The organism is Candidatus Desulfosporosinus nitrosoreducens (genome assembly GCF_030954495.1).
In the GTDB taxonomy this organism is placed as follows: domain Bacteria; phylum Bacillota; class Desulfitobacteriia; order Desulfitobacteriales; family Desulfitobacteriaceae; genus Desulfosporosinus; species Desulfosporosinus nitrosoreducens.
The window spans coordinates 1-115,343 of record NZ_JAVHUW010000067.1; the positions used below are offsets into that span (position 1 = coordinate 1).

Consider the following 115,343-nt stretch of genomic DNA (forward strand, 5'->3'; position numbering starts at 1 on the left):
GTTACACTAACGGCATAAGTTCCAGCGGCAAGTTTTGCAGCATCTTGCCTGCTAAATTGAGCTGTCATACCATCTGTCGACCATGTAACAGCACTGATATTGAAGGCAGTATTGTTATATGTTGCAGCAAATTGAGCCTTAGATTGCTCATCTGAAGTCAGAGCTCTGTTAAATGCAACTCCTAAAGTAGTGCTGTTGATGGCAGAGACATTCTCAACTGTTAAAGCTTCAACAGCATTAACAGTTACTGTAGCAGAAACATCAGCAACTTTACTATCTGGATCAGTTACATTGTCTGGTAATGTGACTTTGCCAGTAAAAGTATAATCACCAGCTGTAGCTGCATCATAGTTGTCGCAACTCCAAACGATAGCAGCATCTTTAGTAGAACCATCGCTTAATGTTAAGGTAACACTTTGATCAAGCTTTGCCATAGCATCAGCCATTGTTGTTCCATTGTCAACAGTAACAACAGTACTGTTAATAGCACTTACCGATGCAACAGTTAAAGTTTGTGTAACAGGTGTTAATTGAGCTTCAATCATAGCTTGAACATCAGCTGCGCTAGCTGTTGGATTAGCTTTGAACAGAGCATCTGATTGTGCAACGTCATAACCTTTTCCGTTAACTTCATAGGAATAGCTGCTCATATGAGCTAACAAATCAAGAAATGTGTTAGGGTGTAATATTAATTGTGTAACACTTCCAATATCACTTGAACCCTTCCAAAGATCGCCGGTTGATGCCAATACTGGAGTTGCAGCCATAGCAGTTGAAAGCACAGTAGCAATGGCGACTTTCGACATTCCCACAATAAATTTATTTTTCATGTTAGTGCTCCTTCAAATAAAGATTTTGAGTACTGAGGGGTAAGAGTCACCCCCTCAGTACTTATCTTTGACTTTAGTTTATTAAAAAACTAACTAATTGAGTTTTTATTGCGGAACAACAGTATAAGTTGTTCCATCAACCGTAATGGTTATAGAATTAGTAGATGTTACATTGACGATAGTTAATACACCTGAGTCGATGGTATAATCCGCTCCTTCAGTTTTAGCAGCGCCATCAACCGTTACAGCTGTTACTGCTTGATAACCAGTCGGCAATGTTACTTTAGCATAAGGTTGGCCAAGTAATGTGTCGAAGTTTCCTGACAAAGTATCAGCCGCGGCAATGTTAACAGTGAAGTTAACAGTTGTCGTATTTCCGGAAGCATCTTTGACAGTCAGTACATAAGCACCATTGTCAGAGATAGCTGTACCTAACGCATAGTCAGCAACTGCAGTGCCATCTTTGGTAAGGGATACGCTGGCAATGTCAGTGTCTGCACTAGCTGGTGTAACAGCCGCTGTATAGGTTTGGCCATCAGTTACGCCTGTTACGGTAGGAGCTGTGGTGTCAGCTGCGGCAGTGTTAACAGTGAAGTTAACAATTGTCGTATTTCCGGAAGTATCTTTGACTGTCAGTACATAAGCACCATTGTCAGAGATAGCTGTACCTAGTGCATAGTTAGCAACTGCAGTGCCATCTTTGGTAAGGGATACGCTGGCAATGTCAGTGTCTGTGCTAGCTGGTGTAACGGCTGCGGTATAAGTTTGACCATCAGTTACGCCTGTTACGGTAGGAGCAGTGGTATCACCAGCTACGCTATCAGTAACGTCGATTTCGAGGGTTTTAACAAATCCTGAAGCAACACCAGATAAGATAATTTTATCTCTAGGCTGGAGATTAGTACCTGCCGGAATTCTTCCGTCAGTCAGTGTCAGCGACGAAGTCGAGCCATCTGCTCTGGTCACTGCGGCACTGAGATATGACAGCGGAATTGCTTTTGTACCATATTGATCCTTGGCATAGATGTATACTGGGCTACGTCCGGAATTTGATCCGCTGGAATCAAATCTTTCGAGAAGAGTGCCGTCATGCATGTAGTCAACGCTAACAGTAGCATCGTCGCCCAAATCGTTAATGGTAACGCCAGGTTTAAATGTGGCTGAGGATACATAGATACCCGTCGGTGTAGGTGTTGCAGTTGAAGATTGGATAGGAGTTGTTACGGAGTGTATTAAACCATCAGCACCTTTAACAGTTACGTTTAAGGTGGTGTTAGAAGAAGTAACGTTGTCCCCTAATTTCTTCGCATACACGTAGACATTTTGCCAATCATAAGGCTCTGAATAGGGATCTGCAGGATATGGAGTATATGCAGCAAAGAAGTCTTTGCTGTCAACACTAGCTCCAAGAACACTGCCGTTTGTTAAGATGACCTTAGATCCGCTTGCAGATTTACCATAGATAAATGGTTCAGCCGCATATGCATTTTGTCTGGGTGTAGCCGTAGCCTCATCTGTAGCCTCAGCGACATAGATCGGATCTGTAACCGTATCTACATAGTAATCTTTGATGTCGTTGTTTTTCAGAACGGAGATGGTTACTGATTTGGAATCAATAACAGCGGTCGGGTCACTAGCAGCAAGGTTAACCAAATCGAAACGAACCGTTCCTGAGCCGCCGTTGCTTTCCAGACCAGACTTAGCCACAACGCGAACACCATTTCCGCCATAGATTACCGGGGAACCGCCAGTCAGATTCTCGCCGGAATCCGAACCGACAACAGAAAGATCACCGGTAGCAGTTGCTACAACTTGATAGTTAAAGTTCGGATCTGCGGTTGTATTTTTTCCGCCTTTGAATTTACCTTGCATGTCAATGACTCGGCCGTATTGGTCTTTTACAGTAAGTCCGCCGTAGTTCCAGCCAAAGTCAATGCCTTGCGCTGAACCACTTTGCATATTGGTGGCTAATACGGTTTGGTCTAATTGTAAGGTGTCAGCTTTGGCAGCCTTTTGAATATTGATCGTAATGGAGCTGTATTTACCGGTTGCAGTATTTGCAGTGATAACTTGCTGTCCGTCAATACCAAATCCTGCTTGAGTGCTCGGACCACACCACAGACTGGCAGTTCCATCGGAATTTTGCTTGAGGAATGCGTTCGTGATGGTGAGGTCAGTAGTGCTGAGATCAGACCACTTGGTAAGTACTTGTCCGTTTTGGTCTAAGGCACGGAAAGGAATTTGCTTGCACTCATCAACCGCAATGCTGTCTGCGGGAGCCATAATTGTGAAGCTGTCGATCTTCGAGGATTTATATAAGGTTGTGTTCAGCGTTGAAGTGGTTCCGGACCATGTCATAGCCGTAATAACCGTCGGCATGTCCACCGTCATGGAAGTACCTGAAGTGTTGTTAACAATGACCTTGATAACCGCTTTGTTGGAATCGCTGGGATCTTCTTCGACGCTGGCTTGGACATAAGAGTTTGAAGTGGTAAGGAGATTGTCGTTGCCATTGCCGTCGGAATGTAAAATCAAACCGCCCTTAATTAAATCATAGCTGGTTGTTGGGTTGCCGCTGATATCTGTAGCCGTGTAGCTCGCATAGAATACGCTGGAATCTCCGTCAGTCAATTTCTTGCCGTCAGCATTGGTCAACTCGCCAAGTTTGAAATCACTTAAGGTACCGACTTGGGTTGAAGTTGTCAAAGTAGCGCTTGTCGACACCCCGGAGGTCGAGTCATAACCGGTAATGACTACGGTAGAGAATTGCATAAGGTTTTGAACATTTGAGTCTAACGTAAGCAGGCCGTCCTTAGCATCAACGCTGCCCACACCGCTTTGGAAGCTTAAGCTGTTGGCCAGTCCGCCGGTTGTGATATCGTTTCCGTATTGGTCTAATACTTGATAAGTTGCATAACCTGTTTGCGTATTGTCTTTGTTCGTAACGACTCCTAATTTGGTAGCCGTAATGTTAATAGCGGCGATCTTTTGTTGATCGACAGTGACTGAGGTTGTTCCCAGATCTGTTGTGTCATCTTTCACATCAACGGTATAGGTTCCTTGAGGGAAGTTCGCCGAATTTTGCAGGGTAGCTTCAGTATTGCCGGAGTTCCAGGTAGTTGTTACAGTCATAGGTGTGGAAAAGTTCTCCACATCGAAGGTAACCTTGGAGGTATCGGCAGGTGCATGGTTAAAGACAACCTTAAAGGTGTCGGCTCCAGTTGCGGTTACGGAAGTTACGGACAAGGGGCCGCTTTGATCAACTTGACCGTTTTGCACTGCGGAGAGTACGCTGTCAGGAACAACTGCCATGCCGCCGAGAGCTGTTACTACAGCACCGCTGGCGAGTTTGCCGTGTACAAAACTTGCTGCTGCAGGAGCGGTTCCGTTTGTGAGAACGATCGGCGATTTGGTTTGAGCTGCCAGAGGTGCTCCGGCAAGAGCGTCAATTCTGGTTTCGCCGTTGGCCACAAATACGTTGCTGAACTGCAGTTGGGAAGCGAAGTCTTGGATAACTTGATTGTTGGTGTCATAAGCGGTCATTCCGGCGTGACGTGTTGCACTTGGGAATTGGCCTTTAACCGCATCACTGATGATGCCTGTTCCGCCGATGACATCGGAAGATGTAATGCCCGAGTTAGCCGCTAAGTAAGCGGAAACACTGGCAGGAATGGAATCTTTGTCGGTTAAGAGAATAGGCTCGTTAGCAGCGGAAGCGATGGATGCAATGGAGAGAGCATCGGGAATTCCGTTGGCTACGGCAACTTTCGTTACACCGCTCATCTTTTTGGCGATGTTAACGGAGGTTTCAGCGCGGTCCATACCGCCGAGGGGAACAACTGTGATACCCATGCCTGTCAGTTCATCAAGAACTCCTTGGCTGATAACGGCAGTTCCGCTGGTAACATAAACAGTTTTAACACTTAATTTGGTGAGTTCAGCCTTGGTGTCGGCATCAAGGGTGCTTCCTGCTCCGGTTAAAAGGATAGGAGCCTTTAAGTAGGTGGCGAGCGGTCCAGCTGTCAAGGCGTCAACCATACCATAGGAGGTGGACGATGCGAGGATTGCTGTTCCGGTCCAACCTGTTTGATCTGCGATCGCATTTGCAGTCTGAGCCGCAGTGGTGCCTGCCAAACGAGTTGGTACTGCACCGTCAGCAAAAGCATTGAACGGTACTGTTGTCAAGGCCATACCAGCGATAGCTAACGATGCTAAAGCTTTTTTAGTTTTTTTCATGTAGTGAATATCTCCTCTCGTCTTTGGATCTCTTCTGTCTGGTGAATGAACTATCTCTCCCTTTACATAGGACGTCTTTTAGGTCGTCCCTCACCCCCTTAACATGAGTAGCACAATCTTTAGACATTGCGCAATATCTAAAAGCAGTCTGCAGGCTTTAAGTGGGAGCGTCCCCCCTGAGGATGAAGAGTCTCATCCCGCCCGCGACATACCCTTTAGAACCGCATCGGTGAATTGAAGAAACCACAAAAAAAGGTCTGCATTAGCTATATGTATTCTCCATAATAACTAATATTCCTGCTTACTGTCCGATTTTTTTTTATAGTCTTTTAATGGACGCTAAAATTCTCGGACAACTTCTAAGTTAGCACCTGTTTAGTTTACACTAAAACTTACTAGTTTTCCACCATAAGTCAAAAAATATACTGACTTAGACGGATTGAATCGAGTATACCATAGTTCCCGGTTTGAGATGTGAGCATCTTGTTAACATCCGTTAAAAAAGTTGTTTAGAAATATTGTTTTAGTACACATCACAAACTTAACACGAATTTCACAAGGAATCAATGCCTATTTCAGCCTACTTGCAAGGTTTCCCTGTAATTTCTAATAATTAGTAATCAATAGCCCTTAAATTTTAAAACTCCCTGATAAATTCCCAAGGCTGTTTTCCTTTGAAAATCCGCTGAACCTAAAAGCTTCTCTTCATTGGGATTGGATATGAAGCCAATTTCCACTAAAACCGCCGGCATCTTGGTATTTTTAATCACGTAGAAGGGTTCGTCCTTAACTCCGCGGCTGGGCAAGCCGATCTGCTTGACTAATTCGCTCTGGATGCTGGCGGCGAGAGCCTTCGATTGGCTGGCTACGGAGCTTGCCGAACTGTAATAGGTCGTCGTTCCGGAGGAACTGGGATTGCTGAAGGAATCATTGTGCAGGCTGATATAAAGATCGGCTTTCTGATCATTGGCTAACTTCGTCCGGGCCTGCAAATCTGAAAGCTCGGAATAAGTTCCCGTAGCCGGCGAGACGTCAGTGCTGCGGGTCAGGATGACCCGGGCTCCGGCGGAGCGCAGATCGTTTGCCAGATTAAGGCCAACGGCTAAGGTGTTGTTCTTCTCATATGTTCCGGATGGGCCGATAGCCCCCGTGTCCGGTCCCCCATGCCCCGGATCGACGACGATAGTTACACCCGCCAGCAGGGAAGACGGCTGTACCGTTCCTTCCAGCATACCTATAACCTGATCCGTGACAGCCCCGGTTCCGCCGATAATCACCACGCTCAGCGGACTTTCAGTGGGCCTGGATAAGACGGAGTAGGTTGGCCCGGGCAGCGTGGTTTTCTGGGTCATGACGATCCCGGCATGCTGTTTGGCGGCTAAGGCCCCGGCGGCAAGGGCATCGGGGAAATTCTCTCCTGTAACCATATACATGGTTGTCGCGGTGAGATCGTCCCGGGCAAAATCATAGACGTCCGCCGCAGTCTCGTAGCGATCATTGCCGGCAATCCTTTGGACATTGCTCAGGCCGTTTAGCGTCGCAGCGGACACCACCGCTTCACCGCCGATGACAATTGTGTTGAGATCTCCGCTTTGCTGAAGAGTGTTGAGCTCTTGTTGCGTGGCCTCGGGCATGGCTTTGGCTCTTGTCAGCAGAATCGGAGTCTCTGTTACCCCCGCGTAAGCGGAAATAGCCAGAGCATCCGGAAATTGTTCGCCGTTAGCCAGAATAACCTGCCCTTTAACCCCTATGCGCTCAGCGACTTTTTGCGCGGTTTCATATTGATCTTGTCCCCAGATGCGCTCCGGTTGGGGAAGGCCCGACTTTTGAATATCCGTTTCCACCTGAGGACTTAAAGCGGCCACCCCACCCAGGAGAATAACCTTTTGGGCGCCCAGGCGATGAATTTCATCCATAACTCTCGGATCGACCCCGCCAACCGGGGTCAGCAGAACAGGAGCATCTAACTGATGCGAAAGTGGCGCCGCAACCAAAGCATCCGGAAAATGATCGCAATTGGCCAACAGAACTGTATCCGCGTGCTGCCACCCTGTCTGGGAAACGGCAATGGCGGTGTCGATCTGTCTCTCCCCGTAAATCCTTGATGTCTCAAAGTTTAAAGAAGATGCCATCGCCGGACTCTGAAGTCCTATCAGGAAACCTAGAACTACGAGGAGCATCCCGATAATTCTCCATTTTAAGCGTGCCACACCAAAATCCCTCCTTATTATTTACAACTCTAGATAATTCGACATAGTTAGACGATGTCCTGCCGGAAAATGTGGTACTTTATCCCAGGCCTTAATTAAGCAGCGCTTTCACATTCTGCACAACCTCATCGGGCAGCACGGCTTCCCCTCCCAGCGCCTCAATCTGCTTGCCCTTCCACGACCCTAGCAGGGCCGTTAAATTTGAAGGCATTTCGCTGCGCGTAGGAACCAAAACAACCATGGAGCCTTGCAGCGCCGCCCGGACAGCTCCTGTCAAAGCGTCGGGGAAATTCTCTCCCGTAGCCAGTTCCAACTTCGAAGAGCTGGGCGGATAGGTTTGTAAAACAGCAGCCGCAGTGTCATAGGCTGTGTAGCCATTAATCCGCCTGGGTAAAGGAAGCTGGTCTTCGATCGCGGAACTCACCACGGCCGTGCCTCCTATGACCAGAGTATCGGAAACATTCAGCTCTTTAAGTGTGGTCTGAGCATCCCCGGATAAAGCATCTGCTTCCGTCAGCAGAATGGGAACTCCCTGGCGCGCAGCCCAGGCTGAAATCGCTAAGGTGTCCTGGAAGCGGTTAACATTAGCGATAACGGCTTTTCCTTTAGTCCCCAGCTCCTCGGCGATGGCCCGGGCGGTGCTTTCCGCCGTATAACCGTAAAGGCGTTTTACGGTATATGTCTGCTGAAGTTCAAGCTCAATGGCTGCGGAAAGAGCGGCGGGACCGCCTAAAAGACAGATTGTTTTCGGAGCCAGACGCTGGATTTCTTCTTGTACGTCCGGGCTGAGCGAGGAACCGGAGGTAAGTAAAATCGGGGCTTGAAGCTTGTAAGCAAGAGGAGCGCCGGCCAAAGCGTCCTGGAAGTGGTTTACCTGAGCAAGAATGACCGTATCCGCTCCGGTGGGAAATGTGGCCTTAGAGATCTGGACAGCTGTCTCCTCAGCCGTTGCTCCCGCAAAGCGCTGAGTTCCCCCTTGCTCATCATTCTGAGCCGTCCCCAGGGCATAAATTCCCGGGCTATAGAGGCCAAACTGGGCTTTGCCGTCAAAGAAATCTCCTCCTAAGGCAATCCAGCGCTCTCCATCCCAGTGATAAATACTCTGAGGTGAATCTCCATTTAATGAAGGATTGCTCCACTGCAAGGAAAGTATTTCCTGAGGTGTCTCACCTCCCCAAGTCACATCAAAGACCGGGGTGAGGAATTCCGCGCCGCCGGGCAGAGCCGCGGGAGGATCAACCTGCTGCAAAACAACGTTGGCAGATGTGTCAAAGGCTTGGAAAGGAGCAGTTAAGCTGAAAACAGTGGAACCGGCTGAAGTCTGCACGTTTCCTCCCAGTGGTCCGACCTTGGCCGGGGATGGGAGTGTTTCCTGAACCTGGTTGGCCAGACTCACGGCAAGTTTAACGTCAACTAATCCGTAACCATAGCTGTCGTCCCGTCCCAAAGTTCCTAAATCCTTGACGCCAACTTCCATGGCTTTAACGACCTGATCCCGCGGCCAAGCGGGATGCTGCCCCCAGATAAGGGCCGCCTCTCCGGCCACAAAGGGTGCGGCCATGGATGACCCGCTTGCTTTGGCATACCCCGGCCCATCCGTCTTACTCCACCAATCGCTGGTAATTTCATCCCCGGGAGCAGCTAAACTGACTTCCGGACCTGTAATGGAATAAGGCGCAACAGTATTATTGCGGTCTGTGGCACTGACCGCTATGACCTGAGGATCTGAAGCGGGATAGCCGATCCCGGGGTTTTCTTCGGTCGAAGGATCGTAGTTCCCCGCCGCGGAAACCAGCAAGCAACCCTTGTTAAAGGCATAGGTGACAGATTTTTGAAGAATGTCGGAAGAAGTTACGTTTTCTGAACCAAGGCTAAGGTTAATAATCTTAGCCCCATGGTCCGCGGCCCAGACGATGCCGGAGGCAATGGCATCGTTATACCCATTCCCTTCGGAATCCATGGCTTTGATTGGCATGATCTTCGCCCGATAGGCCACGCCGACAATCCCCACGTCGTTGCGTTCCGCCGCAGCGATGCCGGCAACATGAGTGCCGTGCCCATTGTCATCCTGGCAGGCTCCCGGCACTTCACTCCGTGTGATGGCGTTGTAGCCCGGAACGAGATTGTCTTGCAAATCGGGATGGTCAAGGTCTACGCCGGTATCGACCACGGCAATCGTCACGCCCTGCCCCGTGGCCCCCATCCCCCAGGCCCCCTGCACATCTCCATTGGTAATGGACCATTGGTCTTCATAATAAGGATCTTGAGGAATTGAAGAGTCTGTCGCAACTGCCAGGGTGTGACGGCAATTTTCTTCCGCCCCCAGGATACCGGGGGTATTTTTTAAAGCTGTGATCACTTTGGAAACATTAATCTTGTTCTCGAAGCCCAGAGTCACATAGTTGAGGGGACCGCGGCGCATAATTACAGCTTTAAACCGGTCGGCTACTTCAAAAGCGTCCGTCTTGGGGGCCAGAGAGACAACGATTTGAGCTTGAGCCGTCTGTGAAACGGAGCTTCGAACGGAACCGTTCCGGCCGGTTGAAAGCAAAGGGGCAGCTTGAAAATTGGCGGCAATTAACCCTATAACCATAAAAGGTACAAAATAATATTTAGTTTTACAGGCTAATTTATGGATCAAATCTTTCTTTGTAAAAACGTTCTACACCTCTTTCTTCTAAACTAGACAATAGTCACTGACAACAATAAATGGTACTTCGACAGGAATCATTGCTTTCCTTTGTTATGAGGAAATCTTAACATATAAGTTTTTAGGCATATTGCTCAATTGTTTGATATTGGCAATTGATATTGTCGAATTTTCGGCAGGTTTTCTCCTTTAGGCAACGAATAGTTAAAAGGCAGCGTTTGGCAAGATTCTTGGCTGGAGATTTCAACATAGCCTAAAGGAGGAAAGGATGATTAAATTTTTCACAAAGAGATCATTACCAACATTAATTAGAAATAAAAAGAGCAGGTTCGGAATTGCGTCCTGCCTTATTGCGCTCATTTGCTGCTCGGCCCTCCTGGTCAGTCTTTTCCCTTTTCAGCCTCTCGAAGTGCAAGCTGCTTCCAGCGAAGCGCTCACAGACCGAATTTACGGGAATACACTATATGATACGGCTGTAGAGATTTCCAAGAAAGGATGGGACCAGGCTCCCGTTGCCGTCCTGGCCACCGGAGGAAACTTTCCGGATGCGCTTACTGGATCTGTCCTGGCCCACAAAGTAAATGGCCCGCTGCTTTTAACGGAATCGGACCATTTGAACGCCGCTGTTTCCGCGGAATTAAAGCGCTTGGGTACACAAAGGGTCTATCTTCTGGGGGGGACCGTCGCTTTAAGCAGCTCCGTCGAAAAGGCTCTCCAGGATCAAGGGATTGTAACAACACGCCTGGCCGGTCAGGATCAGTACGGAACAGCCGCGGCTATTGCCAGTGTGGCAACTCCGACTTCCAACCAGGCCTTTATCGTTAACGGCGAGCACTTTCCCGATGCTTTAAGCATCTCTTCCTACGCCGCGGCTCAAGGAATACCGATTTTACTCACCCGTTCCGATTCCCTACCCGCGGATACGGCTGCGGCTCTGGCTCAAATGGGAGTTCAGCAGGTAACTTTGATTGGCGGCAATGCCGTCATCAGCGCAGCCGTTGAAGATCAACTTGGCAAACTTCCTCAGCCGGTTAAAGTCACCGCCCGTTTCGCCGGTTATGACCAGTATGAGACGAACACGATCGTCTTGAATCAGCTTCCCTTCGACAGCTCCCAAGTTTATGTCGCCACAGGGATAAACTTTCCGGACGCTTTAGCGGGAGCCGCGCTGGCCGCTAAAACCAACTCTCCGATTCTTTTATTTCCTTCAACCCAGTTAGCTGCCTATACTGCCACATATCTCGATCAGAAAAGGGCCTCGGGCACGGCCTTTACGATTCTGGGGGGGTGGGGCGTTATCAATTACAAAATGGAGAGCATCCTGCGCACAGGAGCCGCACAGCCGCGGATTTCCCTGCAGTACACGCAAGGGGGATTAAGCGGGGCGAAAGGAATGCTTAGCCAGCTGCAATCTATTCCTTCTCCGGCTACCGATTACGCGGACATAATCGCCCCCAGCTGGTATTACCTTGACGACACCGCCAACGGCAATGTGACGGGGGGCTGGGATGCCACCTCGGGCGACTATACTCAGTTCACCAGCGCCGTACATGCCCGGAATCTCAAGGTCCTTCCGGTGATTCAATCCAGCTGGGACAGCCCTAAAACCGCGGATTCCGTGCTGGCTTCGGCAGCAGCCCGGGCCAATTTGGAAAATCAAATTATCTCCCGCATCCAAAGCACCAACTCGGATGGGATTGTCATCGACTTTGAGCTCATGAGCGGCAGTACGGGACCTAATCTCACTCAGTTTATGAAAGAACTTTATGCCAAACTTCACCCTGCCAACAAATTGCTGATCGAAGCCGTTATGGCCCGCACAGGCTCGGAATCCTGGCTCACTGAGTTTAACTACGCCTCTCTCGCTCAATATCTCGACTACCTGGACATCATGACTTACGACTATAGCCACTCAACTCCCGGCCCTATTGCACCTTTGGATTGGATGAACAAAGTGCTGCAATATACCGCCGGCCAAGGAGTTGACATGCGCAAAGTGCTTCTGGGCATACCTTATTATGGGGTTGATTGGTGGACAACATCTTCATCCTCGGGGAGCAGCGCTTCCTATCAGCGGAAATCCGGAGGAATGGCCGAACTTTCAGCCCTCGCTCAAGGTCCGGTGCAGCGGGACTCTTCGCAAATTCCCTATTTCCATTACACGGATTCTTCAGGCACCCATACTGTCTATTATGACGATGCACAAAGCTGGAACGCCAAGCTTTCCCTGCTTAATCAATACGGGCTTGGCGGCATCGGGGCCTGGTCCCTCAGCTGGTCCCTGAATCCAGCCAGCTCCAACGCTATTTTCCCGCTTCTCAAGCAGTATTTGCGATAAGCAAAGCAGAGCTTTCCTTCGCTAAAACATCCACCGCAACAAAAACGTCCTCACTCCACGTCATAGTGGAAGAGGACGTTTTTTTAACCATTTTTTATAAATAACTACTAAGAAAGTCATCGGGAGCAACTGCTTTGACAGGCGAATCGCTAAAATCTTTCAGATTGCGAGTAATAATTAAATCGAGCTTTTTTCGTTTGGCACAGGCTGCCAGCAAAGCGTCTTCGTAATCCTCTACCGGCATTTTGAGGGCTTTCTCACAGTCGCTTCCCGTAACCTCAAGGACAGGGAACAAAGCGAAAAGTTTCCCAAGCACCTGCTTTGCCTGGTCCACGTTCCGAAAATGCCTTTGAATCAAATAGTAAATATCAGTTACGGAGCTTGCCGTTATAAAAGCGTTTAGTTTGTTCTCAGCAGCAAGCAGAAAAAGCTTTTCAGCGGAAACTTGGTAAGGGATGCGGCCAATCACTGCGTCAAGAATAACATTTGTATCAATCAATACGTTCATGTTTGCTTAACCTCTCCTCTCGCGCCTGTTCTAAAGAAACATCGTCCGGAAGAATGCCAAACAATGATTTTGCCAGCTCAACCTTATCGTCGTTTGTATGGGTAAGCTTCGCTATGCTTTTTCCGTTCTTAGTAATAATTATTTCCTCCTTGGCAGCCAGTGCCAGATACTTCCCGATATTTGTCTTAAATTCCGTTGCGGTGATAAGCACTCTAACACCTCCTTTATGACAATAACCCTGATATAAATTATTATATCAAATCAGAGCGAAATAGTTAAGTTAAATTCGTACGAATTAACTCGAGTAAAACAGAACGATTCAAAAGTTAATTAGTGACATAATAACTTTGCAGATTCTCCAAAAGGCTTATTTCCGATATCATACTCCATTATGGACTTCATCGTTTTAAGTTCTTCTAATTTGCTTTACAAGCCTCACATTGTATAATGATTATCAGCAATTAAAGAAGAAAACCCGGTTGTCGCCCGAAGACACTGTCTTCGCACGAGTTGCATAGCAAAAAAGCCTCTGGCGAAAGCGACCGCCTAGTTACTTCTATGCTGGGAAAACAATATAAACACAGTTATAGTTTCTGAATAGTACAAAGAAGAACATGAGGTGGCCTTATTGTTAATATTACTGACTATTTTCAATTCCGTACTGATGGTGACCGGACAAACCCTTTGGAAATTGGGAGCCTCAGGCAAAGAGGTGCACAGCCTCGGTCAGCTTCTTCGCCTTTTTCTGAATCCTTACATTCTTGGCGGCCTTATGGTCTATGCCTTTGCTTCGGTGCTCTGGATTTATGTCCTAAATAAAGGGGAATTAAGCTATGTTTATCCTATCCAGAGCACGGCCTTTATTTTTGCTATGATTATCGGAGCGACAATTTTCAAAGAAGAGCTGACGCCCACAAAGATTCTTGGGGTTTTGGTAATTTGCCTGGGCGTGATCATTATTACACGCAAATAAGCGGCAAAAAGGAGAACTTAGGTTTATCGCCGGAGTTCTCCTTTTTGCCGCTTAACTTCTATATCTTTTAGTTTTTATTTTTCACTTCTTTATACAACGGTATCTATACAACCGCGTCTAAGGGAACCTTATGCTCCAAAAACCCGACTCAAGTCCAGCGTCAGGTCCTCGAATAGTATTCGGGAACCTGGAACTTCGTGGCCGGTTCCTTACTCCGGCCAGATCCTGCTCATCATAGAATTCAGAATGATTGCCAGGCTTACTTTAAACATATAATACCCGCTCTTAAAGGGCGTAATCGACGAGCTTCCCGAGAGGCGGGCATCCATTTCCACCGAAACTTCTATGACCCGCATCCGGTTTTTTACCAACGTTACTATGGAATCGGGCTCCGGATAATCCGTAGAATAATGAGCCGACACCACGCGCAAGGCTTTCTGATTGTAAGCTCGGAATCCGGAGGTAGGGTCCGTATATTTCTTGCGGACTACGGATTGGATGGTTTTGCTTAATAAATAAATTCCCAGCCGCCTGGAACGGGCCGATTTGTAGGAAGTTTTCTCTAAGAAACGGGAACCGATGGTGACATCGGCTTTCTCCAGCAGAATCGGTTCAATCAATTTGCGAATTTCCTCCGCCCTGTGCTGTCCGTCCCCATCAACTTGGAGGGCAACGTCGTAGTGGTTTTTGACGGCGTAAAGAAACCCTGTCTGCACCGCTCCTCCGATTCCCAGATTCACGGGCAGGGAAATTACCTTCGCCCCGTAAGCGCGCGCAACTTCGGAGGTTTGATCGGTTGACCCGTCGTCGATCACCAGGACATCCAGCCGGAGGGACACTTGTTTAAGATTCTCTACTACGGCGCCAATGTTCTCAGCCTCATTCAAGGCGGGGACAATGGCTAAGATTCTTTTTTGCATAACGTTCTTTCTACACGTCCTTAAGCGGCTTATTTTCTCTTCCCGGACCTTGCCCCATTCCCGGATCGCGCTTCTCTGTCTCCGGGGATTTGGCCTCTACCCGTCTCAAGTCATCTTCCAGCAGGGCAATCTTCTGCACCAGGACACGATTTGTGGAACTCAATTTGGAAATTGCCAGGGAGAAATGAACACACAAAACAAAAACCAGCACTCCAAAGACCACAAAGATCGCCGAAGGTGCGTAATAAATCCCCATAAGGCTTGCCAAATATTCTATGCCATTCCTCCACAAGGAAAAAAAGATCATACCCAGACCGGCAACAATCCAGATCAGAGAATATTCGACAGCCAGACGGCGCTGCCGGACTTGCTCAATAATGAAACCTGTAACGAGAAAGCTTGTTATGAGTACGACGATTTGGACGCGTGACATATGAATTAGGCCCTCCTACCTGCTCGCTGTTCAACCCCTAGAATTTTTCCGATTCCTTTAAGCAAGACCACAAAGAATAAAGAACCCAGCAAAATCATGGCGGGCATGACAGGCAAGCGATAACGCCCTCCCGAAACCACTGTGATCATGCTGACAACAAAACTATAGTAGAGTATATACAGCAAAAGAAAACTGTATTTTTTGAGGCGGGCCAGACTGAGCACTATCCCGGCTGCTCCCAGAAGAAGATACCACTTGTCCAGGAAATCCCCCTTCATTTTGTATTCCTGGCCTTCGGGAGGGCTGACAGGTTTCCAGAACAGATTTTTCTCTTTAGCTATAGTGCGCTCTACAAACAACACAGGATGGCTGAGAATGTAGGAAACCCCAAGGCTCTTATATTCCTTTTCCTGTTCTTCAACAGGCAGCTTATCGATACGTTCTTTAACTGCCGGGTCATAGCTCGGCTGGTCAAAAACAAAGTACACATTGGTTATTGTCCGGGGATTGTTCCCTAAATAAAATTCATAAGAACCATAATTTGTCGCCGCAATAAACTGATGATATTTCAACTCATTGCGTATCCACCACGGGCTCATGACTATGACAGTCATCAGCACAATCAGACAGAAATCCCGCAAGGCCGCTTTCAGGCGCCAGCCTTTCATCCAGAAAATCCAAAACCCCAAAACGGGAAAATAAAGCAGAAGCAGGGGGCGCACAAGGTTGGCAAGCCCTATGACCGCTCCCAGGATCAAAAGAGTCCTGAGTTTCGGGCGCGCGACGTCCCGGGCATAGCGCGCCAAACAATACAAGAAGAGCCAGATCGCAAAGACATAGGTCACTTCAGTCAGGATGTACATCCCCCAAAAGGCAAACAGCGGATATCCTAAGGTCAGGAGATAGGGAATCCAGGCATACCTTCTGCCGAAAATCAGTTCCCCCGTCTTGTAAGCCAGCACCGCGCTGCCGGCCCCCAGGACGGCGTGAAGAACGGCTACCACCATGGTGTAGTTTTTTAAGCCAAATATTCCGTAAATCAAGGCCAGCAGCAGGGGATAGACCGGCCCGATAATATAGTCGCGATTCTTAGGAATCGCCTGCATGACCTGGTTGGCACCTTCGGCGAAATTGACCGTATTGACAAGCCCTTTACCTTGAAGAAAACTCTCGGCAATGTTCGTGTAAAGATACCCGTCCTTGGAGATAAAATAATGTACCTGATAAGATCTAATGTAGAGAAATTCAAGGCCTAAGGCTATGAAGAACAGGAGACCTGTTATCCATAGCCCTTGGGCTGCGCGATGTGGAAATTGCCGTGCTTTTTTATCCTGTTTATTCAATGACGCCCATCCTCTTGCAGGTTTTGGAGTATTACTGAGTTAAAACACTTTTAATCGTCTTTTCATTGGAACTGGGGATGACTCCCGTTCCGCCAAGAATATAGACCTTTTCAGTCTTTCCGGCCTGGCTTTGCAAATAAGCCTTGGTAGCGGAATTTATAGTTCCTTGCGGAATTAAGAGCATCGGACTTCCGGTTAAAGCGGCAAAGGCTCCTCCCGCTAAGCCGTCCGGGAAGTTTTCGCCGGTTGCTATCACCAGAGTCGTGGGATCTTGTTGGAAATAGTTCACAATCTCTAACATCGTATCATATTTCGTCTCCCCCGCCAAACGCAGGGGACCGAAACTTGCTAAGGGGCCGCCCTTACTGTCAAAGACCGGGGAAATGGCAAATTTTCCGCCTACGATAATCGTCTTCGTCACATTGAAGTCCTTTAGAAGCTGCAAGGTCGAGCCGGGCAGCGTGCCCTGTTCCGTCAGCAGGATGGGAATCCCCAAGGCTGCCGCCGGAGCGGAGGCAGATAGAGCATCCGGGAAACTCGTACTGGAAGCAAGGATAACCTGGCTGCTCGGCCCTATTTTACGGGCAATTTCAACGGCCGTATCGGCAGCCGTAGTGCCAAAAATCCGCTCATTGGGAAAGTTCGCCTGGGTAAGGGCATCTGTCACTGCCACATTAACCGCCCCCTCTCCCCCGATCACATAGACTTTAGTTTTAGCTCCGAGCCGTTTTAATTCCTGCAATACACTGTCATCAAGTTGGTCGGGAGTTGTCAGGAGCAAAGGAGCTTTTAGTTTCCTGGCCAGCGGAGCGGAGGCTAAGGCATCCTGAAAGCGGTCCACCCGGGCTAAGAGCACAACCGGCGCACTGTTGTCAGCCCACCCCTCCTGAGAAATCTTGATGGCAGTGTCTTCAGCCAGCGTTCCGCAGAGACGGCTTACCGTCGGAACTACGGGCTGCGGAGTTGGCGTCGGTGTAGGATCTGGTGCCGGTGTGGGACTTGGCGTAGGCGTCGGATCTGACGGCGGATTGGTGGTAGAACCGGAATCCGAACTGTTTGTTGCCTGGTAGCCTGCTTGGGCCCGGCTGGTGATGCCTGCATCCAGGCTCGGTCCCTGCAAAACAGTTAAATAATAGCCCGCCGCAGTGGTTTGGGAAGTGGCTGACCCGTCAAGGGCCAGTTTATCCGCCTCGGCCAAAAGCTTGGTATAAGCCCCTAAAAGACCGGATTTCGCCCGTTGAGCAAGGGTATCATCCAAACTGGACCCTTGCAATACAATACAGTAATCTTGAATGGCGCTTACGTAGGAGGAAGCGGTTCCCGCCAGCACCAGCTTATCCGCTTCATCCAGCAGTTTGCTGAGGGCGTTCTGCAGACCTGATTGGGCCTTTGCCGCCAGACCTCCGTCCAAACTCAGCCCTTGCAGAACCGTCCAGTAATACTTGGCGGCACTGGCATCCGAAGAATCTTTTCCCTCCTGAACCAGGGAGTCTGCTTCAGCCAGAAGGTTATTCTGAGCACTTAGGATTTTCTGGGAGATAAGGCTTTTATCCGTGATTGCCGCGCTATCATAGGCGGTATTATAAAAGCCCAGGGCGTAGTAAGAGGCCCAACGGGCGTAGTTGTACCAATAATCTCCGTTGGCGGCATCGGCGCCTGGCCCGCCTCCCGTTGACAGCAGCAGCGTTTGGTCGGCTGTAAGATCTCCGGTATGCGTCACGGCGGGCGTACTCCAGCGGCTGGAGTAACTCGGCGGATTTACCGGGGGCAGCAGCGCTGCCGGAAATTTGTCCGCTCCGGGAGCGAAGGTAACGGCGCTGTTATATTTTTGACCCATGAGGCTGAAAATTGAATCCTGATAGGCCGGTGTCCCTGTACTGACATTGGGGTTGTTTCGTGAGCCCCAACTGTTATAAGCCCATACGGCAAAGTACCAGTTCTCCAGAACGTTGCGGTCCCCATTGCCGATTTTCGGCGCGGCCCGCCATTTTTGATTCAGCATTTGACAGCCTGTTTCGATGTTAAAGTCGATATCGTTCTTCAGCTTATCCATCGTTGCCGTGTCGGCGGAATTGTAACTGGAGATTTGCATAATCCCGATGCCGATGCCGTCTTTGCCAATTAGAGGGTGATCCAACATAGGCTGACCCGTGGCGTCGAGCTGATATTGTTTCCAGCCGCTCTCCATCCAAGCGATGGCTTTAAGCAGGACCGGAGGAATGTTATATTTGTTTGCCCAATATTCAAGTTTATTCCCAATCTCAGCGTAGTAAGCTGTTTGATCCACTGCTGCCGAAGCTGTCTTAACCGGAATCAGCTGCAAAAAAAAGAGTCCAACCAGCAATATGGCCATAACCTTCCTGATTTGGCGAAAACCCATTCCTTTTCTCTACCCCTTCCCTACCAAGTCTTGTCCTATCTTTATCTTATTCGACAAGAAATAAAGCAGTTCCTCCTCAAAGGTAGAGAAAACTCCCTTTGACTGCCAGTATATTTCCCACCTATTTATCCAGTAAGATAAAAACGCTCCCTTTCCCAAACAGACCGGCAGGTTATCCGTTGGAAAAGAGAGCATATCACTAGAGGGAAATTTGCCAGCGGGAGATTTGCCCAACCGGCTCAGACAATAGTTCTTATAAAACTAAGAGATACAGGCGTGCTTTCTTCAATAATCCAGCCGTCTTTTTTATAAAAGTGAATGGCCCGCTGGTTCGTAGGAAGTGTGGATAAGCCCACTTTTTTATATCCCACCTGTTTCATTTTGGCACAGAAGTGCTTTGTGAGCAGGTTGGCCACCCCCCTTCCCCTATAGTCGGATCTGACGCCAATCGCCAAAATCCTTGCCGGAGCGAACCTGTCCCGTTCCCCTTTGCTCTCGCCTTCTCCCTGCCTTCTGAGAAAGAACGCTTGGAGAGCGGCCGCAATACAGCCTAGTCTTTGGCTGATATGTTTGCGGACGTAAGCATCCCGAAAGTATCTCAAAGTTACCAGGATAACAAGCAGCCAAAAGTTTTGACGATAAAATCGGGCAAAGGGTTCGCGCTCAATGGAGCCCAAGACGAAGCCAACCGGTCTGCCGTTGCTTTTCGCCACATAGCCCTGATTTGCAGAGGAATTTATAAATTGTGCGCAGAAAAGCCGCAGAAATTTCCCGCCCATGTGTCCCAGGAAATGATCGTAAAAAACTTCCTGGTATAAACGGACGATTTCAGGCAAATCTGCAAAGCACATGGCAGTCAGCTCAATACCGGATTCATATTGAGGCTTCTCATCTAACACAGGAAAAAACACTCCTTATCATGACTTCCTCCGTAATTTGGAAATTACTAGACCTAGAACTAGTGTAACCGGATCAAGCAATAATATCCGAATTTCAGCTCAAAAATTAGGGCAGCGGTAAAGCTTTGCTCTGCCGCTGCCCTAATGTCATCGTCTCGCTCTTAATATGCTCCTTTGCCGGTAAACACTACAAAAACCGTTTTCCAGAGAATTTTCAGGTCTAACCAGAAACTCCAAGTCTCGACATATTCTAAGTCAAAGTTCATAGTCTCACCCAAGGTCAACTCACTTCGCCCATTGACTTGCGCCAGACCGGTCACCCCCGGCAGGACATTAAGCCTGCGCCGCTGCTGTGGTGTGTAAAGCTTGGCGATCTCCGGAACCTCCGGGCGCGGGCCGACTAAACTCATATTGCCAAACAATATATTGAGCAGTTGAGGAAGTTCATCTAAACTTGTTTTCCTGAGAAAATGACCGCTTCGGGTAATGCGCGGATCGTCTTTTTCCTGAAAAACAAAGGTTTCCAGGTCGTTCACTTGCTCCAGCTTATCCTTAATGAGGGCTTCGGCGTTCTGTACCATCGTGCGGAACTTATAGATCGTATAAGGCTTACCTTCCAACCCCACCCGAGTCTGGGTAAAGATGGCCGGCCCTTCAGAGTCGGAGCGAATCCAAAGGACAATCAGCAGCCAAAAGGGGGACACCACAATGAGGAGCAATAAAGCGGCCACAAAATCCAACAACCGTTTCAAAGCCAGCTGCCACTGGGGATAGGTTAAACTTCCGCTTTCTACGGATGCCGAAGATCTCTGATCCATTGTTTTGTCTCCCTTCGAACGTTGCGAACTGCCTGTCTGTACCAGCATTGTGTTATCTCCTTTGAACCCTTAAATCCCCAGTTCTTTTAGCCAGCGCAAAATAATCCCGCTCCAGGCATAGTGCTTTTGCACAAACTGCCGCCCTCTTTTCCCCATTTCCCGGCGGTCAGGGTTAGCCTTCAAGTTCAAAATGGCCTGGGCCAGTTCTGCGCTGTTTTCCGGCTCAACGACAACTCCGCCGCCGGAAGATGCGACAAGTTCCGCCGCCTCTCCTTCCCCGGAATAGATGACGGGAACTCCCGAGCCGAGAGCGGGGAACATTTTCGAGGGACGCGCCCCTGCAAATAGTTTATTCTTTTTTAACGGAACAATACTCGCGGCGGCCAGAGAAAAATATCCGGGCATTTCCTGCACCGGCCGGAAATCAACAAAACTCACATTGGTCAGGCTTTTTTCCTTAGCAAGGGCTTCAAGCATGGGTTTTTCCGTACCGTCGCCGACAAACAAAAAGCGCAGGCCCGGTTCCTCCCGGAGCAGCTCAGCCGTTTTAAGCACAGATTCCAGACCCTGGGCATAGCCCATAGTTCCGGCGTAGATCAAAACGAAATCCTCTTCTTGAATGCCCAGGGATGAGGCCAAGGCCTGATCCCGCTCACGAGGCGCAAACAGCTCTAAGTTTACCCCGTTCGGTAAAAAAGTCACTTTATCTTCAGGAACACCCCGCTCCAGCAGTGAAGAGCATATGCCTTCGGTCTGACAGGATATCTTCCAGGCCCGCCGGTAAAGCAATTTTTCCAGCCACTCCGCCGCACGGATCATCCAGCGGCTGTTGACAAGTCCTAAAGCCACGGCCGACTCCGGCCAAAGATCCGAGATATTCATAATAATCCTTGTCCTGGTCAGCCGGCCATAAAGCAAAGCGGTGATCCCCAGAAAGAGGGGCGGGGATTCAAAGAACAGGATGTCTTGTTTTCCGGCTTTACTCAGACCCCAGCAAGAAGAAAAGACAAAGGAAAAATAGTTGAGAAGCCGCTTCCAGAACCGCCCTCTCTGCACCGGATAAATCCAGGTGCGCCAGACGGGGATGCCGTCCACCTCATCCCGCATGCGCCAATGGCCCCGATATTCCGGCGGAATAATTCCGCTGGGATGATTGGGGAAAGCCGTAACCACAGTTACCTCGTGACCGTTGCGCTGCAGCCCCTTGGCCACTTCTTTAAGCCGGACCTGGGCCGCTCCGGACTCCGGGGGAAAGTATTGTGTCAACATTAATATGCGCAAATAGACCGCCGCTCCTTCTTCTCCTCTGCCGAATGCTTCTGATTTATTTTAACACGCCACACTTGCCGCGCCAAATTGTGCTTTACTCAGGAGCGTTTAAGAAATTTCTTAATGGTGCCGGCATGCTTGGCATAGACCGTGCGCCCCACCCGGGCCGCTAGAGTCCGGTTGCGGTAAGCATAAAGGTATTTCCGTTCAACGCTGCCAAAACTTTTCTTAAATTTGGCGATGCTGGGGATGTTGGCGCCGACCATGTCGTAGAGTTCAATCCCCAGGGCTTGGGCACGTTTCAAGTATTCCCACTGCACGAGATTGTTAGGGACCACTTTGTTATAGTCCCGGTCGGATACGCCATCGAGATAGTAACCCACATTCTTGTCCCGGGGAAAAATCCCCCCGGCTATAATTTTGCCCTCATAGCGGGCAAGTAAAACCACCAAATCCCCCACTGAGTATAGTTTTTGCCAAAGTGCGGCGAAGTATTCCCTGGTGAAGGGGGGTTCTTTATCCTGACGGCGATATACTCCACAGGAAAGAGCATAATAAGGCTCCAACCACTCTTCAAGGGCTTGAGGCTCAATAATCTCTACTCCCGATTTTTCCGCTTTGCGCACGGCATTGCGGCAGCGAACTTCCAGTCCGGCCCATAAGGACTCTTGATCCTGCGGCAAAACCAGATCCAAGGTCAGCAGTTCCTCAACCGTGTACCCCTGTTGGGCGACAATTTCTTTGCCTGTCAAATCCGGCAGGGTAAGTTCCAGGTAATCGAAATGCTTCTGAGCGGCATAATCCTCCAGAGCGGACAGTACCTCCGGCAAGGCTGCCTCCCCCAGGGGGCCGGAGTGCGGGGTTGCCGTACCGCTCAGGGAGCTTCCTCCCAACTTGAGCAGACTCATCTTGCGTTCAGCTAAGGGGAGTACTCCTCTTAAAATCCCTTCTTCATCAAAAAGACCGAGGCGGTTAACCTTTAATCCAAACCCCGCTTCGATAATATCCTGCCATTCCCAGCGGTGGAAGAGCGAGCCCCGGGAGATCCCCTGCAGAAACTCCTGCCACTGCTCCCGCTCAACCGGCCGTATCGTTAAACTCACGTCTAGTTTCACCCCCAACTTTACCTGCCAGCATGTAAACCATTGTTCCCATGCTGATCCAAATCATAGGATCTTCAAAAAAGCGTGCCTCGGACTGCGAACTGATAAAAACTGCCGTAATCCATAAGAAATATCCAACTCCGACCACATAGCCCGGATTAAGCTCCACCATGCTCAGATCTTTGGCAAAGCTATTAAACTTACCTTTCCCCACTCTTTTTAGGGTTCGCAGAACGGATACCCAGACCCAGGCCAGAGCCAAAAGGCCCACGATCCCCAACTCCGCTGCAATGGTCAAAATGGTCGTGTGCGAAAGGGTCACCCCTTGAACATAAGGAATCGCAGTTTTGTAGCTTAAGTAATTGGTTGTAAACGATTTCTGAAATCCGCCCAGTCCGACTCCGAGCAAAGGATGGTCCCGGAACATGGCCCAGGAAGCTCTGAACAGATAGGCCCTTTGCTCATCCAAGGCTCCCAAACCGTTGCGGATCGTCAGAAGGCGCTGCCAGACGGTGGGCCGCAAAGCTAAGATCACGATGCCGATCACTGCCAAAACCCCAATCGGCTGGAGCATCCGTTTCCGGCGGATGAGCAGGCACATCAAGATTAAAACGGCAGCCAGCGTCACTACTCCGCTGCGTGAGAGAGTTATGGCCAAGGCGGCCAGTAATCCCGCCAGTGAAGCAAAGTACACCAGACGTTCTCCCGGCTTCCGGCATAAATATTGAAGGATCAAGCTGGCCACAATCCCCAAAACGAGATAACGGGCAAAAATATTGGGGTCCACAAAGGTAGCGTTGACACGGGCGATTTCTCCCTCGGCCAAGTAGCCCCGCCAAATAAAATGACGGGTCAACCCCTCGTACACTGTGAGGGGGATTAAGGCCACGCCAAGCCAGTGTACGACCTTGAGCGGGAGGAGGAGGCTTTCCGGCTCTGCCAGCAGACAGATGCCTAAATAAAGGGCAAACAAGGTAAGCAAGCGGAAAACTTCTCCTAAGGTAATCAACCTGTCTATAGTATAGACAAGGCTAAGAGCGCCAAGCCCAATATAGATCAGCAGCGCTATGCTCAAAGGATGGCGTAAAACCGTCTTCAGTTGCCGGCGTTTCTCAGGTTGCCGCCCAAGAACCCAGAGAGCCGCCGCGATAATTCCCACCGTACAAAGACGGGCCAGGCTGTTGATTTGCGAGCCGACGGCCCCCAGAGGAGGGAACCAGGTAATCGAAATGTCCAAAGCGACAGACCCGGCTAAAAAGGAGATTAGAACGCTGGGTTTTTTCCAGCCAAAATAAACAACTACACCCAGACTGAAGAGAAAAAAACACCATTTAATGAGAAACATCACCCTAGCTCTTCTCCTTCCACCTGTAGAGTTACCAGGGGCTGGGCAGCGAAATCGACATAGCTCTCTCCCGTCTCATAGGGTGCGGAACAGGCTCGAATCCGGCGGGGATTCAGATAAAGCCGGACCCGCACCGGTGGTAGGGGAGAGGCGGACGGCCCCCGGGAGGTGCCTTGCTCAGGTTGTGTACAAGTAATCTTCCAGGTTGTTCCTTCCCTCGTCAAGCCTATCCGGCATTCCCGCCTGCAGGTAAACCAGCTTAAAATATCACGCGGAACAGCGATCCAAGCCCCATCCTCCTGGCCTCGTTTTATCAGGCGTTCATAGACTTCCCCCCAAAAGCGGGGCGCCGTAAAACTCTGATTATGCCAGAGCAGGCTTACCGCTCCGCCGAAACGCTTAGCCCAGGCCAACACCGGCAAGGCCTGCGCAAAAGCTTCTTCCCGGCTTAAATTGAGATGCTCTTCCCCCAGCAAGGCTCCATCCTGAATATGTAAGGGCAGCTCCCACAAAGTCCGGCAATTCAGGGGATGATAGGGCTGCAGGGTACCTGCGCGAAAACCTACAACTTCATTATAGCCAAAAGTAGCGTCATACAGAAATCCGCCCTGTTCCAGCGAACGGAAGGAGGCCGGCGTGTCAAAGTACAGCCAGTGCATGCGTACTCCCAGTTCCTGCTGTCCTGTCAAGCGGGCGATTCTCTGGTGTTCTGCCCGGGCTTCCCGCTCCGCATACCAGGCATCAATGCCATGGACCCCTGCTTCCCATCCTTCTTGCTCCAAGCGGCTTAAGAGAGTCCGCTGCTTCGCAACATCATAAAAGGAGGCGCGATTTGCCGGAGCCTCCTCTTGGGCCGAATGGTCCGGATGGGCCGGAAGCATGCCAGGCTTTCCGGGAAAAGGCATAAAATACAGGCTTGATCGAACTCCCAGGGCCTTTTCCAGTTCGAGCAGCCGCGGCAAAGCACGCTGCCAAACATCCTGTCCCAGTCCGATTTTAGCCGCCCATGTCCTCGCCATCTCCCAGAGAGTCTGAGTAAATTCTGAAGTTCTGACCTTGCCGCTCCGCCAGCGCTTCCAGTTCACAAGAGAACTGCGGTAAAAATAGCCTAAAAACGTACGGGCGACCGGCATTTCTTTGAGACTTAAAATATCCAGATCGTGTGTCAGGGTCAGGGCATAAGCATGCCCCCAAGGGATAGGCGGCAGTTCCAGGTAGTGTCCGACATCCTGCCGAAACACCTGGCGCAGTTCCTCCAGCATCTGGTCGAGAACAGGTTCGCCGACTCCCGCTTCCCTATAGTCGCGTCCCTCCATCAGCAAGCGGGTTCCTTCACAGCCCAGATTAAAGGGCATCGTCTTCAGCCGCAAACCGGGATTTTCTCCTTGTACCGGCCCGCAAATCAAAATCAGGGGACCGCTTCCCAGATCTTTTAGGGACGGCAGAGAAATTCCATCCGCTAAGATCACAGCGCACTCGGAAAAAACCCCGGTAAGGGCAGTTCCCTGCTCCTGCCGGCTGCTCCAAACAGGCGCCGGTATTCCCATCAGGCCGGCTATTTCCTGATAAACCCGCACCAGCTCATCCGCTACGTAAATTCCGATACGTTCGCATCCGTTAGAATTGCTCAAGAAATTCACCTTCTTTTCTGCTCAAGAGCCGCCACGATTTCGGCGCTGGCCCGGCCGCTTCCATAAAGGTTTTCCGGATAAGGCGGCAGGGGATTCCGGCGATATTGCTCAACAGCCTTAACAATCCGTTCCGTTTCCGCGCCCGCGAGAGTGTTCCAGCCTGTTTGAACTGTCTCAACCCATTCTGTTTCGTCCCTCATGGTGACACAAGGCACCCGCCAAAGATAGGCCTCCTTCTGTACTCCGCCGGAATCCGTGAGAATGAGTTCCGCCCCTTTTTCGAGCAGAATCATTTCTAAATACCCCACAGGGTCAATCACTTGAACATTTTCCGGGATGGAAATTTTGTGGTCGCCAAGCAGTTTCTTTGTGCGGGGATGGAGGGGAAGTACGATCCGGCTGTCAATCCGGGCAAAGGCCTTAATTATTCCCGCCAGGCGGCTTGGATCATCCGTGTTTTCCGCCCGATGCACCGTGGCCAGGAGGTACGATTTTTCCTGATAGGGCGCCAGGTCATCCAGCCGGCGTTCCGCGGCCCGCCGGGCATGATAATACAGAGCGTCAGCCATAACGTCCCCGGTGCGGACAACTCCCTGTCTTAATCCTTCCCGGGCAAGATTTTGCACAGCCTGATCCGTGGGGCAAAACAGCAAGGCGGCAAGATGATCCGTCAGGACCCGGTTCACTTCTTCAGGCATTTGCCGGTTGTAGCTGCGCAGCCCCGCCTCAACATGGGCAATGGGAATATGCAGCTTGGCGGCGGCCAAAGCCCCCGCCAGGGTGGAGTTCGTGTCACCAAACACCAGCACCCAGTCGGGCTTTTCCTGGAGAAGTACTTCTTCTACTCCTGTCAGCATTTCCCCGGTCTGTGCTCCATGGTGTTTGGAACCCACCCCCAGAAAATAGTCGGGCTTGGGAATCCCCAGCTCTTCAAAAAACACATCCGACATTTGGTAATCATAATGCTGGCCGGTGTGAATGATTTTCTCTTCATGATCCTGGCGCAGGGCCTCCGAAAGAGGAGCCGCCTTGATAAATTGGGGCCTGGCGCCCAGTACGGTGATCACTTTCATCTAAACTTCCAACCTCAATTCGTTGTTTTCTCTGAGTTTCCGGACTCGGCAAGTTTTTATCCGCTCATATCCCCCGGGATCAAAAGAGCCGCGGCTATAACTCACGCTTTCCTGAGCGCCGCATGGCGCAGAACATAGCGGCCAATGCGCCGGAAGTCGTGATCCAGGGCGATCAAAACCAGGAGGTAAACAATCCCGGCAATTCCACCCGAAGCCAAAGGATGCAGCTGGCGCAGCAAATAGGCCACCAAAGCCATGACTAACGAGGCCAGGACGATAACCGGAAGCTGGCGCCATATTCGCACTTTGTAAACCTGGCGCCGCACCACTCCGTAATACATAACAAAGACATACAACTCCGTAATCAACGTCGCCACACTGGCGCCATAAATTCCATGACGGGGAATTGCGTAAAGGTTAATCCCGATATTTAACACCGCCGCTCCTCCTTGAATCCAGGCCCGGGTCCATTGCCGGTTGGTGGTGGTCAAGATGTCTCCCAAGGAGAAGCTCAGACATTCGAGGGCAAAAAACCAGCACAAAATCATCATAATGGGAATCGAGGCCTGAAAACGATGACTGTAAAGCCAGGTCAGCAAAGGATTGGCCAAAACAAAGAGCAGGACACTGCCCGGAATCCCTACCGCGCTTAAGACCTTAAAGATCTTCTCAATCGTCTCCCGGTGTTTGTCATGACTTTCCACTCCGAGCTGAAAGAGAACAGGATACATAACACTGGTTAAAATTCCGGGAATGAACAGAAGCACGGAAATCAGCCGATAAGCCGCCGAGTAGATCCCGATTTCCCGCGAGGTACGCATTAAGGAGAGCATAAACATGTCGATTTGAAAGTAGACATACAGGAAAATGACGGCGGCTCCATAAGGCAGCCCTTTTTTGAGCATTTCCAGCAAACGCTGCCAATTGAACTCCAGCCGGATACTTCGCCTCAGGTGAACATACAACATTAGCGAAATAACCAGAGCGGCGACTGTTTGGGCGTAGGTAATCATGACTACATTCCCTTTGGTCACCACCACAATGATCGTCAGCACGCCAATCAGGAATGTCGATAAAAACTGGTACATTGCCGCATAGTACATTTGCTGTTTGGCTTGAAAATAGTTGTAGACAGAGCTGTCTAAAGCATTTAGTGCACTGGCTATGCCGAAAACAACAACCATGCTCCGGATCGTCAAACTATAGCGGGCAGGCATCAAAACAAGCATCATCCCGTAGATAGCCAGCGAGGTCAAGGTCTTAAAGACCAGAGTGTTGCCTAAATAAAGCGGCAAGGCACTTTCATCGCGGGAGCCTTCCTGGACCATGTAATTGCTCAAGCCAAAATCCACAAAGAGAATAAAGGTGCTCACAAAAGCTACCGCTGAATTGTACTCTCCATAAACTGTCGGTCCTAAATAACGTGTGACCGCAATGGCCACAACGGCGGTAATGGCTTTGGACAGCACACTTGCCAGGCTCAAGGCGGCGGCATTTTTAAGGACTAAGCGAAGTTCCACTGCGGGCTCTCCTTTCTATCTCCACGTTTTAACCCAGCCTGCTGTCATTCCGACCGTAATGTTTGCGGTTATGTTTCCCGTTGGACTCTTTGAGCCTCCTGATAGACCTCAAGGGTCTTCTCAGCGTTAAAACGCCAGGTAAATTCCCGGCTGACGAGCTCTCTCCCCCGGACTCCCATTTCCTGCGCCCGTTGCGGATGCCTGAAAAGCTCGCGTATGGCGGCGGCGACCGCCGGCACATTTTGGGGCGGTACTGCTATACCCACCTCAGTCTTATCTAAAATCTCGGCAATTCCTTCACCTTGAGTCCCGATAATTGGCTTGCCGTAAGCCATCGCTTCAAGATAAACCACGCCAAAGGCTTCTTTCCAGCTCGGTAAAATAAAAACAGCACATTGGGACATTTCCGCCATAGCCTCAGGATGAGGCAAGCTTCCCAGGAATACAACATGCCTCTCAAGTCCCAATTCCCTGGTGAGGGTTTGCAAAGCCGGACCTTCCGAACCGGCGCCCACAATGCGATACTCCAAATCGGGAAACTCGTGGACCAGCTCGGGCAAAGCCTGCAATACCACGGCATGTCCTTTGTCCGGGCGCAAAAATCCCACGCTCAGGAGGCGGTGACCATTGCCCGTTTTGGAAGTGTCTTCCCCTTCCGGCTGCGGCGGCTGAAGCACATCTTCCAAATCCACGCCATTATAGACCACCTTGTACTTCGCCAAAGTGTCCGCCCAGGTTGCCAGTCCGTATTGATTCCTGAGCTTTTCACTTACCAGAATTACCTGAGAGGCCTCTCTGAGAGTCGCCCGCACACTCTCGGCGCAGGTATGGCTGCGCTTTAAGGTATAGGCAAAATCCTGGCCATGAATCGTGACGACAAGAGGCAGGTTATACGTTTGCGCAAATTTCCGGGCGGCCGCTCCGTCCGGATGGGCCACATGAGCATGAATTAAATCCACGCCCTGCCCGATCTGATCGAGAAAAACCCGGCGTATGCCCTGGGCAAAGGTTGTGGGGTAATACTCGAAAAACAGAGAGCGCGGAAACTCCAGCACCCGGGGATGAAAGACCGGAAATCCGTCCGGTTGTTCCCAAAAGGGAACCGCGGGATACCCTCCCCACTTGCCGCGTCCCGCCAGCAAGCCCGGTACCCAGGGCACCGGCGCCACTACCCTCACGTCGACTCCCAGCCGGGACAAAGCGACGGCCTGTTGGCGGACAAAGATTCCTCCCAAGGGAGATACGGCATTGGGATACATATGAGATAAGATTAACACACGCATCTTACGGCTTCCTCGCAGCTAAAATTCGCTCATAGAGCCCGAGCAATTTGCTTTGTTCTTTTTCCCAGGTATATTCTCTTTGAAACGCATCCCAGCCATTTTGAGCACAGCTCAAAGCCTTTTCCGGATTTTCAAGCAAGGTACAAATATCCTGAGCGAGGCTTTCCGGATTTCCGGGCTCATTAAGCAGCCCACACTGATTTTTCTCAATAATTTTTTCGATATAGCCGAAACGCGACCCCACCACAGGCAGGCCCGCGGCCATGTATTCCAGGAGTTTAACGGGAATCGCCTTGCGGTAATTCAAGGTTGGCAGCAAAGGCACAAGGGCGATAGAGCTCCGGGCCAAAACCCCCGGTACCTGCTCATAGGGCACTTTCCCGCGCAGGTGGACCCCTCCGCGCTCCAGCCAGGGTTCGAGCCGGGAAAATTCCGGTCCTAAGTCCTCTGTCTCCGCCGGTCCCACTAATTCACACACGACTTCGGGGTGTTTAAGCCGGACTAAAGGCATTGCCCGCAAGATGATCTCCAGGCCCCGTTCCCGGTTAATCCCGCCGAGGTATAAAATAACGGGCGGTTTCATCCCTGCCGGCCGGGGAAATTCAAACTGGCGTTTAAGGGGATAGTTATGGAGAATCTCCCCTTCCGGGTTTTCCCGCCGAAATAGCTCCGCCATATGATCGTTAACCGTTACAATGCCGGCAAAGGAACGTGCCGCCCGCTTTTCCAGCAGATCAACCGTCCGGGCCACAAGCTTGCGCAGAGGTCTGGGAATCCAGTAGCGCGTAAGCAGACTGTCGCCATAATATTCATGGACATCATAAATCACCGGCTTCCCGTGTTTGCGGCTTAAGCGCAAGCCCACCGGAATCAAATCCGGATCATGAAAATGATAGATGTCCGCATTTTCCCGCAGGGCTGTCTGATAAAGAACATTCAAACGCCAAATCCTGTCCGCTCTGGCGGAAAGGGGGGGCACGGCCTGAATCCGAATCCCGTCTTTGCTCAGCGAAGTCTCGTAAGGGGCCACTATGACCACTTCATATCCCGCTTCCGCCAAGCTGCGGGCTTCCTTATGAAAAATGCGCTCGTCAAAAGGAGAATGAGCCGTGGTTAAAATGCAGGCTTTCAAAAGTTTTCCCCTTCTATTCTATAAATTAAGCCCATAAACAAAGCAAACAAGGTCATTAACTGGAGATTGTAAAATATCCCGGCCGTGATGTTGTAGACAAAAACCGCCGCCGTGGCCGCCACGAAGGCAATGCAAAGCATAGTTTTGGTCTCCCGTATACCTTGGTCGGAGGCTGAGAAATTAAACAGTCTGACTTTCTCCAGAGCAGCTTTAACCGGCCGCAGGAAAAGCCAAAAATACAGGGCCAGGCCAACAACACCGTAACGCCGGGTTACCAAAGCATACTCGTCATCAACCAGGGTCGTCATCGTTTTTTTGGCTGTGCCCCAGCCCAAAATCGGGGATTCTTTAATGTATTCAAAGGCATTTCCCGCCCTTAAAAAATGCCCTTGGGCTGAAGTGCTGTTGCCCAGGTCGGTTGCTTCATTGATGCGGGTTGTGAATTCACGCGGCGAGGTAAAAAAGATCAGCAAGGTCAAAAGGAACAAAGCTCCCACCTTTAACAGCATGTCCTTTTTCCACCGGTATTTAAACAAAGCCCACAGGCTCAGCACGGTGAGCACGAGAGCCGTCGCTAAAAGGGCGGTGCGCGAAATTGTCATAAAGGTTAATTTAATAGTAAGTCCCACCGCCACAAAGAGGAGCACTGCTTTTAAACGCTCATTCTCCCGGAAATAAAACATGGTCACAAATAAAGTCAAGGTCAGGACGGCAAAAATCCCCATAACATTAGGATTATCGAAGGTGCCCAGAACACGGGGGGGGTTGGCGTTCACCAGGTTATCCAGGTGAGATTGCGCAAAAAAAGGAGTTAACCAAGCGTTGACATTGGCTATGTTCAAGAACTGGCTCCAGGAAAGGACCAGGATAATCCCCAAGCCTACGAGGAAGGTTTTGCACAGAACACTAAACTCCCCTTCCTGTAAATCCAGGGAAAGCGCCAAAGTTGCAGCCAGATAGTATTTGGCAAGAGTGACCCCTTCCATAATGTCCCGCACACTAAAGGGCGTCCGCAAAAAAATTGCCGCGAAAAGGTTGGACAGAACCATGGAACCTAAGAAAAGCAAAAAAACATTAGAAACCGCCCTTACTGCCCGGGACTGGTCTTCATGGTAAGACAAGCCCAAGTTGTACTCCGAGGGGGAACGGTAAATCAGCCACAGCAATACATTGAGGGCAAATACCCCAAAAAGCAAAACGTCATCCAAACGCAGGCGAGGCAGAGTAGAACGAATTTCCATCGAGGGCAAGAGCATCGCGGAAAGCATAATGGCTAAAATAAGCAGCAATTTATTCGAGTTAGTGCGTGTAACCCCTGTGTTCCAGAACATCTATCTTTATCCTCCTTGTTTCCAAACCTATTGCCAAGACCGGGATCTTTGGGGGGCCGCAGTTTCCATCACTCTTTCGCCATCACCGGCGAGGCCTCCAAACGCTCTTGGACCTGTCAGGGTAAAAGTTCATCTTCGGGTACTTCCCGCACCTCCCGGGCCGGAAAGCCTTTGAGAACATGTTTTTCCGCCGTGTCCTTCGTAACCAAGGCTCCCGCGGCCACGAAGGTTTCAGGGGCTACTTTGACGCCTGGCAAAAGGATGGCTGCCCCGCCAATTCTGGCGCCTTTCCGAATCGTCGCACCTTTGATCGCTTTAAAACGCTTTTCCGTGCGGCCCATGTAGTTGTCGTTTGTCGTCGTAACCATGGGCGCAATAAATACCCGCTCCTCGATTTCCATGTAAGCTGTGATATAAGAGCCCGTTTGAATCTTAGTATAAGAACCAATTTTGGTATCATTCTCCACGGCCACTCCGCTTCCGATCACCACGTTCTGACCGATTGTACAGCGTTCCCGGACAACCGCCCCATCTCCGATGAAAGCCTTGTCGCCATAAGTTGTCCCCGCATAGAGCACTGCGGAACAGCCGACAGTGTAGCCGTCCCCCATTTTGAGGGGAGGAAGATCCGCCTGTACCTTTACCGTACTCGTAGCGGCGGCTTTAGGCGAGCGGCCAATTGAGGAGCTGCTGCCAACAAACCCGTCTTCGCCGAGAGAAGCATGAGGATAGATCGTACTGTGGTCTCCGACTCTGGAACGTTCACCAAGTTCCGCTCCGGACCCCAGGGTAACGTAATTCCCCAGTTCACTTCCCGCACCCACCTTTGCTCCGGCGCCCAGCACACATCCCACGCCTAAGACTACCTTTTCTCCAAGCACGACATTTTCTCCGATGACGCAAAACGGTCCAACCTGCGCACTCGACGGCACAGCCGCACTGGAAGCAATCTGTTGATTCATTGTGTCAGCTCCTCTCTCAGCTCTCCACGAGCGGGAATACCACCGGCTCTTTCGTCTCCTGGCATTTATAGATCGCCAGGATAATTTCAAGAGCTTTGCGGCCTTCCTCCCCGGGAATTGCCGGTCTCCGCTCTTCCCGAACGGCATGAATCATATCCAGGATAAGCTCACGGTGCCCGAAGCCATAGACGTTGGGCGGGTCAATTTCCTGTCCGGCGAAAATTTCTTTTTGCTCTTCACTGCTGTCGGGGAATTCCCAAACTTCGATGCGATTGACGGCAATTCCGCCGACAATGACAGATCCCGTCTCGCCGAAAACATTTAAAGTCTCTTCAATGTTCTTGGGATAAATCGTCGAGGCTGCTTCGATAAGACCGATAGCGCCGCTTTTAAACTTAATTACGGCCGCGCCCATGTCCTCCATTTCAATTTTGCGCATAAACGTCGCTGTATATCCAAAAACAGATTCCACAGGTCCAAACATCCATTGCAGCAAGTCGATGTTATGAATGGACTGGTTCATCAGAACTCCGCCGTCCTGGAGTTTCGTCCCGCGCCAGGGAGCCTGAGTGTAATAATCAGCATTGCGATTCCAGCGCACGGTAGCCTGCCCGTGAGTCAATTTGCCGAAACGGCCGTCTTCCAGCGCTTTGCGCAGCAGCTTAATCGAGGCGTTGAAACGGTTCTGATGAATAACCCCCAATTTAACGCCGGCTTTTTGACAGGCTGCGATCATGGCATCGGCTGTTTGCAAAGTCATAGCCATTGGTTTTTCCACGAGAATATGTTTTCCCGCCTCGGCTGCGGCAATGCCGATTTCGGCATGCAAGCCGCTGGGAGTAGCAATGGTCACAACGTCGACATCTTCTCTTTGCAGCATTTCCTTATAATCCGTGTAAGGATCTGCTCCGTACTTGTCGGCAAATTTCTGAGCCTGCTCAGGCAGTATATCGCATACTGCCACTAATTCTGCTTCCGGGAGAGCAACGATAGACTCGGCATGCTTGGGGGCAATCCGTCCGCACCCGATAATCGCAAAGCGCATCTTTTTTTCTTCTTTCATAATCTTAACAGCTCTTTTCTTTGTAAATTTTCCTTAGTCTTCAGAATCGTTTCCGGGCGTTCCCCTTAAAATGGCCAAACTATTTAATTGGTAAAATATAACTGATCCGATATACAGGTTTAAGGGGAATCAATAGATTCCCCTTAAATCCCTTGTCTTTGAATGGTCTTCAATTCGTTCCCTTGCCGCTTAGATTTTGGCGATTTTCTCGCGGTGTTCAGGAACGTTTTTCGTAGCGTTACGGGTATCCACTACAAGCTTCGCCTTTTCCACCACCCGCTCATAATCAATGGCACTGTGATCGGTTAAAATCAGAACTCCGTCCGCTTCCGTCAGCACTTCATCCGTCAGGGGAACGCTCTCCAGACGCATAGTGCTGCCGCCATGAGGCTCAATGACCGGGATATAAGGATCATGATAGCTAATGCCGGCACCTTGTTTGCGCAGAAGTTCCATAATTTTTAGAGCAGGTGATTCCCGCACATCGTCAATGTCTTTCTTGTAAGCCACGCCCAGAACAAGAATTTTAGCGTCTTTTAAACTTTTGTTTTCTTCATTGAGAGCTCTAATGACCCTGTTGACGACGTAATAGGATACCTCAACGTTAATTTCCCCCGCCAGCTCGATAAACCGGGTATGGAAATCGTACTCCCGGGCTTTCCAAGTCAGGTAGAAGGGATCAATGGGAATACAATGGCCGCCCACGCCCGGACCCGGATAGAAGGTTTGAATGCCAAAAGGTTTCGTGCCCGCGGCTTCGACAACTTCCCAGATGTCAATTCCCATGCGGTCACAGAGCATCATCAGCTCGTTAACCATGGCAATGTTTATGGCGCGATAGGTATTTTCAAAAACCTTGGTCAATTCGGCGGCAGCCGGTGAGGAGACGGGTACGACATTCGTGATGGTCTGCATGTATAAGGCATAAGCAATCTCCAAGCAGACGGGCGTCATTCCCCCGACTACTTTCGACGTGTTTTTCGTGCTGAAGCGTTTGTTGCCCGGGTCAACCCGTTCCGGTGAGAAAGCCAGAAAAAAGTCCTGTCCTACTTTAAGGCCGGATTTTTCCAAAAGGGGAAGAATGACTTCTTCAGTTGTGCCGGGATAAGTTGTGCTCTCCAGAGTGATTAACTGTCCCGGGCGCAGGTATTGGGCGATCTTTGCGGAGGAAGCTTCAATATACGAAATGTCCGGATCACGTGTAACCGTCAAAGGGGTAGGGACACAAATGATCACGACATCACAGTCGGCTAAACGCGAGAAATCCGTGGTCGCAGCCAATAACTTTTTGGCCACCATATCCCGCAAGTCCTCATCCTTGACATCCCCGATATAGTTATCCGCAGCATTCACCCGGTCGACACGCGCCTGGTTGATATCAAAACCAATGACCGGAAAGCCGACCTTAGCCTTTTCCACTGCTAAAGGGAGGCCCACATACCCTAAGCCGATAACCCCAACTTGAGCCTCGTGTTTCAAGATCTTTTCCTTTAGGGCTTTGGCGATAACATCCTCACTGGTAATCACGTTCTGCACGCTCATCATTATTGTTGAATTCCTCCTTATTTGGCTACCGCATTAGTGTTTTTCTTACGAAAGGTCGGAATGACAGTCTGCAGCAGGGAGATCACTTCATCCCGCGTTAAAGAACTGCCTCGCTCTCGAACCGTATGGGTGAGGTCTTCTAAAAGACCCACATCAATAAAGCTTGGCTTTGCGACAAATATGCGGCTGTGTTTGGTAGACGTTATGCCCTCTTCAGCTGTCAGCAATTCCTCGTAGAGTTTTTCCCCCGGCCGAATCCCCGTGAATTGTATCTTAATATCGACATCAGGCTCGAAACCTGAAAGCCGGATTAAGTCTTTTGCCAAATCCAAGATTTTAACAGGCTTACCCATATCCAATATGAAAATTTCCCCGCCCTGAGCCATGGCCCCGGCCTGGATGACCAGCTGGGTAGCTTCCGGAATCGTCATAAAGTAGCGGACCATCTCCGGGTGAGTGACGGTGACAGGACCTCCCTTGGCAATTTGCCTCTTGAAGGTTGGAATGACACTTCCGTTGCTTCCCAGAACATTGCCAAAGCGAACGGCTACAAACTTTGTCTGTGAACGGCGGTCCAGGTTTTGAATAAGTAATTCTACGGTTCGTTTGGTGGCTCCCATAATACTGGTCGGATTGACCGCTTTGTCCGTGGAAATCGAAACAAACGTTTTTACCCGGCATTCATCAGCTGCTTCCGCCAGGTTCTGAGTTCCCAGCACATTATTTTTCAGAGCTTCCTCCGGATTTCTCTCCATCAGCGGAACATGTTTATGGGCGGCGGCGTGAAAGACCACTCCCGGCTTATAGCGGTTAAAAATTAAGAAAACCTTTTCCCGGTCCTTAATATCCAGGATCTCCGTGACATAATCAATGCCCGGGCGTTCAGCGCGAAGTTCCTGCTCAATCTCAAAAATGCTGTTTTCTCCGTGTCCGATTAAGACTAGTTTCCCGGGATTAAATTTGGCGACCTGACGACAAATTTCCGAGCCGATTGATCCGCCTGCCCCGGTGATAAAAACCGTCTCACCAGAAACATAGCCTGCAACCTCCTCCAAATCAACCGAAACGGGATCACGGCCCAGCAAATCCTCGACTTGGACCTGGCGAATGGGATTGACGTTAATATCCCCGCTGATGATATCATAAACACCCGGCATAATTTTCAGGTCAACCCCGGACTTTTCGCAAATTTGCACAATCTCCCGGACTGACTCTCCCGACGCCGAGGGCATGGCGATAATTACTTCGTCGACATTGTGATTTTTGACAACCCGGGAAATATCTTTGCGCGTTCCCAAAACGGGAATGCCCAGCAAATGCAGCTTGAGCTTCTGACGGTTATCGTCGATAAAACCGATCGGCCGTCCATCGCGATAGTTGCGGTTTTTCAATTCTCTGGCCGCCAAAACTCCGGCATCGCCGGCGCCGACAATCAGAACCTGTTTTTGCGAACCCGGAACATGACGGTCGAAGACATTTTCCTGCAAGATCCGCCAAATAAAGCGGGAACCGCCAATTAAAAAAACCATGACCAGCCACAGCAGGATGGCAGCGGAATTGGGCATCCTTAAGGGGAAGGTTGCCAGAACAGCGCTGTAATAATAAACCACGGCCACCGTGCCGCCCGTTCCCACGGTCACGGCATAAACAATGGAAAGCAGCTCTCCTGTGCTGGCGTACTGCCACAGGCGATTATATAAACCAAAAATATAAAACACCGCAATGTACAAAATAGTGGCCACTACGGCCGTGTGGTAATATGTCTGATAGTATTCCGCCGGGATGTGTCCGAAGATTTCGAAGCGCAAATAAAAACTGCCAAAGGCTGCTAAGTTAATTAACAGAGCATCAATCAGCATCAGAATCAGTGTACGTTTGCGAAATAACACTTAGCTCAGCCCCTTCTAAATTTAGCGAACGATGGAACTTTATCGTTCTAAAGTTTACTACAACTTACATGCTTTTACAACTCTAAACGTCCTGATATGTTAAGGTCTGCCACCGCCTTTTGCGGCTTTGCGGGAGACAGTTTTAGGGCTGCGGAGGCCAATCAAATAGAAACTAAAGGGCAAAAAACTGATCAAACGAACACTTACGTAGCTGATTATCAATGTGACCGTAAAAACGAGCGGATAAAAAGCCCATTGCTCAGGACCTATTTGGTGGCGGCCAAGGATTTTAATGGTTGTCTGGTTAAAAAAAAGATGGATGAGATATATTCCAAAGGAGTAATCCCCCAGCTTCGCCATGATTTTGCTCAAGGCATTCTTCCTGACCGCCAGCCTGCCGGCCAGGTTCCAGAAAAAGAGAAAGGTTACAATTCTCAAAACGGGATAAACCAGCTCCGAACCCATTGTGATATAAGGCGGGATTTCGTTGTAGCTATGTCCCGTTTTCAAACCGATGACAATAAAAAAGCTGGCTCCAAACATTAAGGTCAAAGACATGGTTCCCCACAGAGGCATCAGGCGTTTGGACAAACCCTGCAACTGAAGAAAATGGTCATGGGAATAAATCCCCACGCTGAAATAAAAAAGATAGGCCACCGCATTAACCTTAATTATGTTGGCGTAAGACGTATGCGTACCCACCATCCAAAGAACTTGAAGGACGAGCATTCCGGCAAGGAAGTGTTCCGAGATATTTTTCCTTTTACAGAAATCATAGGCTTTGATAATCAAGGGGTAAACCGCATAAAGTTCAATAATAATGGCAAAGAACCACAAATGATAAGAGGCGTCCGAATTAAGAATACTTTTGCCAATCAGCTTAAAATTGGCGGTAAAAGGGTTGCTCCGCATTTCCGTCCAGTGATTAAAGGCTGTATACAGCACGGAAAATATTATATATTGCGGCAGAATGGAGCGCGCTCTTTTAAGATAAAACTTCGACAAGGAAAACTGCCGGCGATAGTTTTTGGCCAAAACAAAGCCGGAAATGGCAATGAACAAAGGGACCGCGAATTGAGATAGGACATCTGTCCAGATATTGAGAAGAGTTAAGGTATTTAAATGCGGGATTACCGTAAAATAACCGCTGGTATGAATCGCCAGGACGGCTAAAATGCTGAATCCCCTTAAAAAATTGATTTCTTCAATTCTACTCGATTTTGAGCGGATGCTATTTCCCTGACTCATGCGACCTGCAATTCCTCTCTTTGCAGAATTACTTTTAAGCAATATCCTTTAAGTACTTTTTGCACTCTAACACTCCCAAGCTCTTAACCGGCGACTCCAGCGGCTCCAATATCTTCCAAGACCTGTTTTTGCCGGTTCTATAGGCTTCTAGTAGGATAGCTGTGTGAGCGGGGACCTGAGAGTCCGACACTCTTTGGCAACTCGCCTAAGGCCAAATACGGTCCATAAGGAACACGCCGGATAAGCTTATAGAAAAGAAGAGGACCAACCGTGCCTAAGGCGAAAAAACGCAGGGGTGTGACAGCCAAAAAATGGCCCGCCGCGTCTACGAAACCAAGGTGCAGATACATAATCACCATTGCGGCTTTCCCCAGGCCGATCAACCCACGGTTTACAGCCGGAATCTTTGTCAGCAGCATGCTAAGCTGGACAATAATCAGGGTGAAAGCCGCGGGAAGCAGGAGATTCAAGCCAAAGTAATAATATTGGCGATGTTTCATATCTAAGCCATAATCAAGGATGTGCTGGGCGTATAAATAGACAAATCCTATCGCTATGAGCCAGGAAATCCCGAAAACAAGCGTTCTGCCTCTTGCTCCTGCCAGGAGCTTATTTTGCCTCATGGCCTGGCCTAAGGCATAGAACACGATGGCATAGAGACCGACATCCAGATTCCAGGGCACAAAAATTCCCGCGTGATAGCGTGATTCCCAATAAGCCAGCAAAAAGCACCCCAGCACTAAAAGCCCTTTAAGGACAGGAGAAGAGACCCTCCGGCACAGAACATCGTAAACAATTTGCACGGCAAACAAACAGGTTGGGAACCAAAAAGTAGCATAAACCCCCGCCAAGAGACTGCCGCCCAGCAAAAGGGCTTGCCAATTTTGCTCCCAGAACTGCGCCGCTGCTTGACCCTTCCAGAGAGCAAAAGCCAGGGCGATGAGCGTCAAAAACCCCAAATAGAACACATAAGGAATTAAAAGATGCTTAGCCTTGCGCAAGAGATATGAGCTTCCCCGCTCACCGGGTTTAAAACGGTATAGATACCCGCTGATCCAGAAAAACAAGGGCATATGAAACCAAAACATGTAAAAGGAAATTTTGCTTCCTGCGTGTCCCCATACTACCGTCAAAATCCCCAGTCCTTTTAAGATGTCGGCCCATTCAAGATGTTCAGTTTCCTGGGCAAAGGCGGTTCCCACGCTACGGCCTCCTCTTAAACGTCAATATGCTTTAATCGAGCATAAGTCTATCATATACCGACGTTTTCTGCACTAAAAAAGGTTGCACAAGACTCAATAAAAAGCCTCGTACAACCTCAAGCTCATTTCCTAATTACTGAGACTGCTCTCCCCGGTAATCATCCAGTGTGAGTTCATCTTTACGAGATTGACCCGAACATGAACACTTTGCTCATGAGCATCCCCAAAAGATTCACCCTCTGCGATGTTGTAATCTTTGGCTGTGTAACGATAATCGACCCGAAGTGTCGCCGTGCTGGCATCAGCACTTTCCACGTCTATCCGGTCAAAGTTGATCTGACTGACATCCAGCCCTATGCCTTGAACAAGGTATTCTTCCGCGCGGCGGGCGTGTTTTTCGAACAACTCGCCGGAATAAGCTTTGGCAAGCTTAAGGCGAAAGGCATCGATATCCGTCGATTTCCAGGCGTCAAAAAATGTTCCGATGTCTTGTTTATAGTCTGCAATAATTTGATCTTTTAAAGAAGCGGGCACTGTATCTTTACTGTTTCCATTTTGGTCCAAAGCAAGGGCATTGTTTTGCTGTCCGTCAGGGTTGGAATTTCCACTTGGGTTGGAACCTGCATTTGCGTTGGAACTTGCATTTGGACTTAAAGCCGGGTCACTTTGCTCTGGGGAGGAAGACTCTTCCGCCACTCTATCCGGCATAGTATTGGCCGCAGGGGGAGATTGTACGCTTCCGGAGACAGGACCGGATACTGTATGAACATTTTCTTGCCCTCGCAGCTTGGAAATAAACGACGCTGCGGAACTTGAATTCGTGAGCAAAGACATTCCCAGGGTTCCTACCAAAACGCCCAGACCTAAAGCCAACGCTCCTATCAAGTAATTTCTTTTACGCATAAAGACCAAAATCTCCTTCAAACTGGATTTTTAATTATAGCTTGACCAGTTAGCAAGGATTTTAGACATTGTATGTTAACTATTTATCAATCTCAGGATTCTGCTCATTATCCGCAAACTTCAAAGCGCAAGGCCTGTCCATTAGGGCAGGCCTTGCGCTTTCTATTCAGTTGTTTTATTTTTTATAATTGCCGGCAACAACTAAATTAGTTTTCAACCCAGCCAAGCAAGGTCACAGTCTACTGAATTTAGTTGTTTATTCAATTGTTTTCCCTGAAGAACATAAAAACTTTTTTCCCAATCATCCCTTTAATTATCCGAGGTTCTATTCTAAAAATCCTGACTTCCATGCGTCATCTCGTCATGTCAAGCCTTAATTCACTAATAAATCTATAAATCAATATGCGAAGTTCCTGTAGCCGTTTACACCGTGAACATAATTCAGCGCGTTTACTGGCATTTCAATTGCTTGGACTAAGCTTCAGATCATTCCTGCCGTTGCTGGATAACTGGGTCCAGAATTACGTTCGTTTGGTTGCAAACGGCGTCGCCCCGTAGATTTTAGAATTAGTGTCATTGCGCATAATATGCGCATCCAAATCGTGAATTCCTTGATGGAATTGTTCGATCCGAGCTTTATCCTTCGAATCAAACGCGTCAATTCCGCTGTTGAGCAGAACATCTAAATAGCTGGTAAAAGCCGCTGCTTTGGCAGCATTAGGCTCATTCTTCAGCTGCTTGTCCCAAAGTGTTTTGTGAAAGATGATGTACTTTTTAATATCTTGCTCATTCATCTGCGGACCTGCTGCCGGTCCATAAAGATAGCCGTCCACATATTGGTGGATGTTCCACGCAGTGCCAAAAGCCAGTGTTTTGGCATCATTGCTTAAAGCATTGTCCCCGAAGTACGCTGCAACCGATGGTGCCAAGTCGATTAAACTCGTATCCGGTTCCCTATATTTATTTTTAGAACCTGTGTCGCCTTGAGGGGGCGCATTAATCGTACTAGGAGCAATCACGGTTGGCGTAGCTTTTCCGGGCGGCGCCGTACCGTCGGGCAACGACGTACTGGTTCCGGTTCCGGACCCGGCTCCAGTACCCGTATTGCCGACAGATGCATTAGCGTCGTCAACAACCGGATTTTGAATAACAACTTGTTGGTCTGTTGCCGGGCTTTGTTGCCTAAATACTTTCCATACGCTGGGTCCATAAACCCCGGCGGCAACAACAGCCCCTGCAAGAACCAGCGTTCCCGCAACGGTTGCAATCCGTTTCTTATCCATTGGCCTCATTGGTCTCTTCCCTCCTTATATCTTTTTTCTTGGTACGTGAGTATTTTACCAATTTTTAGGAGAGAAGCTTGTCACTTTTGCTGTATGACCCGACCTATTTTCCGTCTTCAGTAGTTCCGATTTGTCAACAGGCGCTTTCCGATATAGATATTTCGCGAAAATTACGCAGCATTAAGCAAAAAAAATTGTTGTTTTCTATTTATCTTTATCTATAGATTGAACAAGCTCTCGCAGATAACCGGCAAGTTCTTCCGCGAGATCTTCCCGGCGCAAGGCATATTCGATGGTGGCTTGCACAAATCCCAATTTGTCCCCCACATCATGCCGGCGCCCGTCAAACTCATAGGCCAGAATTTCCTGATACCGTCCCAGTTCCTTTATGCCGTCCGTAAGCTGAATTTCTCCGCCCTTGCCTGGCGGCAGGACACCTAACAAATCAAATATCTCCGGATTTAAGATATATCGCCCCATTATAGCCAAGTGGGTATCCGGCGCATCTTCCGGCCGTGGTTTTTCTACCATATTTTTGGCTCGGTATAAACGCTCGGCAAACTTTTCGCCATCGACAATTCCATATTTGGCAATGTCCTCAAGGGGGACCTCCTGAACACCTACCATGCTGGCGCCGTAGCGTTCATAATGATTCATCATTTGGCGCAGCGCGGGCACTTCGGAATAAATGATATCGTCCCCTAAGAGAACGGCAAAGGGTTCATTCCCGATAAACTTACGCGCGCTATAGATCGCATGGCCTAACCCTAAAGCTTCTTTTTGACGTACGTAATAGATATCCGCCATCCGGGCAATGTCTTGCACCAAATCGAGGAGTTCCTCTTTGGAGTTTTTCTCTAAATAGGCTTCAAGCTCCATCGAGCGGTCAAAATGGTCTTCGATCGCCCGCTTATTGCGGCCCGTCACAATAATAATATCCTCGATTCCTGATTTGATAGCTTCTTCGACAATGTATTGAATCGTTGGTTTATCTACGATGGGCAACATTTCTTTAGGCTGAGCCTTTGTTGCCGGCAAAAATCGTGTCCCCAATCCTGCGGCAGGTATCACTGCTTTACGAATTTTACGCATCTTCGACTCTCCTTTTTACAGCAATTAAGTTACCCCTAATGTATATAATAAAACTTCTCAACTCATTCGCTATTCTGCCCGAGAAATTGATTTTCCTTCTAAAAGTGTTTAGGTTCATTAAATTGTACAAGACGAGGACTTGCAATCCCCGTCTTCCAAAACCTACCTGCCTTTAAAATGTATGGCCCAATTTCACCGAACCATACTAGGGTTATGAAAACATTTAGACACTTCTTAATTTACGGAATGGCTGGCCTCGTTCTTGAGGTCATATATACAGGACTCGCCTCTCTCCTCCGAGGAGATTACAGTATGCACGGGTTTACTTTTTTGATTATGCTGCCAATCTATGGGCTGGCGGTATTTCTTGAGCCCTTGCATTTTAAAATGCGGGAAATACCCTGGTGGACTCGCGGGATCATCTACTTAATCATCATTTGGAGCATGGAATATTCCAGCGGCTTGCTGCTGGCAGGCATTCTCGGACACTGCCCCTGGCATTACAGCGATCGTTTCAACATTAATGGGTATATTACTTTAAGAATGGCGCCGGAATGGTTCTTAACAGGGTTGGGTTTCGAATTTCTGCATAATTTCCTGGATACCCTGACCATTTAAAGCTTAAAGTAATCAATGAGTTGTTTAAGATTGCTTGCCAGTTCATTCAAACTCTCCGCTGAGGCGAAAAGCTCTTCCACGGAAGCATTCTGCTCTTCCGCAGCGGCGGCTGTGGTCTGGGTTCCGGCCGAAGCGGATTCCGCTTGCTGCACAACGTTTTGCATGCCAAGCTTAATCTGTTCTCCATCCGCCTGGACCTTTCTCACTGTTGCTTCGATGTCCTGGGCCAACCCGGCACTTTCTTCGACGGAATTGAGAATTACACTGAATTGTTCGGAAATTTCCTTGAGATAAGCGCTTCCTTGATTAACACTTGCCACACTTGACTTCATTCCCTGGTGAGCTGTTTTGGAAGTCTGTTGCATTTCTTGCACCCGCTGAGAAATATCCACCAAGCTGGACTGGACTTGTTCGGCAAGTTTGCGAACTTCCTCGGCCACAACGGCAAACCCCCGGCCGTTCTCTCCGGCACGTGCCGCTTCAATGGCGGCATTCAGGGCCAGCAAATTAGTTTGTTGGGCAATGCTGTCGATAATTTGTACGGTTTTGGCAATTTCCTCCGACTTCTCGTCCACATCCCCGATCACTTTACTCAAATTATGGACTTGATTCTCAATATCATCCATCTGTCTGACCACTTGCTCCAGGGCTTGGCTGCCTTTATGCGCCAGTTCCGCGGAGTGGTTGGACGCATGGCTGACGTGCTCCGCATGTTGTTCCGTCTGATTCATATGATCGATGACCTGACTCATCCGGTCTTGATTTTCCGTCATAATCTGAACTTGCATTTCGGCTTCCGTGGCTATTTCACTCGCCGAGGTAGCGACTTGTTCGGAAACCTGGGCCGACTGCTCGGCACCCAAGCGCATCTCTTTAGCTGTCTGAGACAGTTGGCCGGCCATATTGGCCACTTTGGTCATGATGTCACGCAAAGAATTCACCATGTCGCCAAAGGCCATTTGCAACTGATATTCTTCACGGTTCCAGACCTTCCAGGGCGCCTTCTTCTTGCGGGCAATATCTCCGGCCGCAATTTCTCTGGCGTTCTGGAGCAAGTGACTCATCATTCTGCCCAAGGCACGGCTCAGCAGCCAGCCAATGACAACACTGACTATAACGTCAACCACAATCAGAATAATTGATACGGAAGAGGCCTTGTGGTAAATCTGCATCATCTTGCCCATATTGTCCGCATTGACTTTGGCCATCTTCTCGCTGACCATTTTTTGCAGAATATCCGTGGCTGCCTGATTCTTAGTCCCCGCATCGCCATACATATTTTCCTTGGCATCGTCAATTCTGCCATCTTGAGCGTATTGCATAGTAACCTGAGACGCCGTGACATAATCATTCCAGGCAGTTTTAAACTGCTTCCAGGCCGTATCTTCTTCGGGTGTGCGCGGAATTGCTTCGTACTTGCCGATGTTGTCGACCATGACATCTTTCTCATGATCAACCTGGGCCAAAAACTTCTGGAATTCTTCAGGCGTTCGGGCACTGACGGCCAGAACAACATCCGAGCGATAGGTCTGAGCATCGGAATGCATCTGAGATAATAAATTCATGGGAACAACATCCTGCTCGAACACTTGGTCGGAAACGCCATGCATCTGATTCATTCCGTAAATTCCAATTCCTCCGACTACCCCGGCAGCTAAAGCGATAAACAGCATTAAGGCTATAACCTGAAACCCAAGTCTTCTATGCGTTAAATTCAATTTTTTCACTCCTTTACGCTGAGAAATTCTGTCCGAATCTTAAATTATTCTACAACAATGACTTAATATCCTTTTGAATTTTATGATCTTTGCAAAAAATAATGTTCATATTATGTATTCCCGATAGTAATTAAAACGGCTGCAACAAAGTCAAAAAACAAACTTGTTACAGCCTGAGGATTAAAAACTTAAGCCTTATTCCTGAGATTCTTTCTTTAAATCGGCCTTTTCTAAAATTTGGTCCACCAAGCCATAGGCTTTAGCCTCTTCCGCTGTCATATAATAATCCCGGTCGGTGTCGCTTTCAATCTTTTCTATAGGCTGACCTGTTCTCTCGGCCATGATTTTATTCATTTTAGCCTTTGTTCTCAGCAAGTGTTTGGCATGAATTTCGATTTCCGTCGCTTGCCCCGAGAGACCGTGTCCCCCGATCAAAGGCTGATGGATTAAGATTTCGGAATTAGGCAAAGCGACGCGTTTTCCCTTGGCACCTGCCGTCAGGAGGAAAGCCCCCATGCTGGCAGCCATCCCGATGCATATAGTGCGCACATCAGAGCGAATGTATTGCATCGTGTCATAAATCGCCATGCCGGCTGTAATCGACCCTCCCGGACTGTTGATATACAAGTTGATGTCCTTTTCCGGGTCCTCTGCTTCCAGGAACAGCATCTGGGCCACAACAAGATTGGCCACGTCATCATCTATGCCGCCTCCAAGAAAAATAATGCGATCTTTGAGCAGACGAGAGTAGATATCATAGGAGCGCTCGCCGCGATTTGTTTGCTCCACAACCATAGGTACCAGATAACCCATTTATAATTCCCCCTATTCATTTCTTCATAGCAGCACTAATCTAATATATTCTGGCCGGTTACGTTTATTTTATTACAAAGGTCAGTTAAGGTCAAATAGTTTTAGCAATTTTGTCGTCAAACCGATTTTAAACGAATTCGTTTCTTTCCCCGCATTAAGCTCAACACCTATTTCCTGCTTAATTCTCTAAATTTCCTTATAATCCTTTTATTAAATTTTTTAATGAAAATTATTTTTCCTAACTTACAAAAGGGTTAGCACTCGACTGCTAAAAGTCAAGCGCTAACCCTTCCCGGCGGCCTTGGATAAAGCTCAGGCTCACCTGTTTCCGCCTTTTTATAGAGCGTTTTCTCCGACATTTCCAGTTCTGATTGTGTAAGCGTTTTCTACGGATGAGACAAAGATTTTGCCGTCTCCGATCTCGCCGGTTCTTGCTTCTTTCGCAATAAGCTGAATAACCGCATCCACATCTCCGTCTTTAAGCACAATTTCGATCTTTACTTTAGGGATAAGGTGAACTGTATACTCAACCCCCCGGTAAACTTGAGTATGTCCTTTCTGTTTACCGCAGCCGATTACTTGAGTAACTGTCAAACCATTGACCCCATGAGTATTTAAAGCGTCTTTAACGCTATCAAGTTTTCCGGGCCGGATAATAGCCTCTATTTTTTTCATAGAAATCCCTCCCAGCGCAGAGCGCCTTTAATTATTTAATTTTACCGGAATTTGCTTTACAAGACCTAAGTTACGCTGGACCTAATCTTTTCCTTAGCAATTGCCTCTTGTCTTAGATAAAGTCCGGATAAGCTTCTTCTCCGTGCAGCGACAAATCCAAACCGGTGGCTTCCTGATCCTCGTCCACGCGAAGTCTTGTGAATAAGCCCACCACTTTCAGCAAAATGAACGATCCGATTACGGAAAAGGCTATCGTCACTAAAATGCTTACAGCCTGTATGCCCAACTGTGAAGGATTGCCATAGAAGAGCCCGTTTGCTCCGGCGGAGTTGATTGTCTTGGTAGCAAAAATCCCCGTCGCTAAAGCTCCCCATGTTCCGCCGATGCCATGACAGCCGAAAGCGTCCAAAGCATCATCGTAACCAAATTTCGCTTTCATCACGCTAATTGCCAGATAACAAACGGCACCTCCGACCAGACCAATGACGATTGAGGAAAGGGGGGTTACAAATCCGGCACCCGGAGTGATAGCGACCAAACCTGCTACCGCGCCGCTGGCGGCACCGAGTACCGTTGATTTTCCGCGGTGCAGGCGTTCGACGATTGCCCAGGCTATCGCCGCCGCCGCGGCGGCTGTGTTGGTATTCACAAAGGCTATGCCGGCCAAGCCGTTGGCCCCTAAGGCGCTCCCGGCGTTAAAGCCAAACCAGCCGAACCACAGAAGCCCCGCTCCTAAAATAGTGAAAGGAATGTGATGAGGCGCCAGCGAATCTTTGCCCAAGCCTTTGCGCTTGCCCAGTACCAAAGCGGCGACAAGCCCCGAATAGCCGGAACTGATGTGGACTACATTTCCTCCCGCAAAATCTAAAGCGCCAAGGGATCTTAAGAACCCGCCGACTCCCCAAACCCAGTGCGCCAGGGGATCGTAAATTAAAGTGGCCCACAGCAAGGTGAAGAGAATAAAGGCGGGAAAGCGCATCCGTTCTGCGAAGGAGCCGCTGATAAGAGCCGGAGTGATCACCGCGAACATCATTTGAAAGGCCATAAAGACAATGGCGGGAATCGTAGCCGCGTAATCCGGATTAGGATCGGCTCCGACGCCATTCAGTCCTAACCAGTTGAGGCTGCCGATGATACCATGAAAATCAGGTCCGAAGGCCAAGGTATATCCCACTAGAATCCACTGTAACGATATAAGTCCCATGATAATCCAACTGTGCATGATCGTACCAAGTACGTTTTTTTTGCGCACCATACCACCGTAAAAAAATGCCAAACCAGGTGTCATTAATAAAACTAGTGCGGCTGAAAGCAAGACAAACGACGTATCTCCCGTATCCATAATCTTTCCTCCTCATAGAAAATGGCGCTTTGAGCTTACTCCGGGGGAGTCTGCTCAAAGCGCCATTGCTTTGTATTATTCTAAAACAAATTGGGTTTCGGTAGTGCACACCTTATGTTTGGTATTCTAGCATGAAGGCGGGCCATAATGCAACCCCTTATTCTTCATGAATTCTGTATACCTAAAGAGAGGGCCTCTGCGCGCTGAACATTCACTGAGAAGAAACGCCGTTTACCTGGGGAAACTGAAATATAAAGCCTTGAGCAAGGGCAACACATACGGATCATAAAGAAAATTTAAAAACAAAAACAGGAAAACTCCCACGGCTCCTCCGATCATGGAACCATTAATCCGAATCCATTGCAAGTCATTGCCGGCCTTTTCTTCAATAAATTGGTTCAAATCTTCATCCGAGTAATTGGTAAGAGTCTCCTTAACAATGGCCCCGATGACATCATGCTCATTCTCAATGACCTGACACAAAAGGCCGGCGATAAAACTGTTAAGTTGTGCTTGCAGGGCTTTATTCTCCAGGAAATAATCCCAGCCTTGCCGGATATAAGAAGACAGCGCCTGGCGCAGCACTTGGGAATCTGAAAGAGATGCGGCATCCTTAAGGATTATACGCAGTACTCTTGTCAGAAACTCTTCGGAAAGCTCTTCCTGCAAAAGGTCTTCTTTCCAGACTTCGACTTGTGCTCGGAACAGGGGCTCAGAAATCAGTCCGCCTATCCCTTTCAGGAGGCTTTCCTTCATAACTGTACGCAAAGGGTCCTGCCGGTCGCTGAACTTGCGCAAAGTGAGCAGAAGTTCAATATGCAGGGCATCTGCCGCCTCCTCCATGTTCAGCCCATCAGACATTTCCGCAAATCCCAGTAAGGTCCGGAAAATTGATCCGCCATTGCTGAGTTTCTCTGCTTTCACACCTTCAAGGTACTTTAAAATAACCTGGCGCGTCTCTCCCTCCGCAGCCTTTTCCCATAGTCCCTCAGCCAGGCGGTCCAATCCCTGATCAATATACCCTTGATCCAAGGCCCAGCGGCTTAATTCGTCTATTTTGGGTGCCAAAAGCCATTCTTTGGCCCGATGGCGCAGAAACCGGACTAATTTCCCGGTCAAGACGACCGGGTCTTGTTTTTCCGCATACTGTTGAAGTAAACGGACAGCCCTTTCTGTTAAATACGCAGGTCCCCCCCGCCTTTCCACGGCACGAATAAGTCCGTCGAGATAAGCAATCCCGGAAACCTTCCGGCGAATCAGATCCATGTGCAGGAGTTCGGTCTGAACCATTGCCGCCACGCCTTCAATCAATTTAACGCGGTTGCGGGGGATCAGAGCTGTATGATAGCCCCAACCAAGGGGTTTTTTAAATATTGCCGTCACGGCAAACCAGTCGGCAATTCCCCCTACCAGAGCAGCCTCCAGCACAAAATAAAGAAGTTGCAGGCCAAAGAGGTCAGGGTAACTGTGTTTGAGCAGAGCCGCGCTTAAGAAGCAGGCAAAAACTGCGGCAAGTGTGATGTTGGCTTTCTTGCGGTAGTTCATTGGAGCACCATCCCCAGTACATAAATCAGCATTCCTACCAAACCCCCAACGATTGTCCCGTTGATCCGGATCATTTGCAAGTCATTGCCGGCTTTATCTTCAATGAGTTTGACGAGCTTATCATTGCTTAAAGGATTCAGCCCTTCGCGCACCAAACGTCCAATGGCATCGTGATGGTATTCAATCTGTTTCCTGGAAATATTCCTGATGGTTTTATCCACTGTTTGTCTCAGATCCGGATTATTTTTAAAGGCTTCGAAATGCTGATCCCAGTCATTTCGCAGCTTTACCGCACCGGCTTTGAGCAAAGAGGCACTGTTTTCAGTAACTGCCGTGCCGCCAAGTTTAGCGGCTAAGGCTTTATGACAAAGGCGATTGACACTTTCCCGCAGCTCCGGTTCCGTCCTTAGATCCGATATAAAGCGGAGAATAAATTCCTTCAGCCACTGCTCAACCGTTCCGTCTCGCAGAGCACTCTTGGCCCTGGTTATCAGGCCCTGGGCCAGAACTTCAGGCGCGGGCAGAAATTTGCCAACCAGTTTTCGTGTCGGGTTGTTGCTGCCGTACCTTAGCAAGGCCGCTTCAATCATGGCTGTCAAAGCTTTACTCACCACAGGGTGAGCAATCAATTCGTCGCCCGCCCGGCAAAGAGTCTTTAACAAGTGATCGGCCTGACCGCTCTTTAAAGAGAACTCTATGACGTCAGCTAAGGTTTGCGCAAGTTCCAAATCGTTTATATTTCTTTGCATTAAATCTTGCAGAGACTGAGTCACCCCCTGGGGGTCCAGTGCCTGGGCAAAATCCCCGGCCAAATCCGTAAGTACCTGCTCCGCTGCCTGTTTTACCTGATCTTGCTGCAACACCCGGATAAGCACGCCTGAAAAGTCCCAGGCCAGCAGTTTGCGTTCCAATATTTCTTGAGAAAGCAATTCGTTTTGAACCATATCTGCCAGGGCATTAAAGATACGTTCCCGATTCAAGGGAATGATCTCGGTACGCAACACCTTACTGGGGCGAATCCCCAGAGGCCGGCGAAACAAAGCGGTCACTGCAAACCAATCAGCAAGTCCGCCAATCATCCCCGCGCTGCATCCACTGGAGATGAGTCCGCCGACAAAACTCGCATGAAACGGGTAACTGAGCAAGAAGCCTAACGTTATTCCCCCCAAGGTGAAATTTGCACTTCGGGTGTTATTAATTTTTTTGACCATTAAAACCACCTACATTAAAACATTAATAAGATTAGAACGGCAGGAACACTTTCTCCCTATTTTAGTCTATATTTCAGTCTTGTACCAGAGGCAGCGCTGTCTTAAGCGGACAAACCAATAAAGCAAAGGTACTCTCTTTAACCTAGAGTACCCGCGGGGTGTGTTTAAGTCTCCGGCGAGCTGCTGTATCTCCTTATAATTTGCGCGACTCCCCGAAACTATTATTTATTGAGAACATCATTGAGCACAGAGTTCAGCTGCTCCAGGATCTTTTTCAGCTCCACTAAGGATGAGCTTTCCAGTTTTAACATGATGGCATTGAATTTTTCTTTTCGTTGACTTTCATACGCTTTAAGTACATCCCTGCCCCGCGGAGAGATCTGAATAAGGACTACCCTGCGGTCTTTTTCACTGCGGGCTCTGGCGATAAGCCCTACTTTATTCAGGCGATTCACAAAACCGGTGACTGCTCCCAAAGTGATGCCAAACTGTTGGGCAACATCGGAAGGGGTACAGGTACCTTGGTATTCCAGAAACTTAAGGAACATCGTTTGATGCAGCGATAAATCACCCGTTGCAGGCAGCAAAAAGCTTTGATATTTCCTCCAGACTTTTCGGAACAAAAGATCTGTCTCTTCCATAGTCGCCAATTCGGCTTCTGTAATCACACGGATCCCTCCTTAAGTAAATAGAGAGATTTAGGAAGCTTTCTTATAGCTTTAGCAGCCGGGATTAATATTAATCCCTTTTACAGGCCTATTATAAGTTTTCTAAATAATTCATGTCAATAACTATGATATTTTCGGGAGAGCACAAAAAAACGGTCGTATTCGGCAGTAATGTGCCAATACAGCCGTTTTTCCCAATACCGGCTTTATTCATAAACCTTCTCTTCATTTAAATGGGCGTTCTGAGCATCATCCTCAACCAGACGACGGTTCTGCATCTGATGCCGCAGCTCTTTATAATATTCGTGCTGAATAATCAAATTCATCACTTCATTCGTCCCCGTCCAAATCATAATTAAACGTGTATCGCGCAAAAGCCTCTCTACAGGGAATACATTCGTATAACCAATACCGCCCATTATTTGCATGGCGTCATTGACTACGGCCCAGGCTGTCTCCGTGGCAAATTTCTTAGCTTCAGAAACCAGGCGCCGGGCTTGGGCCGAAGGAACTCCGCAATCAACGGCTTGGGCGGCCGCATAAACCAGAGCGCGAGCGGCATCTAAGCGTGTGACAGAATCGGCAACCTTGAAACTCACCGCTTGAAAGTCTTTAATCACATGCCCAAAGGCCTTGCGTTTCGTACTATACACCGTGGCAACCTCAAGGGCGGCCCGCGCCATCCCTAAAGCGCCTGCCGCACTCGTCATGCGCTCCGGAATCATCATTTGATAAAAAATTTCCGAGGCGCCGTTTTCCTGGCCTAAAAGATTTTCCTTGGGTATCCTTACGTCTTTAAAAACAACCCTTCCCGCGCCTCCGCCGCGTGTACCCATGAGACCATAGACATGTCCGATTTCCACACCCGGCCCTCTCTCTACGATGAAAGCACTCATACTTTCGTGAGCTTTGCCCTCCGGATTTGTTTTAGCATAAACCATAAAATAATCGGCACCTTCAGCGCCAACGACAAAACGTTTTTGTCCGTTAAGTATGTAAGCATCGCCATCTTTCTGGGCTACGGTTGTAGCTCCGAAAAAATCCGATCCCCCTCGCGGTTCCGTCAAAGCTTCCGCTGTATAAAGTTTTCCCGCCAGGGTTGGTTTTAAATAGCGCTGCTTGAGATCTTCCGAGCCAAACCGGGAGATTGCCTCTCCCACAATTGAGGGCAAAGAATAAAGGCAGGCCAGGCTCGTTCCCAAAACTCCGATTTCTTCTAAAACCGCTGTCTCATCAGCCCAGCTCAAGCCCCTGCCGCCGTACTCCGGGGCAAAACGCAAACCCAACAAATTAGCGGCTCCCAGGTCTTGAAGATACTCTACCGGGTAGACAACCTTCTCCGCATCCATGTCCAATATCAGTTGCTTAGAAACCTTGTTTTTTACAAAATCGGCTGCTTCCTTTTGCAGCTCAATTTGAGATTCCGACAAAAGAAAATCAAACATTCCTTTTTCCTCCTTAGATTTAACGTTCCCCAAATACGCACTTTAGGCCTTCCCTTCATTGCGTCTTTTCAATAACTCCTTGAACTGGTGATGATAATCCAACAGCTCTTCTTTTAGAAGGGTCAGCTCCAGAATCTTTTCATCTAATTCCTGCAAACGTTTTTCTCCGTAGGCAATTGCTCTTTCCAGCTGAAGCCCTTCCGTGCGATCCACATCATAAAGCTCAATCATTTCTTTAATTTCGCTAAGAGAAAATCCTAAACGCTTGCCGCGGAGAATTAGCGTTAAACGTGCCCTTTCCCGGGGCCCATATAATCTTACGCTCAGCTTTTCATGACAGAGCGGTTGGATTAAACCAACCTCTTCATAATAGCGAATCGTTCTTGGGGTAAGCAAAAGCTCTTTTGCTAACTCTGAAATGCTCATCAAGGAGTTTTCCATTGCTTTAAAAACCACTTCCTTTCCGGACTATAAGGCTGCAGCGGTTTATCCGCTGACTAATCTGCTCTAAGCCTCCCGCTTCGGCAAGCGGTGAGTTAAGAGCGGCTAAGATTTAACACGAAACTTTAGCTCTAATATTAAAAATATTCTGTCACCAGTTAACGTAAACGTCAAGCATTTTTTGTTAAACTTTTATAGCTATACGTAAATTTTTTTACACTGGGTATTCTAAACATATGTACTAATTGAAGGAGGATTCCTATGTGTGATAGCCCTTCCCTCTCTAATCCTTATCAACAGTTGGATCGTTACATCGACAATCTCCCTTATAAGAAGGAAAATCTGATTGCAATTCTGCATTACGCTCAACAGCTTTTCGGCTACTTGCCCGACAAGGTTCAGCGGCATATAGCGCAAAAGCTTGATATCCCTTCCGCCAAAGTCTACGGAGTTGTGAGCTTCTATTCCTTTTTTACCATGAAACCCCGGGGGAAACATGTTGTCAATGTCTGTATGGGTACCGCCTGTTTTGTGCGCGGCTCGGAGAAACTACAGAAAGAGTTGGAAAAACAGCTCGGAATTAAAACCGGACAAACTACTCAAGATGAGCTGTTTTCTTTAGATTCCCTGCGCTGTATAGGGGCCTGCGGCCTCGCCCCGGTGATGATGGTGGACGGCAAGGTGCACGGACGTCTTCATACCTCTGAAGAAATCAAGCAGGTTTTAGACCAATACCGTCAGCCCTCAGTAAAGGAAGGGACACCGTCATGAAACTTAAAACAGTTGATGATCTTAACGACCTGAAAAAACAGTCCCAAGCTCTCCTCAACAACCGCCGGGCAGCCCAACCAGTCTCGCTCAGTGAAGCCCAAGGCTCGCCAAGACAAATCATGGTCTGTGGCGGGACAGGCTGTCACGCCTCCGACAGTCCTCAGATTGTGGAGCTTCTGAAGGAAGAAATCAAGAAGCGCGGCTTGTCCGAACAAATCCAGGTGCTCCAAACCGGCTGTTTTGGTTTTTGCGAAAAAGGCCCCATCCTGGAAATTCACCCGGATAACGTCCTTTACCTTGAGGTTTCAATTCGGGATGTGGCTGACATTGTCGAAGAGCACTTCGTTCAGGGAAAACTGGTCGAACGCCTTCTTTATCAAGATCCGAATACGGAAAAACGCATCGCTTCCGATCTTCCCTTTTACCAAAATCAAAAGCGCATAGCTTTGCGCAACTGCAGCTACATTTCCCCGGAAGATATCCGGGAATATATAGCGGTCGAGGGATACCAGGCTTTAGCAAAGGTCCTTTTTCAAATGACTCCCGACTCTGTCATTGAAGTGCTGAAAAAAAGCGGCCTGCGCGGACGAGGCGGCGGAGGATTTCCTACGGGCGCAAAATGGGAACTGACTCGCGGCAACGAGTCCAACCAGCGCTATATTATTTGCAATGCTGACGAGGGCGACCCCGGAGCCTTTATGGACCGTTCGATTTTAGAAGGAGACCCCCACAGTGTTTTAGAGGCTATGATGATCGCCGGCTCTACCATCGGAGCTTCTCACGGCTTTATTTACATCCGGGCGGAATATCCCCTTGCCATCCACCGCTTAGAAATTGCCATCAGGCAAGCCCGGCAATACGGCTTACTGGGCAAAGGGATTTTAGGCAGTGATTTTTGTTTCGAGGTTGAGATTAAATATGGTGCCGGAGCTTTTGTCTGCGGAGAAGAGACCGCCCTGATCCATTCCATCGAAGGGACCCGCGGAGAGCCTTCCGTCAAACCTCCTTTTCCTGCTCAACAGGGACTGTGGGGTAAACCGACTTGCGTTAATAACGTGGAAACTTTGGCCAATATCCCACCTCTTATTTTAAGGGGGGCTGATTGGTTTGCAAAAATTGGTACGGAAAAGAGCAAAGGAACAAAGGTATTTGCTTTAGCAGGTAAAGTCAACAATGTCGGTCTTGTGGAGGTTCCCATGGGAACTACCCTCCGGCAAATCATTTTCGACATAGGAGGCGGAATTAAGCAGCACAAAACTTTCAAAGCAGCTCAAACAGGAGGGCCGTCGGGAGGGTGTATTCCCACCAAATATCTGGACACTCCGATTGATTACGAATCGCTGATCTCCATCGGCTCCATGATGGGGTCCGGCGGTCTGATTGTCATGGATGAAAGCGATTGTATGGTGAATATCGCTAAATTCTACTTAGAGTTTACTGTGGACGAATCTTGCGGCCGCTGCACCGCTTGCCGGGTCGGCACGAAACGACTTCACGAAATCCTGACCAAAATCACCGAAGGCAAGGGATCGCCCGACGACTTGGATCAGCTTGTCAAATTGGGCAAAATCATCAAAGATTCTTCCCTCTGCGGACTGGGACAAAGCGCCCCTAATCCCATATTATCTACCATCGAGTATTTCCGGGAGGAATACCTTGCCCATATTGTCGATAAAACTTGTCCCGCCGGGGTTTGCAAAAGCCTGCTCAAATATGACATTACCGACAAATGCAAAGGGTGCACCTTATGTTCCCAACACTGTCCTGCCGGCTGTATTACAGGCTCACCTAAAGAACTTCATGTCATTGATCAGGAGAAATGCCTGAAGTGCGGGGCATGCTTAGAGAACTGCCGTTTCGGTGCCATCATTCACCATTAAGGTACCCCAAAAGGAGGATTCCATATGGATGTGCAACTTACTATCAACGACATCCCGCTTGCCGTGCCGGAAGGAATGTCTATTTTAGATGCAGCACGAACCGTCAATATCGATATACCGACTCTGTGTTACCTCAATCTTCATGAAATGAGAATGAACAACCACATTGCCTCCTGCCGCGTCTGTGTGGTAGAAGTTGAAGGGCGCCGCAATTTGGCCCCCGCCTGTTCGACTCCCGTATTTAACAACATGGTCGTAAAGACGGATACTCCCCGGGCTATTCAAGCCCGGCGAACTATGGTGGAACTGTTGCTGTCCGACCATCCTAAATCCTGCCTGACTTGTGCTAAAAACTTAGATTGTGACCTGCAAGCCCTGGCGGCGGACCTGGGCGTGCGCAATATTTCTTACGAAGGAGAGGAATCTCAGTTTGAGATCGATAAGTCCAGTTTGGCGATCATTCGCGATCCCAACAAATGCATTCGCTGCCGGCGATGTGAAACAATGTGCAACGATGTGCAAACTGTGGGGGTGTATTCCGCCGTCGGACGCGGTTTTGAGACTGTGGTCAAAACTGCTTTTGATTTGCCCCTGCATGAAACCTCGTGTACCTTCTGCGGACAATGTCTTGCCGTCTGCCCTACCGGGGCCTTGATGGAATTGGATCAGGTGGATAAGGTTTGGAAAGCTCTTAATGATCCCACGCGCTTCGTTATTGTGGAAACGGCTCCGGCCGTAAGGGTAGCCCTGGGGGAAGGTTTTGGTCTGGAGCCCGGAACCATCGTGACGGGTAAAATGGTGGCCGCCCTCCGGAGGCTGGGTTTTGACCGCGTCTTTGATACGGAATTCGGGGCAGATGTAACAATTATGGAAGAAGCCACCGAACTTATTCACCGCCTTAAGCACGGCGGGCGGCTTCCCATCCTGACAAGCTGTTGTCCAGCCTGGGTCAAGTTCTTCGAGCATCAATTTCCCGATCTTTTGGATATACCGTCGACCTGCAAATCCCCCCACGAGATGTTAGGTGTTTTGGCTAAAAGTTATTACGCGGAAACTTATGGCATTGATCCTCAAAAAATCACTGTTGTTTCCATTATGCCTTGCGTGGCCAAAAAATACGAAGCGGCCCGGCCGGAACTTGGGCAAAGTCCCGTCACCCCGGATGTGGACATCGTCATCACAACCCGGGAGCTGTCGCGCATGATCCGGGAGGCGGGGATTCACTTTGACCATCTTAAGGACGAAGAATTTGACCATCCTCTGGGAGAATCCACAGGTGCGGCCGTGGTATTCGGCACCACCGGAGGAGTTATCGAAGCCGCTTTGCGCACGGCTTATGAATGGTTGACAGGAAAGCCGCTGGAAAATGTCGAATTTGAAAATCTGCGCGGTATGGATGGCATAAAAGAAGCTCTGATCCCTATCGAAGGAAAGGACTTCAAAATAGCCGTAACCCACGGCTTAGGCAATGCCCGAACAATTCTCGAAAAAATCCAAGCGGGAGACGCCCATTATGACGCCATAGAAATCATGGCCTGCCCCGGAGGATGTATCGGCGGAGGCGGCCAACCCTATCACCATGGAAATGTGGAAATCCTCAAAGCCCGGGCTGCAGCCATTTATAAAGAGGATCGTGCCAAACCCCTCCGCAAATCGCACGAAAATCCTGCCGTTATTGCTCTCTACAAAGATTACATCGGAGAGCCTTACGGCGAGAGGGCCCACAAATTGCTTCATACCAGCTTTACACAACGCCCTAAAATATGATGCTCCTGCCAACCTGGAAAAAGAACCATTGAACACGTTTTAAAATGTCGGCAGCCTTTAGGCGCACCCCGTTTTATTAGCCTGATTCGCCTAATAGACGATGACTATGCTACAATATTAGGAACGAATACTCTCAAATGGGGGACATGATGGAACACGAATTTTCGAGGACAGAACTTTTAATAGGGCCTGACGGTTTAGAAACACTGCGCAGCTGCACCGTTATCATTTTCGGAATAGGAGGAGTCGGCTCCTATACCGTAGAAGCATTGGCCCGCGCCGCCATAGGCCATTTAATCCTGGTCGATTTTGACGAGGTCAGCATTTCCAATCTTAACCGTCAAATCCACGCACTCCACACTACCCTCGGTGAAGCCAAGGTGGAAGTTATGCGGCGCCGGATCATGGAGATTAATCCCCGGGCCCGAGTGGAAACTTACAAAGAATTTCTTTCCGCGGAGAATGTTAACCAATTCCTGGAGCAAAAGCTTGATTACGTCGTCGATGCTATTGACACCGTTTCCAGTAAAGTGCTTTTGGCTAAAGAATGTCTGGCGCGAAAGCTCCCTTTGCTCTCAAGTATGGGAGCGGGCAACCGTCTGACCGCGGAAGGCTTCAGAGTCAGCGACATTTCTAAAACGAGTGGGGACCCTCTTGCTAAAACCATGCGCAAACTTCTGCGGCAGGAAGGAATCAGCAAAGGCATCAAGGTTGTTTCCAGCCCGGAGCCTCCTCTGACTCCTCTTTCTTCCCCGGCTCAGTCTATGCATCCAGCCGCTGATACGGCTGATTCAGCTTCGGCTCCTGTAGTTTCCGGCCTTTCCGAAGGAAACATAACCACGGCAGCCAAACGGCAAACGCCGGGAAGTATTTCTTTTGTTCCCTCAGTCGTCGGGCTCCTCATAGCCGGTGAGGTTGTCCGAGACCTTTTAAGGGGATAGGGTCAGGGATAACAAACCAAATTTGATTTCTAATAGTAATTGAAATAAGTATAAAGACGGGGACTAAGCTGCCAGGCTTTAGTCCCCGTCTTTATACTTATTTATTAAGCTTTAATCTCTGGTTCATCCACTGTTCGTATCTTTTTCATTGTCCTGAATACTAAAATAAAGCAACCTAAATCAATGCTACAATCTCCCAAGCTAAAGACTTGTTTTTGCAGCCCCGGAATTGCTAAATAGAATCGATCCGCTAAGACCGCCAGATGAGTCGTTGCGCTCAGCAAACCGTGAGTGCCTTGTCCGCTTGATAATGACTCGCGAGCGGACTCCGGCAGAAAAAACGGATCAACCGGCATGATCCCTCCGTTTAAACTAATAACCAGTGTGTTCAGCAAAACTCCCAGTGTAATCCACCGCATACCAGATAACTTGCTATTGCACAGGGTGAAGATTAAGAGCAGGAAGTAGGACCCCGTATCCAGGATTGGGCCAAACCAATTGGGGCCTATTGTAATATTTTTGACAGCCGTCCAATAAACTGCTCCCTGTATCAATAAGGCCAGGGGAACAAGCCAAAATCCTCGCAGCTCCAACTCACCTAAGCGGCCCAGTTTTCCTCCGCTAACAACGCCCACAATCAATGCTAAAATTAAAGTTTCTACAAGCATGCTTACCTCATATTCCCTTGCCTTAATAGGATGAAGCGATTGGCATTGGCCCGGTATTGCTCATCTGGGATGTGAATTCGGACGTGACTACTTTGCAGAAGACCTCGACTAATTCGGGGTCCAATTGCGACCCGGCTACTCTTTTGAGTTCCTTTACCGCTTCCTCATGAGTCTTACTTTGACGATAGCTTCGATTAGACGTAATCGCATCATAGGTATCAGCCACGGCAATGATCCGAGCTTCTAAAGGGATTTCCTCCCTACTGATTCTATCCGGATAACCATTCCCATCGTAACGCTCGTGATGATGACGTACTATTTGTCCGATATCAAACAGGAATTTGATGTTCTTGATAATTGTTTGCCCCATAACCGGATGACTACGAATAATTTTCCATTCCGGGTCCATTAATTTTCCTTCTTTATTTAGAATACTTTCGCTCACCCCAATTTTACCAACATCATGTAAAACGGCGGCATATTTAAGAAACTCAATCTTATCTTCGCTCATTTCAAGTCCTTCTGCAATAGCAACCGCCAATTTGCCAACTCTCGCAGAATGTCCACTGGTGTACGTATCTTTCGCTTCAAGTGCTTGAACTAAAGCTTCGACCGTATTGAGATAATTTTCTCTCATGTCAACATAAAGCTGGAAAGCATGACGTGAAAGCAAAAGAGGAACGAAAAGCAACAGCAGTCCTGCCGGACCATAATTGTTATAAATCAAGGCCATTAGTAAACCCAAGGGAGCTAAAGCCATAAAATTCGGCACAGCCCATTTAATATTGCTAACCCAAATAGACCATGGTGATTTACGCTGCATCGTTCCCAGAGCTATAGTTACTATACTCATATTTGTTATCATGTATATCAACGCAACAGCAAAATAAATTGTGATCCAATATAAATCTAATTGAAACACCCTGCCTCTAGTAAATCCAATTATAGAGTACGATAAAGCTAATGAAAGCACAAATTGCGAGGCATTAAAGATCCGCTTAAAAATTGGTTCTCCGGCAACCACTTTCCCAAATACTAGAAGCCCACCTAAAGCAACAACTGATAACGAAACTCCTAGCGGGAACAAAACCCCTGCTGAAATAAAAACAGCGTAGCTTACGGTTACATATCCGCCTTTTGGCAAAGCTACCGGCATGGATTCACTTATAATTGCCAGAATGCCAAAAATAAGGAGGCCAACCAATATTGTCCTATTCCATTTGATTTGAAAAACCGCTAAAACCCAAATCGTTAAAGCCATAGCGGTTATAAGGTAAAAAATTGGTCGAAATTCCTTTGACAAGGTTTTCATTCGGCACCTCGTAATTTATTGGCCGACCATAGAACAATTAGATTCTAAAACTAGCACCACCGGCAAGAACGAGAGTTACGAGAACGGCAACTGCTTTTAATAATTTACTCATTGCGGTAAACCTCCTTGATTTTTGTTACAGGGATAGTTTAACCGCTTCGCTCTTCTTCCGTTTCGCTTATCTTTTCGCTTCGCTCAAGGAAAATCAAAACAAAGTTTCAAAATCTAATTATCAACAGGTCGGCCAAAGCTAACAAGTTTATTCATTTCTTAAAAAACGCAGTTTGCGATTGACAGCGTCAAGGGTTGCTTTAACCACTGCTTCCCGGTCATCATTCCGGACTAAAGCACACCCGGTCAGAGACTGTTCTCCGGCAGGAGCAATTAAAGTTATGGCTACTAAAGCGATCTGCCGCTTGGCAAGTTGGGTAATTCCAACATCCTCCGTCACAAACAGAAATTTATCTAACGTCAGTGGACTCAGGGCTTTAAGTGTTGCCTCCACGAACAAACGCAGCTTATTGTAGGATGACGATGGCCCTTGGGAAACCCCTTCAATCAGCTTATCCCCTGTCAATAATTCCACCTTCACCTCGGCCATGCCACTTACCGTCCTGATTGTGACACCGACCAGTTTGGGGCGTGATGATTCCCTAATTGCAAAGGTATTTTCATCATCGTCTCCTATTTGGGCTACACTGATTTTTTTATGATCGATTTGCAGTCCGAATTGCGCTGCAAAGACTGACTCTACGTCTCTCACGACCTGCTTTGGCGCTCTTCCCGAGCCTGCCAGAATATGAACTTCTTCGATGTCTCCCAGATTATTAACATTAATACGAGCAGTTATTACGGATTTGATTTGCTTTATTGCCTGCTCCCAGTCTTGGATTGAAAAAGCCACTTCCGACATGAAAACACTCCTCAAACATTAAATGATTCCCTATTTTATTTTTTAGTTTGGTATTTAAGGTATTTTCGACGCAGAACTGTTTTTTCCTCCCGAACCTCCAGGGAAAAGTGCCAAAACCTTCGTTTAATTCGCTCTAACAAACCGGATAAGGGATTAATCAGAGGTTCTTGCTCTACTTCGCTGCTTTTGCTATTTGGCGTAACAGTCTATCCCACAGTATAATTGATTCAAAAACAAAATCCGTCATTTTTCTACAGTAACATAGGAGGCTGAACTATGACCCAGATGAAGAGCAAAAAACCCCAGATAGATGCTAGTGTATTTTTGGCTGAAGGATGTAAAGTGACCGGGGACGTGACAATTGCCGAGCACTCCAGTGTATGGTACAACACCGTCATTCGCGGCGACCTGGCTAAAATACACATCGGCACCTACACCAATATTCAGGACCTGGTAATGATCCATGTCAGTGGAAACCGGCCTGTAACTATTGAGGACCATGTCACCGTCGGTCACTCAGCTATCCTCCACGGATGCACGATAGGCCAAGGGTCTCTTGTCGGTATGGGGGCGATCATTCTTGATGGCGCTGTTATTAGTGCAGAAACCTCCATTGCCGCCGGAACCCTCGTTCCCGGCAACAAAACCTATCCCCCCCGCGTTATGCTGATGGGAGCACCTGCCCGGGTCGCCAGAGAGCTTACGGAAACGGAAATTAAAATCATGCATGAAACCGCGGAACGTTATGCCCGCAAAGCTAAAGACGCTCAGTGTGATAAACCCGCTGATTAAGATTGTCCTGCCGCACTGGGGCGCTTTTAAGGAAAGGATGGCAAAACAGCAAAAGGGTTGCGATAAGCTGGATCAACCAGTTTGCCGCAACCCTTTTGTTAATACTTTTAATTTAGCCCAAGAAAATTTTGAGGTCGTCTTCAACGTTAGTGATACCGGCAATGCCGAAGTTTTCTACCAACACTTTGACAACATTCGGGGATAAGAAGGCCGGAAGTGTCGGCCCTAAATGGATGTTTTTAACACCCAGGTAGAGTAAGGCGAGTAAGACGATAACTGCCTTTTGCTCATACCAGGCAATATTATAAGAGATAGGAAGCTGATTAACGTTGTCCAGTCCAAAGACTTCTTTAAGTTTCAGAGCAATCACGGCCAGAGAGTAGGAATCGTTACATTGTCCGGCGTCGAGTACTCTGGGGATACCGCCGATATCACCTAAGTTAAGTTTATTGTATTTATATTTTGCACATCCGGCAGTGAGAATTACCGTATCTTTCGGCAGGGCCTCCGCAAAATTAGCGTAATAGTCACGGCTCTTCATACGGCCGTCGCAGCCTGCCATGACGAAGAAGCGCTTAATAGCTCCTGTTTTAACAGCGTCGACAACTTTGTCGGCAAGTGCCAGAACTTGATTATGGGCAAAGCCTCCGACAATTTCACCGCTTTCGATTTCGGTCGGCGCCGGGCATTTCTTGGCATGTTCAATGAGAGCCGAGAAATCTTTTGCCTTGCCGTCGGCACGGTCCGGAATATGCTTAATGCCTTCAAAGCCCACCACGCCTGTGGTATAAAGGCGATCCTTGTAAGAATCTTTAGGTGGTATGAGACAATTGGTGGTCAGGAAGATCGGACCGTTGAAGGATTCAAACTCTTTGTCCTGTTTGTACCAAGCGTTTCCATAGTTGCCCACGAAATTATCGTATTTCTTAAAGGCGGGATAGTAGTGAGCCGGAAGCATCTCACCATGAGTATAGACATCAACACCCGTTCCCTGAGTTTGAATCAACAGTTCTTCCAGATCTTTCAGATCATGGCCGCTGATTAAAATAGCGGGATTATTTCTAACTCCAATATTTACTTTGGTCAATTCAGGATTACCGTAAGTTGTGGTATTGGCTTTATCCAGGAGAGCCATGACTTCAACGCCGTGTTTGCCGGCTTCCAAAACGAGAGCGACAAGATCATCTGCCGACAGTGTGTCATCTAAAGTAGCCACCAGAGCTTTTTCAATGAACGCAAAGATTTCATCTTCCTGGTGAGCTAAGGTATAGGCGTGTTCGGCGTAGGCTGACATTCCTTTCAAGCCATAGGTAAGCAATTGCCTTAACGAACGAACATCTTCATTCTCTGTTGTTAAGACTCCGACGAGGGCTGCTTTATGATCAAATTCAGCGGCAGAAGCCGTCCAGGTTGCCGCATCATGTAAGTCCACAGGAATTGTTCCACCGGCTTTAATAATTTCTTGTTTTAGTTCAGCGCGGAGTTTAAGTCCTTCTTCAATTCTGGCTACAAACCGGCTTCTATCGAAGTTGGCATTCGTAATTGTGGCAAAAAGGCTTTCCATAATAAATTTATCGATTTCCGGCCGGACAATCCCCATAGCACGCCCTTGAAGCGCAAAAACAGAAATGCCTTTTAAGGTGTAAATGAGAAGGTCCTGTAAATTAGCGACGTTTTCTGTCTTCCCGCACACTCCTTTAATCGTGCAGCCGGTTCCTTTTGCTGTTTCCTGACATTGATAGCAAAACATACTCATCATGCTTCCCCCTAAATCTTATTTGAATTTTTGTTGTAACTCAACTTGACAATAGTAAGTTTAAATCAAATTTCAAGTGCAAACTGTGACTATGTAGATTCTTTTGGTGTGAGAAAAGTCACACTGAGCAAGGCACAACGTTTATGGATTGAAAGTAACTTTTAGGATATTTTGTTTGAAATAGGCAATGAAAAAGGGAGAACGTCGCCAACAGTCGAAAAACAAATAAGAATAAAACCTGGAAGGAAATTCCATAACTATGTAGAAACCTGTATTTATCAACAACTCTAAAGGAGAGATATTAAAGCAATGAAATTAATTATTATCTTAATGTTGCTTGGTGTTGCCTTATCTGCAACAAAAGCCCTGTCTTCCGTTGATCAATACGGTAATGGCTAGAGCCTTCCCACTGTGACAAAATAAAGGACCTTGGCAAAGGCTGAGGTCCTTTATTTTTGTTCTAGACTCAATATACAGATAATCCCCGTGGCGTTTGCTCAAAGATCAGGAAATACGTTCCTCAGTGGAATCATACCCCATTTGACTTATGACCATTTCGTAATAGGCGCCTTTGTTGTCCATAAGTTCCGCGTGAGTTCCGCTCTCCAGAATTTCTCCCTGGCCTATGACCATAATTTTATCGGCATCACGAATTGTTGAAAGCCGGTGGGCGATTAAAAAGCTGGTGCGGTTGCTCATAAGCGTCAGCAAGGCATGCTGAATTTCCTTTTCCGTTTTGGTATCGACACTGCTTGTGGCTTCATCTAAGACTAAAATCGGAGCGTCGCATAAAATGGCCCGGGCAATTGCCAGCAATTGCCGCTGGCCTTGGCTGAGGTTGTCTGTACTGCCGGTTACAATCGTCTCATAGCCTTTGGGCAAGCGGGATATAAACTCGTCGGCATGAGCCAGCTTGGCGGCCTCTTTAACTTCCTGATCCGAAGCGCTTGGCCTTGAATATCGGATATTGTCGTAGATGGTTCCCGTAAATAAGCAAGTGTCCTGCAAAACGACGGAAAAACAGTTTCTGAGACTTGCTCTGGAAATTTCCGTGATGTCTGTATCATCGATCATGATTTTCCCTTGATTTAAATCATAAAAGCGGGTCAAGAGGTTGACAATCGTTGTTTTTCCGGCACCGGTTTCGCCGACCAAAGCAATGACTTCTCCGGGACTGACCCGGAAATTTATGTTTTTCAGAACCGGCCTGCCGGGATTATAGAAAAAGGATACATCGCGGAACTCAACCTCTCCTTTAGGATTGGTGAGTTCTATAAAACTGTCCTTGTCAGGGGCTTCTTCGGCTTCATCCATGATTTCAAACACTCTTTCCGCACCGGCCAGAGCCGACTGAATGTTGTTGAACATTCCGGCTATATTATTCAGCGGCTGACCAAACTGTTTGGAATAGGTAAGAAAGCTCACCACGACCCCGACGGTTATCACGCCCTTCACCGACAGTATCCCTCCGGCACAGGCGATACAAGTAAAGCTTAAGTTATTGATGACGTTCATGAACGGCATCATAAAGCCGGACCAGATCTGGGCTTTAGTGGAGTAATCGCAGAGTTCCTGGTTCAGGCGGTCAAAGTCGGCTAAAACGGTATGTTGGCGGTTGAAGGCCTTAACCATTTTAAGTCCGACAATGTTTTCTTCAATAACGCCGTTTAAAGCGCCCAGTTTTTGCTGCTGCCCTAAAAAATAGCTCCGGCTTCGGCTGGCAATAGTCTTAGTCAGACCAAAAAACAAAGGAATCGAGATCAAGGCAACGAGGGTTAGTACCGGACTCAGAAGCAGCATCATGACAAAGGAGCCGGTTATAGTAAAGATACTGGCTATCAGCTGCGTTGTCGTCTGGGAAATAGTCGTGCTGATATTATCAACATCGTTGGTTATCCGGCTCATGGTATCCCCATGAGATCTATTGTCGTAAAAATTCAGGGGAATCCTCTGAAGTTTGGCAAAGAACTCCGTGCGGATATGCTTTACCAGCCTCTGAGTAACTTTAGCCATCAGTATGCCGTTAAACGTATCCATAAGCCAGCTTACTGAGTAACACAAAACAAGGGCTGAAAGAATTGTTGTTAAAAGAGAACTGTCCACCAAATTTGTTTTTGTATTAAACGTATTAATGGCTTTACCCAATAAAAAAGGTGTGAACAGGGAAACGGTGGCGGAAATGATCGTCAAGGCTATCGCCAGCAAGAAGGATTTTCGCCACAACATAAAAATCTTCAACAACCTGAGAAGCGTGACTTTTGTGTTTTTGGGTTTTGCTGTCGGGGCAAAGCGACGAGGTCCGCCCCCGCCCATTCTTCCCAAATTAGGCATATTCTCATAGTTTTTATTAATTGCCTGTGCCATAAGCAACCCCCTTCATGTCGCCGCCGATTTGGGAGTCGAAAATCCCTTTGTACGTATTGCAGGACTCAAGTAGTTCCTGATGGCTGCCAAATCCGACCTTCACACCATTGTCGAGCACAAGAATCTTATCGGCGAACATGGCCGTACCTATTCTTTGGGTAATCATAATGACTGTTTTGTCAGCATCCATAGTTCTCAGGCCGCGTCTGACTTTTGCTTCCGTAACGGCGTCAAGGGCGCTTGTACAGTCGTCTAAAATCAAAAGCGGCGCCTGCTTGACCAGAGCCCGGGCAATGGAAAGGCGTTGCTTTTGACCACCGGAAAGGTTTACCCCGCCCTGGCCTAAATTGCTTTCGTATTGGGACGGCATCAATTGAATAAAATCATCGGCCTGGGCCACCCGAGCCGCTTTAATAATTTCTTCCTTAGAGGCCTGGGGATTGCCCCAGGCTATATTATCTAAAATAGTTCCCGTAAACAGCATGCTCTTTTGGGGTGCTAAAGCGATCTGATCCCTTAGAGCATTGCAATCAATAGTTTTTATATCCATACCATTTAAATAAATCGTGCCTTTTTCAAGATCGTAAAAGTGCAGGCAGAGCCAGACAAGTGTCGATTTCCCCGAACCGGTCGGCCCGATAATCGCCAGGGATTCTCCCTGCTTAATCTTAAAGCTAAGATTTTTTATAATCGGTATTCCGCTTCCACTGGGATAGGCGAAGGTTACATCCTCAAAAGCAAGCTCCCCGAGTCCTTGCCCGGGCGTCTGTTCAGAGCCTTTAAAATCCTCTTCGCTGTTCAGCACTTCGTTGACTCTCTCCGTCGAGGCTTTCGTTCTGACAAAGGTGTTAAAAACGTTCGTAATCATAATGAGAGACGCCAAAATTTGGGCCATATAATTAATGAAAGCCGCAACTTTCCCGACTTCGATATCTCCCCGGCCAAAGAAAATACTGCCGACATAAAGGATCAAGGCTATTCCGAAATTGATCGTCAAAGACATCAGCGGGGAGAAGTAGGCAATCACCATCTGCGAAGACACGGTTTTATTAGCTAAATCCGAATTCGTGCGGTCAAATTTTTCTTCCTCATCCTTATATCGTCCGAAAGCCTTTACCAGCCTTATTCCCATAAGATATTCCTGGACAACCGTGTTAACTTTGTCAATAGCATACTGGACTTTAGCGAAACGTATATAACTCAATCTCATGCTGATCACAATAAAAATTGCCACCAGAGCAATTACGAGAAAGAGGATAGAGCTCAATTGAAGGCTCAGCACGACTGCTAAAATGATGCTGCCTAAACAAGTAACAGGCGCTTTAAAAAAAATCCTCATCATGCCGTTAATAAATTGGGTTATCTGTGAAATGTCGTTCGTCATTCGGGTTATCAGCGAACCGCTTTCGATTTTATCGGCACTGATTTCAGAGAAATTGATAATCCTGGTAAAAACATCATAACGCAAATCCGCACCAAAGCTTTGGGATACTTTGCTTGCCAAAACACTCCGGGTGGCTGCAAAGCAGGCTCCCACAGCGGTAATTGTCAGCATCAGCAAGCCCAGCTTGAGTACGGTTCCCACTTGACTGTTTTTTACACCCTCGTCGATGATATGGGCCATAATCGTCGGCTGCAGCAAGTCGCAGATAGCTTCAAAAAAAACACAGCTGACTGCCGTGATAAACAGCCATTTATATTTATGAAAGTAGTGCTTATAAATACCCATTCTTTCTATTTTCCTGCCTTTTTTGAGAATAGGACAGTAATTCCGCGCTAGCGCTCTCTGAGCGCTAGCGCGATAATACCCGATTGGCTGGATAGTTATTTACCTTGAGATTTTTTGATATTGACTTTTTGTCCATCATTTAAGAAAATCTGTCCTTCAGTGATGACATTATCTCCGTCTTTCAGACCGCTCACGACCTCGGTAATTTTATCATTGGAAACTCCCAGTACAACCGGAACCTTGTTCACTGTATTTTTCTCCACAACATCAATATAAGCGACCCCATCCTCCATCGTAATCGCCTCATTCGGTACTGTCAGAACATTGTTTTTCTGCTCAGAAGGAAGTATCACTTTGGCATACATTCCTGATTTCAGTTCGTTGCCGGCATTAGCTATATTGACATCAACTTCGTAGGAATTTGTTTTGCTGTCCGCCGCGGGACTTATTAAATTAATCGTGCCGCTGAATTGCTTGTCATTAAGAGCACTTACCTTCACAGGCACCGTTTGACCTTTTTGAAGCTGAACCAACATCTTATCCGGAACATTAATTTTAGCTACTACCGTTGTTGTGTCGATCACCGTAAAAGCCGGAGTTGCACTGGAAGTAATCTCACCAACATCGGCATTGCGAACGGAAACCGTTCCGGCAATCGGGGAAGTTAAGACTGTATTCTGGACCTGAACCGCTGCATAATTCACGGCTGATTCCGCTTGTTGAACCTGGGCTTGAGCCGACTGAACGGACTGAGGGCCCAGTTGATCTTTCAGCAAAGAAAGGCTGGAATTTGCCGAGTTAAGAGCAATCGTTGCTTCATCCAATTTCTGTTTGTCGGCATCAAGACTTTGTTGGGAAAGGGCCCCGGCATTGTAAAGCGTTTGATCCTTATTATACGTATCCTGGATATTGTCAAACGCTACCTGAGCGTTTTGCTGCGTTTGTTCCGCTTGCAGAAGCTGCTGCTGATACCCTGATCCTTTAGCTTTATCATAATTCACTTGGTTTCCCGCCAGATTTGCTTGCTGCTGCTGAAGCTGAGCCTGCAAATCACTGGCATCAAGGGTTAAAAGCACCTGCCCTTTTTGGACTTCATTGCCGACATCCGCTTGCACTGTAGCAATTTTTCCGGAAATCTTGGGTGAAAGGGTTATCTCCTGAATCGGTTTTAGCTGACTGGAGTATTCAACATCCGTCGTTATTGCCCCCCTGACTACCGGAGTTACACTAACATTCGTTGAGCTCTGTTTTACCGCCGGGGTCCCGCAAGCTGTTAAAAAAAGTGTCAGGCCAATGCACCCAGCCGAAACTATTCTGCGCTTATTAATATACCTCATAATTCTTAAGCCTCCGTATGTTTTAAAATCTCTCTTTTTTTAAGAGAATGATTTTTCATGTCATCCATGATGGTGTAAACCACGGGTAAGATAATGGGGGTAAATATCGTCGAGGCTATCATCCCTCCAATAATGACAAGGGCCATCCCAAATTTCATTTCACTCCCCTGACCATTTGTAAATACTACCGGCAACATACCCACAATCATAGTCAGGGAGGTCATGATAATCGGTCTTAACCTGGTGGTGCCCGCCTCAATTAAGGCCTCTTTTAAAGGTTCTCCTCTCTTCATCAGGGTATTGGTATAGTCAATAAGCAGCGTTCCGTTTTTGGATGCTAAACCATCCAGCATAATTAAACCAATCATGGTTGTTAAGTTCAACGTGTTGCCCGTGACCGCCAGCATCACAAAAGCTCCAAAAATCGCGCACGGCAACGACAGCATTCTGATTAAGGGGGTCAGGAAGGATTCATAGAGAACAACTAAAATCATGTAGACGAGGACAATGGACCCCGCCATTGCTTTGCCCAGGCTGGAGAAGGTATCAGACATGTTTTGCTGATTTCCTCCATATTTGATGCTGTAACCATAGGGCAGGGAGATTGTACTTAATTTGTCTTGTATTTGTTTACTGGCTGTTCCCAAATCTACGTTCTGTAAATTTGCCGTTATTTTTACAACGTCCAGCCTATCCTGACGGGATATTGTCTTTTGACTGTCGGCCAAAACGATGGAGGCAACTTGGCTTAAGGGTATCTGTGCTCCGGCGGCATTCATTATTTTGATTGAACCTATGTCGTCGGGAGTTTTTATCTGGTCATCCTTAAAGCTTACGACCATATCATGTTCCGTTCCGTCAGTATCCGTAAACTCCCCTACCGTCGACCCTGCTATACTTGTTCTTAGAATCGTGGCCACATCGGAAGGGGAAACACCGTATTGATTACAGGCCAAACGATCAACATTCACCCTGATTTCGTTTTCATTTTGTCTTTCAGAATTGCTGACATCCACAACGCCGGGAACTGAGTTTGCCAAGTCCTCGATTTTATAGGATAAACTTTTTAAAACGTCGGTATTGGTGCCTTCCAAATTAATTTGGATGCTTCCGCTGCCTCCCCTGCCGCCTCCGCCGCCAAAACCGAATCCTCCTGAACCGGCGGATGCTTGCGAGACAGTTAGCGAGACACCCGTTAGATTTTTGCTCCATCTGCGAATCTCGTCGGCAACTTGTGCCTGGCCTTTTTTACGTTTGCTTTTATCTACCAGTCCTACGATAAAGCTGGCCGACGACTTATCATTACCGCCATCTGTAGTAAATATGCTTGTCACTTCCGGCAAGGTCCGCAAGTACTTTTCCACAACAACCGCTTTACTTTCCGTTTGCTCAAGGCTGGAACCGGGATTGAGCAACAGGTTGACGGATAGCTGATTGTTATCTGTCTGGGGAATAAATTCCGTCTTTATAAAGCCCAGGGGTAATAAAGCGATACTTATGACAACTCCCAGCAATAAAATGCCAATGATTTTTTTGCGGTTACTCAAGGACCATAACAAGGCTGTTTGGTATTGCTTTGTAGCTCTCTCAAAAGGATGCAGTGAGCCCCCGATTTCCTTGACTTTTTTAAAGAGTTTGGATTGGGTGATTATCCTTACAAACCATTCTTTAAGCTTAATCAATGCACTTGGCTTGTAAGAATCAATATTGACTCCTGCCCGCAAGAGCCGCGAAGAAAGCATAGGCGTTACCGTAAAGGAAATAAAGAGAGAAAATAGGGCTGCAAAAGCCACCGTGAGGCCAAATTCTCTAAACAACTGTCCTGATGTACCGGAAACAAAAGCTACCGGTGTAAACACCACGACGTCACAAAGGGTAATGGCTACTGCCGCCATGCCAATCTCTCTTCGTCCTTCAAGGGCTGCTTGCATGGGACTTTTCCCCATGCTCATATGCCTCAGGATATTTTCCAGCACAACTATAGAGTCGTCAACCAGAATACCTGTGCACAGGGATAAGGCCAACAGCGACATCATATTTAAGGTAAAGTGACATACGTACATCGCAAAAAATGTTGACACTAAGGATGTGGGTATGGCAATCAGAACAATCAGCGATGAGCGCCAGTTGCGCAAAAACAGGAACAAAACCAGAGCCGTGGTTATAACGCCTTCGATGATATTTTCTTTAATTGAGTCTACCGAAGCTTTAATTGCCGTGGTACTGTCGTTGGCAATCGTCAGCTTTACCCCTTTGGGAAGAGTTTTCATGATTTTAGTGAGTTCTTTTTTTACTCCATCCACCGTTTGTACAACATTGGCATCACTTTGCTTTTGGATACTTATAGCAATGGCGTTTTGCCCATTTAGCTTGATGCTTGTATCATTCGCGGGATAGTCAAAGGTGACATCGGCAATGTCACCCAGCCGGACAGTTCCCGAGTTACTGGTGGGTACCATAATATTCTTAACATCATCTAAATTTTGGAATTCTCCTATCATATCTACCGTCAAATCACTGCTGCCTTGAACAATATCGCCGGCGGGAGTATTGACATTTTCAGAACCAATCAAGGCCATCAAGGTTTTAAGATTTATACCGTAGTATTCCACTGCAGATTTATCAAGCTTTACTTGCAATTGCTTGGCATTAGCTCCCAGAAGGGAAACTTGACCGATATTCGGCAGATTTCCCAGTTCCTGTTGGATATTATAAGCAATATTATAAATCTGATCATAGGAAGCTGAGCCTGAAACAGCTAGGGTCATGACAGACGAGGCATTGGGGTCTATTTTCTGAATGATCGGCTTATCCGCATCTGAAGGCAATTGGCGTTCAGCCCTGTCTACCGCTTTTTCCACGTCCATGAGTGCAGAGTTAATGTCAGTGTTCATATCAAAGGTAATAATGGTCATACCCATACCCTGCCTGGCCGTCGAGGTGAGAGTGTCGATGCCGCTTATCCCGGATATCGCATTTTCAACCGGCACGACAATTTCTTTTTTGATTTCTTCAGACCCTGCGCCGGGATAACTAACTGAAACTGTGATGACGGGGATATTCATTGAAGGCAGCATGTCAACACCCATATTTGTATAGCCGATTATGCCAAGACCAAGAAGCAACACAACAATAATAATGATTGTTGCAGGTCTCTTTATCGATAGTTCAGTAACACCCACCAGAATAAACCTCCAAACTAAATTTTTATCCCTTTTTAATTAAAAGAATCACTAATTACTGCATGCATTTTGGTATGTAATCATTTCCCCCTTTCCCACTACTCTTTATTCTTTTCATCCATCTCCTTTAAGATTTTCTCTAAAAAACTTTGTTCGAGGTGATAATGGGACAGTAAATATTCCTTTACCATGAGTCTCTTGGTTGGATATAACTCTTTCGTTTTCTCAAATTTCTCATTAAAATGGCTGACAAACTCATTCAGATTGGCCAACCGCTCTTGGATCGTTTGCTTAAATACTTCCGGATTCATCAAGTGGCGGCAGGATAAGCCAACCGTCAAATCAAAATAATAGCGCTCGCTATTTCTCAGTATCTTGACCGTTGCTCTGTCAAAAGCTTTATTCCCATTATCTGTCACATAGTAACGCTTTCTTTGAGGCATGTTGCCTTCCTTCTCAATCTTGAACTCCAGAAACCCTTTATTACATAACCTGTCCAGAACCTGATAAACGGTTGTACCCCCGATCTTTACCCAGGTTCTTATTTCACGGTCTTCGATCATTTTATCTATTTCATAAGCGTACGACGGTTTAGTCTTAATGAATTTTATTAACATAAGTTCGATATTGGACAGCATTCAATTCACCCTATCTCATTACTGACTACTATGCTTAATAGTAGTATTATCTACAGGGGCAAGTCAAGAAAAATACCCCTGTTTTTAAAATTTGAAATCCTCCGGGATATTGGGCAAAATCGCCTGTATATCAAGGATTACGAGCAATCTTAATAAGATCTTCAAACAACTAACATAGAGTTATCACAATATCTTAACACTTAGGCACTATGCTTAGCTATGAGTTTGGATATATTAACCATATGTTTGAGAACTTAAAACTTACTCACCTCCTCCCCCCCAAAAATGCAGTGAAAATCCGGTTGGCTAAAAAACCTTAGAAGAAGTTTGTGCCGAAAGTCAATAAATAATTCAAGTATCAGAGTTTATTGCAGAGGAGTCGAATAACTTAATGAGCGCGAAGCTAAAGCACCTTGATCCACTTTTGCTTGGATCAGCACTATTAGCCGGTTTCTTAAATGGTTATGGAATTTGGCAGGATCAATACGCCAACGCCTATTATACTGCCGCCGTAACCAGTATGCTGCAAAGCTTTCATAATTTCTTTTTTGCCTCCTTTGATCCGGGGGGATTCGTTACTGTAGATAAGCCTCCTGTCGCCTTTTGGCTGCAGACTTTGTTTGCCGCACTATTCGGAGTCCACGGTTGGAGCGTTATTTTGCCTCAGGCTCTTGCCGGAATCGGTTCCGTGCTTTTGGTTTATTTTCTTGTCAAACCTGCTTTCGGCCGAAGGGCGGCAAGGGTTTCAGCTTTAGTAATGGCCTCTACCCCTATTGCAGCCGCAGTCAGCCGTACAAACAACGTGGATAGTCTACTTGTGTTTACTCTCCTGCTGGCGACCTGGATGTTATTCAGGGCCGTTAAGACAAACCGGCTGAGATGGTTCATAGCCTCTTTCGGCCTGGTCGGTTTAGGTTTCAATATCAAAATGCTCCAGGCCTACATGGTGCTGCCGGCCTTTTATGGATTCTACTGGCTGGCCTTCAAAGCCGGTTGGAAAAGAAAGTTAGGCATTCTCGCGGCTTCGACAGCTTCTTTACTCGTCATCACATTTTCCTGGGCCGTCATCGTGGACAGTATTCCGGCGGCAGACCGGCCATACATAGGCAGCAGCCAAACAAACTCGGTTTTAGAGCTGGCTTTTGGCTATAACGGCCTTTCGCGTTTAACCGGACAGCGCGGGCTGAGGGACGGCGGCCGGGGAGACTTCTTGAGCGGCCAATTACCCGGGCAGTTGCAACTTTTCGGTGGCGGGACACCAGGTGACCGGCCGGGACGGCAGAACTCCGGGCAAGGCTTGGGATCTTTGCGAAACAACAGTTACTTAAATGTCCCTTTCAGCGGCAACAGCTTGACAGCTCGAAGGGGGGATGTCCGACCGGGAGGAGGACCTGGCGGCGGGATGTTTAATACCGGAAAAGCCGGGCCGTTTCGTCTCTTCCAGTCTCAACTCTCGGGACAAATCAGCTGGCTGCTTCCTTTTTCCCTGGTGTCCGCCATCGCCTTACTGCTTGGCCTGCGCAGAAAGCAGCCTCTGACGGACAAACAACGGGAAAGCCTGTTCTGGCTGGCTTGGCTGTTGCCAATGATGGGATTCTTTAGTATCGCGGAGTTTTTCCACCCTTATTATTTAATCATGCTGGCGCCTGCTATTGCTGCTTTGACAGGCGCCGGCTGGGCAGAGATGTGGGGATTCTGCCGCGATCGCAATGGCGGGTGGAAAGGCTGGCTGTTGCCAATCGGCCTTTTGGCTACAACTCTATTTCAGCTCTATATACTCCTGCCCTACAGCAAGCAAATCGGATCAGCATGGCCGATCGCGCTGGGAGCTTTAGGAAGCGTGTTCTCCGTTTATCTGGCGCTTTCTCTGCTTAAAAATAAGCATGCAGACGCCGGGGTTCCTCTGGAGAAAACCAGGCTGATCCGGGCTGCCGCGTTTGGCGGGCTGGCAATATTGCTGGCTGCGCCTCTCTATTGGGCCGCCACTCCCCTGCTGTACGGCGGAAACAGCACGATGCCTGAGGCGGGACCCCAGCTAAACTTCGGCAAACGGGGAAGTTTAACCGGGCAGAGAGAAACGATCAATACTGAACTGCTTGCTTATCTGCAAGCCCAGAACACCGGCGAGAAATTTCTCTTTGCCACCACTAATGCCGGAACGGCGGAAGCTTATATCATTAAAACCGGCAAGGCTGTGATGGCTATGGGCGGGTTTTCCGGATCTGATCCGATCCTCACTGTCGCTAAGCTAAAACAAATGGTAGCAGATAAAGAAATAAAATACTTTCTTCTTTCGGGAGGAAGCCCCAGAGGAGGCAGCTCGGATGTCCAGACGTGGATTAGGCAAAACGGCAAAGAAGTCCCCCAAGCGGATTGGCAGTCCGGCACCGGCAATGCTGTCCGAGGAAACAGGGGCATGAACGGGGCCGGAACTTTATACGAAATGAATCCCTAAGAAGGAGGCAACCCTTATGGGTAAGGACATTCGTTATTCCATCGTAATTCCGGTCTTTAACGAAGAAGCTGTCATTGAGCAAACTTACCAGCAATTGAAAAAAGTGATGGATTCGACCAATGAGCCTTATGAATTGATTTTTGTCAATGACGGAAGCTCAGACCGCTCCGACAGTCTCATAAAAGGATTCTGTGCTGGCAATGAAGCCGTTAAATTGATTTCTTTCTCCCGCAATTTCGGTCACCAAATCGCCATCACGGCCGGCATGGATTATGCCGCCGGAGCAGCGGTCGTGATTATCGATTCGGATCTTCAGGACCCGCCGGAGTTAATCTTGCAAATGATTGCCAAATGGCAGGAAGGCTATGAGGTCGTTTATGCCAAACGGCTTGAGCGTCAAGGCGAGACATTTTTCAAGAAGCAGACGGCTCGCCTGTTCTACCGTATTTTACGCGCCTGCACAGAGACGGACATCCCTGTTGATACGGGTGATTTCCGTCTGATCGACCGCAAAGTGTGTGCCGCTTTGAAACAGCTGCCGGAGAAAAACCGCTACGTACGTGGTATGGTAAGCTGGGTCGGTTTCCGGCAAACCGCCCTGGAATACAACCGCGACCCGCGTTTAGCGGGAAAAACCAAATATTCTTTGAAGAAGATGCTTAAGTTAAGCCTTGATGGGCTGACTTCCTTTTCATTTAAACCTTTAAAATTAGCCGGCTATACAGGTTTCTTTTGCCTAGCCTTGGCTTTGCTTTACATGGTTCTCCTGCTTCTGGCCAAACTAGGGGGCCATGCCCCAATTGATGCCTGGAATATCGTGATAATCTGCCAATTGGTATTGACCGGATTTGTCCTTACCATGATGGGGATTATGGGAGAATATATCTGCCGTATTTATGATGAGACCAGAAACCGGCCCCTGTATATTATCCGCGAATGCTATCAGAATGAAGGAAAAGAACGGACCGTGAAAAAAATTGGTTAAACTAACCGTGCGTCAGCAGGAGTTTTTCAAGTTTTGTCTTGTCGGAGTTTTTAACACCGGGATTGATTTTACCTTGTTTGCCTTGCTGTTTGCCCGGGGAGTCCCTTTGCTCCCCGCTCACACTCTTGCTTACGGCAGTGGCGTGATTAATAGTTTTCTGCTCAATCGAAAATGGACGTTTAAGGAATCTGCTCCTCAGCCCCTGGGACAACTGCTGCGTTTTGTTCTTTTAAACTTATTCAGCCTTGCCGTAACCTACGAACTCTTAGTCTGGTTCCACTACACTTGGGGCTGGCCTCTGCTTGCGAGCAGGGCTTTGGCCGTCGTTGCCAGTCTGGCTATGAATTTCGGGGGCAGCCGTCTCTGGGTTTTTTGCCAGCCTCAAAGCGGCAGCTATGACAGCAATGAACCGGATAAAAATACTTAACGGGGGATAACCATGGTCATGAATGTCTGCACGAAAGTCATTCATACCAGGTTATACCCCCGTTAGCTTTTTAAAAACAATTTTCAAGATTGGGCGGCCAGTACCCCTCTGTTCCTTGCTTCAGCCAATAAACCGGCGCGAAAATCGGGATGGGCGATACTGATTAAAGCCTCGGCCCGGGCACGAAGGCTTTTTCCCCGCAAATCAACGGCGCCATACTCCGTCACTACGTAGTGAACATCATTGCGAGAGGTGGTCACGGCAGCCCAACGGTCCAATTCACAGGTAATCCGCGAAATTTTGCCGCCTGAAGCCGTCGACGGCAAGGCGATAATGGATTTACCGTTTAGGGAACGGCTCGCTCCGCGAACGTAATCGACTTGTCCGCCAACAGCGCTGAATTGCTTGGCGCCAATCATTTCCGCATTGACTTGACCCATGAGATCCACTTGTAAAGCGGAATTAATGGAAATCATCGCTTCATGCTGCCCAATAATATAAGGATCGTTAACATAATCCACGGGATGAAGTTCCACCTTGGGATTATTGTCGACAAAATCATAGAGCTTGCGTGTCCCCATGAGAAAGGTCGCAATAAATTTGCCCGGATTTATGGTCTTTTTGCTGTTAGTAATGACCCCTGCCTCCGCCAAGGCTACAACACCATCGGAAAACATCTCCGAATGAATTCCCAAATCTTTTTTCTCTTTTAAGAAGAGCAATACCGCGTCCGGTATGGCCCCTATTCCTAATTGCAGGGTGGCGCCATCGGGAACCAGCTTGGCTACATTTTCACCAATGGCTTTTTCTATTTCGCCGATTTTAGGCGGCTTCAGTTCAATTAAGGGTTCGTCCTTCTCCACAATAACGTCGATCTCATCCAGGTGAAGCTTAGTTCCTCCCGTTCTCGGCATGTGACGGTTCACTTGGGCAATGACAAGTTTGGCACATGCGGCGGCAGGTTGAGTATAGTCAACGGAAATTCCCAAACTGCAATAACCTTCCTCATCAGGAGGTGTCACCTGAAGCAGGACGACGTCAACGGTCAGGATTTTGTTTTTAAATAAACGGGGGATTTCGGAAAAAAAGCAAGGCGTGAAATCCGCTCTTTTTTCCTCAAAGGCTTGACGCGTCGAGGCCCCGATAAAAAGCGCATTATGCCGAAAGCTTTTCTCCATTCCCGGTTGAGCGTACTTGGCCGGACCCATGGCCACCATATGCACAATTTCAACAGAATTCAGTTCCGGAGCCCTGTTAACTAAGGCTTCAATTAAAGAGGGCGGCTCTCCGCAAGCGTGCCCGATGACAACCCGGTCACCGGACTTAATATGCTTGACAGCCTGTTCCGGGGTGGCAAGCTTTTTCTGATAGTTTTCTCTCCAGTTGCTCATAAATGACTCCTCACTCTTTTCACAATTTCGGTTACCATCCCGCTTTCGTCCACAATCAGGGAATCAACCGTAAAGGCGGCAACGACGACATTAGGAACATCACTCTTGCTATACTTTTGAGCACAGTTTGAAGTGCATCCGCTTAGATAGATGAGAAAATCCGCGTCAGAACTGTTAAAAGATATAAGGTATCCATAGGACAGGAGAAGTTCCTTAACTGCGCCGGCAATTTTGCCACGGTTAATGACGGGGTTGCATCCGCCACAAAAATTTATACTTACACGTTTATCAAGCATAACTCTGCTGTCGGCCCTTCCGCAAAATTCCTAAAGCCTCGGAGATTAAATCCTGACTTACCTCACAATCAAGGAATACGTCTTTGATTTGAGGACATTCGGTTTTGATCACCGCCTCAATAAACTCAGCTAAAGTTTGTTGAGAACTGGGGCATCTGGAAAAGGGCCCAGTCAAGCCAATTTTTACAATACCTTCAGGAGTCACTTGAATCCGGCTAATATCCCCATGATAAAGGTTGAGCACAGGACGTACTTTCCTGTCGATGAGGTCGATAATTTCTTTCATAATTAAATACCCTCATTTTTAGCATACCATAAGCCAAATAAAGAAGACTTGATTCAGATTCAGGTGGAGTTTTAACTCCATCTGAATCTTAGTCGCTCTTATCCAGGGACTTAGCCACTCTTACCTCACCGCTTGCCGAAGCGGGAGTCTTAGAGCGGATTAGTCAGCAGATCAATGTTTTGTTTCCTCAGCCGAAATCCCGGCGATAGCTTTGGCAAGTTCTTTCTTATGCGCCAGATTAGCCTGGCGGGAGATCATGATTCTCTGCGCTTGAGGTGAGCCCGCGCCATGCATGGATTCTGTTCTGTAACCGACGGCGGCCGTACCCAAAGTAAGATTTTCCACCAAGCGCAGAATGCGCATCCGATGTTCCGTTGGGACTGCGGCAATGCCTTTAAAGTATTTTTCAACTACTTTCCCGATTTCAGGATGCCGCAAATCCTTTTCAGAAGGCATGGTGACCATCAGGCCTCCGGCAATATCCTCGGCCAAACGGGCAATTTCATAGGGGTAACGGGTAACATTTTGCTTACAAACGTTGGCCAGGAGAAGGTCAATTAGATAAGTGCCGGATGCTGTCTTATGCCCTTCTGCCGAACAAGCAATGCCGCAAGCGTAAAGTGTCTCGTTAAGATGAACCATTTCAATCAGTTTGTCCTTGATATGCGAGGCTTTAGCGGCGCCGTTGTAATCTGCCGCCAGGGCCGCCGCTCCGATTAAGACGTCCCCGACACCCACTTTACAGCCGCCGTAACTCTGGCGATGATATCCTGCAAACCTTTCTACCAAAGAGCTGCTGAATTCATATTCCCCGCACATGAAAACATTTTCCCAGGGAATAAATACCTTATCGAAGACCATCAGCGCCTCATGACCGCCAAATTGCTTATTTCCAACGTCGATGCTGCCGCCTTCCAGCTTTCGAGTGTCGCAGGACTGACGGCCATAAATATAAATGATTCCTTCCGCATCGGCCGGGGCTGAAAAGCTAACGGCATAATCCGCATCGTTTTTGCCCATAGCCATTGTCGGCATAACCAGAATCCAGTGAGAATTAATGGCCCCGGTTTGGTGAGCCTTAGCGCCACTTACAATAATCCCGTCTTCCCTTTTTTCTACTACACGAACATAAAGATCCGGGTCTTCCTGCTGGCTGGGCGCTAAACCGCGGTCCCCTTTGGGATCGGTCATGGCTCCGTCAACCGTCCAGTCCTCTTCCTGCATTCTTGTCAGGAATTTTATAAAGCGCTCATGATAATTCGTGCCTAATTTCAGATCCATCTCAAAGGTAACACTATCGACGGCATTGATCGCATCCATCCCGACACAGCGTTGGAAACAAGCCGCGGTTTGTTGCCCTAACAATCGCTGCATCTTTACCTTTTTCACCAGATCTTCTGTACTCTGATGGAGGTGACAAAAACGATTGATCTTTTTACCCGTAAGATGTGAGGTTACCGTCATTAAATCCTCGTACTGCGGATCTTCAGCTAAAGCATAGGTCGCTTTAACGGAATTCAACGACGGCCTGATGATGGGATGGTCAACCGGATTTTCTACCAGTTCACCTTGTAGATAGACCTTTAAATTAAGCTTACGCAAACTCTCTTCATACTCTGCTGCAGTTTTCATTAGTTGACCTCCAAACGTTCAATTTAAACTTCCGGTTGCTTAAGCGCTGGGATTCGCCAAGCGCATCTTATTCATAAAATTCAGGTGCAACTTTCAAAGTTTTAAAGAAATCCATGTCATGAGAAAACATCACTTTAGCATTATATTTCTTGGCATAATTGCGGACCTTTTCTATGGAATTGAAGAAGGCAATGCTGTCGTAGACAATACCCGAGGCCTTGGCCGGCGGTCCGTAATTGCGGCGATCATAAACGGCATCCTGAGGGAAGATAAGGGTTCCTTCCTTTTCCAGATGAACTATTAAGCCCAATATTCCCGGCGTATGGCCCGGCAAAGTAATAAGCTCGACACCCGGAACCAGTTCCATATCTTTCTCAACAAGATGATATTGTTTTACAGGCACTTCCAGATCGGCCTTTACATAGGCACCGTGGGCTGCCGGATCAGGGCTTAAATGCACAAGGGTTTGTCCATATTCGAAATCCTTTTGATGGACGTAAACGTCAGCGTGCTCAAATAAATGCAAATGCCCCGCGTGATCAAGATGCAGATGGGATAAGACTACGGTTTTGATGTCTTCCGGTTTCGTTCCCGTCAAGGCAAGTTGGGCGGCAAATCTTTGCGATTCTTCGAAATGGTAGGGAAAGACACTTTGCAGCCCGGCGGGCCAGTATCCATTCATGGCCTCGGGGTGGCAGCCTAAATCGTAAAGTATTTTACCTTGGGGATGATCAATAAGAACCGCATATACGGGTATCTTGATCCAATTTACTTGAGGAGTCTTATTGTTCAAAGAGCCAAGCACCGATTGAGCAACCATCCAGTTCTCATCGCATTCCAGCCACCCATTGTTGAGAATATAAGCCTTCATCTTCTTTTCCCCCATTTTTAAGATTTTTTTGAGTATCACTTCTCGCTAACCCCTTGGATAAGCCGACATTAGTGTGAGACCTTATCAGAGCTATTACTGTAACACCTCCTCGCAACATACTAATGACTCAGCTAGTCAGGAATATTGCAATAGTTATGCCAAATAAGGACAGGGGCGCCATCAGGCTCTCCTGTCCTTATCATCAGTTCTTAAATCGTCGCAATGTTGCATTCCAAATTTTCTGAATATATCTTCAGGGCTTGTGGGTAGCCATTTTCGCAATATTGCAATCGAGTTGCAATATTGCGAAAGGCGCAAATGTTATTTTAACAGTCCATGCTTCAAAGCCTTGCGATAGATAGTACTTTTGTTCACTCCGAGAACTTCAGCTACTTTAGCCCATGATTTCCACTCTTTGTACGTCTTCGCAATAAGATAGGCCTCTGCCTGAGCAGCCGCATCCTGAAGTTGAGTACCGTATTCCGGAAGTATATCTTTGCGGTAAATAGTTCCCGGCAAGAGGTCTGCAGATAACTCATCTTCATTCGTTGTAATCATCAGCCGTTCGATGATGTTGGACAATTCCCGAATATTTCCCGGCCAGGGGTACTCGGACAAAGCGTTGAGGAGTTGAGCGGAAGCGTGGCATTTATAGCCATAGCGCTTATTTAGCGTGTCCACAAAATACTTCACCAGCAGTGGAATATCTTCTTTGCGCTCCCGTAAGGGCGGCAATTCAATCGGAATAACCAGCAAACGATAGTATAAGTCTTCACGGAAATTGCCGTCTTTGACCATTTTGCACAGATTGCGGTTGGTAGCGGCGATGATTCGCACATTAACATCCAGCGGTTTTGTCCCGCCTACTCTGACGATTTGTCTTTCCTGAAGGACCCTTAAAAGTTTGGACTGAAGTAAGAGCGGCATTTCCGCAACCTCATCCAAAAACAGAGTGCCGTTGTGAGCCAATTCGAACAACCCTGGTTTGCCCTCTTTTTTCGCACCTGTAAAAGCCCCGGAATCGTACCCGAACAACTCCGATTCTAAAAGTTGCTCCGGTATGGCGGCACAGTTTATCTTTATAAACGGCTTGTTGATCCCTTTGCCATGTTTGTGGATCAATTTTGCTAATAGCTCTTTTCCTGTGCCGGACTCTCCGGTGATTAAAACCGTGGAATCAACGTTGGCCAGCTTTAGACTCAATTCTATTGTTTTGCTCATACAGGAACTACGGTAAATAATTCCCGTATCTTCAGCCTGCTGGGAACGCAAATGTCTTAGTTCCGTTTCATACAATAACGTCTGCTCTTCTGATTTTTGAAGTTGGCTCTGCAGATTATAAAGCTCTGTTACATCCCGCACATTGGTTACTATACGAAATAGATTACCGTCTTCATCAAAGATCGGGTTGCCGGTCACCAACACCTGTTTATTGGTCTTTTTGATTGTTTGAGGAATCGTAACACTCTTCCTTTTTTCCATAACCAAGATAGACGCCGACTGGTCAAATACTCCCGCTCTGACTAATTCATGCATCGTTTTGCCTACAACTTCACTGTCGGAAATTCCGGTTACGCGCTGATAGGCTTCATTGCAATTGAGAGTAAGACAATTCCCGTCTGTTATATAGATACCGTCATAGGATGAGTTGATGATAGCTTCCAATTCTCTGGTCAATTTCTTTACCGAGTCGAGTTCGCTGTGGATGGCATCCATGCTCGACAAGTCCTGAAACACACAAACGGCACCGGAAATAACGCCGTTTTTTTCAACAGGCGAATAATTGGCCATAATCGGAGTTGCATTGAGGACAAATTTTTCACCATAAAGCGATTGTCCTGTAAGCAAAATTTTGGGCATTAAAGAGTTGGGAATATAGTCAGTGACTTGACGACCAAGCAATTGGTCTACGGAAAGGCCTAAAATTCCCGCAACCACACGATTAGCCAGAATAATATTTCCGCTTAAATCAACCGCCAGGATGCCGTTATGGGCCGACTCAATCACCGCATACATGCGTTCTTGGAGATCCTCAATATTCGAGCGGAATGTACGGATTAAATCTGTATTTTGGATAATGCCCATGACTCGGTTATCGCAATTCAGCACAACGGCACCATTAGCGCAAACAGGTAATTGCTCTAATTCGATATTAAACCAAACAAAGGGTATGTCAGGATCAAGACATTTTTTAATCCCGGCATTATATGTTAAGCCATTCAAGATTTCCTTCAGCAAGGAACTTTTGGAAAACGCACCTGCATAGTTGCCTTCTTCGTTAATAACAGGGAGAAACTCTGTGTTTCTCTTTTGCAAAATATCATATGCTTCTGTCAGAGTACAACCTATGGGGACCGGATCTACTGCATGCATTATGTCGGAAGCTCTCATAGTTTCAACTCCCTTTCTTAGAGCAAAATTTCAGCCGCTTCTCCCGATATTTGAAGAAAAAACCTGCTTTGCCTCAAGCGCATTATGCTGACGGCGCATCTGCATGATGATCGCCTATCAATATCATATCACTATCTCCCCGCTCCTACCATCATTTGGTTTAATGAGACAAAGCCCCCCATGGTGTTCAGCCTTTAGCTGCAATCACCATGGGGGACTTTGCTTAATGTAAAACTCTGTTCAATGTCTGTCGGGGCACTGTTTCAGCATCAAATCAATCAAATAAGTGACAGGCCACAAAGTGATCAGGAGAAACTTCCTTTAATGCCGGCTCATTACCCTTACAGGAGTCCATTTCCTTGAAGCAGCGGGAACAGAAACGGCAACCTGCAGGCGGGTTGATTGGGCTAGGTACGTCACCTTGCAAAATAATCCGTTCCTTTTTCTTTTCAGGATTAATCGTCGGAATCGCCGACAGCAATGCTTGGGTATAAGGGTGCTGAGGGTTGGCGTAAAGCTCCTTTTTCGGCGCAATTTCTACCAGTTTGCCCAGATACATTACTCCAACACGGTCGCTGATGTGTTTAACTACGTTCAGACCATGAGCAATAAAGAGATAGGTCAGCTTAAACTCATCCTGTAAATCACTCAGCAAATTAAGCACCTGGGCCTGAATCGATACATCCAAGGCAGAAACCGGTTCATCACAAACGATGAGCTTCGGTTCCACGGCCAGGGCGCGGGCAATGCCGACCCGCTGGCGCTGTCCTCCGGAGAATTCGTGGGGATAGCGGTTGCGCTGATGACGGGCTAAGCCTACACAGTTTAAGAGGTAGATAACACGTTCTTCGACCTGATTCTTAGGCAACAAGCGATTGATAAAAATCGGCTCGGCTATAATGTCGCCAATGGTCATTTTAGGGTTTAACGAAGCATAAGGGTCCTGAAAAATCATTTGAATATCTTTGGAATAAGCACGGCGCTGCTCTGCATTGAGGGCAATCAGGTCTTTCCCCTCAAAAAACAGCTTGCCGCTCGTTTGTCTGTAAAGGTTGACAAGAATTTTCCCGAGCGTAGTTTTGCCGCAGCCGGATTCGCCAACTAAACCAAAAGCCTCTCCTTTATTAATGGAAAAGGAAACGCCGTCAACAGCCTTTAAGACAGCAACAGGCTTGCCAAGGAAATTGGTGTCCACTACAAAATGCTTTGCTAAGTTTTGAATGTCCATCAATACTTCGCTCATTTGCCACACAATCCCCTTTCCTCTGTTCCTTCATACAAGAAGCAGCGGACCTTATGTCCGTTAATATCCTGAAGCTCCGGCATTTCTTTAGTGCAGCGCTCCATACTCTGGTCGCAGCGGTCAGAAAAGGGACAGCCTGACGGCATATTGAGAGGATTGGGAACCATACCTTTAATCATATATAAGCGTTCATCGCTCTCATTATCAATTTGCGGGATTGACTGCAGCAAACCTACTGTATAGGGATGGAGCGGCTGAGAAAAAAGACTTTTGACATCGGCTTCTTCCATAATTTTGCCGCAGTACATGACTATAACACGGTCGGCCGCTTCAGAAACCACACCCAGGTCATGTGTTATGAGCATAACTGCCATATGGAACTTCTCCCGCATGCGATAGAGCAGCTCAAGAATCTGGGCTTGAATCGTAACATCAAGCGCCGTAGTAGGCTCGTCGGCTATCAGCAATTCAGGTTCGCAGGCAAGAGCCATGGCCGTCATTACCCTTTGGCGCATTCCGCCGCTCATCTGGTGCGGATAATCGTTGGCTCTTTGCGCCGCAGAAGGTATGCCTACCGTGTTCAGCATTTCAATAGTCCGCGCCAGGGCTTCCTTTTTGGAAAGATTCATATGCGTCATAATGCTTTCCATGATTTGATCCTTGATGCGCCAGACCGGGTTCAAGGACGTCATCGGTTCTTGAAAGATCATGGAAATCTTATTGCCCCGAAGTTTTTGCAACTCTTTCCGGCTCAACTTATTCAAATCTTGGGAATTATACAAAATTTCTCCGCCGGTAATTCTGCCGGGGTTTTGCAAGAGCCCCATAATGGAAAGAGAGGTTACGCTTTTTCCTGAGCCGGATTCACCGACAATAGCCAGGATTTCACCTTTATCTATAGTAAAGCTGATATTATCGACGGCTTTGACAATGCCGCGCTTCAGCTTAAATTCCGTTGTTAAATTTTTTACTTCCAGCAACATTCCGTTCACCTCCTTTATTTTATTCTGGATTTGGGATCAAGCGCATCGCGAAGACCGTCGCCCAGCAAGTTAAAGGCCAGTACAGTGATCGTGATAGCAACACCCGGAAAGATCAGCGTGTAGGGCGCGGAAAAAATAAATCCTCTTGCCCGGCCAAGCATATCCCCCCACTCGGCAAATGGCGGTTGAACGCCCAACCCTAAAAAGCCCAGCGCCGCCGTATCGAGAACTGCCGTCGAAATACCTAAAGTGGCCCTAACGACAATCACAGAAATAACATTTGGCAAAATATGTTTATAAATAATCCGGCTTGTTTTATTGCCGATAATTTTAGCCGCATGAACATAGTCATTTTCCTTAACCGAAAGAATGTTGCCGCGTACAATACGGGCATATTCCGGTATAGATACCAGCCCAATAGCGATAATTGCTTTATCCAGCCCTTTGCCCAAAGCTGCCATAAAGGCAATAGCCAATAAAATTGAGGGGATTGCCAGCATTATATCCATAAATCTCATGATAATAGTGTCTGTCTTTCCGCCCCGGTAGCCGGCAATAGCGCCTAAGATAACACCCACGGACAGGGAAATGGCAACGGCGGTTATGCCTACAAAGAGGGAGATTTTAGCCCCGTCCAGAATTCTGCTAAACATATCCCGGCCTAATTGATCCGTCCCGAACCAATGCTGGGAGTTAGGCCAGACAAAACCTTTGCTCATATCGGAATAGTTGGGATCATAAGGAAGAATTTGCTTGCCCATTAGTTCGCTCACCCATACGGTCACAGCAATAATCGCCAAAATAGCGATAATAATCAGGCCGACAACGGCCGCTTTATTTTGCCTGAGCGTTTCCCACATTGCTTTAAGCTGCGATTCCGGTTTTTCCACGTATTCGGCAGCCTGTAACAGATTTTCCTCAGACTTTAAATCATGGTTTGTTTCCATACAAGCTACACCTCTTTTTTGGAATATTTAATACGCGGATCAATGAAAGCATATACCACGTCGACGATTAGATTCATGAGGACGAAAATGGTGGCAATGAGCAAAACTATACCTTGGACAACGGGAAAATCCGAGTTCAGAATACAGGTTACCGTATAGGCGCCGATTCCCGGCCAGGAAAATACCGTTTCCGTCAGCACGGCCCCGCCGAGAAGGCTGCCAAGCTGCAAACCAATCACTGTGATAATGGGAATCAAACCATTACGCAGGGCGTGCTTGCGGACGACTTTGCCTTCCGCAATTCCTTTCGCCCTCGCGGTGCGGATGAAATCCTGCTGCAAGGTATCCAGCATACTGGAACGCGTCATTCTGGTTATAATCGCCATAGAATACATGGCCAAAGCGGAGGCCGGAAGAATAAGATGACGACATGCGTCTATAAAGGAGCTCATATTTCCCGATATCAAACTGTCAATTAAATAGAGTCCGGTAACGTGCACAGGCTCTAACAATGGATTGATCCTGCCATTGGACGGAAGCCAGTGCAGCATGCCGGAAAACAAGATAATCAGCAAAATGCCCAGCCAGAAGATAGGCATGGAAACGCCGATCAGAGCCAGAAACATACCGGCATTATCAAAAATAGAGTTCTTTTTAACGGCCGAGATAACACCAATCAGGATGCCGAAAAAAGAAGCCAGGATAATAGCAACGATGGCCAACTCGATCGTAGCGGGAAAACGGGAGAAAATCTCTTTAACCACAGGGGTTTTGGTATAGTAAGACGTGCCGAGATCCCCTGTGAGAGCGCCCCGGATGTAATGATAATATTGCAGGTAAATCGGATCATTCAGTCCATTAACTTGTCGCCACGCCTCAACAGCCTGCTGCGTTGCGTGTTGGCCCAAAACGATCGGAGCAGGGTCCGGTGAAAATACGCGCATGATCAGAAAGACGATGACAGATACCCCGAACAGCACCGGGATCAACATCAAAATTCGTTTTATGATAAATTTGAGCATTCGCAACAACCTTTCAGCAACAAACATAAAACAAACAAACCGGGAACCGGCATTGAAACCGGTTCTCGGCAGTCTAACTATAAGGAATTCACCGGAGCTATTTCTTTGCTACTCCAACAAACGGAGTTATACCCGTCATATGGTAATAGAAATCTTGAACATTAGGTCTGTAAGCGCAAAGGGTTTGAGCGTGGGAAATCGGGAGCCATACGGCGTCAGCCGCGGCAATTTTCTCCAGCTGGGTATAAATGGCGTTGCGGGCGTCGCCTGCCGGAGTAACTAAACCTTTAGCAATTAAGTCGTTGAACTGTGGGTTATTGTACAAAGCAATATTCATGGTCGGATCTTTATCAGCCAAAAGATTCATGAAGTTATCCGGGTCTCCATTGTCACCGGTCCAGCCATAGAACGCGATGTCATAATCTCCTGCTTTAACTTTATCTTTATAGGTGGTCCAGTCGAAAGAATCAAGCTTGACTGTAACCCCGACTTTGGAAAGATAGCCTTGAATGGCTTCTGCCAGAGCTTGACCGGTTGCCGGATTGTACGGTCTGGGATTGGTATAGGTAATCATGTGTACGGAGGTCAAGCCTGCCGCTTTCAGAGCTGCGGCCGCGGCGGTGGGATCATAAGCCACCTGGGAAACACTCTTGTCATACCCGGCCATAAAGGTCGGCAGGATTGAGGTAGCCGGTTCGGAATATCCTTGGTAGAGGCTCTTGACCATTTCCGGAACATTAATGGCTTGGGAAATAGCTGTACGAAGCTTGGCATCATTAAAAGGCTTTCTTGAAGTGTTGTAAGCCATGTAATTGACATTCATACCCGGAGCTTGGAAAATCTTGTTGCCGGCATCCGTGATCTGTTTTACAACAGTAGCGTCAATACCGTCAATAATGTCCGCCTCACCGTTATTTAAAGCAACAACACGTGCCGAGTTATCTTTAATGAACTTGAAGATAACATTTTTGGTGAGAGCTTTAGTTCCCCAGTATTGGTCATTGCGGACTAAAACGATGTCTTGGTCCTTATCCCATTTGACAAATTTGTAAGGGCCGGTGCCAACGGGTGCTTGGTCTACGTTATTGTTGTTAGCTTGCAAAGCCTTGGGGCTGACCATCGGTGCAGCCATAACCATAGCTAAATTGTTGAGGAATGGGGTGCTTGGAGCTTTTAAATTAATTTTAACGGTATTCTTGTCAACGACCTGGACGTCTTTTACAGAACCAAAAACAAAAGAAGCGTAGCCCATGTCCGCCGTTACTTTGGGCGGCAATTGACGATCAATGTTAAACTTTACGGCATCGGCGTCAAAATCAGTACCATCCTGGAATTTAACGCCTTCTTGAAGGTGGAACGTATAAGTCAGGCCATCAGTAGTGACATCCCAACTTTTAGCGAGGCTTGGCTCAACTTTTGTGGAATCTTTGTCATACTTTAAAAGTCCTTCATAGATATTGCTCATTACTTTAGCAGACTCACCATCGTCAACGAGTGCCGGGTCCAGTCCTCTGGGCTCTGCGCCCTGAGCGTAAACCAGGGTATCGTTAGGATTTGAGGCGCTGCTGCCGCTGCTCCCTGTGCTGCTCGTTGCACTGCTGCCACAACCTGCAGAAGCCGTAATGACTAAGGCTGCAGTCAGAGCAAGAGCCACAATTTGTTTAACTTTTCTCATTTTCTTCCTCCTACTTTTTCCTTAAATTAGAAAATATTATATATTTTCCGTTTTATATAACACCCCCAAATTATTTTAATTAATTATAGCAAAAGGGATTGGCCAACTAAAGAAATAAAAAAGATAAAAAGTGTTTGATTATTGTATACAATCTTAAAAAAGCCCTCTCAGGAATTTTCCCGAGAGGGCAACATTGAAATTAAAGCCAACAATATCGGTTTTTAGGTCTTCCTATTTTTTGATAGCTAGGGATCGACTTCACCTTACCGTTATGCACAAGATACGTAAGATAGCGGTATACGGTGGGAACGGCCAGGGATAATTCTTTGGAAATCTCCTCTACCGTAGAAGGCTGCTGACAGTCTGTGAGATACCGTTCTATATAGGATAAGGTTGATTTGCTGATTCCCTTGGTAACAAACACATCGTATTGCATTTGTGTTGTTGCCTGAACAGCCCTTGTCATATATAACAAACGCATGTGCAGTTGAACACGGGCAATTAAGTCCGGCGCTTTGACCGGTTTAAGCGCAAAATCAGTGGCCCCGGCATCCAAAAAGCGATCGGCAATTTCCTGCCTTTCGTCTACGGTAAGTACAAGAATGGGTATTTGCTGATCTCGTTCCCGGATTCGGCGGACAGTCTCTAAGCCATCAATTTCAGGCATATGGTAATCCACTAAAATGATATCCGCTCCATGTCTGAGAAACCCTTCAAGTCCCTTTTTCCCATTGGGATAGACTATGGGGTCCCATCCGGCGAATGTAAATATTTCACTTAACGTATAGCGCAAAGAGTGATCGTCGTCCATAATTATTATTCTCATTGGCCTTCTCCCAAGGGCAACGTTATCCAAACCTTCGTTCCCTGACCTACTTCGCTTCTTATATTGACAAATCCTTCGTGTCCTTCAGCAACCTGCCGTACAAAAGCTAAGCCAAATCCCGGATGATTTTTGGTGCTGTATCCGGTCTTCCAGATTCTCTTGACATCACTTTCCGAAATACCGTATCCATTGTCTTCCACTTCCAGCTTCACGGCGTTTTCCGATGTTTTGGCACGCAGAACTACCCTGCCGTTCTCCCGACCCTGGATAGCATCCAAGGCGTTATCAATTAAATTGATGATTGCTCGGGTTAACCTAATTTTGTTAATATAAAGAGTTGATTGCGGTTCTTCGTCCATTTCAATATCCACTGATAGATTCGTGCCGCTTAAACGGCTGGCCCGGATATAATCAACAAGCTCTTTGAGCTCACACCAGTTTTTTCGATCTTCGTATAGAATTTCCGAAACCATTGTACTCATCGAATTAATAGAACCATAAATAGTTTGACAATATTCTTGCATTTTCGGGTCTGGCCACCGCGACTCGATCAGCGAAACCAATCCTTCAATCGTAGCAAGCGGAGTTTTCAGGTCATGAACAAGATGGAGAACTTCACGTCCCGCCCGGGATTCATTGGCTTCAAGCTGAGCACGAAGCAAGTCTTGAGAAATAGCCCATTTCTCCATATATAAAATTAAGTAAATCCATAAAGTGACAGCACTGGCAACGAAAATAAAAAACAACACATTGGCGTAGAGTGCCAGCACATGATCAAATCCGATTTGGGCGGCAGCCTCTTTTATTTTTATGGATAAAGAGCCTTGCCCAAAACCATATGGGCTAAGAAAAGGAACTTGATTCAGCCAGGCGACTCCAAAAATTAATTGCGAGAAAACGATCAGCTTCATCCCTATATTTATTTCTTGTCTGCTAAAATTTTGCATTAAGGCAATTGACAGCCAAAGGAAAATATCCGTGGCACTAAAACTGTAGTTCAAGGGAGTGACCCCATTGACGATTACATAAGCGAGGGGGACAACTATCAGAGGAATAAGGGTTTTAAATATGGGACGATTAATGGCTTCCGCCATCCCGTCTCCCAGCATCACCACGCTGAGGAACTGGGGGATGGAAATCATGGTATTAATCGACACAACGAGAAATGCGTTCACCATTAACGCACTTCCGTCCGTTTTTTGATGCATCGTTTGGAGCAATTGATCTAAGCCTATAAGTTGAGGCTTCAACCAATAAGGTATCAAAACTCCCAGCAAAAATAAGCCAATTCCGATCCAAACTTTGGGGGATTTAATGACTCTCCTCACTGCCTGACCACCCTCCTACTTATGTTAAGTATAACACGAAATCGAAAGAGGGATAATTTTTTCGCTGCAACTGGGGATATAATTTTCGTGACTTTGTTCTTAGAGGGACATCTTTTCGTCGCTTTTTAATTTACTTTTGACAGTTTATGTATAAGGAAAAGGACGCCGTTTAAGCGCCCTGATTGTCGTGCTGTTGATTTATTTGATTCTTCGTAAGAAAGTTTGTTTGGTTCCGGACAGATAACGATCGATAAACTCCTGAGGAAGCTTCTTGATTAGCATCACAGGTATAGAAGACCTGGTCAGAACAGTGTGCGCTAAGCTGCCGAAAATCAAGCCTTGTAAATTAGAATGTCCGCGTGTACCCATAACAATTAAATCAAAAGAATTCCGTGCTGCGTAATCAAGTATGAGGTCAGCAGTATCGGATATCTCAGAAAGTCTTGTATTGGAAAATAGCTCTTGATGATAAACTTTGTATTTTCTATTGCTGAATAGATCATTGGTTTTAAACAATATTGCATTATACTCTTTTTGTAATTCGCTATTGGATTCATTGAGAACGTGCTTAACCCATTCCGTGGTAGGCTCGGTCGGCCAAGTATGAATCCAACTGTATTCCCCCTCAAGAGCTTCATCGCGATCGTGTATATGTAAGACGGTTAAATACATGCCGGGCATATTTTGTAACAGCGTCGCTGTGTAAACGGCCGCTGAAAAGGCCTGGTGAGATCCATCGGAGTAGAGGAGCACTTTAAACTTGGCAGACATAGAAAAACCTCCAAAAAATTTTTTAAGCAATTATACCATAATTTTATAAACAATAAACAGATACTTTAACCGGCCACTAAAGGTAAATCTAAAGCAGCCTATTTTATAAGGCTCCGCTTAAGCAAATTCGTACAAACGGCCTAGGAAAACCCTTCTTATTTAAAATACTCAATTTAAACCGCCAGGTAACTTACAAACAGCATGATATTTAAAAGCGCCAATATAACTGCGATAAGCCAAAGTATAATATTATGGCCTAAGGAATTTTTGTACTTTCCCATAACTTTTGAAGATGATGTTAAATAAATCTGAAGAAATACTGTAATTGGCAGCTGAATACTAAGGAACATCTGGCTGTAAATAAGCCCCTTGAACGGATCACTTATCAGAAAAATAGCAAACGCCCCTAAGGATAGAACCCCAACAACACCAATTTTTGTATGCCTGTCCCGGATATCATAGGGTTCGCCAAAGATCCCTGCGAATATGGAGCCTCCTGCCATTCCGGCTGTCATTGTTGAAGAAATTCCCGAGAATAGCAAGGCAACGCCAAATATAACCGCTGCCGAGCCCCCTACTATCGGTACTAACATCTGCTGTGCCTGCCCCAGTTCTTCCACTCTGACCTGGCTCATGTAAAAAGTTGTAGCTGCCAGAATAATCATGGCACTGTTAATTGCCCATCCGACAATCATGGAGAAAAGCGTATCCATGAATTCAAACTTCAGTTGCTTCTTAATTACCGCGTCTTCTTCCAGATTCCATTGTCTGCTTTGAATGACTTCCGAATGCAAGAATAAATTGTGGGGCATTACAACAGCCCCCAAAACAGACATGATGATCGGCATTGATCCCGCAGGGAATTGAATCAAGGTCCAACCGCGAACTGCTTCTTCCCAGCCTACATGCACCATACTCAGCTCATACAGAAAAGAAATGCCGATGATTGAGACAAAACCGATAATCCACTTTTCCAACTTTTTATAGGTATTGCTAAACAATAAGCCTATGATGAGTATTAGAACCAGTACCGCACCTAACTTAACAGGGATACGGAATAATAAATTCAAGGCTATCGCTCCGCCTAAAATCTCTGCCAAAGCCGTTGAGACAGCTGCCATTATTCCAGTAGATAGGATTATTCTTGACAACCATGGTTTTAAATGTTTCTTCGCAGCTTCCGACAGGCAGTCCCCCGTAACAATTCCCAAATGTGCCACATTATGCTGTAATAAAATCAGCATGAGCGTAGACAATGTCACCATCCAAAGGAGCTTGTATCCATATTCCGAACCCGCGGCAATATTCGAAGCCCAATTCCCGGGATCAATAAAACCGACGGTAACCAATAAGCCCGGCCCGATATAGCCTAATAATTCACGCAGGCCAAAGCTGGGATTATGCCCGCGGGTATTCAGAATAGCTCGTAATTTCATAAACCGTCCCCTATCAATATTTCTTGTGTCTGTTATGATTTTACCTTCTCTGTTTCCATTTATCCACTTTAACCTTTTAAACGATTATGACCGTCCATTATTACAACCTTGTTTTCATTATCCCCGGTAAGGTTACGGTAACCACCGTTTCTTGCCCTAGCTGACTGCTGACCGAAATTGTTCCGCCATGGCTTTGAACAATCCACTGGGCTATGGCCAAGCCAAGTCCGCTGCCGCCCGTCTGTTTCGACCTTGCCTTATCCTCACGGTAAAAGCGTTCAAAAATGTGTGCCAAATGCTCCGGGGCAATCCCTTCACCCGTATCCCTAATCACAATCTGCCCACCATTGCCATGCTGCAGCACTTTAATATTTATCATGCCTCCGGCAGGTGTATGCTTCAGCGCATTGTCCAGCAAAATGAGGACCAGTTGTCTCAACTTGTTCTCATCGCCGAAAATACGAACGTTTTCTAAATCAGTGAGGTTTATAGCAATACCATTTTGTTCAGCCAGAGGACGAAAAGGTCCGGCCGTATCTTCAACTACTTCGGCTAAGGATAATTCTTTAGCGTCAAGCAGAATTTCTGCGGAATCTGCTCTGGCCAGAAAGAGGAGGTCATTGACAAGTCTGGTTAATCGTTGGGTTTCTAAACTGATATAGTCAAGCCATTTCATTTGGTTTGCTACCGTCTCATCCGAATTTCCTTTGACTAACTCCAAGTTCGTCTGAATAACCGCTAACGGAGTTCTTAGTTCATGAGAGGCATCCGCAACAAATTCTTTTTGTTTTTGCCATGATTCCATAATAGGTTTTAAAGCGCGTACAGCCAGAAATCGCCCGCCGAAATAGGCCAGCAGCAAATAGAATAGACCAACCGCACTCAAGGTAATCAGCAAAAGAAAAAGAGTATCCTGATCGTGGTCAATACTGACGAAGGCAATTAAATCACTCGCATTGTCAGGAGCAACTGTTTTTAGAAAGCTATAGGAATCATCATCAAATTCAATTTTTCCCCTGGAAGTATGGCGTATTTCGACCGAATAAAGCAGTGCTGACAGTTGTCCTTCAGGAATCGGTACCTCGGGAGAACGCTCCAGAATATTTCCGGTTTTATCAAGCTTTACGTAAAAATATCGCACTACATGATGATCGTGGCGAATGTTTTGATTTAGAACGGGCGACCCTGCCTGGGATGAAATAATCTGCAGCAATTGCTGCGATTGGTTAAAGATGACCGTCCTCATTACGAAATAGGTCCCGCTCACCATAATAAGGCAAAGCACACCCATCACCGCCAAATTAATCTTAGTAAGTTTCTTTCTCAATTGACTAAAAATATTGTGCTCCATTTTTAGTCTATCTCTCTTAAGCAATAACCTATTCCCCTTATGGTCTCAATTTTTATGCCCTGAAATCCCAGCTTTTTGCGCAAGTAATGAATATATATCTCCACATTGCCAAATTCAACATCTGCATCCAAGCCCCAAACCCGGTCCAATATTTGTTCTTTTGTAATTACCTTGCCGGCATTTCGTATTAATAACTCCAATAATTGCGATTCCTTCAGGGTGAGTTTGATAACTTCACCATCAATATTAGCCTCACACAATTGCGGATCAAGGCAAAGCCTGCCCACCCGCAGATTCTCCACTTCAACCAATTGGCTGGGACGCCTTGCCAATGCTCTGACCCGTGCCAACAGTTCTTCAGTGGCGAATGGTTTGATCAGATAATCATCCGCCCCCGCATCCAGGCCTTGAACCCGGTCATGGATACTGTCCTTAGCCGTCAACATAAGTACCGGAGTAGTTATCCTTTGTCCCCGCAGTTCTTTTAAAAGAGTTATTCCCTCTTTACCCGGCAGCATACGGTCTAAAATAATAAGATCATAGGCTCCCGATTCCGCCAGGCCTTGCCCGGTATTTCCATCGTAAGCCACGTCAATCCCATAATTTTGTTTCTTCAGGATGAAGGCCAGAGCCTCAGCTAATCGCTCTTCATCTTCGATCAACAACAAGCGCATCAATACCACCTCATCCATATATTACAATCATTTTCTTTGAATCGGCTTTGACTAATTTAAATTAAAGACTTCCTGAACAATCAAAGATATAAAGAAGGCTTGATTCAGGTGGAGTTTTAACTCCATCTGAATCTTAGTCGCCCTTATCCAGGGACTTAGCCGCTCTTAACTCACCGCTTGCCGAAGCGGAAGTCTTAGAGCGGGTTAGTCAGCGGATAAATATTTGCTGCCGGGTTTAGCAATCCATCGCTATAAGAACTGCTTAACAAGATCAGTTTTATCATTAGCAATTCTAAAGAAAATTAAAGGTTCATGTTTTATTATGGTGCTAGTGCCTCTTCCCAAGTGACCATATTCTTAAGGAGTGAAGCTATTGAACGGCCTTCTTTTGATAATATCTGCCCTGCTTTCGGCAACAATTGCCCAAATGGCCAAAATCCCTTTATTTTATTTAACTCAACGCGTTTGGAATTGGCGGGTTGCTTTTCAAGCAGGCGGTATGCCCAGTTCTCACACCGCACTAATGGTAGGTCTGACTACCTCAACCTTGCTTATTTACGGCTGGAACAATCCATACTTCTCTATATCCGCCGCTATCACTTTAATTGTAATTTATGACGCGGCAGGTGTTCGCAGACAAGCCGGCCAGCAGGCAGCTATACTAAATAAATTAACTTCATCACTTCAAGAGCTCAATATGAAATTAAATATCGAACTCTTAATCCTGCCAAGTAATTTAAAAGAGGTACTTGGCCATAGTCCTATTGAAGTTCTTGGGGGAATTATTATAGGTATGATAACGGCATTAGGCGTGGTGAAATAAGAAAGCTATGTTGTGTGCTTATTATCAAAAGCCCACGCCGCAATAACCGCAAAGGAAGCTTAACTGTAGGGCAACGGTTATTACCGCTATTTCGATTAATGGAAATAATCAGATAGGGTTATACTAGGCTCTGATTTAGTTTGCCTTTAGTTTGCCATAGGTTAACCCGATTCACAACTGTTTTAAAATTAAATAACAGGTGTTTCTTCTTTTATGTCGAACTTAGTAAGCTGCTTAAACAAACTTATTCTTGTATTGCAAAGGAGTGATATTATGAGTTATCAAATCGAGGGGGCTATCGTTAACGATCAAGGCATTAAATATGCTATCGTTGTGGTTAATCATGACGTTGTTCAGCATATTAACAAAAACGAAGAGGCCTTGAATGCCTATCGTCATATTTTTCCGGATATGCCGATCATTCTGCTGGGTAAAGACTGGCAAGGAAAATCTGCTTACTACGGTCCAAAGGAAATAGTGAACTATCTCGCAGAAATAGATCCTCACAGAATTCCATGGAGACGTTATGTAATTGCCGACTAGTCAAACGCTATTCTTGCTAAGCTAAAGGGCCTCTGAATCGATTAAGGATCAGAGGCCCTTTCTGCTCTAAGGAAGCTACCTTAAGCAGCACGTTAATACAGAATGCTATTTTAGGGTATCGCTTAATAACATGAAGTACCTCTTCACTGCAATATGGGCAGCCGTTATTGTCTTTGTCTGACATCATATTTCGTGCTTAAGTCCTAATTTACATGTGACTAACGACATATGCTCTTATTTTCTTTCCTCTTGTAAACTGTATGCAAAAGTTGAAAGGGGATTGATGCGCAAATGTATGGGAAAGCAAATAAACCCGGGACTCTACAAACTGCTCAAATGATGTCCGAAAAGGAAAATACCTCTTTGTCCAGTGCTTGCATGACTCGATTAATGACAGCGGAAGATTGGGAAAAGTATGGCCCGTTAATTCATGTGAAAAAGGAAAAGCCTCGGAAAGCAAAAGACTTTTAAACCTCTTCTGAAGTCAGCAAAACTCAAGTTAATTCTTTCCTGTACTAACTAATCCCATTACGAGAATTCAAATCCTTTTGCTTCATTTTATGAGCGAAGACAGTTGGTTTGCTTCGATTACCCGTTTAATGTGATTTGTTTACAGTTGATTTGTTTACGGTCGTTTAGACCAACAGCAATGTTTTGCTTTGCGGCCACTGCCGCAGGGACATAAGTCATTTCGCCCCACTCCTCGCCAGCGGAGCAAGGATTCGTCGCGCAGTTCGGCCATAATAGCGTCAGGAGTTAATCCGCGTTTTCTAAGCTGCACAACTTGTTTCAGGGAGTTTTCAGCGTGAGCAAAGAACTGCCGGAAACCACTACATAAATAATTAAGGCCTTGCTCGCCATTCTCCGCTGAAGCAACCCTGTCTTTAGGACATCCTCCATTACATACCGCAAGCCACGGACAAGTGCGGCATTGCAGCGGGAGGAGAGTTTGCTTGTCGTTGCCGAAACGGCGCTGTAGCGGTAAGTCAACCAGCGTACTCAGGGAGGCAGTCTCTATATTGCCGATACGGTAGTCAGGAGTAACAAAGTGGTCGCACGAGTACACTCTACCATCATGTTCAACAACAAGTACCCGTCCACAAGATGGGGCCATCCAGCATAAGCTGGCAGCCCCTCCCGACCATACCAATATCAGTTCAGCAAAAAGTTGGACATCCAGCCGCCCAAGATCATGATGGAGCCATTCGTCGAAAACTGTACACAGGAAATGCCCATATCCTTCAGCTGTGACAGATTCCTCTGTCATTTGTCCGTCTGTTGTGTGCCGTACGATCGGTATAAACTGAATCCATCCTGTACCAAGATCCCTAAGCGCCCGGTAAACGGCAAGGGGCTCTTTAGCTGTCGCAGATGTTACCGTACACAGCAGATCAGGCTGAATGCCATGAGCCTGCAGACGTCGGACAGCCGCGACCGCGCACTCGTAAGTGCCACCGCCCCTATGATCCTTTCTGTTTTTGTCATGCAGCCATTGTGTACCATCTATACTCAGGCCCACATCAAACCGGTTTTCTGCTAAAAAAGAGCACCACTCATCGTCAAGAAGAATACCATTGGTCTGGAGATTGTTCCAGCAGCTCCATCCCTCCGGAAGATATTGCTTTTGCAGATTCACTGCCAGCCGGTAGAAGTCAAGTCCGGCCAAAGTCGGCTCCCCGCCATGCCATGTAAACTGTATGACAGGTCCGGGGCTTGCCGCTATATACTGACGGATATATGCTTCCAGCATGCTGTCCGACATGCGGAACTGATGAGGGCTATTGTAAAAATGCTCGGTCTCCAAATAATAGCAGTAATCGCACTTCAGATTACAGAGAGGGCCGACCGGCTTAGCCATGACGACAAACGGACCTGAAGCCGTCGTGCCTAACCCGAAGGTTTCACCTTGCATTCTCAAGCCCTTTCTTCAAGCCCAGATGTTCCCCAAAGAAATCAAAAACTTTCTGCCAGGAATCCATTGCCTGCTGCGGCCGGTACATTGGAGTATGATAATACCAAAATCCGTGCCCTGCACCGTCATAACGGTGGAAGGTGTAATCCTTCCCGTATTTCTTAAGCTCCTCTTCATGTAAGTCAACCTGCTCCGGCGTTGGGTATTGATCATCATTTCCAAAAATACCCAAGAGAGGGCAGTCCAACTCAGAGGTGTAGTCTATCGGAGCAACAGGCTGGGCAGGAGTCAGATCTTCCTTGGCTGCGACCACGCGGCCACCCCAACAGTCAACGGCCGCATCAAGACCACTGACTTTACACGCCGCGAGATAGGCGTGGCGTCCACCGGAGCACATACCGATAACGCCAACTTTGCCGTTGGAATAAGGTAAAGTATTAAGGTATTCTAGAGCCCCCTCACAATCCCCCATCACGCTTTCATCAGCAACGCCGCCTGTCGCGCGGGCCTTTGCCGCTATTTCATCAGGTGCCCCGTGTCCGAACCGGCAATAGATGTCGGGGCAGAGAGCAAGATACCCATGCTGAGAGAACCGGCGAGCGGCCTCGCGACAGAACTCGTCCCACCCGGGCACATGGGGAATCAATATTATCCCAGGGAACGGTCCTTTCCCAAGCGGCCGTGAAAGGTAGGCATGAATACGGTCACCGTTATGTCCCGGCATTACTATAGTCTCAGCCAGCATTCCTTCATACTCATCAGTTTTTAATTGATTCCACATAAATAACTCTCCCCTTCTGCGTTTTTATTCAGATTTTTCCAATCTGATTATATACTTAATAAACTAATTTAGCTACTAAATACCCCAGTAATTACGTCCCCCTGCCTTCGGCAAACAGGTCACTCCCCCACAAAATTACGGAATCCAACGTAGAAATATATAAAGCAGTCTTTAGACTTATGCCCACCTCCGGACGCGGAGGTTTTTTTATTGCAATAAAAAAAGCGAACCTTGGCTCCGGCTCCCAATTAGATTGGACACCTTTTCTTTAGTTCACATCTTAACTGGTTATTATTTAACAATGGTAATGTTAAAAAAACCGGAGCCATTTTGTCCGAAATCAAACGACTTTTTACCTAATTACAATGTCACGATATCTTACTGCAAATCTCTATTGTTCTCTTCTTAAGATCAAGTCATTTGCCCTAGTTGTCACACTAGTCCACTGCCCTTCATAAGCTACCCCGAGGTGATGAAATGACAGTATTATTGCACTGTCCCAATTGTCAGAGCACGAACCACTTAAGCAAATGGATTAACTGCACAGCTAGAACTTTAAAAATGGACATTCTTTCTGCTGCTAAAAATCCCACCTTCGTCTGTCCGAAATGCAAAAGCCAGTCACACCGCGCAAATATCCCACGCATTAACCATTAAATGATCAAATTTCGTTTAAACTCTGCCTTACTATTCATTGAATGCTAACTATAAATCCTTGTATTGACCGAACGGCCTTGGGGATATTTATCACCTGGGCCTTTATTTTGGGCTCCTTTTAGCTTCTATAATTCCGCCTCAAACGTTTGCTGTAGCATTGCCCCGCATGTAGGAGTCAAATGCTGTTTTAAGCAAAAGCTCTGCCCCGCTATTTATGAACATACTATCCTGCAGATTGAGGTGCATAGCAAAACAAGCTTATCTGTTCTACTCGATCACCGGTTTTCTATACTTTAATGTAACAGCCTCTTTTTCTCAGCTCAAAATTCTTGTATAATTAAGTACGGTATATATTATGCGGAAATTTCTTGTCCGATAAATTATTGAATAAGGAAAGGAACTAATGTTTATGAAAGACTTATATGGTTATGATGAATTATTAGTACCGCGGATAATACCCTCATCAATAGCTGAGCTAGAGTGTTATGAGCTGGTAGCCGGTATATTAAGAGTAGCTATTTCATTAGCCGTAACTTTAGGAGGAATATCATTAATATTATCTCTTAGGGGAATTACCTAAAAGTTTATTGAAGTTGAAATATAGTTTTGATTTAAATCAAGCAAAGATTAATTAACGCCTTAAGGCGTTATTTTTATTTCCTGGGAGCTACATGTCCGAAAAACTTCAAGGAACGACAGAAATAGTTTCGCCTTCAAGAACCTTCCTCAAACGTTTAAGCCATACGATCTCATCAAGGAAATCAACTTATCACGATGAGCATCCTCCATTGTAGTGAGAGGTAATCTGAGATAATCTTTGCAAAAACCCATAGCAGCCATAGCAGCCTTGACCGGAATAGGGTTTACTTCACAAAACAGCGCCTCTATAAGGGAATGAAGCATATATTGCTGCTCCGCACTGCCGGCAATATCTCCCTTAAAGAAACGGGTGCAAATCTCACGTGTCTGTGCCGGCATAATGTTAGAAAGCACAGAGATACAGCCAACTCCGCCAAGTGCCATAAGTGGAACTATTTGATCGTCATTGCCTGAATACAAGTCAAGCTTTCCGCGCACACGCGCCATCGTCTCAACAATTTTTGAAACGTTCCCATTTGCTTCCTTAATCCCTACTATATTTTTGTGTTCGGCTAATGCCTCGTAGGTTACAGGCTCAATATTTATACCTGTCCTTGAAGGCACATTATAGAGAATGATAGGCTTTGTGCTCTTGTCGGCAATTTGAGCAAACATCTTAATTAGGCCTTTTTGCGTAGCCTTGTTGTAATAAGGGGTAACTACAAGCATTGCATCCGCACCTGCTTCGCAGGCATAACGAGTGAGTTCGTGCGCATATTCAGTGTCATTGCTGCCTGTGCCTGCAATAATTGGCACTCTGCCTTCTGCGTGCCGGACCGCAAATGTAATGGCTGCTTTGTGTTCCTCGTCAGTTAGGGTCGACGCTTCTCCTGTGGTTCCACAAATAACCAGCGCATCAATTCCTTCTGCAATTTGCCAATCAATCAATTTGCCAAACTGTTCATAATTAATTCCTGTTTCATCCAGAGGAGTAATAAGGGCAGTGGCGATACCTTTAAAAACAGTGTTCTTTTTCATTTGGTTCAACGTCTCCTTTAATAAAAAAATAGCTGATACGGAATCAGCTACTAAATTACTCATATGATTTTTTCAATCACACTGTAATTATAGATAGCTCTCCGCAAACGCGACAATTGAACAAATCTTATTTTGTCCAACCAGCCCAGTCCCCACGTAATTGAGACTAACTTCGGCACCTACACCTTTCAGCGAAGCTACGGTCTTACGCAAACCTTAACAACTTCGGGTACTAATTGTACGATGCACCTCTATCATTTAACTCAGTCTATTCATATTCGTTATACTTGTCAAGCCCAAGTTAAACGTATTTAATGGTTGTTTATTCCTTTGCTATAACTTAAGCTGTGAAATCCCCGCAATTAAATCCAGCGAGAGGCGGGACAAGGATTCAGCAGATGCGGTAATCTCTTCTAAGGAAGCTGATTGTTCTTCTGTGCCAGCGGCCATTTCCTGACCTGCAGCATCCTTGAGTAATATCGGTCAAATCAACAACTAATCGAGTTAAACTCGAAAAACCATTAAGAATGTCGGAAAGAAGGAAGTATTCATAAAACGTTGAAAATCTACCATATATGTTTTCTTAGATATAAATTTTAGAAGGAGAGGTACAAAGAAATGATGGTGAACTGTAAAGCTTGCGATAAGGAAATCGCTAAGGGAGTCAAGAAGTGCGTCCACTGTGGAAAGGATCAGAGGAACTTTTTGGGAAGACATAAAATCATCACTGGAATACTCGCAATTATTGTTCTTATCATAATCGTTTCGGCAGCAAGTGGCGGTGACAAATCAAAGACTGCTTCAGCGCCTGCACCAACACCGATCTCATCAAACGCTACTCAACCCAACACATCAACTTCAACACCCACACCACCTGCGACTCCTTCAGTTAAAACTTACAGCGCTGGTATGTATAAAATCGGAACCGACATGCCGGCTGGGGAATATGTGCTTATTGCCGATGATACGGCATATTTCCAAACAACCAGGGACTCAACGGGATCATTGGATAGCATTATTGCGAATGATAATTTTGTAAATCAATCGATTATCACTGTTAAAGATGGCCAATATTTAACTATAAGAGGCTGTAAGGCATATGCTTTTAAAGATTCTCCCCAAGTTCAGCCGGTAGATGGTTTTTTGCCCGAAGGGATGTACAAAGTAGGATTTGGCCTGTCTCCCGGGGAATATAAGGTAAGTGCAGATGCAGACGGATATGCCGAAGTGAGCAGTGATAGCTCTCACAGCCTGGATAGTATTGTTTCTAATGACAACTTCCAGGGAGATAAATATATTACTGTTAAGGCTGGTCAATACCTGAAATTAAATAGAGCAAAGCTTAAATTATAAAAAAAGATGATGCCATGAACAGCATCGTCATCCCAGAGTGCCCTCTCATCTTCTCCGTCCTATTCCCGCTTTTATGTGGTTCTCCTTTACTTTGTCGTGAAAACCATCCATTGCCGCATACCCAACTTTATCAATGATTAGGATGCCTGGTTTACATGGACATGGGGTCTTGATCCTGCGGTGAATCTGCCTGGAGATAATGTTCTAATTTCAAAAAGTTCCCCTACTTAAAGGGGAACTTTTTGTTGTTCAGAGGAATTCGACAAATGAAGACTACCAAAATGTACCCCTCCTGAGAGGGGGGCATTTTTCTTTAATCCATATACAATTACACCAAAACCGCTGATACCGGGCTGCTTCCGTTTTATCAAGGCGACTGCCTCAATGTACTGCGTCCATAGAAAAAACTTAAATTTTAACAAATGGTAATACTTATTCCCAAAAGGGGTGTTTCTTTCAAATGAAACATTATGGAATGCATAGCATTAATATTAGTAAATAAACATAAAATGTACAAAAACTTAACTGATATTTCGGAGTGAAAGAGCTGCTTTAACAACAAAAAAACCGCAAAAAAACGATTTTATCTGGCAAACTTGGCATGAAGCCCCACAGGATGTGCTTCTGTAGATCGTAAGATACGGCTCAAAAGAGGGTGTCTTATGGGCAAGCCTTACCCCTTTTACTTGGGGGGGGGCACATCCCCGCCCATGTCAAGTTTTGATTTCGAGTCTTTAACAATGGCTGAAAACGGGGTGGCCCCCCTTCATCGCTTAGCCCTTTTATTCAGTAATGATAACTCTGTTTCGCCGACAAAGTGGCTCTCTCGGAGCAAACTATTCACTTAATGGAGGTTCATATGATTGATGTATTCCTTGCTTATACTCAAAAGGATATAGAAAAACTCAACAATATTATAGATAACTTAAACTCTTTAAATAGTAGATGTAATTTGAAATATTACCAACCGAGTAAAGACAAAGAGTCAGTAGATTTCCTTAATTCATTGAATGATGTTTATTTATTTGTAGTATTACTATCAGACAATTCTCTGAAAAGTGGCCCTGTACAACTTGAAATTTCAGAAGCAATAAGACTTTGTCAGCTTGGGCATATAAAAAAAATATGTCCAATTATCATAGATGAAAATATTGATGATTTTGACAGCAGAATTCCCGGATACATAAAACAAAATATTATTTATCATGCTTCTTCACAGATACTTGCCGCACAAATCATTGAAGAGGTTGTTTATCACGAACTAAGCAAGGCGTAAGTTTTTAGAAAAATACTTTTTTTACAGGGATATCTCTCCCCCTCGACTCCGGTTATGATATAGTCACCTTTACTGATATAGTGTTTTCCCTCCAGCGTTTTAACAAAGGGTACCTTTCCCGAGTCTATAGGGCATAAATAGTTTTGTATATCTAAGCCAGATTTTGTCGCTACTTCAAAATCATCAAATCCGTCTTCCAAACCCAAAGTATATTCAATCGCCTCAACAGGTATTGGCCTCTTAATATATTTTGCCACAATAGTCACCTCTAGGTTATTATTTCTGGTTATTAGAAAATTTAAACCAATAATCCTTGAATATAATATGTCTTAACCTGGTGTGGTGACTCTCACAAAATATTAAAAATATCAAGAACTAGCCCCTAAGCGCTGTTAGTAGCTAGTTCTTATTTTATGCTTAAGCCAATAGGTTAGCTGATCCCGGCTAAAGACAGGAATAAACATTAACTTTATCTATCTTTTACCTATTATTTGTATAGCCTTTTAAACGAGGCCAAAGTGAATATTATAGCAGAAGAACTGTTTTTATAAGTTGCTGTGGCCGCTTTTAAATAATTGCTTTGCTTAGAATTTAACTAAATTGTAGATCAGTACACAACCTAAGATAAAATACATAAGTCCAAATAATATCGGTATCCAATTCTCTACGTGCGTGATAGGACGATATCGTTTTGGATCTTTGCCTCGCCCTAAAACATCCCATTCTATTTTATAAGGAGAGCAAGGCAGGTTGATCTCCATTTTATGTATCACTTTGAACCTCCCTTTATTTAACATTCTGTAAGACCTGACTATCGCCCACCATGAATAACACAAAAGTTCAATTCCTATTAGTGGTATTAACATCCAGAACCTGGGCTCTTTTAAACCTTCTTTGTAAAGCACTCCCAACAAAGCAATAAGAGATGTATGCAGAGTAAGAAAAAAGGCATTTGCCAGAACTCTTCTGGCACTTACCCTGTCTGTCATCTCAAGATATAGTTTATACTGCTCAAAGTAATGATCCCTGAATTTTTCACCATATTTCTGAGCTGAGGTATTTAAGAGTATACCCCCCCGGTGATTTCTATTACTCATTATTGTACTTACCTCCTTATCGCAATAAATTCTTGAAATAAAATTTAAGGTCTAAACTACACATTTCCTAGTTCGGCTTGGTTAAGTTTTATATTATATGCCATAAAAAGTACGATCATATCAATGATGTTCTTTACACCTGAAATTTGATATCTCCTAAACATCTTGAACAAACCGGTTCTGATGTACGGCACAACGACTCGGTCACTGCTGGTATACCCGGCTTAGGAAACACCCTACAATGCATTTTCCGCTCTGAAACGGCGGAGCAAAAAGAGTTAAAAGTAGGGTTTAAAACCCATATAAAAACAATAAACCGCACGAATGGCGGGTTTTTAGAGTCGCACAAGTTAATGTGCCTCAAGGATTTCATTATGTATCTCCACCAAATTTCGTGGGTTTGATTTAAAAATCAGGTAATAAAAGATGCCCTATAGGCCGCGTCAGCGATACACCGTTCCTTAAATAAGCATTTTAAGAGAGCCTTTTTGGCGGGTGCAACTCATTGAAAGCAACATTTCCCCATGCTATAATGCACTTGCGGCTTATTTGCAAGGCGGTAAAAAATACATAAGATGGTTCTGAAAGGTTTGGCTTAATGAAAATAAAACATATTGACGGTGACCGGGACTTTAACCTGTTTTTGCTGGCAGGGTTGTTCGCCGGGATCGGTGCAGGTATTAACACATCGATATTCAACAACTATTTAAACGACATATTCAGGCTGTCTGAGAATGTCAGAGGTTTCCTTGAAGTGCCACGGGAAGCGCCGGGCTTCTTTATCATGCTGGTTCTGGCGATTCTAAGTTTTTGCGGTGATGTACGAATTGCTATGCTCGGTATGGCAGCGGCAGGATTGGGGATGCTTGGGCTCGGCCTGCTGTCGCCGACCTTCGCGGTTATGATTATCTGGATGATGATGTACAGCCTCGGCACACACATGGTCATGCCCGTCACGCCATCCATCGGCATGTCTCTGTCCAAGCAGAAGTCTTTCGGCGCCAGACTTGGAACGGTCAGCGCTTTCGGCCTGTTCGGCAGTATTATCGCTTATATCTTTATCTTCCTGAGTTTTCACTTCCTGCATATGACCTATCAACTTGCCTTTATCATAGGAGCTGTTTTCTATGTGTTCGCCGCTTTGGCGGTAGGGCTGATGAAAAAAGGTAAGCCAGAAGCCAGGAAAGTCAAATTTATCTTTCGCAAACGTTATACGCTCTATTATGTCCTGGCCGGTATCAGCGGTGCAAGGGCGCAGATTTTTCTAACCTTTGCGCCATGGGTTCTGATTAAGGTCTTCAACGTGCAACCTCAAATGTTTGCCCTTCTAGGTATGGTTGTCGCTTTTGTGAGTATCGGCACACGTAAGATGATCGGCAGACTGATCGACGTCCGGGGCGAACGGTTTGTTCTGACTCTGGAAGCCGCTTTGTTGTTCGCCATCTGTCTCGGATATGCGTTCTCGGCCAATATCTTTCCCGTCGGCATTACTGCGGTGATTATCGCGGGCTGCTATGTCATCGACAATTCCATGGCTGCGGTCGAAATGGCGCGGTCAACTTATTTACGTAAGATTGCCGTCGACCTTGCCGATGTGACCCCAACGCTATCGACAGGCGTGAGCCTGCAGCACATCGCTTCGATGGTGATTCCCGTTTTCGGCGGGCTTTTGTGGTCAGCTTTTGGATATCAAGCAGTATTTAAGGGCGCAGCCGTTATCGCATTCCTTAACTTTGTACTTTCACGCAGAATTAAGATTGAGTTTGATCCCGCCATTAAGGCTGAATAAAACATTTGGCAATAAGGTACATCCTCTAAGAATGCTCTTGATTTACTATGATATTTTCAAAAGTGATAATTAATAAGCCTTGAGCTACGACTATCGTATCTCAAGGCTTTAATTTTTACATTGGCCAGATTGTCCGGAAAGTCTCTATATACACCCAATAACCCTGGAAGAACTCTTGGACGAAACTAATCCTGTTCGGATCATTGACGCCTTTATCGACCATTTAACTATGGACGAATTGAAATTTCTAAAGGCCACACAAAAGTACGTGAACTACAATGAAAAATATCTTTCTCATAGTCTACCCCTCTATTATCCAGGTAAGAAAGAACGGATCACGTTCCTTGCAGTTTTAATTTATTTATGATTACACCAGTAACATGTGGATCATAATACGATCCATACACCACACAAGGCTCCGCCACTCAACCACCAGCTAGGCTTTATACGGGTTGGCTATTTCTTCTTGGGCTTAGCGAGGATCACATGGCTGGGTGATAATAACTTTCTCTATTTTCCGTGGGTGGCCTTCTCCTCTAATTGTTGGAAACCCTTTATATCAACTGGGATAAATATTTTGTAATTACCTTGATTTATCAGCTTATCGGTATAATCTTGCCATGCCTTATAAGCCTCATTTTGCCCGGCCGGAATTGAATATAAAACTAAGCTTCTAAGTTTCCCTCTTCCTAAAATAATTTGCGTAAATTTTATTGTTTCGGGAGAACAGATGTAATCCGCGGAATTACTAAAGCCATTGTCCTTTATTGTTTGTGTATAAGCTTCTTTAGCCGGGTCATCGTCTGGTAGTGCAGCCATAGATTTTTTCTGTTGTTCCAGATATGATCTAGCTTCATCAGTGGTTACCTGGAATCCTTGGCGTTTTACCTCACTATCAATTAACGCATTTTCTACTAATAGACCCAATGTTATTTTTTCGTAGAAAGATTCATCTTGTGGCTTTTTGATATTGTTAACAAATGCATACTGCTTAATTGCTACTTCCCTCGTTAGCTGCAAACCGGTTATTTGGGTATCGCCTATCTCAGCAACTACATCTGGATACTTTGTATTTTTTATATTTTTAAGATCAGGAATTGCTATGTTCGTAGTACTTCCGACAGTGGCCTGAACTATTTGGGTATGGCTATTACTTTTCGGTATCATGCTTTGTAGCGTTTTAAGTATGTTTGTTGGGGCTGGTTGTTCAACCTTTTGACCACAACCGGTTAAAATTAGATTTAGCAGAAGTAAAAGTACACTAGACAATAAAATTCTCTTCATCAACTAAATCACCCTTTTCTAGTAAACACTACGCTCCAGTCCCAACCGCTCCTTTAGAAAAACGACCACTTTCGTTAACCCACGCAAGACTCGGTTTTTGACTACCAGCTTGGCTTTATCAAGTAGGATTCTTAAACTTAGCAAGACACAAGGCAGGGTAATTTTGTATCAATGGGGTAACCCGTAATACCGCCAATTTGAGGTGTGCGAATGTTACTGAAATTATACAACCGGGAACCTACTACAAGTGGCACCAGCATAAAATCAGATCACTTTGACACATATCCATATGCTATTTAAATTTTCCTAGTAAAACTGATATTACCAATATTACTCCTATTATTCTACCCATATATGTAACCGCTTTACTTGGTTCTGCACCTTCTTTAAACATCCAGCTTCGACCAAACATAAAGAATTGATTAGGAAATACAATTGCAATAACGCCTAAAATCAATACGATAATAGCAAACAAATTCATTGGAATTCCTCCTTTTACAACGAGTAATCCTACAATTACGTGATAATTAACCGCAATTAATTGCTCTAGAATTCGACACGTTTCCTGGTGAATCCTTCCATATCCAAATAAAAACAGCACTTTATTTCCATAAAACAAAAAAGACCTCACTTGAAGCTGGTGGGCCTTTGAGGCATTTATTTGATATTCACTATTACCCTAATGAGTTTCCAACCAAATTTATTGATTTCTGCAGTGACGCGACGGTTTTGGTTTCTATCGCGCAGGCTAAACACCTTCTAAAAGTAATAAAAGATACCTAATTTAGGTTATTCTCATTTTATGCATTTGAATAGCACAGTCTTTGACCAATTGTTTTCTATTAAAACATTGCGAAAACCTGCAGTGAATAACATAGATACTTCTTTTTCTTTAGTGAAGGGTACGTCAATATGCAAAGCAGCAAACTGTGCATTTTGCTGCTTATAAATTTCCTGAGCCTGTTGCATCCGAAGTTTCTCTTCTTCTACGCTCTGTGCAACAATATCTCCGTTTATCAATACTCCATTTTTCTTTAAAGAATTATAGATCTTAGCATATATTTTATCTTTCTGCTCTTCATTGAAATGATGAAGTGTATAACATGTCAGGATAATATCATATTTGTTCTTCCCAAAATCATAATCCAAAACAGAAATACAAATCGCATGTAAGTTTACACCGTGATAAAATTGTTTCTTAGAAAGTTGTTCTAACATTATAGGGGATATATCTAACGCCGTCACATTGCATACAAATTTTATGCGCTCTATTTCAAGACCTGTACCACAGCCTATTACAAGAATGTCTTGATTTTCCTGACAACAATTCACTTGAAGTTCTATTTCATCATAAAATTCGGTCATACCCATTTTTACAATAAAATCGTCATCATGAATCAACGCTTCTTCGTTGAAATACTCATCAATTCTCTTCATCTTCATTCCCCTCGTATAAAACTTTTATTAAGTGAATTAATCGCATAATGTTTAACGGTTAAATGTTAGTTCTTCAGAATTTGATTTAACACTTTTTCGAAATGATTTATGCTGCAATACGCTTTGACTTATGTATCCTTTAAGATAAGCATTAACACGCTCTACTGCTGTTATTTGTTTATAGGGTTCAAAGTAGCCCTCACTTCCTCTAGCTGGAACAGTATATCTTCTGGGATCTGATTCAACTTTAATCTTATAACTTTATTGCATCAAGGACCGCTTTAATACTAACTTCCAAATTATCATTTATTATTTTCAAAACAGGACATTCAATTTTGCTAAACCAAGCTTCATGCTTAGGCAAACTTCGCCCATTTCTTGTTCCCGCATCATAAGAAGCCGCCCATGCAAGAAATTTTTGACTGTCTTCATACTTTGCCCCTCCCGGCAAAATTTTGTTTCCATATCTTTCGTATTCGCGTTTTTTCAATCGCTCTAATCGAATATCCTGAGGAACATAAACAAAAACCACTAAATCAAAATAGGAAATAAGAATATCGCCCCAACCGGTAAGAGAACCACTAAGTATCCATTTGGGTGTTCTAGATAAATCACCCTGCATCAATTTCATACGCTCATCTTTTGGTTGTTCGACAGTAAACGGGTCATCTGTGGGCAACCAAAAATAATTATCAGAGTCAAAATGCTCATATCCCAGTATATCGCAGACACTTTTTGCGACGGTGGTAGTGCCGGAGCCTGATGCTCCAAAAATATGAATATGCGTTTTTTGTTTCATAGCAGTTACCTTCACCCCACTTAACATAAGTAACAACTTTAATTGGTATTGTACCATTAAATGTGAAGAAGCCAACTGCAACCGCAATCAACTTCTTTGGATAAATTTTATGATGGAGATGATGGGATTCGAACCCACGGCCTCTTACACGCGAAGCAGCGCCCTATCAGACCGTGCTTAAAGAAGCCTTATGCCCTGCATGTCAGGATGATATCGATTTTACTATATAAAATCAAAAAAGCCCAGTATGTTGTTCAGCATAAAAAGAGTGCGCCCCAAACTTAGATGTTTATATCTAACATTTGGGGTGCACTTCATGTAACCGGGTTTTCTATATTTGGAATTCTAGTTGAATCTGGTTGAAGGTTTTTATTTATTATTAGCCATTAAGTTGGGATTTAGTCTGCTGAACTTCGTCGTCCTTAGCCATAACAGCAGGCTTATAATAACCTTTAGCCTGTGCCATCTGGAACAGCTTATACTGCGATGCTTCATCGCTATTACGGATCTGTTGAATGGCAGAACGCAGCGTGGGGTTCGCGCATTCGGAAATGGTGTTGGCGTAACATGTCAGATTGCTCTTTACAGAGGAAAGAATATCATTGACCATTATTTTTTCATTTATCATTACTTATTTCCTCCTTTAGCTCAAAAAGCCTATCAACTGTTGTTTGGTTTTCATCGCATCCTGTGCACCATTCTGAAAAAACTGCTTGATTTCTGGATCGGTCGCTTGCTGGGCATAAGCCTGCAATTTTTGATGGACGGTTTCGTGAGCGCCAATCAAATGACGCAGGTTCTGCAGTTCAATTTGGTTTAGTTGTGACATAAGAAAAACTCCTTTCAAAACATCTCCGTATTAGTATTTCAGAATGCAAACATAATATTCACAGATAACAAAATTAGAATCCTTGTAATATAAACTGAATTAAGAAAAACAGAAACCAATAGTTGCGGAATGATTTCCTCCAAAAGCTGATATCATGCGGGTTTAAACACATGGCATCAGTTTTTGGAGGCTAGGTTTATGCTCATAATTTACGAATAAGGAAAAGATATATGCTTTACCTGTTTCAGGACAATTAAAATCATACTCCGCACCTGCAAGAGAGATATTATTTTCTTGCAAATACTGAATAACACGGGGAAAAAGTATCATTGCTTTCATTCACAACATAGGTATATTCGTATCCGGGGCACTTCACCTAAAGACTACATAGCACTGTTTGGAACTACAATCAAGTGGACGGCAGTACCTGGGGCTACTCAATACGCAATTTCAATCGCGGATTATGAATCCAATATTATGAAGGTTGATAACCTACAGTAGGGTAACCGAAAACCACAGACATTTCAGTTTAATACTTTATGATTGATACAACAAACGAACCATAAAGGAGCGATTCAAATCAAGGGAACTTGGTGATATGATAGGATATGATCCATAAATCCTAGATGATGAAGAATTCTTAGTTTGGCTCAAGTCAAGACGATATCAAGTAATGTTAAGGTACAAATAGCAGCAGCTGACAAAGTAATTGGAGGTGTATGGGAAATGAATTTTGGTGAGGTTTTTAAGGATATTTCTGCGGGCCTTTTGGTTACAGATGCAGATTTCAATGTGATCTGGGCCAATAAATTCGAGGAACAGTTTTATGGAAAACCCGTTGTAGGTTTGTGGGCTTTAGACTGTCACAAGGAAGAAAATCGCCAAAAGATTGCCGACTTTATAGCGCGGTTTAAAACCGGGGAATTGAAATCCTTTACCAAAATAGCCTTTGGGATGGTTATTACCTATAGTAGCTATTTCAAGGATGGGGAGTTCTCCGGAATGATTCGAACAAGAATTTATTTACCCGAAGGAGCGGATGCAAAGGAGACAGCTCATTATCCAAAGTAAAAACCAGAAACAAAATATTAAAGAGATGCTAATTCCTTAAAAAGGTTCAGCGTCTCTTTTTGTCATTCCCTTTCGGCTTTATTGATTTCCAAAATGTTATTTAAAATTTATGGCTCTGCCTCAGTCAACGTTACCCTACAAGGAATCAACTTACATAGTGATACCCCTTAACCGTTAAAACGTCATGGCCGCTCTTCAAGAACGGCCACGACATCACAATCAGATAAAATTAAGTAACACGTCTTATTTATTCATAACTTCATTAAATCCCATACCTGGTTGAGCCGTACCTGCCGTACACAAAGGAATACTCTCAACGATGCTACAAACCATAAAGTATGGAGCACTAAAAATAAGGTCTGATTCTTTAAACCCCTTAATGAGATGTCGGCTGGAATTATCTAAGAATGAAACATTAGCCCGACCTGTCGATAGCGGATAAACAATTGATCCTCCGCAAGTTGAACCGGATAATTGTGCTTGCAAGGGAATTCCAGTTTCGTGGTGTGGGAGTCGATTCGTTGTGCTATTTCCAGCAGCAGATCCTATGACCGAAAAAACTAAGATAAAGACACTAAAACCTAATATTGCCTTAGAATCTTTATGTCGGCGTTTCCATAAGATAGCTCCAGCAATCAGCCCAATAATTGAAGAAACAAGAAAAATGCAGAGAAATGTACAATAACTGAAATAACGACCGGCTTGACCCCTCAATTTTGGACAAATCACCCTCTTACATAACTTTTTCATAGAGATACTCCAGATTTCATAGTTATTCAGTTCTTTGTATAAATCCACAAGCTTGACAATGAGCCTCCGTGGGCGTGAGGTTTGACGGCTGGCCGGCAATGGCTTCGCTTATGCCGTCTGGCGAAAAAGCCTATCACGCCCACCCTCATTGTAAAGCTTGCTGGTACGACTCATAACCTAACTGCTTTAAAAACCATAGTACCTTTTAAAGAGGCCTTGTAGCATTCCTCTGGGGTCAAATAGTGAATACTTGAATGAATTCGGTTTCGATTATAGTGCTTTATGAATTCAGATACGATTTTGTAGGCTTCCTCATAAGTCTGAAACTCATAACGAGATAAGCATTCATTTTCCAAAATAGAGTTAAACGATTCGATATGAGCATTTTTATTAGGCG

95 protein-coding genes and 1 riboswitch (1 of these 96 running past the window's edge) are annotated in these 115,343 nt (G+C 46.4%); of the genes, 17 read left to right on the forward strand and 78 right to left on the reverse strand.

The window, feature by feature from the left end:
- The 4 genes from REC12_RS18100 to REC12_RS18115 form a co-directional block, all read right to left on the reverse strand.
- Positions 1 to 830: Ig-like domain-containing protein (locus tag REC12_RS18100; RefSeq protein WP_308896895.1), on the reverse strand; the 830-nt coding region annotated here is incomplete at its 3' end.
- Positions 831 to 935: 105 nt separating this feature from the next.
- The gene (locus tag REC12_RS18105) at positions 936 to 5,066 is read right to left on the reverse strand and encodes a cell wall-binding repeat-containing protein (RefSeq protein WP_308896897.1); all 4,131 of its coding nucleotides are present in this window, start codon (positions 5,064 to 5,066) and stop codon (positions 936 to 938) included.
- Positions 5,067 to 5,686: 620 nt separating this feature from the next.
- Positions 5,687 to 7,276 carry an N-acetylmuramoyl-L-alanine amidase gene (locus REC12_RS18110; RefSeq protein WP_308896899.1) on the reverse strand — a complete coding sequence of 530 codons (1,590 nt, stop codon included), beginning with the start codon at positions 7,274 to 7,276 and terminating at the stop codon, positions 5,687 to 5,689.
- 91 nt (positions 7,277 to 7,367) lie between these two features.
- The gene (locus REC12_RS18115) at positions 7,368 to 9,917 is read right to left on the reverse strand and encodes a S8 family serine peptidase (protein ID WP_308896901.1); all 2,550 of its coding nucleotides are present in this window, start codon (positions 9,915 to 9,917) and stop codon (positions 7,368 to 7,370) included.
- A gap of 277 nt (positions 9,918 to 10,194) precedes the next feature.
- Here REC12_RS18115 and REC12_RS18120 point away from each other — a divergent pair, with 277 nt between their 5' ends.
- Positions 10,195 to 12,264: a cell wall-binding repeat-containing protein gene (locus REC12_RS18120; protein WP_308896904.1), complete on the forward strand. Its 2,070-nt coding sequence runs from the start codon at positions 10,195 to 10,197 to the stop codon at positions 12,262 to 12,264.
- 94 nt (positions 12,265 to 12,358) lie between these two features.
- On the opposite strand, the gene REC12_RS18125 is transcribed toward REC12_RS18120, so the two are convergent.
- Both REC12_RS18125 and REC12_RS18130 read right to left on the reverse strand, forming a co-directional pair.
- On the reverse strand, positions 12,359 to 12,772 hold the full coding sequence (locus REC12_RS18125; RefSeq protein ID WP_308896906.1) for a type II toxin-antitoxin system VapC family toxin: 414 nt from the start codon (positions 12,770 to 12,772) through the stop codon (positions 12,359 to 12,361).
- Positions 12,756 to 12,983, reverse strand: a complete 228-nt coding sequence (locus tag REC12_RS18130) for a type II toxin-antitoxin system Phd/YefM family antitoxin (RefSeq protein ID WP_308896908.1) — start codon at positions 12,981 to 12,983, stop codon at positions 12,756 to 12,758. Before REC12_RS18130 ends, REC12_RS18125 begins: the two co-directional genes overlap by 17 nt.
- A gap of 408 nt (positions 12,984 to 13,391) precedes the next feature.
- On the opposite strand from REC12_RS18130, the gene REC12_RS18135 reads away from it, so the two are divergent.
- Entirely contained in the window at positions 13,392 to 13,745 is a 354-nt protein-coding gene (locus REC12_RS18135) for an EamA family transporter (protein WP_308896910.1), read from the forward strand.
- 209 nt (positions 13,746 to 13,954) lie between these two features.
- Here the strand turns inward: REC12_RS18135 and REC12_RS18140 are convergent, their stop codons facing one another.
- The 24 genes from REC12_RS18140 to galU all read right to left on the reverse strand — a co-directional run bounded on the left by REC12_RS18140 (position 13,955) and on the right by galU (position 43,412).
- Positions 13,955 to 14,665 (reverse strand): glycosyltransferase family 2 protein, encoded by a 711-nt coding sequence (locus REC12_RS18140; RefSeq protein ID WP_308896911.1) that lies wholly within the window; start codon positions 14,663 to 14,665, stop codon positions 13,955 to 13,957.
- Between the two features lie 10 nt (positions 14,666 to 14,675).
- Positions 14,676 to 15,098, reverse strand: a complete 423-nt coding sequence (locus REC12_RS18145) for a DUF2304 domain-containing protein (RefSeq protein ID WP_308896913.1) — start codon at positions 15,096 to 15,098, stop codon at positions 14,676 to 14,678.
- A gap of 5 nt (positions 15,099 to 15,103) precedes the next feature.
- Positions 15,104 to 16,441, reverse strand: coding sequence for an ArnT family glycosyltransferase (locus tag REC12_RS18150; protein WP_308896915.1), 1,338 nt, complete (start codon positions 16,439 to 16,441; stop codon positions 15,104 to 15,106).
- A 31-nt stretch (positions 16,442 to 16,472) separates the two neighbouring features.
- Entirely contained in the window at positions 16,473 to 18,821 is a 2,349-nt protein-coding gene (locus REC12_RS18155; protein ID WP_308896917.1) for a cell wall-binding repeat-containing protein, read from the reverse strand.
- 239 nt (positions 18,822 to 19,060) lie between these two features.
- Positions 19,061 to 19,720, reverse strand: coding sequence for a GNAT family N-acetyltransferase (locus tag REC12_RS18160; RefSeq protein ID WP_308896918.1), 660 nt, complete (start codon positions 19,718 to 19,720; stop codon positions 19,061 to 19,063).
- A 161-nt stretch (positions 19,721 to 19,881) separates the two neighbouring features.
- Positions 19,882 to 20,538, reverse strand: coding sequence for a sugar transferase (locus REC12_RS18165; RefSeq protein WP_308897055.1), 657 nt, complete (start codon positions 20,536 to 20,538; stop codon positions 19,882 to 19,884).
- A gap of 69 nt (positions 20,539 to 20,607) precedes the next feature.
- Positions 20,608 to 21,819, reverse strand: coding sequence for a glycosyltransferase family 4 protein (locus REC12_RS18170; RefSeq protein ID WP_308896920.1), 1,212 nt, complete (start codon positions 21,817 to 21,819; stop codon positions 20,608 to 20,610).
- Positions 21,820 to 21,905: 86 nt separating this feature from the next.
- A complete protein-coding gene (locus REC12_RS18175; RefSeq protein WP_308896922.1) occupies positions 21,906 to 22,910 on the reverse strand; it encodes a lipid II:glycine glycyltransferase FemX in 1,005 nt (334 codons plus the stop codon).
- Complete coding sequence (locus tag REC12_RS18180; protein WP_308897057.1) at positions 22,885 to 24,255, reverse strand: O-antigen ligase family protein; 1,371 nt, start codon at positions 24,253 to 24,255, stop codon at positions 22,885 to 22,887. Before REC12_RS18180 ends, REC12_RS18175 begins: the two co-directional genes overlap by 26 nt.
- Positions 24,255 to 25,886 carry a polysaccharide deacetylase family protein gene (locus REC12_RS18185; RefSeq protein WP_308896924.1) on the reverse strand — a complete coding sequence of 544 codons (1,632 nt, stop codon included), beginning with the start codon at positions 25,884 to 25,886 and terminating at the stop codon, positions 24,255 to 24,257. The genes REC12_RS18180 and REC12_RS18185 overlap by 1 nt, the downstream gene beginning before the upstream one ends.
- Positions 25,887 to 25,891: 5 nt before the next feature.
- Positions 25,892 to 26,959, reverse strand: a complete 1,068-nt coding sequence (gene wecB, locus REC12_RS18190) for a non-hydrolyzing UDP-N-acetylglucosamine 2-epimerase (protein WP_308896926.1) — start codon at positions 26,957 to 26,959, stop codon at positions 25,892 to 25,894.
- A 101-nt stretch (positions 26,960 to 27,060) separates the two neighbouring features.
- Entirely contained in the window at positions 27,061 to 28,479 is a 1,419-nt protein-coding gene (locus REC12_RS18195; protein WP_308896928.1) for a flippase, read from the reverse strand.
- A 68-nt stretch (positions 28,480 to 28,547) separates the two neighbouring features.
- On the reverse strand, positions 28,548 to 29,762 hold the full coding sequence (locus REC12_RS18200; protein ID WP_308896930.1) for a glycosyltransferase: 1,215 nt from the start codon (positions 29,760 to 29,762) through the stop codon (positions 28,548 to 28,550).
- A 1-nt stretch (position 29,763) separates the two neighbouring features.
- On the reverse strand, positions 29,764 to 30,894 hold the full coding sequence (locus REC12_RS18205; protein WP_308896932.1) for a glycosyltransferase family 4 protein: 1,131 nt from the start codon (positions 30,892 to 30,894) through the stop codon (positions 29,764 to 29,766).
- Positions 30,891 to 32,225, reverse strand: a complete 1,335-nt coding sequence (locus REC12_RS18210; RefSeq protein ID WP_308896933.1) for an O-antigen ligase family protein — start codon at positions 32,223 to 32,225, stop codon at positions 30,891 to 30,893. The genes REC12_RS18205 and REC12_RS18210 overlap by 4 nt, the downstream gene beginning before the upstream one ends.
- Before the next feature lie 116 nt (positions 32,226 to 32,341).
- Positions 32,342 to 33,187: an acyltransferase gene (locus tag REC12_RS18215; RefSeq protein ID WP_308896935.1), complete on the reverse strand. Its 846-nt coding sequence runs from the start codon at positions 33,185 to 33,187 to the stop codon at positions 32,342 to 32,344.
- A gap of 16 nt (positions 33,188 to 33,203) precedes the next feature.
- Positions 33,204 to 34,250 carry a Gfo/Idh/MocA family protein gene (locus REC12_RS18220; RefSeq protein WP_308896937.1) on the reverse strand — a complete coding sequence of 349 codons (1,047 nt, stop codon included), beginning with the start codon at positions 34,248 to 34,250 and terminating at the stop codon, positions 33,204 to 33,206.
- A gap of 189 nt (positions 34,251 to 34,439) precedes the next feature.
- Positions 34,440 to 35,795, reverse strand: a complete 1,356-nt coding sequence (locus tag REC12_RS18225) for a nucleotide sugar dehydrogenase (protein ID WP_308896938.1) — start codon at positions 35,793 to 35,795, stop codon at positions 34,440 to 34,442.
- Positions 35,796 to 35,812: 17 nt separating this feature from the next.
- Entirely contained in the window at positions 35,813 to 37,684 is a 1,872-nt protein-coding gene (locus REC12_RS18230) for a polysaccharide biosynthesis protein (RefSeq protein WP_308896940.1), read from the reverse strand.
- Positions 37,685 to 37,783: 99 nt separating this feature from the next.
- Positions 37,784 to 38,932 carry an acyltransferase gene (locus REC12_RS18235; RefSeq protein ID WP_308896941.1) on the reverse strand — a complete coding sequence of 383 codons (1,149 nt, stop codon included), beginning with the start codon at positions 38,930 to 38,932 and terminating at the stop codon, positions 37,784 to 37,786.
- A gap of 137 nt (positions 38,933 to 39,069) precedes the next feature.
- Entirely contained in the window at positions 39,070 to 40,134 is a 1,065-nt protein-coding gene (locus REC12_RS18240) for an acyltransferase family protein (RefSeq protein ID WP_308896943.1), read from the reverse strand.
- Between the two features lie 129 nt (positions 40,135 to 40,263).
- Complete coding sequence (locus REC12_RS18245) at positions 40,264 to 41,037, reverse strand: hypothetical protein (protein ID WP_308896945.1); 774 nt, start codon at positions 41,035 to 41,037, stop codon at positions 40,264 to 40,266.
- Positions 41,038 to 41,558: 521 nt separating this feature from the next.
- A complete protein-coding gene (locus REC12_RS18250) occupies positions 41,559 to 42,329 on the reverse strand; it encodes a hypothetical protein (protein WP_308896947.1) in 771 nt (256 codons plus the stop codon).
- Positions 42,330 to 42,524: 195 nt separating this feature from the next.
- A complete protein-coding gene (galU, locus tag REC12_RS18255; protein WP_308896948.1) occupies positions 42,525 to 43,412 on the reverse strand; it encodes a UTP--glucose-1-phosphate uridylyltransferase GalU in 888 nt (295 codons plus the stop codon).
- A 213-nt stretch (positions 43,413 to 43,625) separates the two neighbouring features.
- Here galU and REC12_RS18260 point away from each other — a divergent pair, with 213 nt between their 5' ends.
- Positions 43,626 to 44,030: a putative ABC transporter permease gene (locus REC12_RS18260; RefSeq protein WP_308896950.1), complete on the forward strand. Its 405-nt coding sequence runs from the start codon at positions 43,626 to 43,628 to the stop codon at positions 44,028 to 44,030.
- Here REC12_RS18260 and REC12_RS18265 read toward each other — a convergent pair.
- The 9 genes from REC12_RS18265 to REC12_RS18305 form a co-directional block, all read right to left on the reverse strand.
- Positions 44,027 to 45,748 (reverse strand): methyl-accepting chemotaxis protein, encoded by a 1,722-nt coding sequence (locus REC12_RS18265; protein WP_308896952.1) that lies wholly within the window; start codon positions 45,746 to 45,748, stop codon positions 44,027 to 44,029. The two genes, REC12_RS18260 and REC12_RS18265, sit on opposite strands and share 4 nt — an antisense overlap.
- 195 nt (positions 45,749 to 45,943) lie before the next feature.
- A complete protein-coding gene (clpP, locus tag REC12_RS18270) occupies positions 45,944 to 46,561 on the reverse strand; it encodes an ATP-dependent Clp endopeptidase proteolytic subunit ClpP (protein ID WP_308896954.1) in 618 nt (205 codons plus the stop codon).
- A 336-nt stretch (positions 46,562 to 46,897) separates the two neighbouring features.
- Entirely contained in the window at positions 46,898 to 47,236 is a 339-nt protein-coding gene (locus REC12_RS18275) for a P-II family nitrogen regulator (RefSeq protein ID WP_308896955.1), read from the reverse strand.
- 112 nt (positions 47,237 to 47,348) lie between these two features.
- Entirely contained in the window at positions 47,349 to 48,578 is a 1,230-nt protein-coding gene (locus tag REC12_RS18280) for an ammonium transporter (protein ID WP_308896956.1), read from the reverse strand.
- 231 nt (positions 48,579 to 48,809) lie between these two features.
- Complete coding sequence (locus tag REC12_RS18285; RefSeq protein ID WP_308896958.1) at positions 48,810 to 50,123, reverse strand: DUF445 domain-containing protein; 1,314 nt, start codon at positions 50,121 to 50,123, stop codon at positions 48,810 to 48,812.
- Positions 50,120 to 51,334, reverse strand: a complete 1,215-nt coding sequence (locus tag REC12_RS18290) for a DUF445 domain-containing protein (protein WP_308896960.1) — start codon at positions 51,332 to 51,334, stop codon at positions 50,120 to 50,122. Before REC12_RS18290 ends, REC12_RS18285 begins: the two co-directional genes overlap by 4 nt.
- Positions 51,335 to 51,555: 221 nt before the next feature.
- Entirely contained in the window at positions 51,556 to 52,002 is a 447-nt protein-coding gene (locus tag REC12_RS18295; RefSeq protein WP_308896962.1) for a MarR family winged helix-turn-helix transcriptional regulator, read from the reverse strand.
- Positions 52,003 to 52,208: 206 nt separating this feature from the next.
- Positions 52,209 to 53,447, reverse strand: a complete 1,239-nt coding sequence (locus REC12_RS18300) for an acyl-CoA dehydrogenase family protein (protein WP_308896964.1) — start codon at positions 53,445 to 53,447, stop codon at positions 52,209 to 52,211.
- Between the two features lie 42 nt (positions 53,448 to 53,489).
- The gene (locus REC12_RS18305; protein WP_308896966.1) at positions 53,490 to 53,873 is read right to left on the reverse strand and encodes a MerR family DNA-binding protein; all 384 of its coding nucleotides are present in this window, start codon (positions 53,871 to 53,873) and stop codon (positions 53,490 to 53,492) included.
- Between the two features lie 276 nt (positions 53,874 to 54,149).
- On the opposite strand from REC12_RS18305, the gene nuoE reads away from it, so the two are divergent.
- The 4 genes from nuoE to REC12_RS18325 all read left to right on the forward strand — a co-directional run bounded on the left by nuoE (position 54,150) and on the right by REC12_RS18325 (position 59,247).
- The gene (gene nuoE / locus REC12_RS18310; RefSeq protein ID WP_308896968.1) at positions 54,150 to 54,659 is read left to right on the forward strand and encodes an NADH-quinone oxidoreductase subunit NuoE; all 510 of its coding nucleotides are present in this window, start codon (positions 54,150 to 54,152) and stop codon (positions 54,657 to 54,659) included.
- Positions 54,656 to 56,539, forward strand: a complete 1,884-nt coding sequence (locus tag REC12_RS18315) for an NADH-ubiquinone oxidoreductase-F iron-sulfur binding region domain-containing protein (protein WP_308896970.1) — start codon at positions 54,656 to 54,658, stop codon at positions 56,537 to 56,539. The genes nuoE and REC12_RS18315 overlap by 4 nt, the downstream gene beginning before the upstream one ends.
- 24 nt (positions 56,540 to 56,563) lie before the next feature.
- Positions 56,564 to 58,306: an NADH-dependent [FeFe] hydrogenase, group A6 gene (locus REC12_RS18320; protein ID WP_308896972.1), complete on the forward strand. Its 1,743-nt coding sequence runs from the start codon at positions 56,564 to 56,566 to the stop codon at positions 58,304 to 58,306.
- Between the two features lie 149 nt (positions 58,307 to 58,455).
- Positions 58,456 to 59,247 carry a tRNA threonylcarbamoyladenosine dehydratase gene (locus REC12_RS18325; protein ID WP_308897059.1) on the forward strand — a complete coding sequence of 264 codons (792 nt, stop codon included), beginning with the start codon at positions 58,456 to 58,458 and terminating at the stop codon, positions 59,245 to 59,247.
- A gap of 104 nt (positions 59,248 to 59,351) precedes the next feature.
- Here REC12_RS18325 and REC12_RS18330 read toward each other — a convergent pair whose 3' ends face one another.
- From REC12_RS18330 to REC12_RS18340, 3 genes are all read right to left on the reverse strand, one after another.
- Positions 59,352 to 59,915, reverse strand: a complete 564-nt coding sequence (locus REC12_RS18330; RefSeq protein WP_308896974.1) for a DUF5317 domain-containing protein — start codon at positions 59,913 to 59,915, stop codon at positions 59,352 to 59,354.
- 22 nt (positions 59,916 to 59,937) lie between these two features.
- The gene (locus REC12_RS18335; protein ID WP_308896976.1) at positions 59,938 to 61,227 is read right to left on the reverse strand and encodes an HD-GYP domain-containing protein; all 1,290 of its coding nucleotides are present in this window, start codon (positions 61,225 to 61,227) and stop codon (positions 59,938 to 59,940) included.
- 259 nt (positions 61,228 to 61,486) lie between these two features.
- Positions 61,487 to 62,140 (reverse strand): hypothetical protein, encoded by a 654-nt coding sequence (locus REC12_RS18340; RefSeq protein ID WP_308896977.1) that lies wholly within the window; start codon positions 62,138 to 62,140, stop codon positions 61,487 to 61,489.
- Positions 62,141 to 62,416: 276 nt separating this feature from the next.
- On the opposite strand from REC12_RS18340, the gene REC12_RS18345 reads away from it, so the two are divergent.
- The gene (locus REC12_RS18345; protein ID WP_308896978.1) at positions 62,417 to 62,932 is read left to right on the forward strand and encodes a gamma carbonic anhydrase family protein; all 516 of its coding nucleotides are present in this window, start codon (positions 62,417 to 62,419) and stop codon (positions 62,930 to 62,932) included.
- Positions 62,933 to 63,044: 112 nt separating this feature from the next.
- Here REC12_RS18345 and hcp read toward each other — a convergent pair whose 3' ends face one another.
- From hcp to REC12_RS18375, 6 genes are all read right to left on the reverse strand, one after another.
- Positions 63,045 to 64,688 carry a hydroxylamine reductase gene (gene hcp, locus REC12_RS18350; RefSeq protein ID WP_308897060.1) on the reverse strand — a complete coding sequence of 548 codons (1,644 nt, stop codon included), beginning with the start codon at positions 64,686 to 64,688 and terminating at the stop codon, positions 63,045 to 63,047.
- 504 nt (positions 64,689 to 65,192) lie between these two features.
- Positions 65,193 to 67,052, reverse strand: a complete 1,860-nt coding sequence (locus tag REC12_RS18355; protein WP_308896979.1) for an ABC transporter ATP-binding protein — start codon at positions 67,050 to 67,052, stop codon at positions 65,193 to 65,195.
- Positions 67,036 to 68,781 carry an ABC transporter ATP-binding protein gene (locus REC12_RS18360; protein ID WP_308896981.1) on the reverse strand — a complete coding sequence of 582 codons (1,746 nt, stop codon included), beginning with the start codon at positions 68,779 to 68,781 and terminating at the stop codon, positions 67,036 to 67,038. Before REC12_RS18360 ends, REC12_RS18355 begins: the two co-directional genes overlap by 17 nt.
- Before the next feature lie 95 nt (positions 68,782 to 68,876).
- A complete protein-coding gene (locus REC12_RS18365; RefSeq protein ID WP_308896982.1) occupies positions 68,877 to 70,118 on the reverse strand; it encodes an efflux RND transporter periplasmic adaptor subunit in 1,242 nt (413 codons plus the stop codon).
- A gap of 5 nt (positions 70,119 to 70,123) precedes the next feature.
- A complete protein-coding gene (locus REC12_RS18370; protein ID WP_308896983.1) occupies positions 70,124 to 73,300 on the reverse strand; it encodes an efflux RND transporter permease subunit in 3,177 nt (1,058 codons plus the stop codon).
- A 98-nt stretch (positions 73,301 to 73,398) separates the two neighbouring features.
- The gene (locus REC12_RS18375) at positions 73,399 to 73,938 is read right to left on the reverse strand and encodes a PadR family transcriptional regulator (RefSeq protein WP_308896985.1); all 540 of its coding nucleotides are present in this window, start codon (positions 73,936 to 73,938) and stop codon (positions 73,399 to 73,401) included.
- Positions 73,939 to 74,329: 391 nt separating this feature from the next.
- On the opposite strand from REC12_RS18375, the gene REC12_RS18380 reads away from it, so the two are divergent.
- Genes REC12_RS18380 through REC12_RS18390 form a run of 3 tightly spaced genes read left to right on the forward strand, consistent with a single transcriptional unit; the run spans position 74,330 to position 77,805 of the window.
- The gene (locus REC12_RS18380; RefSeq protein ID WP_308896986.1) at positions 74,330 to 76,393 is read left to right on the forward strand and encodes a glycosyltransferase family 39 protein; all 2,064 of its coding nucleotides are present in this window, start codon (positions 74,330 to 74,332) and stop codon (positions 76,391 to 76,393) included.
- 16 nt (positions 76,394 to 76,409) lie between these two features.
- The gene (locus REC12_RS18385; RefSeq protein WP_308896988.1) at positions 76,410 to 77,378 is read left to right on the forward strand and encodes a glycosyltransferase family 2 protein; all 969 of its coding nucleotides are present in this window, start codon (positions 76,410 to 76,412) and stop codon (positions 77,376 to 77,378) included.
- Positions 77,371 to 77,805 carry a GtrA family protein gene (locus tag REC12_RS18390; protein ID WP_308896990.1) on the forward strand — a complete coding sequence of 145 codons (435 nt, stop codon included), beginning with the start codon at positions 77,371 to 77,373 and terminating at the stop codon, positions 77,803 to 77,805. Before REC12_RS18385 ends, REC12_RS18390 begins: the two co-directional genes overlap by 8 nt.
- Positions 77,806 to 77,888: 83 nt before the next feature.
- Here the strand turns inward: REC12_RS18390 and REC12_RS18395 are convergent, their stop codons facing one another.
- The 17 genes from REC12_RS18395 to REC12_RS18475 form a co-directional block, all read right to left on the reverse strand.
- Positions 77,889 to 79,196 carry an acetyl-CoA hydrolase/transferase family protein gene (locus REC12_RS18395; protein ID WP_308896991.1) on the reverse strand — a complete coding sequence of 436 codons (1,308 nt, stop codon included), beginning with the start codon at positions 79,194 to 79,196 and terminating at the stop codon, positions 77,889 to 77,891.
- Complete coding sequence (locus REC12_RS18400) at positions 79,193 to 79,492, reverse strand: hypothetical protein (protein WP_308896993.1); 300 nt, start codon at positions 79,490 to 79,492, stop codon at positions 79,193 to 79,195. Before REC12_RS18400 ends, REC12_RS18395 begins: the two co-directional genes overlap by 4 nt.
- Positions 79,485 to 79,778, reverse strand: coding sequence for a NifU family protein (locus REC12_RS18405; RefSeq protein WP_308896995.1), 294 nt, complete (start codon positions 79,776 to 79,778; stop codon positions 79,485 to 79,487). The genes REC12_RS18400 and REC12_RS18405 overlap by 8 nt, the downstream gene beginning before the upstream one ends.
- A 171-nt stretch (positions 79,779 to 79,949) precedes the next feature.
- Entirely contained in the window at positions 79,950 to 81,410 is a 1,461-nt protein-coding gene (locus REC12_RS18410) for a 4-hydroxyphenylacetate 3-hydroxylase family protein (RefSeq protein ID WP_308896997.1), read from the reverse strand.
- Between the two features lie 67 nt (positions 81,411 to 81,477).
- Positions 81,478 to 82,281 (reverse strand): N-acyl homoserine lactonase family protein, encoded by an 804-nt coding sequence (locus tag REC12_RS18415; RefSeq protein ID WP_308897062.1) that lies wholly within the window; start codon positions 82,279 to 82,281, stop codon positions 81,478 to 81,480.
- Positions 82,282 to 82,602: 321 nt separating this feature from the next.
- The gene (locus tag REC12_RS18420; RefSeq protein WP_308896999.1) at positions 82,603 to 84,672 is read right to left on the reverse strand and encodes a sigma 54-interacting transcriptional regulator; all 2,070 of its coding nucleotides are present in this window, start codon (positions 84,670 to 84,672) and stop codon (positions 82,603 to 82,605) included.
- A 274-nt stretch (positions 84,673 to 84,946) separates the two neighbouring features.
- The gene (locus REC12_RS18425; RefSeq protein WP_308897002.1) at positions 84,947 to 85,915 is read right to left on the reverse strand and encodes an ABC transporter ATP-binding protein; all 969 of its coding nucleotides are present in this window, start codon (positions 85,913 to 85,915) and stop codon (positions 84,947 to 84,949) included.
- Positions 85,912 to 86,898, reverse strand: coding sequence for an ABC transporter ATP-binding protein (locus REC12_RS18430; RefSeq protein WP_308897004.1), 987 nt, complete (start codon positions 86,896 to 86,898; stop codon positions 85,912 to 85,914). Before REC12_RS18430 ends, REC12_RS18425 begins: the two co-directional genes overlap by 4 nt.
- Positions 86,899 to 86,912: 14 nt before the next feature.
- Entirely contained in the window at positions 86,913 to 87,845 is a 933-nt protein-coding gene (locus REC12_RS18435) for an ABC transporter permease (protein WP_308897007.1), read from the reverse strand.
- Positions 87,846 to 87,850: 5 nt separating this feature from the next.
- Positions 87,851 to 88,867: an ABC transporter permease gene (locus tag REC12_RS18440; RefSeq protein ID WP_308897009.1), complete on the reverse strand. Its 1,017-nt coding sequence runs from the start codon at positions 88,865 to 88,867 to the stop codon at positions 87,851 to 87,853.
- Positions 88,868 to 88,964: 97 nt separating this feature from the next.
- Entirely contained in the window at positions 88,965 to 90,542 is a 1,578-nt protein-coding gene (locus REC12_RS18445; RefSeq protein WP_308897011.1) for an ABC transporter substrate-binding protein, read from the reverse strand.
- A gap of 199 nt (positions 90,543 to 90,741) precedes the next feature.
- Positions 90,742 to 91,368 (reverse strand): response regulator, encoded by a 627-nt coding sequence (locus tag REC12_RS18450; protein WP_308897013.1) that lies wholly within the window; start codon positions 91,366 to 91,368, stop codon positions 90,742 to 90,744.
- Positions 91,365 to 92,696 (reverse strand): sensor histidine kinase, encoded by a 1,332-nt coding sequence (locus tag REC12_RS18455; protein WP_308897015.1) that lies wholly within the window; start codon positions 92,694 to 92,696, stop codon positions 91,365 to 91,367. The genes REC12_RS18450 and REC12_RS18455 overlap by 4 nt, the downstream gene beginning before the upstream one ends.
- 198 nt (positions 92,697 to 92,894) lie before the next feature.
- Complete coding sequence (locus REC12_RS18460; RefSeq protein WP_308897017.1) at positions 92,895 to 93,467, reverse strand: universal stress protein; 573 nt, start codon at positions 93,465 to 93,467, stop codon at positions 92,895 to 92,897.
- Positions 93,468 to 93,640: 173 nt separating this feature from the next.
- Complete coding sequence (locus tag REC12_RS18465; protein ID WP_308897019.1) at positions 93,641 to 94,903, reverse strand: Nramp family divalent metal transporter; 1,263 nt, start codon at positions 94,901 to 94,903, stop codon at positions 93,641 to 93,643.
- A 100-nt stretch (positions 94,904 to 95,003) separates the two neighbouring features.
- Positions 95,004 to 96,278 (reverse strand): sensor histidine kinase, encoded by a 1,275-nt coding sequence (locus REC12_RS18470; RefSeq protein WP_308897021.1) that lies wholly within the window; start codon positions 96,276 to 96,278, stop codon positions 95,004 to 95,006.
- On the reverse strand, positions 96,257 to 96,928 hold the full coding sequence (locus REC12_RS18475) for a response regulator transcription factor (RefSeq protein ID WP_308897022.1): 672 nt from the start codon (positions 96,926 to 96,928) through the stop codon (positions 96,257 to 96,259). Before REC12_RS18475 ends, REC12_RS18470 begins: the two co-directional genes overlap by 22 nt.
- Before the next feature lie 373 nt (positions 96,929 to 97,301).
- Between REC12_RS18475 and REC12_RS18480 the strand changes: the two genes are divergently transcribed.
- Together REC12_RS18480 and REC12_RS18485 are read left to right on the forward strand one after the other, a co-directional pair.
- Positions 97,302 to 97,751, forward strand: coding sequence for a divergent PAP2 family protein (locus REC12_RS18480; RefSeq protein WP_308897024.1), 450 nt, complete (start codon positions 97,302 to 97,304; stop codon positions 97,749 to 97,751).
- Between the two features lie 273 nt (positions 97,752 to 98,024).
- Complete coding sequence (locus REC12_RS18485; protein ID WP_308897026.1) at positions 98,025 to 98,294, forward strand: hypothetical protein; 270 nt, start codon at positions 98,025 to 98,027, stop codon at positions 98,292 to 98,294.
- A 625-nt stretch (positions 98,295 to 98,919) separates the two neighbouring features.
- Here the strand turns inward: REC12_RS18485 and REC12_RS18490 are convergent.
- The 3 genes from REC12_RS18490 to dapA all read right to left on the reverse strand — a co-directional run bounded on the left by REC12_RS18490 (position 98,920) and on the right by dapA (position 103,261).
- Positions 98,920 to 100,206 (reverse strand): anaerobic sulfatase maturase, encoded by a 1,287-nt coding sequence (locus REC12_RS18490; protein WP_308897027.1) that lies wholly within the window; start codon positions 100,204 to 100,206, stop codon positions 98,920 to 98,922.
- A complete protein-coding gene (locus REC12_RS18495) occupies positions 100,196 to 100,987 on the reverse strand; it encodes a dienelactone hydrolase family protein (protein ID WP_308897028.1) in 792 nt (263 codons plus the stop codon). The genes REC12_RS18490 and REC12_RS18495 overlap by 11 nt, the downstream gene beginning before the upstream one ends.
- Positions 100,988 to 102,370: 1,383 nt before the next feature.
- Positions 102,371 to 103,261 carry a 4-hydroxy-tetrahydrodipicolinate synthase gene (gene dapA / locus REC12_RS18500; protein WP_308897029.1) on the reverse strand — a complete coding sequence of 297 codons (891 nt, stop codon included), beginning with the start codon at positions 103,259 to 103,261 and terminating at the stop codon, positions 102,371 to 102,373.
- Between the two features lie 86 nt (positions 103,262 to 103,347).
- Positions 103,348 to 103,523: riboswitch (Lysine riboswitch) on the reverse strand.
- A 356-nt stretch (positions 103,524 to 103,879) separates the two neighbouring features.
- On the opposite strand from dapA, the gene REC12_RS18505 reads away from it, so the two are divergent.
- The gene (locus tag REC12_RS18505; RefSeq protein ID WP_308897031.1) at positions 103,880 to 104,614 is read left to right on the forward strand and encodes an Rv1352/Rv1906c domain-containing protein; all 735 of its coding nucleotides are present in this window, start codon (positions 103,880 to 103,882) and stop codon (positions 104,612 to 104,614) included.
- 859 nt (positions 104,615 to 105,473) lie between these two features.
- A complete protein-coding gene (locus tag REC12_RS18510) occupies positions 105,474 to 105,890 on the forward strand; it encodes a TIR domain-containing protein (protein ID WP_308897032.1) in 417 nt (138 codons plus the stop codon).
- Here REC12_RS18510 and REC12_RS18515 read toward each other — a convergent pair.
- Together REC12_RS18515 and REC12_RS18520 are read right to left on the reverse strand one after the other, a co-directional pair.
- The gene (locus REC12_RS18515) at positions 105,869 to 106,147 is read right to left on the reverse strand and encodes a hypothetical protein (protein WP_308897034.1); all 279 of its coding nucleotides are present in this window, start codon (positions 106,145 to 106,147) and stop codon (positions 105,869 to 105,871) included. The two genes, REC12_RS18510 and REC12_RS18515, sit on opposite strands and share 22 nt — an antisense overlap.
- Positions 106,148 to 106,474: 327 nt before the next feature.
- The gene (locus tag REC12_RS18520; RefSeq protein ID WP_308897035.1) at positions 106,475 to 106,987 is read right to left on the reverse strand and encodes a RipA family octameric membrane protein; all 513 of its coding nucleotides are present in this window, start codon (positions 106,985 to 106,987) and stop codon (positions 106,475 to 106,477) included.
- Positions 106,988 to 107,585: 598 nt separating this feature from the next.
- On the opposite strand from REC12_RS18520, the gene REC12_RS18525 reads away from it, so the two are divergent.
- On the forward strand, positions 107,586 to 108,776 hold the full coding sequence (locus REC12_RS18525) for an MFS transporter (RefSeq protein WP_308897037.1): 1,191 nt from the start codon (positions 107,586 to 107,588) through the stop codon (positions 108,774 to 108,776).
- Between the two features lie 510 nt (positions 108,777 to 109,286).
- Here the strand turns inward: REC12_RS18525 and REC12_RS18530 are convergent.
- The 6 genes from REC12_RS18530 to REC12_RS18560 form a co-directional block, all read right to left on the reverse strand.
- Positions 109,287 to 110,060, reverse strand: coding sequence for a SurA N-terminal domain-containing protein (locus REC12_RS18530; protein ID WP_308897039.1), 774 nt, complete (start codon positions 110,058 to 110,060; stop codon positions 109,287 to 109,289).
- 292 nt (positions 110,061 to 110,352) lie between these two features.
- On the reverse strand, positions 110,353 to 110,541 hold the full coding sequence (locus REC12_RS18535) for a DUF6199 family natural product biosynthesis protein (RefSeq protein WP_308897041.1): 189 nt from the start codon (positions 110,539 to 110,541) through the stop codon (positions 110,353 to 110,355).
- Positions 110,542 to 110,855: 314 nt separating this feature from the next.
- Positions 110,856 to 111,497 carry a class I SAM-dependent methyltransferase gene (locus REC12_RS18540; protein WP_308897043.1) on the reverse strand — a complete coding sequence of 214 codons (642 nt, stop codon included), beginning with the start codon at positions 111,495 to 111,497 and terminating at the stop codon, positions 110,856 to 110,858.
- A 253-nt stretch (positions 111,498 to 111,750) separates the two neighbouring features.
- Complete coding sequence (locus REC12_RS18550; protein ID WP_308897045.1) at positions 111,751 to 112,296, reverse strand: ATP-binding protein; 546 nt, start codon at positions 112,294 to 112,296, stop codon at positions 111,751 to 111,753.
- 379 nt (positions 112,297 to 112,675) lie between these two features.
- Positions 112,676 to 112,924, reverse strand: a complete 249-nt coding sequence (locus tag REC12_RS18555) for a spore coat protein (RefSeq protein WP_308897047.1) — start codon at positions 112,922 to 112,924, stop codon at positions 112,676 to 112,678.
- A gap of 15 nt (positions 112,925 to 112,939) precedes the next feature.
- Positions 112,940 to 113,125: a hypothetical protein gene (locus tag REC12_RS18560; protein ID WP_308897049.1), complete on the reverse strand. Its 186-nt coding sequence runs from the start codon at positions 113,123 to 113,125 to the stop codon at positions 112,940 to 112,942.
- 726 nt (positions 113,126 to 113,851) lie between these two features.
- On the opposite strand from REC12_RS18560, the gene REC12_RS18565 reads away from it, so the two are divergent.
- On the forward strand, positions 113,852 to 114,196 hold the full coding sequence (locus tag REC12_RS18565) for a hypothetical protein (RefSeq protein WP_308897050.1): 345 nt from the start codon (positions 113,852 to 113,854) through the stop codon (positions 114,194 to 114,196).
- Between the two features lie 243 nt (positions 114,197 to 114,439).
- Here REC12_RS18565 and REC12_RS18570 read toward each other — a convergent pair whose 3' ends face one another.
- Positions 114,440 to 114,946 carry a DUF169 domain-containing protein gene (locus REC12_RS18570; RefSeq protein ID WP_308897051.1) on the reverse strand — a complete coding sequence of 169 codons (507 nt, stop codon included), beginning with the start codon at positions 114,944 to 114,946 and terminating at the stop codon, positions 114,440 to 114,442.
- A gap of 170 nt (positions 114,947 to 115,116) precedes the next feature.
- A protein-coding gene (locus REC12_RS18575) for an IS3 family transposase (protein WP_308897064.1) crosses the window boundary here: on the reverse strand, positions 115,117 to 115,343 show its end. 694 nt of this gene lie beyond the right edge of the window; the window shows 227 of its 921 coding nt (coding positions 695–921); its start codon lies beyond the right edge, outside the window; its stop codon occupies positions 115,117 to 115,119.

Excerpts from the sequence above, each read along its gene's own strand:
- REC12_RS18105 (WP_308896897.1), bottom strand. The coding sequence starts at position 5,066 with ATGAAAAAAACTAAAAAAGCTTTAGCATCGTTAGCTATCGCTGGTATG.
- REC12_RS18120 (WP_308896904.1), top strand. The coding sequence starts at position 10,195 with ATGATTAAATTTTTCACAAAGAGATCATTACCAACATTAATTAGAAAT.
- REC12_RS18125 (WP_308896906.1), bottom strand. The coding sequence starts at position 12,772 with ATGAACGTATTGATTGATACAAATGTTATTCTTGACGCAGTGATTGGC.
- REC12_RS18140 (WP_308896911.1), bottom strand. The coding sequence starts at position 14,665 with ATGCAAAAAAGAATCTTAGCCATTGTCCCCGCCTTGAATGAGGCTGAG.
- REC12_RS18145 (WP_308896913.1), bottom strand. The coding sequence starts at position 15,098 with ATGTCACGCGTCCAAATCGTCGTACTCATAACAAGCTTTCTCGTTACA.
- REC12_RS18155 (WP_308896917.1), bottom strand. The coding sequence starts at position 18,821 with ATGGGTTTTCGCCAAATCAGGAAGGTTATGGCCATATTGCTGGTTGGA.
- REC12_RS18165 (WP_308897055.1), bottom strand. The coding sequence starts at position 20,538 with ATGGATCAGAGATCTTCGGCATCCGTAGAAAGCGGAAGTTTAACCTAT.
- REC12_RS18180 (WP_308897057.1), bottom strand. The coding sequence starts at position 24,255 with ATGTTTCTCATTAAATGGTGTTTTTTTCTCTTCAGTCTGGGTGTAGTT.
- wecB (WP_308896926.1), bottom strand. The coding sequence starts at position 26,959 with ATGAAAGTGATCACCGTACTGGGCGCCAGGCCCCAATTTATCAAGGCG.
- REC12_RS18200 (WP_308896930.1), bottom strand. The coding sequence starts at position 29,762 with ATGCGTGTGTTAATCTTATCTCATATGTATCCCAATGCCGTATCTCCC.
- REC12_RS18210 (WP_308896933.1), bottom strand. The coding sequence starts at position 32,225 with ATGTTCTGGAACACAGGGGTTACACGCACTAACTCGAATAAATTGCTG.
- REC12_RS18215 (WP_308896935.1), bottom strand. The coding sequence starts at position 33,187 with ATGAATCAACAGATTGCTTCCAGTGCGGCTGTGCCGTCGAGTGCGCAG.
- REC12_RS18220 (WP_308896937.1), bottom strand. The coding sequence starts at position 34,250 with ATGAAAGAAGAAAAAAAGATGCGCTTTGCGATTATCGGGTGCGGACGG.
- REC12_RS18225 (WP_308896938.1), bottom strand. The coding sequence starts at position 35,795 with ATGATGAGCGTGCAGAACGTGATTACCAGTGAGGATGTTATCGCCAAA.
- REC12_RS18235 (WP_308896941.1), bottom strand. The coding sequence starts at position 38,932 with ATGAGTCAGGGAAATAGCATCCGCTCAAAATCGAGTAGAATTGAAGAA.
- REC12_RS18245 (WP_308896945.1), bottom strand. The coding sequence starts at position 41,037 with ATGCGTAAAAGAAATTACTTGATAGGAGCGTTGGCTTTAGGTCTGGGC.
- REC12_RS18250 (WP_308896947.1), bottom strand. The coding sequence starts at position 42,329 with ATGAGGCCAATGGATAAGAAACGGATTGCAACCGTTGCGGGAACGCTG.
- galU (WP_308896948.1), bottom strand. The coding sequence starts at position 43,412 with ATGCGTAAAATTCGTAAAGCAGTGATACCTGCCGCAGGATTGGGGACA.
- REC12_RS18260 (WP_308896950.1), top strand. The coding sequence starts at position 43,626 with ATGAAAACATTTAGACACTTCTTAATTTACGGAATGGCTGGCCTCGTT.
- clpP (WP_308896954.1), bottom strand. The coding sequence starts at position 46,561 with ATGGGTTATCTGGTACCTATGGTTGTGGAGCAAACAAATCGCGGCGAG.
- REC12_RS18275 (WP_308896955.1), bottom strand. The coding sequence starts at position 47,236 with ATGAAAAAAATAGAGGCTATTATCCGGCCCGGAAAACTTGATAGCGTT.
- REC12_RS18280 (WP_308896956.1), bottom strand. The coding sequence starts at position 48,578 with ATGGATACGGGAGATACGTCGTTTGTCTTGCTTTCAGCCGCACTAGTT.
- REC12_RS18285 (WP_308896958.1), bottom strand. The coding sequence starts at position 50,123 with ATGAACTACCGCAAGAAAGCCAACATCACACTTGCCGCAGTTTTTGCC.
- REC12_RS18290 (WP_308896960.1), bottom strand. The coding sequence starts at position 51,334 with ATGGTCAAAAAAATTAATAACACCCGAAGTGCAAATTTCACCTTGGGG.
- REC12_RS18300 (WP_308896964.1), bottom strand. The coding sequence starts at position 53,447 with ATGTTTGATTTTCTTTTGTCGGAATCTCAAATTGAGCTGCAAAAGGAA.
- REC12_RS18305 (WP_308896966.1), bottom strand. The coding sequence starts at position 53,873 with ATGAGCATTTCAGAGTTAGCAAAAGAGCTTTTGCTTACCCCAAGAACG.
- nuoE (WP_308896968.1), top strand. The coding sequence starts at position 54,150 with ATGTGTGATAGCCCTTCCCTCTCTAATCCTTATCAACAGTTGGATCGT.
- REC12_RS18315 (WP_308896970.1), top strand. The coding sequence starts at position 54,656 with ATGAAACTTAAAACAGTTGATGATCTTAACGACCTGAAAAAACAGTCC.
- REC12_RS18320 (WP_308896972.1), top strand. The coding sequence starts at position 56,564 with ATGGATGTGCAACTTACTATCAACGACATCCCGCTTGCCGTGCCGGAA.
- REC12_RS18325 (WP_308897059.1), top strand. The coding sequence starts at position 58,456 with ATGGAACACGAATTTTCGAGGACAGAACTTTTAATAGGGCCTGACGGT.
- REC12_RS18330 (WP_308896974.1), bottom strand. The coding sequence starts at position 59,915 with ATGCTTGTAGAAACTTTAATTTTAGCATTGATTGTGGGCGTTGTTAGC.
- REC12_RS18335 (WP_308896976.1), bottom strand. The coding sequence starts at position 61,227 with ATGAAAACCTTGTCAAAGGAATTTCGACCAATTTTTTACCTTATAACC.
- REC12_RS18340 (WP_308896977.1), bottom strand. The coding sequence starts at position 62,140 with ATGTCGGAAGTGGCTTTTTCAATCCAAGACTGGGAGCAGGCAATAAAG.
- REC12_RS18345 (WP_308896978.1), top strand. The coding sequence starts at position 62,417 with ATGACCCAGATGAAGAGCAAAAAACCCCAGATAGATGCTAGTGTATTT.
- hcp (WP_308897060.1), bottom strand. The coding sequence starts at position 64,688 with ATGAGTATGTTTTGCTATCAATGTCAGGAAACAGCAAAAGGAACCGGC.
- REC12_RS18355 (WP_308896979.1), bottom strand. The coding sequence starts at position 67,052 with ATGGCACAGGCAATTAATAAAAACTATGAGAATATGCCTAATTTGGGA.
- REC12_RS18360 (WP_308896981.1), bottom strand. The coding sequence starts at position 68,781 with ATGGGTATTTATAAGCACTACTTTCATAAATATAAATGGCTGTTTATC.
- REC12_RS18365 (WP_308896982.1), bottom strand. The coding sequence starts at position 70,118 with ATGAGGTATATTAATAAGCGCAGAATAGTTTCGGCTGGGTGCATTGGC.
- REC12_RS18375 (WP_308896985.1), bottom strand. The coding sequence starts at position 73,938 with ATGCTGTCCAATATCGAACTTATGTTAATAAAATTCATTAAGACTAAA.
- REC12_RS18380 (WP_308896986.1), top strand. The coding sequence starts at position 74,330 with ATGAGCGCGAAGCTAAAGCACCTTGATCCACTTTTGCTTGGATCAGCA.
- REC12_RS18385 (WP_308896988.1), top strand. The coding sequence starts at position 76,410 with ATGGGTAAGGACATTCGTTATTCCATCGTAATTCCGGTCTTTAACGAA.
- REC12_RS18395 (WP_308896991.1), bottom strand. The coding sequence starts at position 79,196 with ATGAGCAACTGGAGAGAAAACTATCAGAAAAAGCTTGCCACCCCGGAA.
- REC12_RS18400 (WP_308896993.1), bottom strand. The coding sequence starts at position 79,492 with ATGCTTGATAAACGTGTAAGTATAAATTTTTGTGGCGGATGCAACCCC.
- REC12_RS18405 (WP_308896995.1), bottom strand. The coding sequence starts at position 79,778 with ATGAAAGAAATTATCGACCTCATCGACAGGAAAGTACGTCCTGTGCTC.
- REC12_RS18410 (WP_308896997.1), bottom strand. The coding sequence starts at position 81,410 with ATGAAAACTGCAGCAGAGTATGAAGAGAGTTTGCGTAAGCTTAATTTA.
- REC12_RS18415 (WP_308897062.1), bottom strand. The coding sequence starts at position 82,281 with ATGAAGGCTTATATTCTCAACAATGGGTGGCTGGAATGCGATGAGAAC.
- REC12_RS18420 (WP_308896999.1), bottom strand. The coding sequence starts at position 84,672 with ATGAGAGCTTCCGACATAATGCATGCAGTAGATCCGGTCCCCATAGGT.
- REC12_RS18425 (WP_308897002.1), bottom strand. The coding sequence starts at position 85,915 with ATGAGCGAAGTATTGATGGACATTCAAAACTTAGCAAAGCATTTTGTA.
- REC12_RS18430 (WP_308897004.1), bottom strand. The coding sequence starts at position 86,898 with ATGTTGCTGGAAGTAAAAAATTTAACAACGGAATTTAAGCTGAAGCGC.
- REC12_RS18435 (WP_308897007.1), bottom strand. The coding sequence starts at position 87,845 with ATGGAAACAAACCATGATTTAAAGTCTGAGGAAAATCTGTTACAGGCT.
- REC12_RS18440 (WP_308897009.1), bottom strand. The coding sequence starts at position 88,867 with ATGCTCAAATTTATCATAAAACGAATTTTGATGTTGATCCCGGTGCTG.
- REC12_RS18445 (WP_308897011.1), bottom strand. The coding sequence starts at position 90,542 with ATGAGAAAAGTTAAACAAATTGTGGCTCTTGCTCTGACTGCAGCCTTA.
- REC12_RS18450 (WP_308897013.1), bottom strand. The coding sequence starts at position 91,368 with ATGAGAATAATAATTATGGACGACGATCACTCTTTGCGCTATACGTTA.
- REC12_RS18460 (WP_308897017.1), bottom strand. The coding sequence starts at position 93,467 with ATGTCTGCCAAGTTTAAAGTGCTCCTCTACTCCGATGGATCTCACCAG.
- REC12_RS18465 (WP_308897019.1), bottom strand. The coding sequence starts at position 94,903 with ATGAAATTACGAGCTATTCTGAATACCCGCGGGCATAATCCCAGCTTT.
- REC12_RS18475 (WP_308897022.1), bottom strand. The coding sequence starts at position 96,928 with ATGCGCTTGTTGTTGATCGAAGATGAAGAGCGATTAGCTGAGGCTCTG.
- REC12_RS18485 (WP_308897026.1), top strand. The coding sequence starts at position 98,025 with ATGAGTTATCAAATCGAGGGGGCTATCGTTAACGATCAAGGCATTAAA.
- REC12_RS18490 (WP_308897027.1), bottom strand. The coding sequence starts at position 100,206 with ATGCAAGGTGAAACCTTCGGGTTAGGCACGACGGCTTCAGGTCCGTTT.
- REC12_RS18495 (WP_308897028.1), bottom strand. The coding sequence starts at position 100,987 with ATGTGGAATCAATTAAAAACTGATGAGTATGAAGGAATGCTGGCTGAG.
- dapA (WP_308897029.1), bottom strand. The coding sequence starts at position 103,261 with ATGAAAAAGAACACTGTTTTTAAAGGTATCGCCACTGCCCTTATTACT.
- REC12_RS18505 (WP_308897031.1), top strand. The coding sequence starts at position 103,880 with ATGATGGTGAACTGTAAAGCTTGCGATAAGGAAATCGCTAAGGGAGTC.
- REC12_RS18510 (WP_308897032.1), top strand. The coding sequence starts at position 105,474 with ATGATTGATGTATTCCTTGCTTATACTCAAAAGGATATAGAAAAACTC.
- REC12_RS18520 (WP_308897035.1), bottom strand. The coding sequence starts at position 106,987 with ATGAGTAATAGAAATCACCGGGGGGGTATACTCTTAAATACCTCAGCT.
- REC12_RS18525 (WP_308897037.1), top strand. The coding sequence starts at position 107,586 with ATGAAAATAAAACATATTGACGGTGACCGGGACTTTAACCTGTTTTTG.
- REC12_RS18530 (WP_308897039.1), bottom strand. The coding sequence starts at position 110,060 with ATGAAGAGAATTTTATTGTCTAGTGTACTTTTACTTCTGCTAAATCTA.
- REC12_RS18535 (WP_308897041.1), bottom strand. The coding sequence starts at position 110,541 with ATGAATTTGTTTGCTATTATCGTATTGATTTTAGGCGTTATTGCAATT.
- REC12_RS18540 (WP_308897043.1), bottom strand. The coding sequence starts at position 111,497 with ATGAAGAGAATTGATGAGTATTTCAACGAAGAAGCGTTGATTCATGAT.
- REC12_RS18550 (WP_308897045.1), bottom strand. The coding sequence starts at position 112,296 with ATGAAACAAAAAACGCATATTCATATTTTTGGAGCATCAGGCTCCGGC.
- REC12_RS18555 (WP_308897047.1), bottom strand. The coding sequence starts at position 112,924 with ATGATAAATGAAAAAATAATGGTCAATGATATTCTTTCCTCTGTAAAG.
- REC12_RS18560 (WP_308897049.1), bottom strand. The coding sequence starts at position 113,125 with ATGTCACAACTAAACCAAATTGAACTGCAGAACCTGCGTCATTTGATT.
- REC12_RS18565 (WP_308897050.1), top strand. The coding sequence starts at position 113,852 with ATGAATTTTGGTGAGGTTTTTAAGGATATTTCTGCGGGCCTTTTGGTT.
- REC12_RS18570 (WP_308897051.1), bottom strand. The coding sequence starts at position 114,946 with ATGAAAAAGTTATGTAAGAGGGTGATTTGTCCAAAATTGAGGGGTCAA.